This is a genomic window from Salegentibacter sp. 24 (assembly GCF_004362395.1).
Lineage (GTDB): Bacteria > Bacteroidota > Bacteroidia > Flavobacteriales > Flavobacteriaceae > Salegentibacter.
Genome location: NZ_SNWE01000018.1, coordinates 1 through 84,664 on the forward strand (window position 1 = coordinate 1; position 84,664 = coordinate 84,664).

Consider the following 84,664-nt stretch of genomic DNA (forward strand, 5'->3'; position numbering starts at 1 on the left):
TTTTTCTTTAATCGCCAAATCTTTTTTAGAAAAAATTTAGATCTTTTTTTAAAGCATCTTCCTCAAAAGAACGGCAGCGTTGCTCTTTAAAAGCGATCGCTGTTTTTGCGGCTGCAAATATACAACCTCTTTTGACTCTGGCAAGTGAAAAATAATCTTTTTTTTCACTCCCCTTTTTAAAACCCCTTAAGGCCTTAAAATATCCGTAATCCCAGTATGCAATGAACGTTGGCTCTTTTAAAACAAGCTTCCCTGTCTCTGTAAGCGGATGCAAATATACTGCTGTTTTATTCCCCCGCAAGCCTATTCCCCTAATTTTTTAAGGAAATCTTAAAACCAATCCTTAAGTTTCTCAATTAAAGGAACTTGTAAGATAAAAAAAATTAAAGAATTTTTAAAATAGTTCAAGGTTAATTTTTCAAAACAAAAGGACACCCGCATCATTTCTAAATATCAGGAAGAAATTATTGTCCTTTATATATAAGTATATTGCGCAGGCAAAATCAACCTGTTATCTTTGCGCACATTAAAACTACATATACATGATTAAGGTAAGCTTGCCCGATGGCAGTATAAAAGAATTTGAAAAAGGATCCACTCCATTGGATGTAGCTAATAGCATTAGCTCCGGACTGGCCAGAAACGTAATTTCAGCAAAATTCAACAATAATATTGTAGAGGTTTCTACGCCATTAACAACAGACGGAAGTTTAACCTTATTTACCTGGAAAGATGACGAAGGTAAAAAAGCTTTTTGGCATTCTACCTCTCACGTCATGGCCCAGGCAATAGAAGAGATGTATCCCGGATCTAAATTAACTATTGGACCAGCCATTGAAAATGGATTTTATTATGATGTAGATTTTGGCGATCAAAAAATTTCGGAAAACGATTTTAAAAAAATCGAAGACAGGATGCTTCAGATTGCCCGTGAAAAACACGATTTTAAATTAAGGGAAGTTTCTAAAGAAGATGCTCTCTCCTATTATAAGAAGCAAAATAATCAATTCAAAGTAGAATTAATCGAGAACCTGGAAGACGGGGAGATCACGTTCTGCGATCACGATACCTTTACCGATCTTTGTCGCGGTGGTCATATTCCGAATACCGGATTTATAAAAGCGGTAAAATTAATGAGTGCTGCCGGTGCGTACTGGCGAGGGGATGAAAAAAACAAACAGTTAACGCGTATTTACGGAATTTCATTTCCCAAACAAAAGGAGCTCAAAGAATATTTAGAACTTCTTGAAGAAGCAAAGAAAAGAGATCACCGAAAACTAGGGAAAGAACTTGAATTATTCACTTTTTCTCAAAAAGTCGGCCAGGGACTTCCTTTATGGCTCCCAAAAGGAGCTGCCTTAAGGGAACGCCTTGAAGATTTCTTAAAAAAGGCTCAGAAAAAAGCTGGTTATGAAATGGTGGTAAGCCCGCATATTGGTCAAAAAGAACTATATGTAACCTCCGGCCACTATGCCAAATATGGAGAAGACAGTTTTCAGCCAATCAAAACTCCAAATGAGGGAGAAGAGTTTTTACTAAAACCGATGAACTGCCCTCATCACTGTGAAATTTACAACTCTCAATCCTGGAGTTATCGTGATCTTCCCAAACGTTTTGCTGAATTCGGTACTGTTTATCGATACGAACAAAGTGGGGAATTACACGGATTGACACGGGTAAGAGGTTTTACCCAGGATGATGCACATATTTTTTGCACTCCTGATCAGTTAGACGAGGAATTCAAAAAAGTAATAGATCTTACTTTATATGTATTCGATTCTTTAGGTTTTGAAAATTTTACTGCACAGGTTTCCCTGAGAGATCCGGAAAATAAAGAAAAATATATTGGATCTGACCAGGTTTGGGATAAAGCCGAAACTGCCATTATTAATGCAGCCAAGGAAAAGGGCCTTAATTATGTAGTAGAAACTGGAGAAGCAGCTTTTTACGGACCTAAGTTAGATTTTATGGTAAAAGATGCCCTTGGCAGAAGCTGGCAACTTGGCACCATACAGGTAGATTACAACCTGCCAGAACGCTTTGAACTTACCTACAAAGGAAGTGACAATGAGACACATCGTCCGGTAATGATTCACCGAGCCCCTTTTGGTAGTATGGAACGTTTTATCGCTATATTATTGGAACATACAGCAGGTAACTTCCCACTGTGGTTAATGCCGGAACAAGCTATGGTGCTCTCAATCAGCGAGAAATATGAAAAATACGCTCAAAAAGTTTTAACTTTGCTGGAAAATAACGAAATTCGCGCTTTGGCAGACAACCGGAATGAGACCATTGGAAAGAAAATCCGCGAGGCAGAAATGAATAAATTCCCGTATATGTTGATTATAGGGGAACAGGAAGAAAAGGATGGTACGGTTTCTGTACGAAAAAGAGGGGAAGGTGATATAGGTACAATGCCTGTAGAGGACTTTGCCGCTATTATAAATAACGAAATTAAAAAAACGTTGAAAACGTTTGAAGTTTAACCAAAAATAGATCAGCCATAGCAATACGTAGAAAAAAATCGAAAAGACCGCTTAGAGCAGTTAAAGAGGATCAACACCGGATTAACCAAAAAATCAGGGCAGAAGAAGTTCGTCTTGTAGGTGATAATGTAGAAATGGGTGTTTATCCAACCAAGGAAGCATTAACGATAGCCGAAGATTTAGGTTTGGATTTAGTCGAAATATCTCCGGATGCTAAACCACCAGTGGTAAAAGCGATGGATTACAAGAAGTTTCTTTACGAACAAAAGAAGCGCGAGAAGGTAATGAAAGCTAAAGCCAGTAAGGTTGTCGTAAAAGAAATACGTTTTGGTCCAAATACAGATGATCACGATTACGAATTTAAAAAACGTAATGCAGAAAAATTTTTAAAAGATGGTGCAAAGCTGAAGGCTTTCGTATTTTTTAAGGGTCGCTCTATCGTATTTAAAGATAAAGGAGAAATCCTACTTCTTAGACTAGCTCAGGATCTTGAAGAACTTGGAAAAGTAGAACAAATGCCAAAACTGGAAGGAAAACGTATGACTATGTTTTTATCGCCCAGAAAAGCAAAATAGTATAATAAGAGAGTTATAATATAAAAAGAGGATAACATGCCTAAAATGAAAACAAAATCTAGTGCTAAAAAGCGTTTCAAGCTTACCGGTACTGGAAAAATAAAAAGAAAGCACGCGTTTAAAAGTCACATCTTAACAAAGAAGTCTAAAAAACGTAAGCTGGCTTTAACGCATAGTACTTTAGTACATGATGCAGACAAGTCCAATGTTAAACTTATGTTGCGTTTAAAGTAACAATAAGCTCTTAACGGTTTAAATAATTTAAAAACCCTGGAGTTGGGCAAAATTTGAAATCAGGTTTCAAATGTTAATTTGAAATCTTTTCTTATTTTAAAAGTGCAGTTATGCTGCCGCCTGCTACAAAATACATAAAAATATGCCAAGATCAGTAAATTCAGTTGCCAAGAGAGCCAGAAGAAAAAAGGTTCTTAAGCAAGCAAAAGGTTACTTCGGACGTCGTAAAAACGTTTGGACAGTAGCTAAAAATGCGGTGGAAAAAGCAATGCTTTATTCATATAGAGACCGCAAAGTTAAGAAACGTAATTTCCGTTCACTATGGATATTGCGTATCAACGCTGCAGCCCGTGAACACGGTATGTCTTATTCTCAATTTATGGGAGCTGCAAAAGCAAATGGAATAGGTTTAAACCGTAAGGTACTTGCCGATTTAGCAATGAACCATCCAGAAGCTTTTAAAGCCGTTGTAGATAAAGTAAAATAAATACAAATAATTATACTCTCTTATTTAAAATCCGGTTCAATGAACCGGATTTTTTTGCTTTAGTTTTCCCCAGGATTATACTCCGTAGAGGCTTAAAACAAGTTTTCGGGCACCACCATTATTTCTATGTTCTGCCAAATAAATTCCCTGCCAGGTTCCTAAGTTCAATTTTCCACGGGTCACGGGAATCTGTAATGAATTTCCAAGCAAGGAAGCCTTAATATGCGCCGGCATATCATCAGGACCCTCTTGGGTATGTTTATAATAGGGCATATTTTCCGGAACCATTTCGTTAAAGTGACTTTCAAAATCTTCAAGAACCGTTGGATCGGCGTTTTCATTTATCGTTATTCCTGCAGAAGTATGCTTAATAAACACCTGCAAAATACCTGCATTGATTTCCTGCAATTCCTGCAAGTGTTTTTCTATTTCGTCTGTGACAATATGGAAACCCCTAGATCTGGCTTTTAATTTTATTTCTTTCTGAAAAAATTTCATAGTCCCTACTTAATATGTTCCTTTAAATAAATTCCTGTTGCCGTTAAAAGGCCTATTAAAATTAATAAAAAACTATAGATCTGTGATGAAACAATAAAAATATCAGTTAAATATAATACCAGCTAAATAACCAATACAAGCTCAAGGTTAATTATACTTCATATTTTTATCCGCTTATCGATTTTTACTATCAGGTTTTTCGCGGTTCTTTCTTAGCGGCAGGAAAAAGAACATTATTTAGGATAAGTCGATACCCTGGTGAAGTTGGGTGTAATTCCAATTCAGTTTTAGGGTCCCCTACCCTGTGCTGATAGTCTTCTGGATCATGCCCCCCATAGAAGGTGAAAAAGCCTTTTCCTTTTACTCCATGGATATAACGAGCTTCACCATTTAATCTACTTTCCCCCATAACCAAAACATTTGCCTTTATATTATCGGGATTATAAGCAGTCGTTTGTCCCATAAATCCCTTAACCAGGCGTGTATGGTTTTGTGTCAACATCGTAGGCACGACATCCCACTTTGCGGAAAAATCCATCAAGGTAAAATAATCGGTTTCTTTAGGAATATTTCTTTTAGCAGTCATATCTATGGAAGAAAATTCATAAACCATCGGATCGCGCTCCAGGATAAAATCGGTAAAAGCAAATGTACTGCTAAAGGCTATTTTGGACTGGTACCCAGGCTCGCTAGGATCACCATCAAACATAGCTTCGGCAATATCTACACCTTCAGCCGCAAGGGCGATATCAAAACTATCGGTAGCGCTACACATGGCAAACATAAATCCACCCCCAACCACATACTCTTTTATTTTTAACGCAACAGCAAGTTTTTCCTTAGATACCTTATCATAACCCAGTTTTTGGGCTAAGGATTCAGCGTTCTCTTTTTCCTGAATGTACCACGGAGCCGTTCTAAACGTTCGGTAAAATTTCCCGTATTGTCCGGTAAAATCCTCGTGATGCAAATGCAACCAATCAAATAAAACCAGCGCATCATTTAAAACAGCTTCATCATAAATAGTCTCATAGGGAATTTCAGCATAAGTAAGAGCCATAGTTACCGCATCATCCCAGGGTTTATTCCCCTGAGGCGAATACACCGCTATTTTAGGTGCCTTTTCCAATACCACAGTTTCCATGTTTTTTGACGGACTACTGATTTGCTCAAGGATTGCCTGTGTTTTTTGGTCGCTTATTATTTCAAATGACACTCCCCGTATTTGGCATTCCCGGCGCAATTCCTCGGTATCAGAGACTAAAAATGAACCTCCACGGTAATTAAGCAACCACCTAACTTCCAATGCTTCTTCCAAAGCAAAGTAAGTCACTCCATAAGCTTTAAGATGATTTTTTTGAGAATCCTCATCCATGGGGATAAGCAATTGTGAAGCTGAGGCCGGGAAGCAACTCAAAAAAAGAAAAACTAAAAAGACCAGAAAAAGGGTTTTCTTTCCGTTTCTCTGGTCTTTTGCAATTATATTATTTAAGGTTTGCTTATCTATTTTAATGAAACTATTAAAAGGGTACTTCGTCATCGTCATCATTATTAATCCCACTATTCATCGAACTACCAAAGGCTTCATTTGCACTGGGATTTGGTAGGTTTGGAGTTCCAAAGTCATTGTCTTCATTTTCACCGGTATTCATTTTTGAATGATATTCGAAAGGCGAATCGAATTCTTCTAAGTTATCAAATTTACCAAGATGACCAATAAATTTAAGCCGGATATTTTCAAGACCACCGTTCCTATGTTTGGCAACAATAAATTCCCCTTGTCCATCGGTTGGAGTGCGTTCTTCATCATCCCATTCTTCAATCTTATAATATTCGGGACGGTAAATAAAGGAAACAATATCAGCATCCTGTTCAATAGCCCCTGATTCCCTAAGGTCAGAGAGCAATGGGCGTTTACTTCCGCCCCTTGTTTCTACCGCACGCGATAACTGTGAAAGGGCAATTACCGGAATATTTAATTCCTTGGCCAATGCTTTAAGGTTTCGGGAAATCGTAGAGATCTCCTGTTCCCTGTTTCCTCCGCCTTTTTGGCTTCCACCCGCCGTCATTAACTGCAAATAATCAATTACGATTAGTTTAATTCCGTGCTGGGATGCTAATCTTCTGGCCTTTGCGCGAAGATCGAAAATGGAAAGCGAAGGCGTATCATCTATAAATAACGGCGCGTTTTCAAGATCTTTCACCTTTACGTTAAGTTGCTCCCATTCGTGTTTTTCAAGGTTTCCGGTTCTTAATTTTTCTGATGAAAGACCGGTTTCCGATGATATTAATCGGGTGATCAACTGCACTGCGGACATTTCTAAGGAAAAGAAGGCCACCGGCATATTTTGACCAACAGAAATATTTCTGGCCATAGACAAGGTCAATGCTGTTTTACCCATACCGGGACGAGCAGCAACAATAATAAGGTCACTGGGCTGCCAACCGGAAGTTAACTGGTCCAGTTTATCGAATCCTGACGGAACACCACTTAAACCTTCCTTATTCGAGATTTCTTCAATTCGGTTTTTTGCCTGAATCACCAAACTCTGGGCAGTCTCCGTGGATTTTTGAATATTCCCCTGGGTTACTTCATATAATTTAGCTTCAGCACTGTCTAAAAGATCAAAAACATCGGTTGATTCATCATAAGCTTCTTCAATTATTTCGTTAGATATTTTAATAAGACTCCGCTGGATGTATTTCTGAAGAATAATACGAGCGTGAAACTCAATATGTGCAGAAGATGATACCTTTTGCGTTAATTGAATAAGGTAATAATCGCCTCCCGTCTTTTCAAAATTACCATCCTTCTTCAACTGGTTTGAAACGGTTAATAAGTCAATGGCTTCTGTATTCTCAAAGAGTTTATGTATGGCTTCGAAAATTAATTTATGGGAGTTTTTATAAAAAGCATCAGGACTAAGGATATCAATGATCTCATCTACTCCTTTTTTGTCAATCATCATCGCTCCCAATACAACTTCTTCTAAATCAACAGCTTGTGGCGGAAGCTTGCCTCTTTCAAGGCTAATAACATTGCTTGTTTTTGTTGAAAATTGCTGCGGGGCGGTCATTTTATCCATATTACGAAAGTATAAAAATTGTTAAGAGCATCTTAATATTAGATCAGTTACTTAATTAACCGGTCTTCAACAATTAGGTTGTTGAAAACTTAATTTTAGTGTTGATAAGTGCAAAAAAAACCGAAACCAGGGTTTCGGAAATTTAATAAGATATGATAGGTAAGGTTTTAGCCTTTAAATACTCCCATATCTAAATACTTGTCCATTCTTTTATTCACTAAATCTGTTGGTGATAAGTTTTTAAATTCAGAATATGCCCCTAAAATTGCATTTTTTACCGTATCAAAAGTTTCCTCTCTATTGCTATGAGCACCTCCAATTGGTTCTTTCACAATTTCATCAATCAGTTTCTGTTTTTTCATATCCTTGGCAGTGAGCTTTAATGCATCCGCTGCCTGTTCCTTGAACTCCCAGCTACGCCAAAGAATAGAAGAACAGGATTCCGGAGAAATTACCGAATACCAGGTGTTTTCAAGCATCATCACCTTATCTCCAACTCCAATACCTAAAGCACCTCCACTGGCACCTTCTCCAATTATAACTACTATAATCGGCACTTTTAACCTGGTCATTTCCAGAATATTTCGGGCAATAGCCTCGCCCTGTCCGCGCTCTTCGGCTTCAAGCCCCGGATAGGCTCCAGGAGTATCAACAAAGGTTACCACAGGAAGCCCAAACTTCTCTGCCGATTTCATCAAACGTAAAGCTTTTCGATAACCTTCAGGATTTGCCATCCCAAAATTTCTGTACTGCCTGGTTTTAGTATTATAACCTTTTTGCTGGCCAATGAACATAAAACTCTGATCTTCAATCTTACCGAGTCCACCAATCATGGCTTTATCATCCTTTACATTTCTATCGCCATGGAGCTCTAAAAACGTATCCCCACAAATAGCGTTTATATAATCTAAAGTATATGGGCGGTTAGGATGCCTGGAAAGTTGAACCCTTTGCCAGGCTGTTAAATTCTTATATATATCTTTTCGGGTCTCTTTTAATTTCTTTTCAATTTGCCTGCAGGTAGCCGTAACATCAACATCGCTCTCTGCACCTATGTTACAGGCTTTTGCATACTGCTCTTCCAGCTCTTTAATGGGTAATTCAAATTCTAAATATTCCATAAGTTGCTATGGTTTGTTTTTTATTAGCTTACAAATATAACAAACTTTAAAAGGAAGAAATATGCAGAATGACCATTAATTTTGAGAAATCTACTAACTTATCTTTTTGCTCTATAAAGCAGGAATATTGCCAAAATTCCAAAGGTGATATTTGGGAACCACACAGCAATTAATGGAGAGAATGTAGACTGCTCTGCCATCGTACCAAATACCTTATCAAAAAATATAAAAACAAAAGCAAGGGTAATGCCCACCGCCAAATTAACCCCCATACCACCACGTCGTTTCATAGAAGATACAGCCACGGCTATGATAGTTAGTATAAATGCTGAAACCGGAAGACTCCATCTTTTATATGCTACAACCAGGTACCTGTTAATATTTCCTGAGCCCCGGCGCCGCTCAGTTTCAATGAACTCATTTAATTCAGAATAATTTAAAGTTTCAGCAATATAGGCGTCAGGTGTTAATTCATCAAATTCAAAAGGAAGGATAGTATCTAATTTATTTTGATGAATAATAGAATCCCCATCTACACCTACGATCCGTTTATCTACATTAGTTAAGGAATAAATGGAATCCTCCTCGTTAAATCTCAAACTAGAGGCACTAATCTTAAACTGAAGTTTATTCCCTTCAAAATGTTCTAATGTGAAATTTCTTGCTGAATTGGTTAAGGGCTGGAAGTGACTGGCATAAATATACTCATTGTCATTTATTTGCCGGTAAACATCCCTGGTTTCTTTGGTTTCTATATCTTTCTTGAGGTATTCGTATTTAAACTCATTAAAACCTTTGCTGGCCTTTGGTGCCAGAAACATTCCAAGTATCAGAGCAAAAATGCACACTATGGTGGCGCCGACAAGATAAGGCCTTAAAAACCTCCAGAAAGAAACACCACTACTTAAAAAGGCAATTATTTCCGTATTATTCGCCAACTTAGAAGTAAACCAAATTACCGACAAAAAAAGGAAAAGTGGGAAAAGTAAATTTGCAAAATAGATGGTGAAATCTATATAATAAAATACCACTTCTATAAATGGAACTTCATTGGCAAGTATTTTCCCAATTTTTTCAGCAAGATTCACCGTGATCCCAATTGGTATAAATAATAATAACATCAGGGAAAAAGTTCCCAGATAACGTTTTAATATGTACCAATCTAAAATCTTCAAGTGCTATAATCTTTTATCCATTTGTTTTACCATCATATTTTTCCAGGTAGAAAAGTCTCCGGCTAAGATATGTTTTCTGGCTTCACGCACCAACCACATATAAAAACCCAGATTATGAATGGTAGCAATTTGCTTGCCGAGAAGTTCATTCACACTAAATAAATGTCTCACGTATGCCTTACTATATTCGGTATCTACAAAAGTAATTCCCATTTCATCTATAACAGAGAAATCATCCTCCCACTTTTTATTTTTAATATTTATGGTCCCGTGCGCTGTAAAAAGCATGCCATTACGAGCATTCCTGGTAGGCATTACACAATCAAACATATCTATACCTAATGCAATATTTTCAAGAATATTAATAGGAGTTCCCACGCCCATCAGGTATCGCGGTTTATCCTCAGGAAGAATTTCAGTCACAACCTCGGTCATGGCGTACATTTCTTCAGCAGGCTCTCCAACTGAAAGACCGCCAATAGCATTTCCGTCAGCTCCCACGGAAGCAATATATTCTGCAGATTGTTTTCTTAAATCCTTATAAGTACTTCCCTGAACTATCGGAAATAAAGTTTGATTAAATCCGTATAAGGGATCAAGCTTATCCAGGTGACTCACACATCTATCGAGCCATCTATGCGTCATATGCATGGAACGCTTAGCGTATTTATAATCACAGGGATAAGGCGTACATTCATCAAAGGCCATAATAATATCGGCCCCAATAGCACGCTGTATCTCCATTACGTTCTCAGGAGTAAAGACATGGTAAGAACCATCTATATGCGATTTAAACTTGACACCCTCTTCTTTAATTTTCCTTCTTGCGGAAAGTGAATATACCTGATAACCGCCACTATCGGTTAAAATATTACGGTCCCAATTCATAAACTTATGTAAGCCTCCAGCTTTCTCAAGAATTTCGGTTTTTGGACGTAAATAAAGATGATAGGTATTTCCAAGAATGATATCAGGATTAATTTCTTCCTTAAGTTCCCGCTGGTGGACACCTTTGACCGAGGCCACCGTTCCAACAGGCATAAAAATAGGTGTTTCAATCTTACCGTGATCGGTTGTAATGGTCCCGGCACGAGCCTTACTTCCGGCATCGGTACGCAACAAATCAAATTTCATAGTGCTTTTTAAGTGAGTGCAAAGATACTCAACTAAAAATCAAATAAAAGAAGTTCAAAACAGGAAATTGTTAGTTACTTCATTAGTTTTCTTAATAACTGACAGGCAAGCACTTTGACAAAGCTTTATAAAAACCTATTTTTGTGGCTATTATTTTAACAACACAATTTTACTTTAATGTCAAAAATCAAAGAATTAGAAGATTTTGCCACCCAGGTTCGCCGGGACATTTTAAGGCAGGTTCACAAAGTGAATTCGGGTCACCCTGGAGGTTCTCTGGGCTGTACAGAGTTTTTTACCGCTTTGTACCAGGGCGGGATTATGGAGCATAAGCCCGAGTTTAATATGGATGGAAAAGATGAAGATCTTTTCTTCCTGTCCAATGGCCATATCTCACCGGTTTTCTATAGTGTTTTAGCCCGTAGCGGTTATTTCCCGGTAGAAGAACTCAATACTTTTCGACTTATCGATTCCAGGTTGCAGGGACACCCCACCACCCACGAAGGCCTGCCGGGCATTCGCGTAGCTTCAGGTTCACTTGGCCAGGGAATGTCGGTAGCCCTTGGCGCCGCCCAGGCTAAAAAGCTAAACAAGGATAAGCACCTGGTTTATACCCTTCACGGGGATGGAGAACTTCAGGAAGGCCAGAACTGGGAAGCCATTATGTATGCCGCAGGGAACAAGGTGGATAACCTCATTGCTACGGTAGACCTCAATGGTCAGCAAATAGACGGAAGTACCGAAACGGTTCTTCCTATGGGCAATATAAAAGCTAAATTCGAGGCTTTTGGCTGGGAGGTAATGGAGATCGAAGACGGAAATGATATGCAACAGGTACTCGATGGTTTAAAGCAGGCAAAATCCCTTACCGGGAAAGGAAAACCGGTTTGTGTGCTTATGACCACCGTGATGGGCAACGGGGTTGATTTTATGATGCACACCCACGCCTGGCACGGAAAAGCGCCAAACGATGAACAGTTGGAGAAAGCCCTTGAGCAAAACCCGGAAACTTTAGGAGACTATTAAGGTAAAATAAATAGGTTTCTGCGAAAGCGGAAATGACAAAGAAGACAAAGAATGAAAACATATACAGATACAGGAAAGAAAGATACCCGTTCTGGTTTTGGTGCAGGACTCACCGAGCTTGGCAGGACCAATCCTAACGTAGTAGCATTATGTGCCGACCTTGTAGGTTCGCTTAAAATGCAGGATTTCATAGATGAGCACCCGGATCGTTTCTTCCAGGTGGGAATTGCTGAAGCCAATATGATGGGAATGGCCGCTGGTTTAACCATTGGCGGGAAAATTCCTTTTGCCGGGACTTTCGCCAATTTTGCAACAGGCAGGGTTTACGATCAAATTCGTCAATCCATCGCTTACTCTGGAAAGAACGTCAAGATTTGTGCCTCTCACTCGGGAGTTACCTTAGGAGAAGATGGGGCCACCCACCAGATCCTGGAGGACATTGGCCTTATGAAAATGCTACCTGGAATGACTGTCATCAACACCTGTGATTACAACCAGACCAAAGCAGCTACTTTGGCCATTGCCGAGCACGATGGCCCGGTCTATCTTCGTTTTGGAAGACCCAAAGTGGCCAATTTCACTGCAGAGGATCAGAAATTCGAGATCGGTAAAGCGGTGAGATTATATGAAGGGGAAGATGTAACCATTATCGCTACCGGCCATCTGGTATGGGAGGCGATCCAGGCAGCACAGAAACTCTCCGAAAAGGGTATTAGTGCCGATGTGATCAATATTCACACTATTAAACCTTTAGATGAGAAGGCCATTATTAATTCGGTGAAGAAAACCGGATGCGTGGTAACTGCTGAAGAACATAATTTCCTTGGCGGACTTGGAGAGAGTGTTGCCCGTACCCTGGCTGAGAATCATCCAGCACCGCAAGAATTTGTGGCCACACAGGATACTTTCGGGGAAAGCGGAACGCCTGAACAATTAATGGATAAATACGGGTTAAACGCGGAAGCAATCATTAAAGCCGTAGAAAAAGCTTTAAAAAGAAAATAAAAGATCTTTTTAATTATCTTTAAAGCCTTTGAGGACCTGCTTCTTAAAGGCTTTTTTCATTTTAATAAAAATAATAAGCGTGATTTGTGCGTTATTAGAACCTAACAATAAAACAATCTACTATGAAAAAATTAATGTTTACCGCTATTTTTCTGTTTTCCTCTGTAGGAATTATGGCTCAGGAAGCAGATTTTGGAATTAAAGGTGGTTTCAATTATGGAGCTACCGGGGATCTTGAAAGAGAAACGGCTGCTAATGATTTAGGCGAAATAATAGAAGGAAAAGAAAAGTCTGGATATCATATAGGACTCTTTAGTCGATTTGAAATCGTGGGTATTTTTCTTCAACCGGAATTAATGTTTACGCGTTTAAATACCGAATACGAAACTTTCAATTATAAAATAGATAAAATAGATGCTCCTATTTTGCTGGGTGTAAATGTTTTTGGTCCACTTAATATCAAAGCCGGACCTTCTTTCCAATATATTATCAATAACGAGCTGGAGGACACCGAGCTAGTCATTGGCGATGTTGAAAAAGATATCACTGTTGGCTACCAGGTCGGGGCAGGGATAAATCTGGGTCGATTGGGATTTGATGTAAGATACGAAGGCGCATTTACCGAGAACACAGCATTTGGCGCAACAGAAACCGCCCAGGAAAATTTCAAAATAGATTCCAGACCATCTCAATGGATCTTGAGTTTATCCTATGCATTTTAGCTAAAAAAAGATTTCTGATTTAATCCAATAAAAAGAGGTTGTATAAAAGTGATTCAAACTTTGATACAACCTCTATTTTTTTGAAAGCAAGAAATTCCAATTATTGGAAAGTATCTTGATCTAAATAATCTGGCGTTCCATTTCCGTTAGTATCCGGAAACTCCAGGGTGCCATCTTCATTAACAATTATTTCTTCTCGTGTTGGAGTTCCATCACCATCATCATCTGCATCGGCAAAATTTGGAGTTTGATCTTCATCAGTATCATCATCCATCACATTTTTATTTTCATTGAGATCTTCCATCCAACTGGGAATACCATCCCTATCATGGTCTGCTTCATTCACTCTAAATAATTGTACATTAAAAATCAAGGGACTATATGGTGGAATACTAGGCTGAGAACTTGCAAAATAGCCCAAGCCAGAAGGGAAAATAAGAGCACCAATTCCGTAATCATCATTAAAATTTACGGTATTGTCCGGATTCACTTTATAACCAGAAGCTCCCTTAAACTCCACGATTCCCGCCGAAAAACCTTTAATTAAAGTGGTAAGATCAAACCACACAGGGGTGTTGGCATTATCAAAAGTATTAAGATTTAATAATTCCCCTCGATAACTTACAAGTGTAGAATCGGTGAATTTGGGGCGCTGCCCCTGACCTTCTCTTACCTTTAGCACATACATATTATATGCTATACTATCATTAACAACCGTTTTCATAATTAAGTTTTCTTCTTCAGAAAGGGGTGTTTTATCAGAATTTTCTCCAGCTATTGAATCTATACGTACCATATAGTCAAAATCATCAGAAGGATTTTCAAATTCCTCATAATTGTAAAAATGAGTTTCCAGGAATTCATTGATAGAATCTTCATCAGTCAAAGCCTGTTCCTCTGGATCCCTTATTTCAACCTCCGGGGTATTGTCATTATCATCCTCCTCACAGGAAATTAGGGTTAAAGCTGAAATAAAGCTTAAAATAAAAAATTTGTTTAATTGCATTGTCTCTATTTTTGGCGCGCAAGATACAATAATCTTGTATTTTTGTTTAAGGATTAACGCAGTTTTAAAGGAGAGATTTTATGAGAGTTGACAAGTTTTTATGGTGCGTAAGATATTTTAAAACCAGAAGTATTGCAACTAGCGCTTGTAAGCAGGGAAAAGTGAAAATGGATGGCGGAAATGTAAAGCCATCCAAAGAAGTTTTCCCAGCTGATAAACTTACAGTTAGAAAAAATCAAATAGATTACCAATTAGAAGTTATAGATTTACCGCCAAGCCGGGTAGGTGCTAAACTGGTAAACCTTTATATAGTGGATGTAACCCCTAAAGAAGCTTTTGACAAACTGGAGCTTTTAAAATATTCTAAGGATTATTATCGTAAAAAGGGCACCGGAAGACCCACTAAGAAGGATCGCCGCGATATAGACGATTGGTTTGAAAATACTGATTCTAACCCTGATGAAAAAGATAAAGAAGCGTAGTTTTTCTTCGCAATTTTGGTCACAGCGCTACCAGGAAAACCGAACAGGCTGGGATATTGGGGAAATATCCAGCCCACTGAAACATTATATCGACCATCTTGAAAACCATCAGCTCAAAATACTAATTCCAGGAGCAGGAAATGCTTATGAGGCCCAATATTTATTCGAAAAGGGCTTTAAAAATGTTTTTGTAGCCGACATCAGTGAGACGCCGCTGAAAAACTTGAAATCCCGGTTTCCTGATTTTCCAAAAAATCAAATATTACACCTTGATTTTTTTGAGATTGAAGATACTTTTGATCTTATATTTGAACAGACATTTTTCTGTGCGCTACCAGTAGCTTCAAGATTGGACTATGCAAAAAAATCCGCTGAGCTTTTAAAAGAAAATGGCCTGCAAATCGGCTTGCTTTTCAGTTTCCCGCTTACAGGAAAGGGGCCACCTTTTGGGGGAAGTAAAGAAGAATATTTAACGTATTTTAGTCCATATTTTGAGATAGAAATTTTGGAGCCATGTTATAATTCTATTCCACCAAGACAGGGAAATGAATTATTTTTCAAATTCAAAAAAAAACCGGTAAATTCTGGAGAGAAGCATTGAAATAATTAAAAAGTTATAAGATTTAAAGTATAAACAAATGAAAGAACGTGTACTCATTTTAAATCACGAACAAATTCAGCATAAAATAAAACGCATCGCCTACCAGGTTTATGAAAGCAATATTGATGAGAAGGAAATAATCTTGGCAGGGATTGCTAAAAAAGGTTACCAATTAACTTCGCATTTGAAAGATGCTTTAGAAAAGATTTCGCCCCTTAAAATTCAGCTTTGCGAAGTCTATGTTAATAAAAAGAATCCACTGGAAGAAATTACTACCTCACTGGAGCCGGAAGACTACCAGAACAAATCGGTTATTCTCGTCGATGACGTATTAAATTCAGGAACCACCTTGATTTACGGGGTAAGACATTTTTTAAATGTACCGCTTAAGCAGTTTAAAACTGCAGTTCTAGTTGATCGAAATCACAAGAAATACCCGGTAAAGGCAGATTTTAAAGGAATTTCCCTTTCTACATCTTTAAATGAAATGGTAAAGGTCTCATTCTCTCCTGATAAATTTAAAGCAGAACTGTTATAATTTCTCAATAATCTGATCTGCAATGAATTCTGGTGTTTTATCATCTACATTTACCGTAATATCTGATTGACTGTAATAGTAAGCACGTTCAAATAGATGTTTTCTTATAAATTCCTCTAAAGCTTCACGCGTTTCCAGGTGACTTATTACCGGCCGATGAACTTTTTCAAGAAAAAGCCTTTCAGTGAGGGTTTGTATGGAAGTTTTTAAATAAACGCTTTTGGTATCCCTGTGTTCACAAATGCGTTCAAAGTTATCCCCGTAACAGGGTGTTCCACCACCTAAGGAGATAATCATGTCAGAATTATCCTCTAAAATATCATCCAAAATTTGCGATTCCAGCTTTCTAAAATACAATTCACCTCTATCATTAAAAATATCATTGATGCTCTTTCCCTGGATCACTTCTATTTGATCATCGAGATCTACATATTTGTAATTCAGTTTTTTAGCAAGAATTTCACCTACTACAGACTTACCAGAGCCCATATAGCCAGTTAAAAATATTTTCATCGTTAAAGTACTTATTATTAGAAGGATTCAAATCTAATATAAATTTATCTCAATTTAGGCTTGAAAAATAAATTAATGAATGTATATTTGCACCCGCATTCGCAAAACGACGGATGCTTTTTAATGATCTGGTAGCTCAGTTGGTAGAGCATCTCCCTTTTAAGGAGAGGGTCCTGGGTTCGAGCCCCAGCCAGATCACTTTTATAGTCTAGAATTCTTTGTGACAGGAATTATTTTTGAAATACTGAAATCCGATCTGGTAGCTCAGTTGGTAGAGCATCTCCCTTTTAAGGAGAGGGTCCTGGGTTCGAGCCCCAGCCAGATCACATTTTAAGTTCAGAATTCCAAACAGTGGGATTCATTTTTTGCTACAGCCCATGGAAATTCACTATTTCCAGACTTGTTTTAAGCCCGGGTGCTGGAACTGGTAGACAGGCATGGTTGAGGGCCATGTGTCCATTAGGGCGTGCGGGTTCGACTCCCGCTCCGGGCACTTTCAAAATTGCTATCCCAGTATTTTTTTGATCAATCTAAAAAATTTGTAAGGAGGATATTTCAAGGATATATCGAGTATTGTAGTTGATGTTACAACTCCTCTTTCATGTGTAAAGGCCAAAAAGCTTTCTTTACCATGATATTTACCCATACCACTGTTCCCTACGCCACCAAATGGTAATTTATGATTAGCCACATGTAGTAGTGTATCATTGATACAGGCTCCGCCGGAAGTTGTTTCTCGTAGCACCTTTTCAGCTGATTTATCCTTACCGAAGTAATATAAGGCTAAGGGGCTTTCATTTTTCTTTATAAAGGATAAAGCTTCACTTATATCTCCAAAATCCATAACCGGCAGAATAGGTCCGAAGATCTCTTCTTGCATAATTTCATCTTCAGGAAGTACATTTACTATGATCGTGGGTGAGATGTACTTTTTTTCTAAATCCACTTTACCTCCATAATATACTTGCCCATTCAAATATTTCATTAAACGGTTCATAGCATTTGAATTAATGATTCTTCCGTAATATTTGCTGTTTGCTATATCTTCACCCAGCATGGCTTCAAAAGCTTTGGTAATTTCATTTAGCAATTCTGTTTTAATATCTTTATGAACCAGCAAATAATCGGGTGCTATACAGGTTTGTCCTGCATTTATAATTTTCCCCCATGCAATTCGTTTTGCGGCAATCTTTATGTTTGCTGACCTATCTACAATACAAGGACTCTTTCCCCCCAGTTCTAACACCACTCTACTCAAATGTTGTGCGGCAGCTTCCATCACGATTTTACCCACACGCGGACTTCCAGTAAAAAAAATCATATCAAAAGGATATTTAAATAACTCCTGATTTGCTTTTTTACCCCCCTGTACCACTACGACATATTTAGCAGGAAAAACTTCTGAAATCATTTCTTCAATTACACGAGCAACATTTGGGGTCTCCGGTGAAGGTTTTAAAACGGCACAACAACCAGCAGAAATTGCGCCAATCAGCGGGTTGATCAAGAGTTGAAATGGATAATTCCAGGGCGCGATGATTAAACCTATTCCCAATGGTTCAAACAAAATCCTGGACTTCGATGGTTTAATATGGATTGGAGTTCCTACTTTCTTTGGTTTTGCCCAGTTTTTCAAGTTCTTAATATGATGTCTTAGCTCATTGAGCAATAGACTAGTTTCGGTTAGAAAGGCCTCTTCTCGAGATTTATGCAGATCTAGCCATAAAGCTGTATTTATTTTGTCCTCATAATCCAATATTGCTTTTTTAAGCTTCCTTAATTGCTGGAGTCTGAACGCAATATTTTTGGTTTCCTGCGTGGCAAAATAACATTTTTGGGTATTGTAAATTTCGTAAATTGAATTTACCGAAGTTTCATCCATGATTTTATAGTTTTCGTCCTTTAAATTCGTCCATTGTTTTATAAACTCCAATTATCCGGCCCACAAACCAATCGTAAAACCAAATAGGGAAAAGTCCTTGTGCCAATCTAACCAGGCGCATACTCCAGGGCATACTTAAATAAATTCTATTGTTTTCAATGGCTTTAATTATTCTTTTGCTCACTTTGTACTGATCGAGAATTGGAATCCTGGATTTCACCCCATTAAACATTCCGGTGTTTATGTAATAAGGAGTAACCGTGGTAACCCCAATACCGGTCTTAAGATATTTCATTTCAAGTCTTAAACTATCTGACCAACCAGTAATGGCCCATTTACTTCCGGCATAAACCGCCATTTTTGGATTAGCGACCAGACCAGCAGAGGAGGTGATGTTGCAAATATGCCCTTGTTTTCTTTTCAGCATACCGGGAAGGAATATAAGAGCTAGCTGCATTGGAGCAATAGCATTAATCTTAATTGTCTTATCTACTTGTTGCAGGGAATTTTCATGAAAGTAACCTCCGAAAACAATCCCTGCATTATTGATCAGAATATCAATCGGACCAATTTCTTCCTCTACCTGCTTTGCAATTTCCTGAACCCAAGTGGTATTTGCGATATCAATGGTGTAACCATAGACCTCGCCAATATCTTTAAATTCACTTAATACATGTTGTAAATTAAATTTATCAATATCCCATATTACCAATGTACCACCACGATCTAAAACCTGGCGACCCATTAATTTACCGATTCCCGATGCACCCCCGGTTATAAGTACAGTTTTAGAAGAAATTTTCGTCATACGAATTAATGTTTAACTATTTAACTAAACAATTAAACATTTTAACACTTCCATAAAGTGTTTAATGTTCAATTTTAATTAGATTTGACTATCTTAAACGCAATATGGAACTAATAAAACAAAATTTCAGCATTAAAGACCTTGAAAATTTAAGTGGAATCAAGGCTCACACCATACGAATTTGGGAAAAAAGATATAATATCCTTAATCCCGAACGCACTTCAACCAATATAAGGTCCTACGATAGTTCTAACCTTCAAAAGATTTTAAACGTTGCTTTCTTAAACGAACACGGTTATAAGATCTCAAGAATTTCCAAGTTGAGTGATGAGGAAATCTCAAAAATGGTGAGAAGCATCTCTGCCAGTGCAAGCAAAGAAAATCGGGCTCAGAATTCATTCAAATTATCTATGATGAATTTTGATGAAGAGCTGTTCAATAATACATTTGAAACACTCAGGAAAGATAAAAGCTTTCGCGAGATTTTTAATCAGGTATTCCTCCCCCTGTTGGAACAAATTGGAATGCTTTGGCAAACAGATACCATTAAACCAATTCACGAGCATTACATTGTAGATCTCATTAAACAGAAGTTATATTTTCACCTTGCTGAAATCAAAAGAGAAATCAAACCCTCATCCGATAAATTATACGTGCTTTTTCTTCCTGAAAATGAAATTCACGATATTGGAATTATTTATTTATACTACGAACTTTTATACCATGGGAACAAAGCAATTTATTTGGGTCCGAGTCTGCCTTTAACCGATCTTGGTTATCTGCTAGAGCGTCATGATAATATAAATTTCGTAAGTTATTTTACCACCGCTCCAGGTGATGTAGAGGATTTTATCACTCAATTCAATGAGCAGGTTTGCGAAAAGAAAACCTATGAGCTATTACTTTTCGGGCACAAAATAAGGGAAGTTCAACATAAAGAACTACCTGCATTTGTAAAAACATATTCCCACCTAAACCAATTTATAGATAACCTTTAAAATTAGTATGAAAAAAAAAGTTGCTATAATTGGTTCTGGCTTCGCTTCACTAGCGGCCGCTTGCTACCTGGCAAAAGATGGCTACCAGGTGGAAATTTTTGAAAAAAATGCTCAAATTGGCGGGCGAGCCAGGCAGTTAAAGAAGGATGGGTTTTGTTTTGATATAGGACCCACCTGGTACTGGATGCCCGATGTTTTTGAACGCTTTTTTGCTGACTTTGGAAAAAAACCTTCAGATTATTATGAATTGCAAAAGCTCAGTCCTGCTTACAAAGTATTTTTCTCAGCAAAAGAGAGTATTACCATTGAAGATAGCCTTGATAAAATCTGTGCTGCTTTTGAGCTCGAAGAACCAGGGAGTGCGAAAAAATTAAAACGGTTTATTGATAAGGCTCAGGATAATTATAATATCGCCATCAAGGACCTCGTATACCGACCAGGCGTTTCACCGTTAGAATTGGTTACTCCCACTACAGCAAAAAAAATTGGCCAGTTTTTTAGTACGATTTCTAAAGAAGTAAGGAAAGAATTTGAAAATGAAAAACTGATTCAAATTCTTGAATTCCCAGTTTTATTTCTTGGTGCTAAGGCCAGTGATACACCCGCTTTTTACAGTTTTATGAATTATGCTGATTTTGGTCTCGGAACCTGGCACCCTAAAGGGGGAATGTACAAAGTTATTGAAGCGATCGAAAGCTTGGCAATATCGCTGGGAATAAAGATGAATACCAATGCAGCGGTTTCTGAAATTTTTGTTGAGAAAGACATTGCTACAGGAATTAAGGTCAATGGCAAGCAAATTAAAGCGGATTATATTCTAAGTGGGGCCGATTATCATCATACCGAAACTTTGCTTCCCGAATATAAAAGACAATACAAGGAATCATACTGGCAAAAAAAGACCTTCGCTCCTTCAGCTTTGCTTTTTTTTGCAGGTTTCAATAAAAAATTAGAAAATGTAACACACCATACTTTATTTTTTGATACCGATTTTGAAAAACATGCAAAAGCCATTTATGATGATGCACAGTGGCCAGAAAATCCATTATTTTATGCAAGTTTTCCTTCCGTAACCGATGATACGGCTGCGCCGGATGGAAAAGAAGCTGGAATATTTTTAATTCCGTTGGCTCCAGATGTGGAAGACACTCCGGAAATTCGAGAAAAATATTTTCAAAAAATTATTGCTCGTTTTGAAAGCCTAACTTTTCAAAATGTAACCGATCACCTTCTTTTTAAAGAATCTTTTTGTGTAAAAGATTTTAAAAAAGATTACAACTCTTATAAGGGTAATGCCTATGGTCTGGCAAATACGCTCTTGCAAACTGCATTTTTAAGACCTAAATTGAAGAGCAAAAAAGTGCACAGATTATTTTTCACCGGGCAACTAAGTGTTCCTGGTCCAGGGGTTCCTCCTTCTTTAATTTCAGGAAAGCTCGCAGCAGGATTAATTCAAAAAGAAAATTAAATTATGAAAGCCATTTTTGACAACGTTTCACGGGCTTGTAGTAAAACTGTTACTCATCATTACAGCACCTCGTTCTCCACTGCTACAAGGATGCTCGCCCCCACTATCCGTCAGGACATCTATAATATTTACGGCTTTGTACGCTTAGCCGATGAAATTGTAGATACTTTTCACAATTACGATAAAGAAAGACTCTTCAACGATTTTGAAGTAGATCTTTACAAAGCAATAGAAGATAAAATTAGTTTAAATCCTATATTAAATGCCTTCCAGGAAACTGTACACAAGTATAAAATTGATGAATCGCTTTATCGTGCATTTATGAAGAGTATGCGGTTAGATTTATATAAATCTGACTATCTTAGTGTAGCAGAATATAAAGAATACATCTATGGCAGTGCAGATGTTGTTGGTCTTATGTGTTTAAAGGTATTTGTGAAGGGCGATAATAAGAAATATGAATCACTTAAACAATCTGCTATGAGCCTAGGCTCTGCCTTTCAGAAAGTAAATTTCTTAAGAGATTTAAAAGCCGATTTTGAGGACCTTAGTCGAAGTTATTTTCCTGGCACCAATCTTGAGCAATTAGATGAACCTAGCAAACAGCGAATTATAGCAGAAATTGAAGTAGATTTTAAACACGGCTTAAGCGGAATTGCTCATTTACCGGTAGAAGCTAAATTTGGTGTATACACAGCTTATATTTATTATAGAAAATTATTACATAAACTTAAGAAAGTGCCATCCCTGGAGATTAGAAACAGTAGAATTCGGGTTCCTGATTATCAAAAAGCTGGGCTTTTGGCTAAATCTTATATTTCTTATAGATTAAATCTTATATAATATGGATATTTTATTATGGATATTTGTTTTTCTTGGCACCTTTGCTGCAATGGAAGGAATGGCCTGGTTTACTCATAAATATATCATGCACGGTCTTCTATGGAAATTACATAAAGATCATCACCATAAGGACCACAGTCACTGGTGGGAACGTAACGACCTCTTTTTTATATTTTACGCCTTGGTAAGCATTGGTTTTTTCCTACTTTGGCGTTACGAAGATGTTTGGATCGGTTTGCCAATCGGTTTAGGTATTTTAGCCTACGGAATAACTTATTTTACGGTCCACGACATTTTTATTCATCAACGCTTTAAAATTTTTAGAAATGCTAATAATTCCTATGCTAAAGGAATCAGAAGGGCGCACAAAATGCATCATAAACATCTTGGAAAAGACGATGGGGAATGTTTTGGAATGTTATTCGTACCTTTCAAATATTTTAAAAAATAATTTAAAATGTTGCATCTAAGCCAATGTTAGGTCCCAGATACTTTTATGTAATTATTGGTGGAGGTCTTGCGGGTCTCCAACTCGCCCGGCAACTTAGCCGGGATGTTTTTTTTAAAGGAAAAAGGATTGCAATAATAGATTCTGATTTTTCTTTACCTATTAAAACCTGGTGTTTCTGGGAGAAAGGAAAGGGTAAATGGGATGCTTTACTCACCAAGTCCTGGAGTAGGGGAAAGTTTATTTCATCCGAAAAAAATATAGATTTACAACTGCCTCCATATCGCTACAAGATGATTAAAGCGGCAGATTATCATCAGAAATTACAGGAGGAAATTAAACTATCCGGAGATATTGAATTTATTACCGATGAAATTCAAAATATAGATCCCGTTACGATGAAAGCTAAAGGCAGGAAAAAATCTTACGGGGCCACGCATTTCTTTGATAGCAGAGTAGATCCTTCCTACCAGGAAAGTAAAAAACATACTACCATTTTTCAGCATTTTAAGGGGTGGGAAGTAGAAACAACAGATCCAATCTTTACACCGGATGCATTTACGATGATGGATTATCGAATTAAATATCCAGATGCTACCGCTTTTACTTACATTCTTCCCTATACACCAAATAAAGCTTTGGTTGAATATACCTTTTTTTCTCCCTTCTTAACCGAAGATAAAGTCTATGATGAAATGCTTCAGGATTATTTCAAAAAAATTCTAAAGACCAAAGATTTTCAAATTAAAAGCACTGAAACAGGCGTTATCCCAATGACAGATTATCCCTTTGATAATGCCAATACTCGATTAGTTACCAAAATTGGTACTGGTGGTGGCTGGGTAAAGCCTTCAACCGGCTATTCTTTTAAAAACACAGAAAAGCGTATCGCAAAAATCATAGAAAATATAAAAAGCGGCCGACTACCAGGAGAACATTTAATCAATAATAAATTTAGAAAATATGATGCCATTTTCCTTGATGTGCTTGCTAAAAACAACCAAAAAGGAGAGGGAATTTTCACAAAATTCTATTCTAAAAATTCTCCGCAGGAAATTTTCAAGTATTTAGACGAAGAAACTTCAGTTTCCGAAGATCTAAAAATCATGTTGTCGCTATATAGCTTTGATTTTGTATTGTCATTCTTCAGAAAAGTCTTCTAATTTAAATGCTATAAATGGAAACTAGATAATAGAGGACAATACTACATTTTAATTATATACCGAAAATCTTCCTCACAATATCACCTACCTGTTGCTAGGGCAAAAAGAAAAAATTGAGAATTATATGATTGATGAATTATGTTTAGCTATTACCGGTTGGGACAAAAATAGCTGATCAAAAACCTCGTCGATAACTTCTAGGTTTTATCCACATCTTTGATACCACATAATTTTAAGGTACAAATTAAGAGAATTATTTCTTTAGCAACCCGTCTATTGTATGCCTAAAACTCTGACTATTCCAATCGGCGGCACCAACTTTGTCTACCACAATTTTTCCATTTTGGTCAATGACGTAGGTGGAAGGCAGTGTATACCCATTTAAAGGTTTTGGATCGTCAGAAAGCATCCTGTAGCTGGAAAAATCATAACCTTTTCGCTTGAGAAAATTGTTGGTTGTTTCGTGGTCTTCTCCTGAAACAAAGTAAAAATCGATTTTATCTTTATAATCGACATATAGTTCTTGGAAACTTGGCATCTCAGCAATACAGGGAGGGCACCATGTAGCCCAGTAATTTACAATAATTACTTTTCCCTTAGATTTACCAAAATCAATTTTTTCTCCCGATTTACTTTCTAGGGTCCAGTTATAATCTTCCAGTTGTCTTCTATCTTCCTTATCGGTCACCGATGGACTAAATGCAAAAATCTTGTTTACAACAATCTGAATAGGCTTACGAGTTTGCGGAATAATCAAAGCCAAAATAATTACAATAAATATAATATTTGCCCACTGGTTACTAAAGAGTTTTTTCATCATAGGATTTTTATTCTTAGACGTAGCAAACAAAGGTACTTAACAGCTAACTCTAAAGCACAAAAAGAGGCTGATCAAAATTAGCTTTTCTGTCATTTTAACTCTTTTTAAAACCAAAGATTTTAAGGAGCTAACCATGAACCGAGTTCGGTTCTGGGTGAGATAGATTGCTTGAGTTTTAATCAGCCTCTTTAAATACTATAAGACCGGTCTTAATTATGCAGCATTCTGCTTTTTAATTAAGTTTAAAGCAGAACCATGTTTATACCACTCTATCTGAGGCTCGTTATAAGTATGGTTTGTTTTAATCGTGTCTTTACTGCCATCAGCGTGAACGATCTCTACGGTAATTTGCTTATCTGGAGCAAATTCTTCAAGATCGATAAAGTTAAAGGTATCATCTTCCTGAATAAGATCATAATCGGCCTCATTGTCGAAAGTTAAACCTAACATCCCTTGTTTTTTAAGATTGGTTTCGTGAATACGAGCAAAAGATTTTACAAGTACTACTTTCACTCCAAGGTGACGCGGCTCCATAGCTGCATGCTCTCTTGAGGAACCTTCCCCATAGTTATGATCCCCTACCACAACTGTTGGAACACCTTCTTTTTTATATTCACGCTGTACAGCGGGCACACCATCGTATTCACCGGTAAGTTGGTTTTTTACAAAATTTGTCTTTTTATTAAAAGCGTTAATCGCGCCGATAAGACAATTATTGGAAATATTATCTAAATGACCTCTGTAGCGTAACCACGGACCAGCCATAGAAATATGATCGGTAGTACATTTTCCAAAGGCTTTGATCAACAATTTAGCTCCTGTTAGGTTTTTTCCGTCCCAAGGCTCGAATGGAGTTAATAATTGAAGTCTTTCACTATCTTGTGCTACTTTCACTTCAACTGTTGCTCCATCTTCATTTGGTGCTAAGTAACCAGGATCTTCAACTGCAAAACCTTTGGTTGGCAATTCAATTCCTGTTGGTTCATCTAACATCACTTCTTCGCCGTCTTCGTTAATTAGTTTATCACGGGTAGGGTCAAAATCTAAACGACCTGAAATTGCGATTGCCGCCACCATTTCAGGAGAACCTACGAAGGCATGGGTATTTGGATTACCATCAGCGCGTTTAGAGAAGTTACGGTTAAAAGAATGAACAATCGTATTCTTTTCCTCACCTTTTCTGTCACTTCGGTCCCATTGACCAATACAGGGTCCACAGGCATTGGTAAAGATAGTTGCGTCAAGGTCTTCAAAAATTTGCAACAAACCATCCCGCTCTGCTGTAAACCGAATTGTTTCCGACCCTGGATTAATACCAAAATCAGATTTAGCCTTTACCTTTTTATCTACAGCTTGTTTAGCGATTGATGCCGCACGGGTAAGGTCTTCATAGGAAGAGTTAGTACATGAACCTATTAATCCCCAATCTACGTTAATTGGCCAATCGTTTTCTTTTGCCTTAGCTCCCATTTCAGAAATAGGTGTTGCCAAATCGGGAGTAAATGGCCCGTTAAGGTGGGGTTTTAGCTCAGAAAGGTTTATTTCAATCAGTTCATCAAAATACTGCTCTGGGTTTGCGTAAACTTCATCATCTCCGGTTAGATGTTCGCTGACCTTGTTCGCTGCATCCGCAACATCGGCTCGGTTGGTAGCACGCAGGTAACGATCCATAGATTCATCGTATCCAAAAGTTGAAGTGGTTGCACCTACTTCTGCTCCCATATTACAAATGGTACCTTTCCCTGTAGCTGACATAGACCGGGCTCCTTCCCCAAAATATTCTATTATTGCCCCGGTTCCTCCTTTTACAGTTAGAATTCCTGCTACTTTTAAAATCACATCTTTTGCAGCGGTCCAACCAGAAAGACTTCCAGTTAGTTTTACACCAATAAGCTTTGGAAACTTAAGTTCCCATGGCATTCCGGCCATTACGTCTACCGCATCAGCTCCACCAACACCAATTGCAACCATTCCAAGTCCACCGGCATTTACCGTATGAGAATCAGTCCCAATCATCATTCCCCCAGGGAAAGCATAGTTTTCTAAAACCACCTGGTGAATAATTCCTGCACCAGGTTTCCAAAATCCAATTCCGTACTTATTAGAAACAGATTCAAGGAAATCAAAAACTTCGCTACTACTTTTATTTGCTGCCTGTAGATCAATTGCTGCTCCCATTTTGGCCTGAATAAGATGGTCACAATGTACCGTGGTGGGTACAGCAACCTGTTTTTTTCCAGCTTGCATAAATTGCAATAAAGCCATCTGGGCCGTTGCATCCTGGCAGGCAATCCTGTCTGGAGAAAATTCTACATAGTCTTTACCTCTTTGGTAAGCTTCTTTCGCTGTTCCATCCCATAAATGCGAATAAAGAATTTTTTCTGAAAGGGTCAAAGGTTTTCCAACTACCTCCCGTGCAGTATTCACACGTTCGGCCATTTGGCTGTAAACCTTCTTAATCATATCAATATCGTACGCCATTTTATTGTGTATTTAGTTCTCAAAAAGTCTCGCAAATTTAAGAATTTCGAACGGATTTTGAAAATTAGAGGTGATTATCAAAATTTAATGAAAATAATTTTTCTTTTCATAATTTATGATGCTATAAATTTAACTAAACTTAATAAATGAATTGAATATTATGAATTTCGTAAAATAAAGAATTTTTATTTTAAATAAATCAATGTATAATCGAAAAGAATTTAAAATTTAAACCCATTCTTGATAAGGCATATTATGCATTACCTGAGTTTCTAAAAATATTATTCTGAAGATGAAGTAATTTTTTTCTACGAAATAAATAAACCACCGGTGCGAAAAATGGAAGTATAAACATGGAAATTATCTAGAATGTTTTATTATTTAGTTTCTGCCTAAACATATCTATTACTATAAATAACAAAAAAATAAAAAGAAGGCCTGTGGCAGTCCAGTTTAGATAACTACTAAGAAGCATATCCAAACCCAAAACATTCGTAAAAAAATCGCTTCCCATTAATAGGTAAAAGAGAACACCTAATAAAACCCTATATTTAATAAATATTGGTACCATTAAAATAAATCTCTGATAATTTTTTCTTCTGAAATTCCTTCGGCTTCTGCCTTATAGTTTTTAATGATTCTATGACGTAAAATTCCTATGGCGACTGCCTGTACATCCTCAATATCGGGCGAAAACTTTCCATTTACCGCCGCGTGCGATTTGGCACCCAGAATTAGGTTTTGTGAGGCGCGTGGACCCGCACCCCAATCCAGGTAATTCTTTACAAATCCCGGAGCGTTTTCTGAATCCGGTCTTGTTTTTCCAACTAGTTTTACAGCGTATTCCACTACGTTATCAGCTACCGGGATTCTACGAATTAATTGCTGAATTTCTACGATTTCTTCAGCAGAAAATAAAGCGTTAATCTTTTGTGTTTTATCTGAAGTTGTGCTTTTAACTACATCGACTTCTTCTTGAAAACTTGGATACTCCAGCAGGATAGAGAACATAAACCTATCCAGTTGAGCTTCAGGCAAAGGATAAGTCCCCTCCTGCTCTATAGGGTTTTGCGTGGCCAGTACAAAATAAGGATTAGCTAAACGGTAATTGTGCCCGGAAACAGTTACAGACCTCTCCTGCATTGCTTCTAATAAAGCAGCCTGAGTTTTAGGCGGGGTCCGGTTTATCTCATCGGCAAGAACGATATTTGAAAAAACCGGGCCTTTTATAAATTTGAAATTCCGCTTCTCATCCAGTATTTCTGCGCCAAGAATATCACTAGGCATAAGATCTGGGGTGAACTGAATTCTTTTAAAATCCAGACCAAGAGCCTGGGAAATAGTGTTCACCATTAATGTTTTAGCTAAACCGGGGACTCCAACAAGCAGCGAATGCCCTCCTGAAAAAACCGAAAGCAGAATCTGGTTTACAACCACATCCTGCCCTATAATAATTTTGGCAATTTCTTTCTTTAATTCCAGGTGCTTAACGACCAGGTTTTCTACAAGAGCAACGTCTGACATTGATAGAATACTATTTTTTTAACCAGTTACTGGTATATTCACAGTCTTTAAATTTCCCGTTCACTTTAATATAAGTATCGCCAATTTTTTCTTTCTGCCATTCTTCAATAGCTTCTAATTGCTTATCACGAAGTGCAAGTTCCTTTATTTTAGAATAATCCGTTGCATAATTTGCTTCGTGTTCAGGAATTCTTTGATTTACCTTTATCAGTTTAAAATATGGTCGCCCTGTTCTATCCTGATCTCGTAGTATTAGGGAAAGTTCCCCTCCCTGTAACTCTCCAACTTCATCATATAATTTAGGATCTATTTTAGAAAGCTCAAATCGTGTATCTCCAGTTCTGGGATTAATAAGTTTTCCTCCATCGGCTCTGGTCTCTTCTTCATCCGAAAATCTACGGGCAGCTTCTGCAAAATCAATGGTTCCCTTTTCAACCATCGTCCTAATACTATCAATTTTTGTCTTAGCTTTTTCAACCGATTCGTTGGTCACATCAGGAATACGCAAAATATGTCTAAGATCCACCTGCTGGCCTCTAATTCTATCTATTTGGATAATATGATATCCAAATTCTGTTTCAAATGGTTCGCTTACCTCACCTTCCTGTAAACTAAAAGCGACATCTTTAAATTCTTTCACGAAATTATCTTTACGGGAAAGCGTAATTCTACCGCCGTCTCTTGCACTTACAGGGTCTTGTGAATACAAAATGGCTTTGGTTGCAAAACTGGCATCATTTTCTAAAATATCGGCCCGGTACTCGTTTAAACGATCGATTACATTTTGTTTTTGACTTTGTGGTATTTCAGGTTTAATCACAATTTGAGAGAGTTCTATTTCCTCACCAAAAACCGGGAGTTCATCTTCTGGAATACTCTCATAATAAGCTCTTACTTCCTGAGGAGTAATGGAAACACTTTCTATAATTTTTTGCTGCATACGGCTTGCAAGCTGGCGTTCCTTATTGAGCTCAAACAATTCACTTCTAAATTCCGCTTCATTTTCTTTATTATAAAATTCCAGGACTTTTTCCATAGAACCTACCTGTCGAACCATTTCAGATATTTGCTGATCAATATAATTATTAACCTCGGCATCCATTATTATAATACTATCCTGAATAGCATGGTGCGCGTAGAGTTTATTCTCCATTAGCGAACCTGCGAGTTGGCAATCGGTTACATCGGCTGTAGACATTCCCTGGCTTTCCATATCCTTATACATCATAGCTACATCACTATCAAGAATGATATAATCCCCAATTACAGCTGCAATTCCATCTACCTTTCTTCGCTCTGAATTGTCTACCTTAGCAATAGTATTTCGAGCGATTTCATCTTCAGGTTGAATAGAGGTACTATCGGTCACAATAACATCTTGCGAGTACCCGGTAAAGCCAAATAAAACGGCTAAAATTAAGCCGCATGTTTTAATTATAGATTTCAAATTGTTCATTTTTAATTGCATCTTTTGTAATATCTTTTTCAAGTTCTTTTATTAGGTCAAGCTTTTGCTTGTTAAGCAAAATCTTTTCTATTGTTGGCTTAGCATACTCAAAGGGAGCATCCTCCCCACGTTCCAACACATCTTTTACATAGATCAAATATACACCTAATGAATCTTCTACCTGAAGAAAATTAGATTTGTTTAAAAGCTCCTCTCTATGATCCGCAGTTAAAGCAGGTATCTTATCGTAAACTGTTTTTAATTTTACCCAAACAGAATCATTTAAAGCATAACTTTTAAACTGAAGTGAAAGTTTGTTCAGCTCCTGTTTATCCTTCCTTTTATAGCGGGTCAGGTAAGATTTCACTTCCTTTAAATTCGTATTACCTTCTAACAAGTTTACATACCTCAATTTCAGCAGATCTTCAGTAAGTTTGAAATTCCCTTTATTTTCTTCAAAATAGCCCTTCATTTCTTCCATTGGAATGGTACTATCCAATTTTCTACTCACTACAGCATCTTTGTAAGCACTAGTATAAAGCTCGTTTTTATAATTCTCAATTAAATCTCTGAATTCTCGCTGCTGACTTTCGGGGAGGTTTAGCTGTGCCCTATCTATAAGCAGTTGCTGGGTAGCCCATCGGGTAATATAATTAGAGACTATAATCGCACTATCAGTTTTAGAGGTATTTTCGTTTATTAAAGCATTAATATCTTCCTCATATAAATAAGATTCATTAACTCTTACCAGAATTTTACGGTCTTCCTCTTTCTCAAAGTAAGAACATCCTGCCAGCAAAAAAAAAGCAGGCAAAAAACATATAAATAAAAGTGACACCTTCAAATTCATTGGTTATTGACACAGCAATTTACATACCATTTTCAAATGAATAACAGCCTTTAGTTTGCGCGTGAACAAAAATAAGAATTCATTTAGGTTCTACAAGCTTATGTTTAAACGATTACAGGTAGTTAAAATTATAATTATCGGTTTAGTTGTTTTAAATATCTTAAATGTGTTTCTTTTTAATTCTTTAAGCAGAATTTAAAAGTTAACTTTTCACTGAATTAAAAATTTTAATGATGAAATATACTACTGAGATAAAAATAGCAAAGCCCAGAAAAGAAATTGTTGAAGCATTCAAAAATCCAGATAATATGAAGCACTGGCAACGCGGTTTTATTTCTATGACCCCCATCAGTGGAAATTTAGGAGAAGAAGGTTCTAAAAATATGTTGCAATACAAGATGGGAAAACGTGAAATTGAAATGGAAGAAACCATTATTAAAAATGATCTACCAAATCAATTTCACGCCAATTATAAAGCCAAAGGGGTTTATAATATTCAGGAGAACTTTTTTGAAAAAACACCTGAAGACCAAACCCTGTGGATCTCCCATAATGAATTTAGGTTTAACGGGTTTATGAAATTAATGGGTATTCTTATGCCAGGAGCCTTTAGAAAACAATCATACCAATACATGATGGATTTTAAAGCATTTGTAGAAAAAGGTCATAGTGTTTTAAAAGAAAAATAGTTTTAAGAAATTTAGTATGAATAATTAAAAGCTGCTATTATATTTGCCAAAAACTATATTATTATGATACGAAGCAGTTTATTGATTGTCTTTTTATGTTTTAGCGTTTTTGCAAACGCACAAACCAAAGTAGGAACCATAGACACTGACTATATCCTTGCCCAGATGCCTGAAATGGAAGAAGTCAATGAAGGATTGAAGGCCTACGACAAACAATTACAAGAGGATTTCCAGGATAACATAAAAAAATATGATACGCTTGTAAAGAGCTACCAGGCCGATGCTGAAATTCTTTCTGATAGCGTTCGCCAGGAAAGGGAATCTAAAATAATAGAACTGGAGAACTTAATTAAACAATTTAGACAGCGAGCTCAGGTTATGATGCAGTTGCGCAGAAATGAACTTACCAATCCGCTTTATGATAAAATTGACGCCGCCATGCGAGAAGTCATTATAGAAGAAGGTTACACTCAAATCCTTCACGCCGGAGGAAACAGTCTTGCCTTTTCAGCTGAAGAATATGACATCACCCAAAAAGTCATGGATAAAATGGGAATTAAAGCATCCACACCTGTAACGACTGAAGATAATTAAAATTATAGCTTTTAAGCACAAAGAAAAGCCCTCCTGGATTTTAAAATTCAGGAGGGCTTTCTTTATTTATTAAGATAATAAATTACCTGCTATAATTCGGCGATTCATTGGTAATGGTCACATCATGAGGGTGGCTCTCGTGAATTCCGGAAGAAGTAATTTTTACAAATTTTGCATGTTCTTTAAGGGTGGGTATGTCTTTAGCACCGCAATAGCCCATTCCGGCTTTTAGCCCCCCTACGAATTGGTGAATACTCTCTTCTAGTTCACCCTTGTACGGCACACGACCTACAATTCCTTCTGGAACCAGTTTCTTAATATCATCCTCCACATCCTGAAAATAACGGTCTTTAGAACCCTTTTGCATGGCCTCTACAGAACCCATTCCGCGATAAGATTTAAATTTTCTTCCTTCGTAAATGATGGTTTCCCCCGGAGATTCTTTGGTTCCTGCGAGCAAAGAGCCTAACATCACACAATCCGCGCCTGCTGCTAGTGCTTTTGGAATATCCCCCGTATATCTAATTCCCCCATCAGCGATAACCGGAACACCACTTCCTTTTAAGGCCGCCGCAACTTCCAGTACCGCCGAAAACTGTGGAAAACCAACACCTGCAACCACTCTTGTAGTACAAATTGAGCCAGGTCCAATCCCGACTTTAACTGCATCTGCACCGGCTTCCGCCAGGTATTTAGCAGCTTCAGCAGTGGCGATATTTCCTACAACTATTTCCAAATCAGGAAATTTAGCTTTTACATCTTTTAAAACCGAAACCACCCCTCTGGTATGTCCGTGAGCGGTATCAATAATAATAGCATCCACTCCCGCATTCACCAGAGCTTCAGCGCGTTCCACAGCATCTGCAGTTACCCCGATAGCCGCGGCTACACGAAGTCTTCCAAAGCTATCCTTATTGGCATTCGGCTTTTGGGTAAGTTTAGTAATATCCCGAAAGGTGATAAGACCAACCAATCTATTCTCATTGTTGATTACGGGTAACTTCTCGATCTTGTACTCTTGTAAAATATCTTCTGCCTGATCCAGAGAGGTTCCCTCGGCAACTGTAACCAAATTTTCAGAAGTCATCACTTCAGAAATTGGTCTTTTATTATTCTTTTCAAAACGCAAATCCCGGTTGGTTACGATTCCCAACAACCTCCCCTGCTCATCAACTATAGGAATACCTCCAATGCTGTGTTCTCGCATACTTGCTTTAGCATCACTAACCGTTGCCGTAATTGGCAGTGTAACCGGATCTATGATCATGCCGCTTTCGGCACGTTTAACTTTACGCACTTTGAGCGCCTGTTGCTCGGCCGTCATATTCTTATGCAGCACACCAATTCCTCCTTCACGAGCCATTGCAATAGCCATTCTGGATTCGGTTACTGTATCCATAGCAGCAGAGACAATGGGAACGTTAATAGAGATGTTTTTAGTGAATTTCGTGCGAATACTTACGTCCCGAGGTAATATTTCTGAGTAAGCTGGAACAAGCAATACATCGTCGTAAGTAAGGCCTTCTCCTAAAATTTTGGATTCGTGTGCGATCATAGCAATTAAAGATTTAATTGCGTGCAAATATACGATTTTTAAAGCAAAAACAGCTTTAAAACTCTTTAGTATTCAGAAATTTAAATTTGAGGATTAATGATAAGCATTAAAAATTTTGGAAGCTTCATTATAGGCCGACTCAAAACTGGTCATTTTAATATTGGAGTCTGCTTTTTTTGAATTAAAGTAGGAAATCATTTTTTCTGTAGGCATATTCCCTGTTAATTCATCTTTAGCCATCGGGCAACCCCCAAAGCCCTGAATTGCCCCATCGAACCTACGGCATCCGGCCTGGTAGGCAGCGTGAATTTTCTCATGCCACCTGGTAGGCGTGGTATGAAGATGGGCTCCGAATTCTATTTCCGGATATTTTGGAATTAAATTTGAAAATAAATATTCAATAATATCTGGAGTGGAACTTCCAATAGTATCAGATAAAGAGAGGATTTTCACTCCCATAGCCGAAAGCTTTTCAGTCCATTTCCCTACAATATCTACATCCCACGGATCGCCGTAGGGATTTCCAAAACCCATCGAAAGATAAGCCACAACTTTTTTGTTAGACTTTTCGGCAATTTCAAGGATCTCCCTTAAAATATCTACCGATTGAGCAATAGTTTTGTGGGTGTTTCGCATCTGAAAATTTTCAGAAATAGAAAAAGGGTAGCCCAGATAATCAATTTCCTCGTGTACCGAGGCGTCCTGCGCACCCCTTGTATTGGCCACGATAGCCAGCAATTTACTTTTGGTAGCAGAAAGATCTAATTTGGACAAAACTTCAGCCGAATCGGCCATCTGTGGAATCGCCTTTGGGGAAACAAAACTTCCAAAATCTATAGTATCAAAGCCGCAGCGCAACAAAGCCTGAATATACTGCACTTTTTGGTCAGTAGGAATAAAGGTTTTAATGCCCTGCATTGCGTCTCTGGGACATTCAATAAGCTTGATTTTATCCATATCTCCAAAGATAGTATTTTAAGGATTATTTAAAAACGGATAAGAATTAATTCATTTTATTTAACTGAAAGCTTCATAAAAGCTATTGTACTAAGTTTCTAACAAGAAAAAAGTAATTCAAACCTCAAATTAGTATAAAGACCGCGATTCCCACAAAAACCACGATTTGCAAGTATTTTAAAATTACCCCAGAAAGTTCGTGTTCTTTAAGGTAAGTTGAAATCTTCCCGGCCAGCAAAGCTACGCTGCCAAATATTATTATGGTTAAAATCATAAAGATCGTTCCCAGGGTATAAAACTGTATAAGGGTATTTCTGTTTGGCTCCCATAGAAAGCCAGGAAAGAAAGCCAGAAAAAATATCGTAACCTTCGGGTTCAGGACATTCATTATAAAGCCCTGCTTAAACAGGGAGAAAAGAGATTTTTCTTTTATTCCATCGGCAGAATAAGCGATTTCTGGGTTGCTTTTATAAACCTGAAATGCAAGGTATAAAAGGTATACCGCTCCGAATAGTTTGATTATAAAAAATAATATATCTGAGCTCTTAATTATTGCTGAAACCCCAAAAGCTACAAGACTGGTATGAACTATAATCCCAGAGGCAAGTCCCAAAGCAGTAACAAAACCGTGTTTCTTTCCATTAGCCATTCCCTGCACCATCACATATACAATATCAGGCCCGGGTGAAATAGTAAGAATTACCGACGCGGTTAAAAAAGGAATTAGTTGTTCTAACAAAATTTATATTCTTTCCGATTTTTTATTTAAAGCCAAATAATAGACTATAGTAAATCTGGATCATCTGTCCTATGCTTCTTTGGTTAAAATGGCGCGGTTAATCTTCTTTATCAACCCCGGACCCTCATAAATAAATCCGGTGTAAAGCTGAATTAAACTAGCACCAGCTTCGAGTTTTTCCAAAGCATCTTCAGCAGAATGAATTCCGCCAACGCCAATAATAGGAAAAGCTTTATTACTTTTTTCAGAAAGAAATCGGATCACTTCTGTAGCACGATTTTTAAGCGGTTTTCCGCTTAGCCCACCTGTTTCGTTCTTATGTTCAGATGTTAAGCCTTCCCGCGAAATAGTGGTATTTGTGGCAATTACTCCTGCTATATTTGTTTCTTTTACAATATCAATAATGTCCATAAGCTGGGCATCAGTAAGATCAGGTGCGATTTTTAATAAAATCGGTTTCTGCTTTGGCTTTTCAGCATTTAAGTTTTGTAGGGTTTTCAACAAATTGGTAAGGGGCGCTTTATCCTGTAATTCCCTTAAATTTGGCGTATTGGGCGAACTAACATTTACCACAAAATAATCTACAAAATCATATAAAGCATTAAAACAAATGGTATAATCCTCTACCGCTTTCTCATTTGGTGTCGCTTTGTTTTTCCCAATATTCCCACCAACCAAAACATTCCTGTTTCTCTTGAGTCTTTCAACTGCTGCCTCTACCCCATCGTTATTAAAACCCATTCGGTTAATAATGGCATTATCCTCTTTTAACCTGAAAAGTCGCTTTTTCTCATTTCCGGGTTGTGGTTTTGGGGTTAGGGTTCCTATTTCAATAAAACCGAACCCGAGATCGGATAATTCCTGAAAAAGCTTGGCATCCTTATCAAAGCCCGCCGCCAAACCCACTGGGTTTTTAAATCTCAAACCAAATACTTCACGGGCTAACCTTGGATCTTCCACCTGAAATTTATTTTTCATAAACTTCTTAAAAGCACTGGTTTTTCCGATTTTTTTTAAGGTTTTGAAGGTGAAATGATGCACCCATTCCGGGTCAAACCGAAATAATAAGGGACGAAGCGTAGATTTGTACATAATAGTTGGTTTGTGCAAAAATAGGAGAAATCATAAAAATCAAGCAGTAAATCTTAAAAGGTTTTGAGCCTGAAATACGAATGTTTAATTTTGAATCAAATTCCTAACCAATGATCAATAAACAGCGTATCATAGATCGCTTCATTAGCTACATAACAATAGATACCCAGAGCGATCCCGAAAGCCAAACCACACCGAGCACTAAGAAACAATGGGTCCTAGCCCGAAAATTAGCCGAAGAACTAGAGGAAATGGGAATGACCGAGGTCAGTATAGATGAGCACGCGTATGTAATGGCTACACTTCCTGCAAATGTTCCGCATAAAGTCCCAGTTATTGGGTTTATTTCGCATTTCGATACTTCTCCCGATTTTAATGCGAGCAATATTAAACCTCAAATTATTGAGGATTATGATGGCCTTGACATTATTTTGAACAAGGAAAAAAATATCGTTCTATCTTCTGAATACTTTGATGATTTAAAGCAATATAAAGGCCAAACTATTATCACGACCGATGGCACCAGCTTATTAAGCGCTGATGATAAGGCCGGAATTACAGAAATAATGACGGCGATGAAATATTTGCTGGACAACCCTGATATTGCTCATGGCAAGATTCGAGTTGGATTTACCCCAGACGAGGAAATTGGTCGCGGTGCACATAAATTTGATGTTAAAAAGTTTGGCGCAGCGTGGGCCTACACAATGGATGGCAGTCAAATAGGTGAATTGGAATTTGAGAATTTCAATGCAGCGAAAGCTATTGTTAGAGTTCAGGGAAAAGCAGTACATCCAGGATACGCCAAAGATAAGATGGTGAACAGCCAATATATTGCGGTAGATTTCATCAATTCACTACCAAGATTGGAAAGTCCTGAACACACAGAAGATCGACAGGGATTTTTTCATTTAAGTGATATTAGAGGTGATGTAGAAGAAACTGTTTTGGAATATATCATTCGAGATCACGATCTAGGTCATTTTAAGGCCCGCAAAGAAATGATGCAGGACCTGGCCTCAGAGATTTGTTCCCAGTATGAAAATGATTGTATTTCTGTTGAAATTACCGATCAGTATTACAACATGAGGGAAAAAATTGAACCGGTAATGCACATTATAGAAATTGCCGAAAATGCGATGAAAGCAGCAAATATTGAACCCCTTTTAAAACCAATTAGAGGAGGAACCGATGGAGCTCAACTGAGTTATATGGGACTACCCTGTCCTAATATTTTTGCAGGTGGACATAATTTCCACGGAAAATATGAATATGTACCAGTAGAAAGTATGCAAAAAGCCACTGAAGTGATTGTTAAAATAGCCGAACTGACTTGCGAAAAATATAAATAAAAAAATGCCTTTAACACTTAAGAAATGGCTGTAAAATCGGTAGATCAGTATATTGAAACGCATCCCGGATGGAAGAAAAAACTGCATAGTCTTCGAAGCATTTTAGATGGTTTTGAATTGGAAGAATGCATAAAGTGGGGGGCTCCTGTTTATACTGTAAATGGTAAAAATATTATAGGGATCGCGGCTTTCAAGCATCATTGTGCATTTTGGTTTTTTAATGGGGCATTGTTGAAAAATAACACCGCATTGCTCCATAACGCTCAGGAAGAAAAAACCAAAGCTTTAAGACAAATACGGTTTATAAAAGATCAGCAAATAAAACCTGAAGTTCTTCGCAAATATGTATCTGAAGCTATAAAAAACCATCAGGAAGGGAAAGAGATAAAACCAGTAATTGGTAAAAAGCTAGTACTCCCTATGGAATTAAAAAAAGCAATGGAGAATGATGAAGGATTGAAAAAATCTTTTCTTCAGCTCACAAAAGGAAAACAAAGAGAATATGCCAACTATATTACTACGGCTAAACGGGAAGCTACCAAAGAGTCACGTTTGAATAAAATAAAACCAATGATTATAACCGGCATTGGACTTCACGATAAATACAGAAACTGCTAAATGGATTACTGAAAATTATTGTTTCTATCATCAAAATCCTGAAAAATGCTAGTAAACTCTTAAATTATTTAAAAATAAAATTCCCCAAGGCTTTGCCTCAGGGAATTCAAATTTTTAAGCTTAAAACAGAAAGACTATTTCTTTTCTTTGATGGCTTTTGCCTTAGATTCTTTTTCTGGTTTTGCCGGTTCGTTGAGTTTTTTACTCATTTCCATAGAGATGGAAGAACGATCAAAAGTTATCTTTCCTGCTCCGGTTTCTATAATCACCGCATTATTTTTTTCGCTAAAATCAATGACTTTCCCGTGCATTCCACTTTTGGTCACCACGCGGTCACCACGCTTTAATTCGGAGGCAAAATTACGTTCCTGCTTAGCTTTTTTCATTTGTGGGCGTATCATAAAAAAATACACTACCACAAACATTAATATTATGGGGGCAAATTGTGTTAATTGATCCATTTACTAGCTAGCGTTTTCTTCGGTTTCTACAAAGGCTTTAATTCTAAGACGCTCTGTTCCGGACTCCGTATTTGCTCTAACGGTTACTGTTTTAGTCACCTGTCCATTTCCAGAACCATTGAATTTAACCAACATTTCTCCGGTTTCTCCGGGTTGAATTGGTTCCTTTGTGTAAGAAGGCACGGTACAACCACAGGTACTTGTCGCATCTGTAATTACCAATGGTGCCTGACCTGTATTGGTAAAAGTAAAGGTATGTTCTACGTTTTTACCTTTTGGAATATTCCCGAAATCGTGTTCCGATTCCTCGAATTCCATCTTAGGATAAACTGTTGCCTGTGCATCACGCTCTGCTGCGCTTTCTACATTTTCGGCTTTTACTTTTTCCGAGGCGTTATTATTGTCTTTACAAGATGTAAAAAGCAGTGCCCCTACTGCAGCTAACATTAAGATTCCATTTTTCATAATTGTGAAATTTATAATTTAATTTTTAAAATTAAGAAATTTTATTCATTACATAAGGCCTCGCCCTACTTTATTTAACTTATTATCCTCTTCATATTCTTTAGACAGCTTGTCCAGTACTCCATTGATAAAAATACTACTTTTTGGTGTGCTATATTCCTTGGCAAGCTCCAGGTATTCGTTGATGGTTACCTTCACAGGAATTGAAGAAAATTTCAAAAATTCACAGATAGCCATTTTAATAAGAATCATATCAATTTCAGCAATCCGGTCTTTATCCCAATTGGGGGTTTTCCCTAGCATCTCATTGGCCAGGACATCATCATTCAAATAAGTTTTTCTAAATAATTCCTTTGCGAAATCCTTATCATCTTCATTTTTGTATAGTTTTCCAAGCTTGAGGTTTTCCCTCGAAATAGGTTTTAATTTCTGAAGAAATTTTAGCACAGCAGTATTTACTAAGGGAAGATCGTCAACCCAGGTTAGTTTCGCATCTTCTAAATAATCGTAAAGCTTTTCGTTTGGCGCGATAACTTCTTTAAAAATAGCGATTAAAAACTCTTTATCTTCTTTAAAATTCGAGTCACGAGTTTCCATGTAATTTTCATAGATGTCGCTCTTTTTTATTTCTTCCCAGATAATTTGCACATATTCATCATCCCTTTTCCAGTGGGTTATTTTTCTTGATTCAAATGCATCCCGCAAACTATCATTATTTTCCAGGATATCGAAGATAGCATTGGAAACAAATTTTTTGTTCGGATCTTTATCCTCGCTGGTAGCAAGGTGTTTCTGCTGGGATTTTTCTAAAAAGTTTTCGGCCTGGCCTTTCAATTCAGCAATGAGGCTTAATTGTACCAGGAAAAGATCGTACATCTCCTCCATACTCTTAAGCAGGAATCTCTCCTCGGTTCCCAGGTTATCGTTTTGGCTTTGGTTAAAGGCGTAGAGCGATTGCATTACTTTAACCCGGATATGTCTTCTTGTCAACATAAGTGTAAAAGAACTTTTTAGAATTAGAAAAGGCGAAAGAACATTCCTTCGCCTTGCAAAAATACCAAACTTTTGAAATTGACTACTTCAAATTTTGTTTTTTTCTGTCTTCAATACGTTGTTGCGCAATTTTAAGCGCCGCAAAATGTGAAGTCATCTCATCCCTGTCTGCTTTAGAAAGAATTTCAAGCGTAGTGTTATAGATATTTTCGGTTTTACGCATTATTTCTTTCTTATCATAATTTTCCAATTCAGCGTAAACATTAATAATTCCACCAGCGTTAATAAGAAAATCCGGAGCATAAACTATTCCTCTTTCCCGCAGTATTTTTCCGTGGGTAATCTCATCCGCCAGCTGATTATTCGCAGCTCCGGCAATTACTTTAGCCTTTATACGATTTACGGTATCGTCATTGATAGTAGCTCCAAGGGCGCAAGGGGCATAAATATCTACTTCTGCTCCGTATACATCAGCATCATTATAAATGAAAGCGCCGTATTTGTTTTTTACCGTTTCAAGTCGTTCCTGATTAATATCGCTGATAAAAACTTGGGCGCCATCCTGAGTCAAATGCTCTACAAGGGTTTCACCAACATGACCAATTCCCTGAACCAACACAGACTTTCCTTCAAGATCGTCTGTACCAAATTTATGCTTAGCAGCTGCCTTTAAGCCCATAAAAACACCGTAAGCTGTAATTGGGGAAGGATTTCCTGCGCCACCTTTATCTTCTGAAATTCCCGTAACATATTTAGTAACTTCTCTTACGGTATCCATATCGGCCGTTTCCATCCCTACGTCTTCAGCAGTTATATATTTTCCACTAAGGGAATCTACAAAACGCCCAAAACTTTTCATAAGCTCTGGAGTTTTTTGAGTTTTAGCATCACCTATAATTACTGCTTTCCCTCCTCCAAGGTTTAAACCGGTAATCGCACTTTTAAAAGTCATTCCCCGGGAAAGACGTAAAACGTCATTTAAGGCTTCCCACTCGCTGCTGTAATTCCACATCCTGGTTCCACCAAGGGCCGGTCCTAAAACCGTGTTATGAATACCAATTATTGCCTTTAAACCTGTATCTTTGTCGTTGCAGAAAACTACTTGTTCATGGTTATCGAAGGAGAGCTGACCAAATACCGGTGCAGACTTTTTAAGTTCATTTGCATTTAAAACATCAACTTGCATAACTTGTAACATTTTATAAATTAGTGTTTTCATTTTTCTGAAAATCACGGTGCAAAAATAAAGAATATTTCAATAAAGAGGTTTTTAAAACGTGTTAAAATGACATATCCTCAAAATTTAGTTTTTTACTTTTAGATGAAGAACCTTCAGTATCTCAATAAATATTTTCTAAAGTATAAATGGAAATTAATAGTAGGACTAATAATAACCATTGTTGCTCGAATTTTCGCACTCTATTATATCCCATTAATCGGGGATTCTACCGATGCGATAGAAAAATTTATAAATGGTGAAATAACTGCAATGCAAGTGCTTAGAACCGAGCTTGCCGTAAATATTGCACTTATTATTGGTTCTACCCTTATCGCCGCTTTTCTAACCTTTCTAATGCGGCAAACCTTTATCGTGGTTTCGCGGGATATTGAATTTGATCTAAAAAACGAGATTTATAAACACTATCAGGAACTCTCGCTTAATTTCTATAAAAAGAACCGTACGGGTGATTTAATGAATCGTATTAGTGAAGATGTTAGTAAAGTACGAATGTACCTGGGACCTGCAATAATGTATACGGTCACGACTTTCACTTCTACCATTGTCGTGCTTATTTTTATGGTTCAGGCAGCCCCTAAACTGACCTTATATACCGTGGCGCCACTACCTCTTTTGGCCTTCTCAATTTATAAAATAAGTGTAGCCATTCATAAGCGTAGTACCGTGGTCCAGCAGTACCTGTCTAAACTCAACACATTTACCCAGGAGAGCTTCAGTGGAATTGCCGTGATAAAATCCTACGGGATGGAAAACCAGATCAACCGAAATTTTGTAACACTCTCAAATGGAAGCCGTGATAAAAATATTGACCTTGTTAAGGTGCAGGCCTTTTTCTTTCCATTGATGGTCTTGCTTATTGGAATAAGTAACGTCCTGGTTATTTATATTGGAGGTAATCAATATATAGAGGGTAGAATTGAAAATATTGGTGTGATCGTTGAGTTTCTCTTATATGTAAATATGCTAACCTGGCCAATTGCCTCTATTGGTTGGGTGACTTCCTTGGTACAACAAGCAGAAGCTTCTCAGGAACGCATCAACGAATTTTTAGAAGAAGAGCCCGAGGTTACCAATAAAAAGAATACACCCGATGAAATTCACGGTAGCATCGCCTTTAAAAACGTGAGTTTCACCTATGACGATACGAATATAACAGCCCTTAAAGATGTTTCATTTGAAGTAAAAAGCGGTGAAACTCTGGCGATAATTGGGAAAACCGGGGCTGGGAAATCTACTATTTTAGAACTTATCGGTCGCCTGTATGATGTCCCTTCTGGTGAAATTTCTTTAGACGGAAGAAACATTCAGAACCTCAACCTGGATAGTTTAAGAAACAGCATCGGTTACGTTCCTCAGGATGCATTCTTATTTAGTGATTCTATTAAAAACAATATTAAGTTCGGAAAAACTGATGCCAGTGACCAGGAGATATTTGAAGCCGCTCAAAATGCCTCAGTACATAAAAACATCCTTGGTTTCAGCAAAGGTTATGAAACTGTGTTAGGCGAACGCGGAATAACGCTTTCAGGCGGACAAAAGCAACGCGTTTCAATTGCCCGAGCCATTATTCACAATCCTCAGATTTTGTTGTTTGACGACTGTCTTTCTGCCGTAGATACGGAAACTGAGGAAGAAATTCTTAATAACCTCTTTAAAATATCTAAGGAGAAAACTACTATAATTGTAAGCCACAGAATTTCTTCAGCAAAAAATGCAGATAGGATTATAATTCTGGAAGACGGTAAAATCGTTCAACAAGGTTCTCATTCCCAATTACTAAACCAGCAAGGCTATTACAAAGAATTGTACGCAAAACAGCTAAATGAAAAAGAAATGTGAAAATTTTTTGCTAGATGTTAAAAATTTTTAGATTTTTGAACAGTACTAAAACAAACTACTAAAGAATCTATTTTATGAGCGACAAGGGAATGATGGAGAAAGAAGAAATATTCTCTAAAGTGCTAAGAGCCGGAAGAAGAACTTACTTTTTTGATGTTAGGGCAACGCGTGCAGACGATTACTACCTGACTATTACAGAAAGTAAAAAGTTTACCAACGATGATGGTTCCTTTTTCTATAAAAAACACAAAATCTACTTATACAAAGAGGATTTTGCTGGTTTCAATGAAATTTTACAGGAGATGACAGACTTTATTCTAAACGAAAAAGGAGAGGAAGTAATAAGCGACCGACATCAGAAAGATTTTAAAAAAGAATATGAAACTTCAGAAAACGGTGTTTCGCAAGGGGTTTCTCCTGAGAAATTCACAGACGTAAGTTTCGACGACATTTAACAAGCCTTACTTTATTTAATAAAAAAACCGTCCTCGAGTATCCCTGGACGGTTTTTTTATGCTTCCCAAATAAAAATTGCGTAAAGACGGTGAGCCTTTCAAATTTCCTGTATATATTTTCACTCTTTTGACTCACAAGAAAACCTTAGCCCACACGCAAACCATTTTTCACCCTGGAGGCGGGATTTAATAACACAATATCGTTCTCATTACCAAGCGCGCCTAAAATTAGGCATTCGCTCATGATGTTAGCGATTTGTTTTTTAGGGAAATTAACCACAGCAACTATTTGCCGATTGAGTAATGCCTGTTTATTATAGCGTTTTGTGATCTGAGCCGAAGTTTTTCTTTGACCAATTTCTTCTCCAAAATCAATTACCATCTTATAAGCTGGTTTTTTTGCTTCCGGAAAATCGGAAACTTCGGTAATAGTTCCTATTCGCATATCTACTTTCTCAAAATCCTTCCATGAGATTTCCATAGTTTAATTTTTAAACCAATTTAGAAAAAAAGTCCAAATTCCGAAGTGAATTTGTAAATTTATAAGAAAAGTGAGATGACCAGAACCGCTTCAAATATGCTAGCATTGGGCACAACAGCCCCATGTTTCAATCTGGTAGATGTAATTACGAGCAATAGGTTTTCCCTGAAGGATATTAAAGGAAGTAAAGGGACCTTAATTATGTTTATATGTAATCATTGTCCCTTTGTAAAACACGTAAACGAAGAAATTGTTAGGCTTGCCGGTGATTACCGCATTTTAGGTTTTGGTTTTGCTGCCATTATGAGCAACGATGTAGAAAATTTTCCCGCCGATCATCCCGATAACATGAAAGAAGTAGCCCGGAAACACCAGTATTCTTTCCCCTATCTCTACGACAAAAACCAGGAAGTAGCCAGGGCCTATAAAGCTTCCTGTACTCCAGATTTCTATCTTTTTGATGAGGAACTTAAATTGATTTATCGTGGCCAATTGGACGATTCCAGACCTGGAAATGGAATTCCCGTAAACGGACGACACTTGCGTGACGCTATGGATGCCGTGCTTTCCAATAAAAAAGTTCAGCAACATCAAAAACCCAGTATGGGCTGCAATATAAAGTGGAAATACAACCCGGAATCTTAAAATTCTGACTAGGCTGCTTGATTTGAAAACATTTATCAGTTAATTTTATCACAAAGCAAATAAATCCTATTGGTTTGATAGGTTATCCTGGAAATTATTCTTTAAATTTATATTTCGAATCATTAAAAATATTGCATTATGAGCGAATTAAAATTAGGAGATAAAGCACCAAACTTTGATGCAGAAACTTCAGAAGGAAAAATCAATTTTTATGATTACTTAGGAGATAGTTGGGGTATTTTATTTTCGCATCCTGCTGATTACACACCGGTTTGTACAACTGAGCTAGGTACCGTGGCTAAATACAAAGATAAATTTGAAGCGCGCAACACCAAAGTCATGGCGCTAAGCGTAGATGGCGTAGAATCACATAAAGGCTGGATAGATGATATTAACGAAACACAAAATACTACGGTAAATTTTCCAATTATCGCCGATGAAGACAAAAAAGTTTCCAACCTATACGGCATGATTCACCCAAAGGCAGACAATACGCTAACGGTTCGTTCCGTTTATGTAATTGGACCTGATAAAACTATCAAATTAATGATTACCTATCCGGCCAGTACCGGAAGAAATTTTGATGAACTACTCAGGGTAATTGATTCTTTACAACTTACGGCTTACCAAAAAGTGGCTACTCCGGCGAACTGGAAACAAGGTGAGGATGTTGTGATCAGTCCTGCAGTCTCTAATGAGGAGGCTAAAAAAATGTTCCCAAAAGGTTTTAAAGAGGTAAAACCATATCTTAGAATGACCCCACAACCGGATTCCAAGTAAATTGAAGTCTAGGCAAATTTCCTGAAATGAATTTTTCAAAAGCAGGAACACAATAATAAATAGGTAAAAAGACCTCACAGATTCTTATTCTTGTGAGGTCTTTTTCATTTAACCCTTAGCTTAGGTAAGGCTCTTATTTGACTGCAACCAATTCTACATCAAAAACTAAAGCGGCGTTTGGAGGAATAACCCCTCCTGCTCCCCGTTCCCCGTAAGCTAAATGTGAAGGAATTACAAAACGTGCCTGGTCTCCTGCATTCAACAGCAGGATGCCTTCGTCCCAACCCTTTATCACATGACCCACTCCTACTGGAAACTCCAGGGGTTGCTTCCTCTTATATGAAGAATCAAAAACGCTTCCATCAGTAAGCATCCCTTTATAATGTACGGAAACGGTTTGTCCTTTTTCCGGTTTGGACCCTTCTCCTTTTCTTTCAATTTTATATCGAAGTCCACTTTCAGTCGTTTTAAAACCTTGAGATAGTTTCCCAAGTAATTCTTCCTCCCTCTGCTTTGCGGCTTCTTCTCTTTTGGCTTTAGCACCATCAAACTGTCTAAAAGATTCTACAGCATTAAAATTTTCCGCATTTTCTCCAGACCTTATAATTTCCAGTTTTTCGATTTTATCACCTTGGACAATACTATCAACTATATCCTGCCCTTGGATTACACTTCCAAAAACAGTGTGCTTTCCATCTAACCAGGGGGTTGCTGTATGGGTGATAAAAAACTGGCTCCCATTGGTTCCCGGACCTGCATTAGCCATGGAAAGTTTTCCAGGCGCATCGTGCTTTAATTCGGGATGAATTTCATCCTCAAATTTATAACCCGGACCACCAACTCCTGTTCCCTGGGGGTCACCACCCTGAACCATAAAATTCGGAATCACTCGATGGAATTTAAGATCGTTGTAATAAGGTTTTCCTTGCGGAAAAGCATCATTCTCTAACTTACCTTCAGCAAGCCCCACAAAATTTCCCACCGTTCCCGGTACCTTCTCATATTCCAGTTCCACTAAAATCTGGCCTTTAGTGGTATAAAATTTAGCATATAATCCGTCGTTCATTTTCTTGTATTTTTTTTAAATGCAAAGATATCCTTTTTTAGTAAAATGTGTTTAATATACCTTTTCACCGTTTAAATAAGTTTCCACAACTTTAATCTGAGGAATTTCTGAGACATCCACAGTCATAATATCTCTATCCAGTATTATAAAATCGGCGAACTTCCCAGCTTCGATACTTCCTTTTTCCTCTTCCTCAAAATTGGCATATGCCGCCCAAATGGTCATCCCTTTTAAAGTTTCTTCGCGTGTTAAAGCCTGCTCTTTCATAAATCCATCCTTTGGAAAATTATCGGTATCCTGTCTTGTTACGGCCGCATAAAATGTTAAAAATGGATTTACTTCTTCCACGGGAAAATCAGTGCCTAAAGCAACGATTCCAGCTTCCTCCAGCAGTTTCTTGTAAGCGTAGGCGCCTTCCCGCATCCTTTCTTCGCCTAAGCGATCCTGGGCCCAATACATATCGCTGGTAGCATGGGTGGGCTGAATAGAAGGAATAATATTCTTACTGAAATATTTAAAATCTGAGGAATCTATTACCTGTGCGTGTTCTACTCTCCAACGACGGTTTGGCTTGTCTTTTAAAAGCCTATCATAAGTTTTTAGGACTAGGGAATTTGCTGAGTCACCAATAGCGTGAGTATTTAGCTGAAATTTAGAGGCCGCTACCCGCTTTGCTGTTTCTTCAAAATCTTCAACAGGTGAAAGCAAAGCGCCAAAATGCCCAGCCCGATCGCTGTATTGCTCTTTTAGAGCAGCCCCCCTAGAACCCAACGCACCATCACCATAAAATTTGACGGAACGTACATTTAATCGTTCGGTTTTTATCGGGCCTTTATCCAGATAAAAGTCCAGGTTTTCTTCGGTATTGCTGATCATTGCATATAATCTGATTTTAAGACTTCCCTGGGTATGCAGGCTATCCATTAATTCAATGGTTTCTTTACTGATACCAGCATCCACAATAGTAGTTAAACCGTATTTAAAGGAGATTTCTTGAGCATCCAATAAGGCGTTTACCTGATCACTAATGGTGGGCTCAGGTTGCGCATTGGTAATTAGGCTCATGGGATTGTCTATAATTATACCAGTTAACTTACCGTCTCTTTGCTCAATATCACCTCCACTAAAAGAAGTTTCAGTAGTAATCCCTGCTTTATCCAAAGCGGCTTGATTAACAAGCAAAGCATGTCCATCTATTCGGGTTACGGCTACTGGCGTATTTGGGAATAATTGATCCAAAGTATCCTTGGTTGGAAATTGTTTGTTTTCCCAGTCGTTTTGATCCCATCCTCTTCCGGTAATAAATTCTACATTCCTTTTATTCTGAAAATCTACAATACGTTGCACTACTTCATCAAAACTTTTAGTGCCGCTAAGATCTACCCTTTGTTGCTGAAGTCCCAACCTATAGAAATGTGCATGGGCATCAATTAAACCAGGGAAAACACTTTTACCCCCGACATCCAGTTTTTGAGCTATAGTATATTTCTCCTGAAGTGCTTCGGCAGAACCAACTTCAAGAAACTTTCCATCTTTAGTTACAAAGGCCTCAGCCGTACTAAAATTGTCATCCACAGTATAAATTTTAGCATTATATACCAGCAGGTCAGCTGCATCTTTGTCCTGAGAATTACAGGATATTAGCACAATGCTTAGGAAACTAAAAAGTAATATATTCTTCATTATTTATAATTTTGGATAAAAATAAAAAATGCGCCCGTTAAAGGCGCATTGTCAATGTTTTTATTTAATAGCAAATTCTAAAAAATCGCATTAATAATTTGTTCTCGAATACTTTCATTGGCCGCTGCAGCTAGGGCCACAGAAATAAACAGACCAATCATGGCATAGGCAAAATCTTTAAATATCATTCTTCCGGCCTTCTTGCGATGTTTCTTGCCTTTTTTATTCCTGGCCAAACTTATCGCAATCTCCCTACCTCCAATAACACCAAGGAAAACCCAGGTAGTACTCATAGGTACCGTGCTGATAAATAATTTATAAATAAGAAGAATTACATAGGTAAAATCAACTAAGGTAGCCGCTCTAATATCTGATATTCGGGATTTTTCACTAACTACTTCCTGAATCTTATCTCCTCTTAGGTAGAATAACAAGCCAAGGCCACCAAAGATAGTAATGGCAAAAATTACAAATTGAAAGGTATCAAGGGTTCTAGGAAGAAACACCGCTATATTAGCACCATCCTGCATAACCCAAACTCCCCAAAGTGTACCACTTACGATCCATTGAACTGTGGTCCAGCTATTATTAAATTTCCTGCTTTTAAAATATTTCCTTATAAAATTATAAGAGAAATACCAAACCAAGAACGATAGGATAAAAGCCATTATATAACCAGACCAGCTCTTCCATACTACCGAGGTAATCCCGGAGGTATCAGCACTAAATACACTTAAAATAAGAAAGGTGGTAGAAACCGGCATTTTCAGCCTGGTTAGAATCAATAGTACTAAAGGCGCTATGATTTGAAAAAAGCTGAAGGTTTCCGGGTGTGGATAAGGGGAACTGCCATCAGGCTTCAATAACCGCTGGAATGTAACATCTCCATCATAATAAATCCAACTAAAACTGACTACCGCAAGAAAAATAACCCCTACGTAAAGCCATAAAATCCACCAACGTTGAGATTTATTACTTTCAATAAATGTTCCTAAGGATTGGATACTATCATTGGCCACAGTAGCATAAGCGGCAAAGAAAAAACCTAGCCACATTGCCGCTGTCTTATTACCGGTAAATATACCAGCCATAATAATTCCGACAATTACAATTGCAAGGAAAGCTTTTTCCTGAACCATAAAGTCCAGGATATTCAAATATGGACGGGACCTATCACTGCGTTGAAACTTTTTGCCTTTTGCCATTTATGAAGCTGTTTTTATAATACTTATTTTTAGAACCTGGTCTCTTTTAAAAAGATCGCTTTAAAAATTGGGTACAATATTACTTAGTTCTAATGTTAATTTTTAATTTTCAATGTTGTGTTATTGTTAAGGAATTACCAGTACAATACATCCCCAAACACCTGAATTCAAGATAGGTAAGAGGTAGTAATCCTAAATATACATTATTAATAAACCAAAAAAGCACCTATAATAGATGCTTTTTTAAAATTTAAGAAGTCTTTTTTTTATTAAAAATCAAATTTATAGGTGGCTCCAGCAAGAACCTGTAATCCCTGAACCGTGTAATTAGTCCAGCGTTGATAATTATTATTTAATAAATTACTCCCCTTTGCAAATACGGAAAGCCTGTCGTTAAATCGATATCCTAAATTGGCATTTACATCGAAATAGCTATCCAATTCAATTAAATCTAATGTGGGTTGAGTTGTCGAAACCATCCTTTCCTGATCAAAGCGTTCCCCTACATAGAATAAATTGGCTCCGGCAAACCACTTTTCACTAATTTGGTAATCGGCATTTAGAGTAGCTTTAAAATCTGGAAGATTCCATGCCTCTGCCTCATTTGTAGTATTATAACTAAAATATTTAGCATCAATTCCTAATCGGAAATTTCTGTTGACATCTACGTTTAATTCTCCGCCAATTGAAAATGTTTTTACATCATCATAAACCACTTCAAAGGAATTTCCATAGGCATAATTTTCAGTAGTTACCGTGTTGGCCTGAGGATTCCTTTTAAACAGCGCCTTATTAAACTGAGACTCATAACCAGTCTTGAAATTATAGGAAATATCGTTACTTAATTTCCCTTTAGCTCCTATGTAAGCATTATACTCATTATCTGTAGGCCTTATTTCTAAAGTTGGGGAAACATAAGGATTCTCCTGAATAAACTCATAGTATGTGTTCTGTTGCAAACCACCCTCTAAACCGGCATAAGGCGCAAAATAATCTCCAATAAGTTTATAACTAGCCGTTACTTTGGGATAGATATAAAAACTACCGTCGCTATTTTCCACATCCTGGCTATAGAAGAAAGCTACTCCAAGATTTACAGTAAGATCTTCTCTTAAAATCAATAAGCTAGGATTAATACCGAAATTCATAAAAGTATAATCATAGTTTTGTGTTCCCAGAAATTGCTCTCCCATTTCGCCGTTCAAAAGGTCGGTATAAATATTGGTGGTAATCAATTCATCGGCAATATTAACTTCAAAAGTACCTCGGGCATTGAAATGGTTTTCTGATGTTGAATAAGAATCCCCAGTATGCCTAAAGGTTGCCCTGGCATTATCAAAAAAGGAATCGTACATCACTATTTCTCCCCCCGCGTAGGCTGAAAAATAATTCTGTGAAGGTTCGATCGCGTTTAATTCTGAATCCGAAAAATCATCTTGCGGTAACCCATACCAGTTAAAAAGCTGATGTTGTGCACCAATTTCCGTTTTCCAACCTAAATCTCTGGTTTTTGAATTATAATTTAAGTTGAGCTCGGTATCATAAAATTTGTCGTCCAGTGCTATTCCATCAATGCCACCTTGCGAGGAATTATGATTTAGAAATACACCAAAATTATCGGTACGGTTCACTTCAAGATTCGTGTAAAATTCAGCTAAAAAATTGCCATAATTTCCAAAACCCAGACTCGCATAATTATCATAAACCTTTATAGGGCGCTCCCTCTCCACCGTAGTTGCTCGACCTTTAGCAGGGGTAAAAGTCGAGGCTACAGGCACTGAAAATATACTGTATTGTACTGCCCGCTTTTCAGTCCTAACTGAATCTGACTCCGAAGGGGTTTGTTTTATTTTATTGGCATCCTTCACTGTTGGGGTGTAGGGTTTCACCACTGTTACTGTTTCGCTATCAATAGGATCCTGAGCAAAAAGAACCCCACCGATTAAAAACATACTTAAAAACAGGCTTCTTTTTATTGAAAACATTTGCATATAGAAATTCTTAAATGTTAGATTGAAAGTTGAATTAGTTATTTGCTTCTACTGAGGAGTTTGTTTTTGCTTCCTCTGCCTTTATCCTGGAAAGTTCTTCTCTTGCTTGCTGAACAATTTCAGGATAGTTAGGGAAGTTCTTAATTACGTTTTCCAAAATATAAGTGGCCTGGTAAGCATCATCCAATTCCGAGAAGTTATCCGCCATTAGCACCAGGCCTTTAGCTCCCCAGCGTTTATAGCCGGAAAATTCTTTTGCAAGAATTTGTATGGCCGCGTTAGAAGCTTCATAATTACCGCTATCATTTTTAAAATAAGCGTCATAATATAGGGCCTCTGCAGCCAATTCACCCCGGGCTGTTTTTTGAACCTCAGAATAAGCTTCTTTCGCTTTACTCATATTTCCCGAAGCAAAAGCAGCACGAGCTACAATAACCTGCGCATCATTTAAAGCTTCAGCATCTGAGGCGGAATTTGCCAATACCTTCTCGGCATACTTAGCTGCTTTTTCCGGTTGATTTAATTCCAAATAAGATTTCATAAGGTTAGATTGTGCAAAAATCACATTTTGCTCAGTACTAGCTTCCTGCTCTAATTTTTCTAAATACCCTACTGCTTCCCTGTAATTTTGATTTTCCAGCAAGATTTCAGATAATCTTGAAAGCGACTCTTCGGTAAACTCATTTTTAGGCTTATCAACTACAGAGCGATAGTGCACCGCAGCTTTATCAAAATTTTGGTTGCGGTAATACAACTGGGCTAAATAAAAGTTAGCGTTGATGGAGTGAATTCCATTAGGAAAACGTTGCAGGTAATTTTCAAATCCGCTAATTGCCCTGTCGTATTCATTATTGAAATATTGATTTTCGGCAGATTCGTAAGTCGTATTATCCAGATCAGCATCGGTAACCTCAACAAAATCTATATCTTTTACCCAATTGGCATATTCGTCAGTGCGGCCAAGATCAACATATACCCTCCTTGCAGTTGAAACTGCCTGCATTGATTCCGGTGTATTGGGATAGTCTCTTACTACTTTCTTCAGCTTTTCAAGAGCTTGGTTTCCCTTGTCAGAATTATAGTAAATCAAGGCCTGTCTCAGCATTGCTTTGGGTACAAAAGCGCTTTGGTCCACTTCCCTTATCAAACGCTCATAAGTTGCTAAGGCCTCATCTGTATTTTGGGCAGCTACATATGTATTCCCTAACTCAAACATCGCATCGTCCCTAAAAGAGGATCTTGGATAATTGTTTATAAAACTACGAAGCTCAGTAATTTTAGTATCTCTTCTATCGATAAATCCGTAACTCATTGCTTTTTGAAAAGCAGCATAATCATTCTCGCCACTTAGGCTAAGGGCTTTATCGTAAGCTTCTATTGCCGGCCAATACTGACTACTAACAAAATATGTGTCTCCCAGTCGCAATAAGGCATCATTTCTGCGAGCAACTTCATTAGACTCATCTTCAGTATAGCGTTTAAAATATTCTATTGCCCTGGCGTATTCATTCTTTTTGAAATATGCATACCCAAGGTTGTAATCCAGATTCTCCAGTTCCTCAGTGCCCTGTGCAGCATTCATTCCGGCAAACTCCCTGTAACCAATTATCGCCTGGTCAATCCTATTAATGTTATACTCACTTTCTGCTTTCCAAAAAGTGGCCTTGGCTGTAATCTTTTGATCTCTTGGTTCAGAAAGTGCCTTTTCAAAATTAGTGATGGCCTCAGCATATTGGCCATCCTCGTATAGCTGAAGTCCGTAATAATAAGCTACTTTTTGGTAAGCCTGCATATCGCTAAAGTTGCGGTTGTTTTCCAGCAGTCGCATGGCTTCCTCAAAGTTGCCCGAAGTAAGAAAAGAATCAATGAGTAAGCTTTCCATAGCTGCTCTGTTTTCAGATTCAGGATACTTTTCAATATAATTAATCAAAACCTGAGAGGGACTCTCGTAACTGTTCCCAATCTCATAACTTAATTTTGCATAATTCATATATGCATCTTCCTGAATTTCTGGATTAAAATTCATTTCACTGGCATTTTTAAACGCATTTAGAGCCTGTTGCTTTTGATTGGATTCCAGGTACGATTGTGCTAGGTGGTAATATGCATTTTGGGCGATTTCATTATTGCCATCTATAATTTTATTGAACTCAGAGATCGCTTTTTCGTAATCTCCCTGTTTATAATAGGCATAACCCAGCTGGTAGTAATCGGTGTTATTCCATCTTCCACGCAAGCCGTCGTATTCCTTTAAATACGGCAATGCCTGTTCATATTGCTCTAAGTTGAAATAACTCTCACCGATAATCTTATTGAGCTGGGAACGTTCTAAACGATTAGAACTTTGCAATTGTTTTTTAGCCAATTCAATAGCTTCTTCAAAATTTCCGAGTTTAAAATTCATATCGGCTTTAAAATAGGACAGGTCTTCGCTATACCGCTCATTTTCACTTACCGCTTCAAAATTCTCGTTAGCTTCTTCATAATCTTCCCCTTCATAGGCCATATAGCCTATATAGTATTTCGCCTGTGAGCCATATTCCTTGGAATCACGAACTCTTTCTAAATATTTCCGGGCCTCTTCATATTGTTTTGCTCTAAAATAGGCATAACCATTATTAAAGTAAAAACGCTGCTTATCTGCGCGACTCATACTATTTTCGTCAACTTTATCATACCACTTGCGCGCCAGGGAATATTTTCCGGTTTGGAAATAATAATCGGCTACGTCAAGATAAGCAGAGTTGGTTTTTGTGCTGGTTGGGTACCTGCTAACAAAGCGTTCCATAAGCATATCAGCGCCAGGCTGATTTAACCTTACAGCTGCATTTGCAATATAATAAGCACAGTCTCCTTCAATTTTTTCGTCCTCAGTTTGTTCTTTGACTTCATCAAACAAGTTTTGGGCAGCCAGAAATTGCTGATTATTATAAAGTTCAAGGGCTTTATTAAATTCGGCAAGATCGTGCGTATAAGTGGCCGATCGCTGAGAAATTCCATTAAAAGAAAAGAGAATTAAAACAACAAACAGGATAATTTTGTTAGGTGTCATTTATAGATTTTTAAGTTGATGATTCAAAGATAATTTAAACCTTGCTTTATTAACGCCGATATAAAGTGATAATTATGTTAATGTAAAAAAAAGTAAACCTCCGCCTTTTGAAAAATGTATATTTACCGATATTTTTACCCTTAAGAAAAGCCTTATAATTTATGTCTGTTACCGTCCTGGAATTAAAGAACGCTGCAATTTATCAGCGTGAAAGCCTTATTTTATCTGAAGTCGATGTTGAAATAAACAAAGGCGATTTCGTCTACTTAATCGGTAAGACCGGAACCGGGAAAAGTAGTTTTATGAAAACACTTTACGGCGATTTACCCCTTACCGAAGGAGAAGGAACAATAGTTGATTTTAATTTGCGAACACTTAAGGAAAAAGACATCCCATTTTTAAGAAGGAAACTCGGTGTGGTTTTTCAGGATTTCAAGTTGCTCACCGATAGAAATATTAAGGACAATTTACTTTTTGTACTGAAAGCTACGGGCTGGAAAGACCAGAAAGCGATAGACCTTAAAATAGATGAAGTTTTGGATAAAGTAGGAATGAAATCCAAAGGATTCAAATATCCTTATCAGCTTTCGGGTGGAGAGCAACAGCGCGTAGCTATTGCGCGTGCACTTTTAAATGATCCTGAGCTTATCCTGGCGGATGAACCTACCGGCAACCTGGATCCGCAAACCTCGGTAGAAGTTATGGAAGTGCTTCAGGAAATCAGCAAAAATGGTAATACCATTCTTATGGCTACCCATGATTATGCTTTATTACTTAAATATCCTTCAAAAACATTAAAATGTGATGGACAGCGTGTTTTTGAAGTAGTTCAAAAATCCCTTTAAGGCTGAACCTCATCAGCTTTTACCCTATACATTTTTTTATTGATAAAAAGATAATAAAAATTCACGCTTACAATTACGGCATTGGTAATAATTACCGGAATAGAATTGATTAAAATTCCATAGATAATAAAGAAAATACAGCCCAGACTATTTACTATTCTAAGATTTAAAATATTCTTCATCAAGAAAGAAATCGCTACGAAAAATGAGGCCAGATAACCTGTCCACTCCACAAAGCTTATTCCTAAAAATTCATTCATAACTCAAAATTCTTAAAAATCAAAAGCCCATCACAAGGACGGGCTTTACTATTATAATTCTGAATAAAACATTTAGTTAAACCATATGTTTCATTACACTATTTTATTTCTCTTTCGTTCGTTTTCAGTCAGATAGATTTTCCTAAGTCTTAGATGCTTTGGCGTAACTTCCACATATTCATCTTTCTGAATATATTCTAAAGCTTCCTCCAAAGAAAACTTAAGTGCTGGTACAATCTTAGCTTTATCGTCGGCACCCGAAGAACGAACGTTCGAAAGCTTCTTAGTTTTAGTAATATTAACCGCCATATCATCCTGACGTGAATTTTCACCAATCACCTGACCTTCATAAATTTCCTCTCCCGGATCTACGAAAAACTTTCCTCTATCCTGAAGTTTATCTATAGAATAAGGAATTGCCTTTCCTCTTTCCATAGAAATTAACGATCCATTTTGTCTTTGGGGAATGCCTCCTTTCAATGGCTGATATTCCTTAAATCGATGCGCCATAATAGCCTCTCCCGCTGTAGCAGTAAGCAACTGATTACGTAAACCAATAATCCCTCTGGAAGGAATCATAAACTGAATAATCATTCGTTCGCCACGAGTTTCCATGCTTAGCATTTCTCCCTTTCGCATAGTTACCATTTCCACAGCTTTTCCAGAAACTTCTTCAGGCAAATCTATAGTCAATTCTTCTACAGGTTCACATTTCTCACCATCAATTTCTTTGATAATTACCTGTGGCTGACCAATTTGCAATTCGTAACCCTCTCTTCTCATTGTCTCGATCAAAACCGAAAGGTGCATTACTCCTCGACCGTAAACTAAAAATTTATCTGCACTATCAGTTTCCTTTACCCTAAGGGCAAGATTTTTCTCCAGTTCCTTGGTAAGTCTTTCTTTTATATGCCTTGAAGTCACAAACTTTCCATCTTTTCCAAAGAAAGGAGAGTCGTTAATTGTGAAAAGCATACTCATGGTAGGTTCATCGATAGCGATGGTTTTTAAACCTTCTGGATTTTCAATATCAGCAACAGTATCACCAATTTCAAAACCTTCCAGACCAACGATGGCACAGATATCACCCGGTTGAACCTTTTCTACTTTTTTACGGCCTAAACCTTCAAAAATAAAAAGCTCTTTAATTCTTGTCTTTTTAATACTACCGTCACGCTTCACTAATGAAACTTGCATACCTTCCTTTAAGTTCCCTCGCTGCACCCTTCCAATAGCAATTCTTCCGGTAAAGGAAGAGAAGTCCAGGGAAGTAATAAGCATTTGTGGAGAACCCTCCTGAACTTTAGGCGATGGAATGTGTTCCAAAACCATATCAAGGAGCGGTTCAATATTTTCTGTTTTCACATCCGGATCGTCGCTCATCCAGTTGTTTAATGCAGAACCATAAACTGTTGGGAAATCAAGTTGCCATTCCTCAGCACCGAGTTCAAACATGAGGTCAAAAACCTTTTCATGAACTTCATCTGGAGTACAGTTTGGCTTATCTACCTTATTCACTACAACACATGGTTTTAGGCCAAGGTCAATAGCTTTTTGTAATACAAAACGGGTTTGTGGCATTGGACCTTCAAAGGCATCTACAAGCAGTAGTACCCCATCGGCCATATTCAGTACTCGCTCTACTTCTCCGCCAAAATCGGCGTGACCAGGAGTATCTATAATATTGATTTTGGTGTCTTTATATACTACCGATACGTTTTTTGAGGTAATGGTAATACCACGTTCACGTTCCTGGTCATTATTGTCCAGGATAAGATCTCCTGTATTTTGGTTATCTCTGAACAAACGGCAGTGATACATAATTTTGTCTACCAGGGTAGTCTTACCGTGGTCTACGTGCGCGATAATCGCGATGTTTTTAATAGCTGTCATATAAGCGCCTCATTTTTAAGGCTGCAAATGTACGGCTTATTTTAAAGAAACAAGTATCAAATGCCACTTATTCAAAATAAAAAAGAGATAGTAAAATCTACTGTAAATCAACTAGTTAATTTATGCGGCAAGAGTATTCAAAATCAAGGGGCAGGTTTTAACTTTCTGTAGAGGAAGAAACCAAAATAAATTATAGCAATGGAACCAAAACCTATTCCCAGTAAAGGCTCTTCCGGTCTTTGGTATATGAAGAACATAGTTGCAGCTGTCATTATTAGCGCATTAATAAGCAAGCGCTTAGGGGTATAATAATTTCTGAATTGTTCGATTAAACTTTGCATATCTATTTTTTTGCAAAGCTATGAATTTATCATCGATATTTAATTTTCATCAGCTGATGGGCCATAGGTAGCAGGCACCGAAATATTCAGTAATCTAAAATACACCCCTAATTGTGCCCTGTGATGCGGTAGTTGGTTCAGTACCATCATTCTAAGAACTGAATATTTAGGCATATCCATTAAAACTTTTCCGCCCTGCATCATTTTCCAGTTTTTTTGATAATCTTTATCCGGTTTTCTTAGGGCTGCTTCTGCTTCAGAAGTGTTATTTAGCAAGACCTTAAGGATTTCCTCCATGGTATCAAAATCGGGCGATTTATAGTCCGTCATATCCATTTCATCCATTTCCATAGTAGCGGTGATCCAACTGGGGATCTCAGCCAGGTGATTTGCCAATTGTCGTATGCTCATCGATTTTTTATGCGGCCTCCATTCCATTTTGTCTTTAGGAATACGTTTTAAAAATTTTTCAGTAAGTACCACTTCATGTTGAAGTTCTGATATTAGAAGATTTTGCAGTTCCATTGATAAAAATTATTTAAGAAAATTACAACAAAAACTCATAGTATTTTCAGAAAAAGGAACTCGGGAAAACACTCATTTTTGAATTGTGGCACCGGCTTAATTCTGTTATATTTGTCATTGTAATACCCCGATTATGAAACTTGAAAAAATCCCACGCATACAGCATATCCATTCCGACAACTTTTTTTTACTTGCAGGTCCATGTGCTATCGAAGGCGAAGAAATGGCCCTTCGCATAACCGAAAAAGTAGTTGAAATCACTAATAAATTAGAAATTCCCTATGTTTTTAAGGGTTCTTTTAAAAAAGCAAACCGCAGCCGAATTGATAGTTTCACAGGGATTGGAGATGAAAAAGCACTAAAGATTCTGAGAAAGGTTTCTGAAACTTTCGATATTCCTACCATAACTGATATCCATCAAGTTAGCGATGCAAAAATGGCTGCTGAATATGTAGATATTTTACAAATTCCAGCTTTTTTGGTTCGACAAACCGATTTGGTAGTTGCAGCTGCTGAAACCGGAAAAGTAGTCAACCTTAAAAAGGGACAATTCATGAGTCCCGAAAGTATGAAGCATGCGGTAACTAAAGTAACCGATTGCAATAACAGTCAAGTGATGGTTACCGATAGGGGTACCATGTTTGGCTATCAGGATATGATTGTAGATTTTCGAGGAATTCCTACCATGCGTGAATTTGCGCCAACAGTTCTTGATGTCACCCATTCGCTGCAACAACCAAATCAGAGCAGTGGTGTTACCGGCGGAAGACCAGATATGATTGAAACTATTGCGCGTGCCGGAATTGTGAACCATGTAGATGGCTTATTTATTGAAACTCATTTTGATCCTGCAAATGCCAAAAGTGATGGCGCTAATATGCTAGATATCCGCTATTTGGAAAATTTATTGAGCAATTTAGTAGCCATAAGAAAAACAATAAATAAATTATAATAAAATATTGTTTAGCTACTTAGTTTATTAGCTTACCCAATAGATTAATTGACATTACCATCTATGTTTTAAGTTGGTATTTAATAACTTGTCCGATCTGGTTCAGGAAACCGGCATGCCATAAAACCATTTTACATTATCAACCAGCTGGCACCCACAACATTATGACCCATATCGCATTTAAGCGACACTGGCTTAAATAAACAAAACCTATAATTCTCTTAACAGGTCCTTTATTTGCTTAATTAAAAGTTAATATAAGGTAAGCATAAGTTTTTTCAATTTAAATTAAGTTTATTTGAAAATCTACTAACCAAAAAAATCTAGATGAGAAACCAACCAATTTCAGAGGGTGTCTTCTCCTATAGCTCTATTTTAGCTGTTTTCTTCATGTTTTTTTTTATTCCTTTAAAGGCTCAGGAAAAACCAGAGGTTTCGGTTGGCGGAGCGCTTCGCTATAATTATAATTTATCTTCCTGGAAGGAAGGTCAAAAAAACCGGGGAGGTGATTTTGGCTATGATATCTTCCGTATTAATTTTAATGCAGCATACAAAAAGGTTTACCTCAATGCCGAATATAGACTTTATGCTGATGCTTTCGGCGGTGGGGTACTAAAACAAGGTTGGATAGGCTATAGATTTAGTGATTTAAACGAAATTCAAATCGGTCTAACACAGGTCCCTTTTGGTATTCAACAATATAATTCTCATAATTGGTTTTTCAACCTCACTTATTATATGGGGTTAGAAGATGATCACGATATGGGTATTAAATATATTCATGCCGGCGAAAAATTTGAATATCATCTTGCGTTTTTCAAGAATGCTGAAGAACTGCAATTTGGCAGTAATACCGAAGCCTCTACCAGCCGTTATTCCTATGATGTGGTAGGTAGAAATAAAGAGGTCAACCAATTTAATGGAAAATTTGTTTACAAATTTGGTGAAATAGCAGCAAATAGATTAGGTGTGTCAGCACAATACGGGGGACTGTATAATTTGGATACCAAAAAAACTGGATATCATTATGGACTTGCCGCACACTATGAAATCACTCAAAATCGTTGGAATTTAAAAGCTCAGGCTTTAACAGCCCTGCATAACCCCATCAATGCTGAAGGCCAAAGCAGGGAAGTTTTAAGCTTTGGTGCTTATGGTGCTCCTTACCAGGTAGCTGCCGATTTTAACTTATATTCCCTTGCAATTTCGAGAAATATTCCCGTAAATATAGGACCCATTTCAAATTTGGAATTCTATAATGATTTTGGTTATATGCAAAAACATAATAACCGTTTTACTGATTCCTATATGAACGTTACAGGAGTTCTAGTTACAGCCGGTCAGGTGTATACCTATATAGACTATGCTGCCGGATATAATCATTCCTGGTTAGGCGGTAATTTTGTTGATGATTTTGCAGCGGGCAATCCAGATGCTAAATGGGAGGCAAGGTTCAATATCAATATTGGATATTATTTTTAATTTAATTTCTGAAAACCTATAATATGGCAAAGAAAGTTACCAGAAGTGATGAGAAAAAATCGATTTTCGGACTAGAAGTAAACGGTCCCGTATTTTTTATTTCGTCTTTTATCATTATTGTAAGTATTGCACTGACGCTGATTTTTAAAGAACAGGCTGAAAGTGTATTCAGCAGTATTCAAACTACGGTAGCAAATAAAGCTGACTGGTTTTTTATTCTCTGTGTAAACATCTTTCTGGTATTCCTGGTCTACCTAGCCCTGGGTAAGTTTGGAAAAATGCGTATTGGGGGTCAAAATGCCAAGCCGGAATTTAAGACCCTATCCTGGTTTGCCATGTTATTTAGTGCCGGAATGGGAATTGGACTTTTATTCTTTAGTGTAGGAGAACCAATTATGCACTTTACTGCTCCACCTACGGCGGAACCTGGAACTATAGCTGCTGCCAAGGAAGCTATGAATTTCACATTCCTACACTGGGGTTTTCACGCCTGGGGAGTTTATGCACTTGTGGGACTGGCGCTTTCCTATTTCACCTATTCCAGAGGTTTACCACTAACGATTCGGTCCATATTTTATCCATTCCTGGGTGATAAAATTTATGGGAAAATTGGAGATGCTATAGATATATTCGCCGTTCTAGCCACTTTGTTTGGGCTGGCAACCTCACTCGGGTTCGGGGTTCAACAAATTGCCTCAGGTCTCAATCATGTGTTTAGTGTTCCCAGTGGAATTACCACCCAGGTATTATTAATTGCTGGAATTACCTTGGTGGCCACAATTTCTGTAGTTTTAGGGGTAGACAAAGGGGTTAAATTCTTAAGTGAATGGAATATGAGGGTCGCCTTATTATTGCTGGGACTCGCCATAGTTTTGGGTCCTACGGTGTTCATTTTTAGATCATTTGTAGAAAACACAGGAAGCTATTTATTTAACTTCCTTGAAATTTCCACCTGGAGTGAAAGCTTTACTGGCGGATCCTGGCAAAACGACTGGACCGTATTTTATTGGGGTTGGTGGATCGGATGGTCCCCTTTTGTAGGAATGTTTATCGCTCGTATATCCAAAGGGCGAACTATTAGAGAATTTATCTTAGGCGTGTTGCTGGTCCCTTCCCTGGTAACTTTCTTTTGGCTTTCCGCCTTTGGTAGTGTTTCTCTTGACCAGGCACTTAGCGGAGATATGAGTATAGTAAATGCGGTAAATGATGATATTGCTACTGCCCTGTTTGTTTTCTTTGAAGACTACCCGCTTTCTATGGTTATCAACGTAGTTGCAGTTATTCTTATCGCTGGTTTCTTTATTACCTCTTCCGATTCTGGATCGCTGGTTGTTGATAGTTTAACTTCGGGAGGGAAAATTGATGCCCCCGTGGGCCAACGAATCTTCTGGGCCGTAACCGAAGGTGCTGTAGCTGCAGTGTTACTAATTGGCGGGGGATTACAAGCACTACAAACGGCCACTATTGTCACCGGCTTACCCTTTGCGGTTATTTTACTGATTATGTGCTATTCCCTCTACAAAGGATTGAAAGAAGACCTTGTAGAAATGAAAGATAAAAAAGAACAAAAGGAGATGGAAAACTATGAAGAAATCGTAAATGATATTGTCAAAAAAAGAAATCTCGGAAAAAATAAAGAACAAAACTAAAAACAGGCATTATGGAAAAATTCAGTAACATTCTGGTTGCATTGGACCTTTCAGACATTGATGATTCTCTGATTAAGTATGCCTCTTTTCTGGCTGATAAATTAAAAGTCAAAAAGGTATATTTTGTACATAATATCAAGAAATATGAGATTTCTGCCCTTTTTGATGAGCAGCTAAAAGATATTAACCTGGATGAAATTATCGGGGACGAACTAAATGAAAAAGTTGAACAAAAGTTTGATAGTGAAGTTCAATGGGAAGTCCTTATTTCTGAAGATCCTTATACCGAATCCTTAATTAATTATATCGCCAACAAATATTATATAGACCTGGTGATAGTGGGTAATAAGAACAGGAAAAAAGGAACTGGAATTATTAGCAACAAACTCCTTAGGTTGCTTAAATGTGATATTTTATCCGTGCCACGTAATTTTCATCCCGAGATTAAAACCATTTGGGCAGGCACTGATTTCTCAAGGGAATCCCGTAAAATTTTCAATATAGCTCAAATGCTTCAAGAGGCCACTTCAGCTCCCGTTACTGCTGCCCATGTCTATTCCGTACCAGTACAATTCTCACCCTATTTACCAAAAGAAACTATGGCACCAAAAATAGAAAAACATGCCAGGGAAAAAGGAGAGAAATTCCTCAGTAAACTAAATTATAAAGGAACAGTAACCACCCTAATTATTCCTGGCAGAGATTCCAGTGTAGCCAGGAATTTGCTGGATGGAACTAAGAAAAATAATGTGGACATCTTAATAGTAGCAGACAAAGGCGCTAACCATATTTCCAGCCTTTTGGTTGGAAGTGTTACTGAAGAGTTATTTGGGGAAAGCCCCGAATTACCTTTATGGATCTCTAAATAGCTTTAAATTTAACGAGGAAGCCAAAAGTATTAATTATCGTCAGACCAAAAATAATTTAGCCGGACGATAATTAACTTCCCTTATTGAAATTTCAATTCGACCATTACCGGTAGGTGGTCTGATGGATATTTTAAATCTTTAGAATCGCTTAAAACACCATATTTCTGAACCTCAAAATCGTCGGAAGTAAAGATATAATCAATTCTTGTGTTTACAGGTTCGTTAAAATTAAATCCATTAAAAGTCCCCTCAGGTCCAAATTCAAGTTCAGATACAACTTTCGAATCATTCATTTTCTCAGACAAAAACTCAATAGCATTGGTATCAGGTTCCAGGTTAAGGTCGCCCATTAATATTACCGGGAGATTTTTTTTGTTTATTGTAGAAATTTTTTCCCAAATAAGTTTGGCACTTTTTTCCCTCGCCTTTTCTCCAATGTGATCAAAATGCGTATTAAATACCCAGAATGTTTGTCGCGAACTTTTATCTTTTAATTTAGCATAAGTACAAATCCGTTCCATTGCGGCATCCCATCCTACCGAAATTTCATCAGGTGTTTCCGAAAGCCAAAAAGTATTTTCTACAAGCACCTTAAATTCATCGGAATCATAGAAAATGGCGCTAAATTCTCCGGCTTCCTTTCCATCGTCTCGCCCTACTCCAACATATTCATAATTCCTCATTTCTGACTGGAAATGTTTTAACTGACTTACCAAAGCTTCCTGGACACCAAATATCTCAGGTTCATAGAATTTTATCTGATTAGTAATAAAATCTTTCCTCTTAGACCAGGAATTCTCGCCATCGTTCTCATTGGCGTATTTAATATTGTAGCTCATCACTTCCATCTCCTGACCATACATAGTAGTTCCTATAAAAAGTAAGAACAGGAAAAAAACTCGATTTTTCATTTCTTTTATTTTTTCTAAAGTTCGGAATAAAAATAAAAAACGGCCGCTAATTATTTTTACATTTTATATATGAAAACCAATTATTTTATTTTACTTTGTATCTCAAAGTACTTTAAAATGAATAACGAAAAGTATATTAAGGATCTTCGCGAAATCAAACAAATGATGAATCGTTCTTCACGATTCATTTCTTTAAGCGGACTTGCAGGAGTTTTTGCTGGCTGTTATGCCATTATTGGAGTTGTTCTTGCCAAAACCATTTTAAAAAACAAGGGCGATTCCAGCATCATAGGTTTAGAACCAGAAATTACAAATGCTGCTAACCAGGAATTGGTGATTCAGTTTTTAATATTAGCCATTGGTGTTCTTGTACTGGCCATTGGAACGGCTGTCTTTCTGACCACGCGAAAAGCACAAAAAAATAATGAGAAAATTTGGGATAATACCAGCAAAAGATTACTTATAAACTTCTTTTCACCTCTTGGTGCCGGTGGAATTTTCTGTCTGGTATTATTGCAGTATGGGCTTTTCTCACTAATTGCTCCCTGTATGCTTATTTTTTACGGACTTGCCTTAATTCACGCAAGCAAATATACCTTTGGTGACCTTAGAAGTCTGGGTTATTCAAATATGATCCTTGGCCTTATCGCTACCCAATTTTTAAACTTTGGACTTTATTTCTGGGCAATCGGGTTTGGCCTTTTTCATATTGTTTATGGTATCTGGATGTACAATAAGTATGACAGAAAGAATACTTAATGAAAAATATAATAAGCAATATAAATAAAGCTTTTGATCACAGGGTACGCCTGGGAATTATGAGTGTACTAATGGTCAATGAATATGCGGATTTTACAAGTTTAAAGGAATTACTAGGAGTCACCGATGGAAATATAGCAAGCCATATAAAAGCCCTGGAGAAAGTAGGTTATGTAAAGGTTGAAAAATCCTTTATAGACCGAAAGCCTAATACCAGGTATAGTGCAACTAAATCTGGTCGGAATGATTTTCAAAAACATATAGCCGCTATTGAAAACCTATTGAATCAAACTCAATCAAAACAATGAAACTATTTTTTTATCCACTTACTTTGAATTTCAAAGTACTTAATTATTATTAATCCTTTAAACTAATCATTATGAGAACCAAAAGACTATTTATCCTTGTACTTATCGTGGGAGCAATTTTATTAATTCCCTTTATTGCCATGCAATTTACTACCGAAGTTAATTGGACTGCCTCCGATTTCATAATTATGGGTATCCTACTCCTTGTTACAGGACTGGGAATTGATCTGGTTTTGAGAAAGGTTTCCAAAACTCAAAACCGACTTCTTATCAGCGGAATCATTCTTGCAGTATTTTTTGTAATCTGGGCAGAACTGGCCGTTGGCATCTTTGGAAGTCCGTTTGCAGGAAGCTAACTAAATATTAGAACCGAGGCTATCCAAAATAGAACTTAACACTATAAAACAATTGTCGATGATTTCCAGGTTATTATTATCAAATGTTGTATGCTGGGTGTTTACCATAATTTTTCTTATACTCGGAATAATGAACCTAATCCAGGTCCATCCGGTACCAGGAATTTTTTATATTTTGTTTTCCGGCATTTTTGCGCCCCCTTTAACTACCCGGCTTAAATATAAAACAGGATGGGTTATTCCATTCTGGATGAAAATTGTAATTGGCTTGATTGTTCTTTGGGGCACTTTAGCGGTAGGAGACCTTGCGGAAATATATGGTTTATAGCCTGGAACATTAATAAGAAAAGAATGAAGTATTTTGTAGATAAAAATTCGATAGTACGGGAAATCTGGGGGAAAGGCGATACTATTCTATTTATTTTCGCCGGTGCCTCGGCCGAGTTTGCTCTTAATAAGGCAGTAGACTGGCTTTATTATACTGGCCGTCTGCCTAAGGATCCACTAGCCCGGCTTTTTTCAACGGTCTCCTATGCCCGTGAAATTGTCTTTTCCGAAGAAAGGTCGGCATTTAAGGCCATAGATCATATAAATGCCATACATTCCTCGGTGGAAGCTAATCGTGGAAAAAATATTCCAGACTGGGCGTACCGGGATGTTCTTTTTATGCTTATAGATTATTCTATTAGGTCTTATGAAATCCTGGAGCGAACACTGAGTGACTATGAAAAACAAGAGGTTTTTGATGTCTTCTGGAGAGTTGGTAAAAGAATGAATTTAAAAGGTCTACCCCAGGATTATGCGGAATTTGAAACTATGAGGCAAATCCACCTTGAACAAGATCTTTTTAACGGCAACTTTACTAAAGATCTCTACCGGCAGTACTTTAAACACCTGGGACCGATTCGATATTTCCTCTTACTGGAAACACAAAAGCTAATAACACCCAAGCGTGTTCGTGATTATTTAAGTTTAAGGGGGATATCATTATTAAACCTCCTTCTTCCTATTTATAAAGTAAGCAGAAATATAAAAATAGACGGACTACTTAAATCATTAATTCTACCATCAGAATATAAAGCTGAAATCAGATCTTTAGACAGACAGCTGACCTCATGATCCATTAATTAAAACCAAGCGTTTTGATGTTTTATGAATATTCATAGTGTATAATTGCTTCTTGTTTAATACCAGAAGAATGAATAAATTCAGGGATTTTAAATCATTGAAAAGAAATAACAGAGAAACCTATTTCTGTGGATTTTTAGTGCTGTTATTAATAGAAATATTGATCGCCATTTTTATCAAAGATGATTTTATACGGCCATACCTTGGAGATTTTCTTGTGGTTATTCTACTATACTGTTTTCTGATGAGTATAAGCCAAATTTCAGTATTTAAAGGCTTATTGATCGTACTGATATTCTCTTTAGCAATAGAGTTCCTTCAGCTCCTTAATATTGAAAAAATATTTCAACCTCAACCACCCCAGGCCATTATGATAATCCTTGGAAGCAGTTTTTCGGGTTGGGACCTGATGGCTTATCTGCTCGGACTTTTAGGTTGTCTTATATTGGAATATAATAGGAACAGGACTTAAACTCCATCTACGTAATCCTGTAAATAACTAAATTTCTTGGTTAATTTGCCATTTTGAGTCATACGGGCGCGTTCTAAAACACCATCTTTATCATTGTTGAAAAAAGCCGGAAACACGTGCTCTAAAAACATATTACCAAAACCTTCACTGGCATCTTTTGGTAGTTCACAGGGCAAATTATCCACGGCCATCACCAGGATACTATCTTCTTCACGGAAATCGACTTCGGATTCAGTCTGGGGATTATAACCGTAAAAAGGTTCCGCTATAGTTGAGGGGCGGATGGTACTGGCAATTGGCCCGTTTATATCACAGGAAATATCAGCGATATATTTTATACGGAAATCCTTGGATTTGGCCTCATTGGCCGTAAAAAATACCGGGGCCTGGTCCGCGTAAAAATGTCCTGAAATAAATAGGTCACTAGTTTTGGCAAAACTTAAGAAGTTAGATTCATACCTTTCTGGTGTTTTGAAAAACTCTTGCTGGTTTCCTGGGGCACCGTCTTTTCTTTTATTATAATCTAAAACATCAATATTACAATACACCGCTTCTTCTCCCTGGAATTCAAGGTATTCTTCCACGTTTAGTTTCTTAACGCCTAAATGGTTTAAAACCTCCTTGGCTCCTCTGGCTACTTTACCTGTACCGGTCAACACTATCTTGATAGGTGGAATTTTAATTCTATCCAGTTCTGACAACATGGCATCAAGATCTGGCAGGGATTCTACTTTTGGAAGCTGGTATAATTTTTCTTTTAAACCAATCCCACGAAATCCATTATAAACCCCTACAAGTCCGGCATACCGTCCAAAACCAATAAGCCTGGTTCCATTACCTTTTACAATAGCCTCGTGGTCATATAATTCAATGTTAAGCTTAAGAATTTCCCTCAATAAATCACGATTATAAGGCTGTCTTTTAATAGTATGAGAAAAGAAAAAATACTTTTTATTTGGAATTAAGGCTGGCAAAGGCACTTCCTTAACACCAAGCAGTACATCACAATCTGAAACATCTTCCAAAACCTTAAAACCGGCATCCCGATATTCCTTATCGGTAAAAATTCTAATATCGGAGCTCTGTACTTTAAAATTTGCTTCAGGGAACCTCTTTACGAGTTCCTGGAGTTTATTGGGTGAAAAAACAACTCGCCTGTCTGGAGGCGTTTTTTGTTCTTTAATCAATGCAAATTTTATCATATTTGGTATGGGTTTTGTTTCTAAATTAACACCTACCAAAGATATAAATTTAAAATTGTATCTTTGCAAGCCTTAAGTTTAGTTATGCTTAAGTATCATTGAAAATTTGATGTTCTGTGAAATGTCCTAAATACTCGTTCAGAGCAAGTAGAGTTTCACATTTTCGGAAATGACAATGTTCTTTAATTTATGGGGTCGACTTGGTTTTGACAGCGAGTCTAATTGAGTTGTAAGCACGTCGAGCGCTGGGATATAGCTCGTAAATCTCATATTTCACACTTTTTTAAACGGCGAAGATAACTACGCCTTGGCTGCATAATCCGAATCACAGTAGGATTTGCTTAGTCCCTACAAGGTAGGGAGCCAAGATGTCTCGCGGGAGCCTTGATTTACGGCGCCCGCACATGAGGCACCGATAAAGTAACTCTAGGAACTACAGGGCCTTGATGTAGTTCTAAAATCTAATTGAGGATACGTGCAAAGTTGGTGGTTTTCGGCCGGCTTTGCATCGACAACCAAACGAAGACTAAGCGTGTAGAAGGCAATTTAATTGCTTGTTTGGACGAGGGTTCGAACCCCTCCGACTCCACTTTTTGAGTACCAAACTCAAACAAAAACCCCGGAATCCTAGGATTTACGGGGTTTTTTGTTTTTAAGGATATCAAATTATATCAAATAAATCGAGACCAATTCGGTGACCTATTTTAAAATTGAGAAATAGGTCTCGATTGACATATAAACCCCTATTTTACAAATCTTTAAGCAAAGTTAAAATTTTCTATCGAGACCCTTTTTTAGATATATTTATTACGAATCGAGACCTAAAAAATTCATTATTATGAGAACTGACTTTCACTTACATTTTCACCTATTAAATTCAAAGATCAATAAAAGAGGCTTAGCCCCTATATATCTTATGCTTACCGTAAATGGTAAGAGAAAATAATATAGTATCACACGAAGGATAGAGCCCGAAAAATGGAATTCAAAACAAGAGAAAGTGATGGGAAATAATCACATCTCTCAAGAGATCAATACCCATATCAACAATATTCGACACAGGTTAAATAAGATTCACCAGGTACTATCTGATAATGATGAAATGATCACTTCTTCCAGAATGATTAAAGAGTTGAAAGGTGAAACGAAACATAAATCTAAAATGACCTTAGAGGTGTTTAAAGAGCATAATGAAAATGGATCGCTTTTCCGGTAAAAGTATCTCTAAGAGCACCGCTAAGCGATATTGGACCTGTTATAACCACCTTGAGCAATTTCTAAAGGAGGTTTATAAAACCGAGGATTTCCGAATGAAAGATATAGACCACCAGTTTATTACAAGATTTGAATATTTTTTAAAAACTTCAAGAAAGTGTAATCATAACTCAGCCTTGAAATACGCAACAATTTTAAAAAATAGTTCGTATAGCACTAGCCAATCAATGGATGGACAGGGATCCTTTTTATAATTATAAGGTTCAATATGAAACCGTAGATCGGGAATTCCTAAATGAAGATGAAGTAAAAGCCCTGGTTGAAAAAGAACTTCATTTGACCTTTTAAAAATTGCGAGGGATATGTTCGTCTTGAGTTGTCATACCGGTTTGGCTTTTGGTGATTTAGAGAAACTCTCTGAAAAGGATATTGTTAAAGGTATAGATGATGGAAGATGGATAAGAACAAAAAGAAAGAAAACTAAATCTATAACCAGCGTCCCCTTACTTCCAATAACTGAAGAGATTATTGAACGCTATAAAGATTATCCAAGAGTAAAAGACGCGGACTTAGTTCTTCCCGTCCCCAAAAAATCAAAACTATAATGCTTTTTTAAAAGAGATTGCTGTGCTTTGTGGAATAAATAAGACACTTACCACGCACCTGGCCAGCCATACATTCGCGACTACTGTAACACTTTTCAATGGAGTGCCTATAGAGTCTGTAAGTAAAATGCTAGGCCATAAGGATCTGAGAACGACCCAACATTACGCAAAAATTGTGGATAGAAAAATTAGTGAGGATATGAAAGCGTTAAGGAAGAAGCTAGAAGAAAAAGCCGCTAAAGACTCAAAAAAAAACCAATTCTAAGAAGAAAAAATAGTCGGTCGTTTTTTATAATTCTAAGTGAAAAACTTTCACTATTAAATTTAGTCTACTCTTCGTTAAAAAGATCGTATACCTCCCTATCAAGGTCTGGAATATAATTACCCAGGGCCCGCAATGCTCTTTCCTGAATTTTACCGAAACTTTCTAATTCTAAATCTCCCCCGGCAATATCCCAATCTTCAAAGTAAAGAACCTGTGAGAGGTAAGTATCATCTTCACCATAATACATAATAGAAACACGAGTCCCACTAAAAGTTAATTGTAGAGAATAGAAAACGTTCTTAAAATAATCTGGAGTATGAACTTCAGGCAAATCCAGGGAAATCATATTTGTTTCCGGATCATATGAAAGCCACGTTGGTAAATAAACTTTTCCCAGTTCTAACATTAGAATTTAATTTACAGACCAGTTCTATAAAAGTAATATTTTTTAACATAAAAAATTGATTTTAAAGCAATAGTACTTTGTCAATACCTCAATTCTTGGAGCATCAATACTTAATCCACAAATGTTTCTTTTAGTACTTCTTTACATTTTCGAATCTCCGATTTGGTTAGAGAATCAAGGACTTTTACAATCCTTTGCTTGTCAATTGTACTAATTTGGTCAATTGCTACCATTACTTTTTTATTATTTATTTTTATCGTAATCCTGGTCGGGTATTTTTTGAGATCTGTAGTCATTGGAGCAACAACGATAGTTCCCAAATATTTATTCATTTCGTTTGGTGAAATAATCACACGAGGTCTGTTTTTCTTGATTTCACTTCCGATAGTTGGATCAAGATTTACCAGAATGATAGAATACTGCTTTTGTTCCATTCGTCAAAATTTTCATCCTCAAAAACATCATTCATCAAAGACGCATCGTCATTATTATTTGCCATTTCCCTGAATTTTTCTTCCCAGTCTTTTCGTGGAGATTCTATAGGTCGAATTATGATTTGCCCTTTTTCCAAGATCAGTTCCACTTTATCCTTAATGTGGTACTTTTCGAGAATTGTTTTGCTCAATCTTAGTCCTCTTGAATTTCCAATTTTAATAATTGAAGCTTCCATAACTTTATTTTTTGTAAATACAAGGTTATTACTTTTAATTGGTTTATGAAATTAAGTTCGTGTTTTGAGATTATTAATGCCAACGGTCTATATTATAGCAAATTGTCGGAACGTGGCTTTGTCGGATTAGACTTGGTTTATTGGTGAATTTAATGATTATCTTACTAACGGTGCCGTCTATTTGCGATGAATCGCTGGCTACAGTTATTTGTTAAATATTTTATTTCATTTCGATTGTTTCGTTTATTTCGTTTAATTTTGTATTAAATCAATCAACTGGAGCAATGGAAGAATTAAATAATATAAAAAGACCTTCTAAGGAAGAACAATCTACAGCATTTGAATCTTATAATGCATTGGAGGCAGTATTGAAGAATATCAAAGATAAATCTCCTGAAATTGAAATAGAAGAAACTAGAGAAAAAATTAGAATTCCTCTAAAAGCCTTAAAATTGTTGGCTAAAATTCTAAAAGCAATGGGTGATGGAAAACCAATTTCTATAGTCCCAATTGCTGCAGAAATGACAACTCAGGCAGCAGCAGAATTTCTAGGTTGTTCTAGACCTCATTTTGTGAAATTACTAGAGGAAGGAAAAATTCCATTTACGAAAATTGGTAAACATCGAAGAGTTAAGTTCGAGGATGTTTCTGATTATAAGGATCAAATGAAGAAAGAGCAGGAAGATCTAATTATTCAAATGATGAAATCAGACGAGGAATCCGGATTATATGATTCATAGTGTTCGCTTTATATGTGTCCTGGACACCAATGTAATTTATCCTCTATTAATTAGAGATTTAATGTTTTGGTTTGCTTATTACGAATTATTTACTCCCAAATGGAGTCAGCATATTTTTGACGAATGGGATAGTGTAATGGAGAGAAAAGGTATTCCAGAAAAGGAAAGACTTAAACGGATCAATGTTGCTAATAGAGCATTCCCAGATGCGATGGTTAATAATTATGAGCAACTAATAGAAAGTTTAGATTTACCTGATGAAAAAGATCGACACGTTTTGGCTGCAGCTATTAAAACCAATGCTAATATTGTTGTGACGGAAAATTTGAAAGATTTTCCTAAAGATTATTTAGCATCTTTTGGTTTAAGTGCCAAATCTAGTGATGTTTCTTAACTGATATAATTGATTTAAATCCTGAAAAAGCAGTTGAAGCTTTCAAAAAACTTGTTATGAATAGGACGAATCCTGACTTGGATGAATTTGAAATCCTTGATCGGTTAAGAGATCTTGGTTTAAAGGATACAGCAAATTATTTGCACGCTTGCCTATAACAACTGTAGCCAACAGTCACGCTAAGGGAAGTAGCGTGTAGGGATGAGCTAACAACTTGTGGTTAAACCGGTTTCAAATTAGAGTTCTAAATTATAAAATTTAAGCTAACCCTAAGCTATTTTCTCTAATCGATTTTAACTGTAGTATTTTATTCGAGTATTGGGTTTTCAGCCTCTTTTTTATAAAAAGCTTTCATTTTTGAAATTAGATCAAATATCTCGGGATGAGAAGTGGAACTCGGATTTCTTGCGGAAATGTGGTCATAATTAAGATCATTCGTTTTTAGAAAAATAACTACCCCATAGCCGTCCAAAATTATTCTTTTATCTGGGTTTGACTCCATATCATTTTTTATTCTGTTCCAATTTTGAACAAAGTCAGTGACCGTTTTTTCTAAAGAATTCTGAGATCCTATATTTAAAGTATCTCTCTTATATTCTTTATACTTTTCTGTAATTTGAATTACTTTTCTTAAAGCATCTTTTTTGTTTTCCGCAATTAATTGTTTCATTTTTTGGTAATCATCTTCACTGCTCGAAGAGATTGAGACAAGTCGGCTTACAATAATTCTTGATTCTTTTTCTGATTTCTGGTAGTCAATTTTATGATTTTCTATCATACCGGAAAACATTATTTTTAACTCATATGAATAGTCTTGTTGAGAATACCCACTTATGAAACTAAAGAGTATTACGTAAATGAATAAGTCTTTTATTTTCATATAACGCGTTTTTGTGAATATTAAAGCAACTCACTATATCACACCTAATATACTTTTATTTATTATGAGTAATATACTGCCTCTATAACAAATCAGTCTCCATTCAGTCTCCATTGCAATAAAATTATGAGTTGCACAGACTTCTCCTGGAGTTTTAAGGTTGTTGATGATTTTGAAATACAAATCTACATCTAGATATAAAGGAGTAGAATAAATAGTTATATCTATCAAGCCCGTTCAGCCCATTCCCACTACATTTCGCAAAAGCTTCATCCCGGGAAAAGCGCTTCTCTACAAAGTTCTTGGACACCATCGAAGAAATTGGGACCTCCATTACGCTAACCCGATGAAAAATCGGAGCGCTTCATTCCACTCGAAATTTTTCGATGAAGTCCGCCAGATTGAATTTCAGATCATAGTTTTTCTTTTCAAAGAAAATAGTGGTATCTCCTAAACCATATGCAAACATCATCCTTACACCCCTACCCTTTTTGAATGCAAATAAAATAGAAAATAATGCTGACCCATTTCCGATAATTACAGTTATCAATCAACCGGTTGAAATCGGTGGAAAATCCCGTAATCAGTTATATATAGAATTAATCTAAATAAATTTTGGTAACGTTTATTTTATGATGATATCTCTAATACTATTTTTTTATTGAAAAAGTGACTCCTTCTGAGCTTCCAGGTTGAACACAATTTTCTTTCTAAATGTAAAAGGAGTCCACTTAACTTAACCATATTATTATTTCAAGTTTTTAATGAAAAATCGTTCCAATTTCTCAAAAGGAATTACATCCATTTTGTCATATAAATCTACGTGGACTGCATCTGGAATAATTATTAATTCTTTAGGTTCTAATGCTGCTTTGTAAGCATCTTCACTAAAATATTTCGAGTGGGCATTCTCACCTGCAATAATTAGCATTGGTCTGGGAGATATTTCTTCAATATATGTCAAGAGCGGAATATTCATAAAAGACAAAGAATTTGTGGCTGTCCAGGCTGCATTTGAATTTATCGAACGAGGATGAAAACCTCTTTCTGTTTTATAATAATCGTAGTACTCTTTTACAAACTGTGGTGAATCTTCATTAGTCTGACCCAATCCATTTTCTGGATATTTTGGTGTTCCGTTCTTTGCATCTTCCCAACGTTGCAAGCTCATTTCTTTCAAGGTTTTGGTTCGTTGCTCTGAAGTCATAGAGCCGAAATATCCTTCTGCATTAACTCGTGACATATCGTACATACTGGTGGTTGCAACTGCCTTTACCCGTTTATCAACAGCAGTGGCGTTTAACGCAAAACCACCAAAGCCACAAATTCCAATGATACCAAGTTTATTTCGGTCTACATTTTCATGTAACCCAAGGAAGTCTATGGCAGCACTGAAGTCTTCGGTATTGATGTCTGGAGATGCCACATTTCTCGGTTCACCACTACTTTCACCTGTATAAGATGGATCGAATGCTAAAGCTACAAATCCACGTTCTGCCATTTGATTAGCGTACAATCCTGATGATTGCTCTTTTACTGCTCCAAATGGGCCGCTAATAGCTATAGCGGGTAAATTGTTTCCTCCATTTTTAGGAAAATACAAATCACCGGTTAGCTCAATTCCGTAACGGTTTTTGAAGGTTACTTTTTGACGGGTAACTTTTTCACTTAAATGAAAAGTGTATTCATCTTTATTTCTCATTTGTGAATTATTTTGTTCGTTTTGGCTTAATGCCTGTCCAAAAATGAACAGAGCAGCCATAATTATTATTGAATTTTTCATTGCTTATTATTTTTTATACTAATCATCGCTCAGCTGTTGCCAATCGACTTTCTTTTTAAGTGTGGAAACAATGGAAAGCTTTTGTTGCAGAGTACACCGCAGAGCTACCAAATATTTTATTAGCGGCTAATATTCCACCCGTGACTGTTGTAGTGCATCATAGCGATCACCTACGACACCTATTTTTGCGATTTTGCTTTCGATCTCGTCAATTTCGGGCTGCGTCAACGTAAAGTCAGCCGCTCTAAAATCTTCTTCTAAATGTGAAAGCTTGGTTGTGCCAGGAAGAGGGACAATAAAAGGATATTTTGACATCATCCACGCTATACATATTTGAGATGTGGTCATGCCTCTTGTCTTTCCAAACTCATTTAACGCCTCTACAATTCGGATATTCGATCTCAAGGCTGCGGGCTTAAACCGAGGCCATGAACCTCGAATGTCATTAGTGTTTAAATCGGAGTATTCGGTTAAATTTCCACTCAGCAAACCGCGGCAAAGCGGACTATAGGCTACGAAGCCTATCTCCAATTCCTGCAACGTTGAAAAGATGAACTCTTCGGGTAGCCTGGTCATAAAAGAATACTCACTTTGCACTGCCGTAACCGGACAAACAGCGTGTGCCCTTCTGATGGTTTGAGCGCCTGCTTCAGAAAGGCCAAAATGCAGCACCTTTCCTTCTTTAATTAGATCTTTTACAGTGCCTGCAACATCTTCAATGGGAACGTTGGGATCAACCCGGTGCTGAAGGAAAAGATCAATACGGTCGGTCTTGAGGCGCTTGAGTGATTGCTCTGCAACTTTGCGAATGTGCTCTGGCCGACTGTTCATAACATTTGGACCCTCAATATCAAAACCAAACTTTGTAGAAATGGCGACCTTGTTTCGTATAGGCGCTAGGGCTTCTCCAACTAATTCTTCGTTAACATAGGGGCCGTAAACTTCGGCAGTATCGAAGAAATCACAGCCACGATCTGCAGCCTGTCTTATCAGATTAACCATAGTCTGGTGATCTGGATGGATACCACGTCCATTAGTCATTCCCATACAGCCCAGCTGTATGGCAGAAACTTCAAGCGGATTTTTCTTTGAGCCTAATTTTCGCTTTTTGTTTAAAATGGTACCGATTCCTTTTTTATTTTCAGTCATCAAAGGATTGGATGCATAACTCATCATGGGGCCTCCAGCCATCGTTCCTAAACCCAATAAAGAGGCTGATTTTAAAAAACCTCTTCTACTGTTAGAATCTGCGTTTTTATTTTCCGGGTGGCTCTTAATATTCTTTTTCACGGTTGATTTTTTTAAGAAGTTTGTTTAAAATATAGCTTCTAATAACGCACGAAGCAATGGTAAGGCAACTACTTCGTTTTGTTATAATCTTCATCTGTTACCGGCTCCATCCATTCCACAATTCCCTTTTCCGTATTGGGTATAAAATATAGTTGCTGTAAACCAACATCAGGGCTTGCCCCGTGCCAGTGGCGCACATTCGGTGGACATTTTACCACATCTCCTTTCTTGATAACTTCAATTTCCTGACCTTCAATTTGGTGGTACCCAACTCCATCGGTAATGATTAGTATTTGCCCCGAGGGATGCGAATGCCAGTTGCTCCTGGCACCGGGTTCAAAATATACGTTACCGGCAAGTGTTGTATGTATGGAATCTGCTTCCACCAGACCAACAGGATAAGCATTCCCTGTAAAATATTCATCTGAACCTTTTTCGCCTTTAGGGAAAATTGCGTTCAATTCGTTATCCTCTGCATTCAAATTTTCCTGTTTCTCTCCTTTGTTCGTGTTGCAGGATTGTCCCAAAAACATTAAGACTGTAACTGTTACTATTCCTAATTTTTTCATATCTAAATTGTTCTATTTTATTTCAAATGTCACTTTAACCTTGCTCGAACTTAATTCTTCCGCCAAACCTTCGGGGTCATTGATCTTTCCAATTCTAGTGTAGCCATACGATGTTGAAAATGATTTATAAAAAAGTACCAATGTGTTGGAGCCGTACAGCATCAAATCCCCCTTTTGTATAGTGCCGGGATTAGAAGCATTCGCAGGTAAATTTTCTGGTAAATCAAAATACTTTTCGTTATTGTTCAAATCGGTCATAGTAACCGTCAAAGGCAAGCGTTCAATAAATGTTTTTGTTGTAGCATTATTTTCAAGTGTAGCTGAAAAGGAAGATGTTCCAATAAGAATTTTTATTTCCATTAACTCCGTATTTTCGGTTTCAATTTGGTTATTATCCGGCTGAAGGTTGTTTTCCTGTGTACAGGCAAACAACTGTAAACAGAAAAGACTCATTAATAGAAAAATCATTGTTTTCATGGTCCTGTTCATTACTAAATTTTTTTAATAATTTTTGCAGGTATGCCACCAACAATGGTGTTATCAGGTACATCTTTAGATACCACCGCCCCAGCTGCTATAACTGAATTTTCTCCAATGGTTACTCCTTGCAAAATCGTAGCGTTTGCACCAATCCAGGCATTCTTCTTAATATGGATTCTGCCAGCCGTAAGCGTTTGTCTGTCTTTGGCTGAAATTGGATGAGCTTCAGAAAGCAGACAGACTTTAGGTGCAAGCATTACATTATCTTCAATGGTGATTCCGCCCAAATCCAAGAAGGTGCAATCAAAATTGATGAATACATTTTTACCTATTTTAGTATTTTTTCCATAATTGATATGAAGCGGTGTGAAAACAGCAACACTTTCATCAATTTCACGCTCAGTAATTTGACTTAAAAAACCTCTGATTTCCGTTGGATCAGATGTATTATTCATCTGCAACAACAATTTTTTCGTATTGTAGGCAGCTTCCCGCATTTTATAAGCTTCAGGGTCGTTAGGTGAAATACCTTCTCCGTTCAATAATCTCTGAAATACCGTATCTGCTTCCATCCTGTTGATTTTCTTTTGATTAACAGTACAAAATTAGGAAATAGATTCACTACATTTGTAACACTATTTACCTGATTAATGTCAAATATTACTTATTTTGAAGAATGACTTTATAGAATCGAAAGCTGTTAATCCTCAGCGAATTATCCAGCTGAAAGTTTCAAACGAAAAAGATTTTCCAAAAGACTTTCACGTAAATTATCACACACATTTATTTTGTCATCGTGGGAGTATTACTTTTTTGTTCAACGAGGTGAAGATGAAATGCAAAAGCAATGAGTTTGTGTTTTGGTTTGCTAAAAGCAAATTGGCAGATATACAATTTTCAAAAGGTTTTATTGCGACAATTCTACTCGTAGAAAATCAATTTTTGACCAATAATATTCCTGACCAAAACTGGGGTATTGATGCAACCTTACATTCCCGTCAATACCCGGTTAAACAATTGAATAATAAGAATGATAGGCAACGCGTTTTATCTAATTTCCATTTATTGAACGATAAGTTTCAGGATATAGAACATCAATTCTATGAAGAAGCTCTGAAACTACAAATGAGACTTTTCGTTCTCGAAATGTGGCACACCTTTGCTAAGGAGTATGAACGCAGAAAACGCAGTCTACAAACCGGAACCTTGTATGAGAGATTCAGGAATCTGGTCCAGGATCATTGTATGAAAGAGCGTGAAGTCCAGTTTTATGCTAATGAGTTAAATATAACCCCGAAATATTTGAATGCCATTTCCAAACAGAATTCTGGAATTACCGCATCCGAATGGATTCAACGATTTGCTAAAGAACGTATTACCCTGCTTTTACAAAATGAGAATCTAAATATCGCAGAGATTTCTGATGAAATGGGATTTTCAAGTCGGTCATTTTTCACGCGATATGTAAAAAAAGTATTGGGTGTAACTCCGAGTGAATATCGCAATAGGTTGGGGTAAGAATCTCCTGTTTAATCAACCAAATTTATGTGAATTATTTTTCCTGAAATTAGGAGGTGAAATTTATCATTGTACTCGTATTCACGTATCCACCCCACCAACTGCATCTTGATTAGCAGACTTTCGACCGGTAGCTTTGCTGCTCTAAAATAATATTTATTATGAGCAAACAGGAAGAAATGTACACTTTAGTTAATGAATATCGTAATAGCGGCCTTTCGGCAAAAGCCTTTAGCAAAGAAAAAGGAATCAGTCCTTCCACCTTTTGTTACTGGATCCGCAAGAAGAAAGACGAAGATCAGCCCGGGGGATTTGTAGAGGTAACCAAAGGATCAAACTCCTCATCGGGGGAGCTGGAACTTATTTATCCCAACGGGGTTAAACTCCAAATGAATGCTGCGGACCTGGGACTTATTGCCCGGTTAGTTAAGTTGTATTAATGTTCTCCTTAGGTTCCTCCCATCTCCACTATATAGCCTTATAGCAGCAATGTTTACAGGCATTTTATTTAGCGTTGACAATTGGGTTGACAATTTTAAGTTTATTCAGTAAGAAATTCCCGGAGTATTTTTCTAAGGTTTTTTATTTCCTTTGACTTTAAGCTGCCAGCTTTATTTAACAAACGCAGCTTATTATTGATCGGGTTTAATCCAGGGCAATCTGCCCTTTTTTTCCGTTCAGGGAAACTTCCAATCGTATCGGGAAATTTTTAAAGGTTGATGTCAGGGGTGCTATAATCACCGTATTTAGAAACTTATTAGAATCGTCAGGGCTTATAACCACTCCGGGACGAGTTTTATTAATTTCGCTTCCTTTAGTTGGATCAAGACTCATCCAGTAAATATCGTATTGTTTTAACATCCATTCATCTAGTTCTTCGTCCGAAAAAACATCAGGAATGAGTTTCTCCCCAGTACCATTATTTTCAACCTTCGAAAATCTAAATATAAGCTCTCCAAATTTACGTACTGAAACGAAAGGTGACAGGGCACTTATCCAAAATACAAAATATCTTTATATAAATTTGACTTCATTTTTTCTGGCTCCAGTTTTGAATACAGAAAAACTGTGGAAAGTTTTTGTGAAAAATTAGCCTAAAGACACCTACCCTAAGAGCGTTTTTGTTGAACCGATTAATTAAATAAATTTATTAAACATCGGCTTTGCAAAACTTTTTTGAATTACCTTTCCTAGGAAAATCAAGGTTTTATTTAATCCATTGGGTAATGGACCAAAACACTCACCCCATATCTGTTAAGCCTCCCAAAAGAAATATTTGGAAAGCACTTTTAGAAGCAATTAAAGGCACCGAGGTCGATTATACCAAAATCAGCCTCAAACGAGCTATTTTTCTTTTAGCCGTTCCTATGATTCTTGAATTGGTAATGGAATCCACCTTTGCCCTTGTGGATATCTATTTTGTTGGTAAACTTGGCGCTTCAGCCGTAGCCACTGTAGGTCTTACTGAAACTTATTTATTTTTGTTGTATTCCATTGGCATGGGGCTCTCTATGGCAGTTACTGCCATCATTGCCCGACGTATCGGTGAAAAGAAGGGAGAAAATGCATCGGAATCTGCGGTGCAATCCATCATCCTGGCCATCTTATCGGCTATACCATTTTCGATAGCTGGAATTTTTTATGCTGAAGAACTATTAACCCTTATGGGTGCAGACTCCTGGACACTTACTTATGGCACTTCTTATTTGCAGTGGATGCTTGGGGGAAATGTGGTAATTATGTTGTTGTTTGTTATTAATGCGGTATTTCGCGGAGCGGGAGATGCCGCTATAGCGATGTGGGTTTTGGGAATCGCCAATGCGATCAATATTGTTTTGGACCCTTTGCTGATCTTTGGATGGGGTCCCTTTCCGTCCATGGGCATTGAAGGTGCTGCCATTGCTAGCAATATTGGACGCAGCGTCGGGGTCATTGTGCAGCTATGGATATTATTTCAAGGGGGCAAACATATACAGGTAAAATTTTCACAGTTGTACTGGAATACAAAGGCTATGCTCACTATTATAAAAACATCGATGGGCGGTATTGGACAAATGATTATCGGAATGACTTCCTGGATCTTTTTAATGCGAATCCTGGCCGATATAGGAAGCGAAGCTGTGGCAGGATCCACCATTGCACTTAGAATAATGCTTTTCTGTATGATGCCGGCCTGGGGTCTTTCCAATGCAGCCACTACCCTTGTGGGGCAAAACCTGGGCGCGAAAGATCCCCAACGCGCAGAATCGAGCATCTGGAAAATCGGCAAATATAATATGTTCTTTTTGCTCCTGGTTTCAGTAGTGTTCTACTTCTTTAATGAAACGCTTATTGGATATTTTTCAGATATCCCCGAAGTAATTAAAGTTGGAGGAAAATGGCTGGAGATCCTTTCCTATTCCTTTTTTATTTATGGATGGTGGATGGTTACTACCCAGGCATTTAATGGGTCAGGTGACACCACTACTCCAACAAAAATTAATTTTGTGTTTTTTTGGTTAATCCAGATACCATTGGCCTATTTCCTGGCCATTTATCAAGACTGGGGTTACTCGGGAGTATTTTGGGCAGTGTTTTTTTCAGAAACAAGCGCCGGTATCTTTACCTTATGGATTTTTACCCGGGGAAAATGTAGAACATTACTAATTTCCATTTAATGCAATAAAGAGTTTTTCCTAAAGGTGAATTTAATTTCACGTCAATTAAATTATTTATTCTTTTCCCGGTTTTTTCAGCACTTTCCAGAAGCAATTTAACATCACAGCAGTAACAAAAAGTTGGACCAACATCATTATTTTTAAAGGTTCTGTATTCATATTAAAAGATTTTTTTTTCTTTTTCTATAGGCGATATAAACCAAAAGGGTAATTACTATAAATAATAGTAGGGTTAATCTTTCCAAATTGGCAAAAAAGATTTCATCAGAAATAGTCTTAATTTCATCTATGTCCTTTACCCCCAATAAGTTTTTATTTTAACCCGGCATTATCCAATTGCATCACTAGGGAATTATGATATAAGGGCTCACCTCTTCAGTGGTTCCCTTTCGTTCGCTTTTATTCTTACCAGATAAACTCGTAGTTTACCTTTACCTAAACGCTCTGTACCATGGGTCTTTTCTACAGTTCCTTTAGGTGATTTGCAAGCCTAGCCTATACAGCGTTTTCGGTAGGTAGCCAGGAAAACTGCAGTCCATCATCACCAATACAGCATGCACTGATAATATGCCTTCATTGCTTCTCGGCATATATAAAAATTGTTCTGCTTACAGACAATGATTTCCCCAAGAAAATAATGCAAAGGAAATACACAAATTTCTATTTCCCCCTCTATTAAAAATAATAGCAGGATATTTTCCTTTTTTCTTTGGTTTTACCAACATTCCGTTAACTTTCAATTCGTTGCTTAAATAGGTAATGTCATAAATCTCGATACTATCTAAGTATTTAAAGTTCTCTGTCCATTTAACCTGAGCATTAACTTCTTCTGTTAGTCTGTTGTAAATTGGGTATTTAAATCAGAGATTAATTCTTGTTGGATAAAAAGTTTGGTTTCTTAGGATTGACAGTTTGTGAATACCAAGTTAAAAGCTAATAACTGAATGAAGTTTTTCAGTAAGGGCCAAATCTGCTCAGCAACAACAGGATTAGCAGAGTGGACTTTAAATTTCAAATTTTGTAAATGGAGTTCGCTCTCCTAGACTAACCACTTAGCAGCCGCATATCGATCTGCGGCCACCTCTCCAACTTCATTTAATACCATATCATTAGCGAAGCTGATAAAGTTCGGGAGGCCATTTTTCTGAATCTAGCTTAGCAACTCAGTATAAGTTCCAAGAACAACAAAACCTTCAGCTTCTTTAGAACTGTATACTATTTCCGGATTCCTGAGGTCATCTAGAAAGACTTTATTTATCTACAAATATTTAAATCCAACCGCATTCCAGCCTGGTTCTATATAATATTCCTCTTCAGTTATATTGAAATTTCAGGGTTATCTCTTCAGACGCATTAAACTATAAAACCTGCTGTTGAATCAAAGTTCTCGCTAACTACTTAGGTAATGGTTTAAATTTATAGTCTAATGCCTGCCAATTTCATAGGTTTTTCCACTAACCTAAAATTCATTAGACAAGATTGTTTTATTACATTCTGAATTGTACTTTTTTAAACCTCAGAACTCCACAGCCTTGATATATAGCCTTATGACTCATTTAAAGGATAACTACTTTTCATTTATTAGAACGTTATATCTCTGTTCTAAAATATTGATATAGGCTTCCTGCAAACCCCCACTCAAAAAAGATGATTCGATTAGGAACTTAGCATCGGTTTTTAATTCTTGAAAGCGTTTAAAGGCCCCCTCAATTTGCTTTTTAGATAAGCCTAAACCGACTCCAAATTCAAATAATAATTTTCGCGTTATTTTTCCTGTTTTGTGCATGGGGACACCCGAGCTTCTAAGATAGATTTCTATCTAAATCGAAGAGGTTTACTAAATCCTTTTGTTCTTCATTTTTGA

Annotated in this window: 89 protein-coding genes, 3 tRNA genes and 1 other RNA gene; 47 read left to right on the plus strand and 46 right to left on the minus strand. The window is 37.2% G+C overall.

Going from position 1 to position 84,664, the window contains the following annotated elements; all coding sequences use genetic code 11:
• Positions 1 to 25: 25 nt before the first annotated feature.
• Entirely contained in the window at positions 26 to 274 is a 249-nt protein-coding gene (locus tag DET49_RS12930) for a hypothetical protein (RefSeq protein WP_133548500.1), read from the minus strand.
• 268 nt (positions 275 to 542) lie between these two features.
• Here DET49_RS12930 and thrS point away from each other — a divergent pair, with 268 nt between their 5' ends.
• The 4 genes from thrS to rplT all read left to right on the plus strand — a co-directional run bounded on the left by thrS (position 543) and on the right by rplT (position 3,785).
• A complete protein-coding gene (thrS, locus tag DET49_RS12935; RefSeq protein WP_133548501.1) occupies positions 543 to 2,489 on the plus strand; it encodes a threonine--tRNA ligase in 1,947 nt (648 codons plus the stop codon).
• Between the two features lie 23 nt (positions 2,490 to 2,512).
• A complete protein-coding gene (gene infC, locus DET49_RS12940) occupies positions 2,513 to 3,064 on the plus strand; it encodes a translation initiation factor IF-3 (RefSeq protein ID WP_262707995.1) in 552 nt (183 codons plus the stop codon).
• Between the two features lie 36 nt (positions 3,065 to 3,100).
• Positions 3,101 to 3,298: a 50S ribosomal protein L35 gene (gene rpmI, locus DET49_RS12945; protein WP_079714698.1), complete on the plus strand. Its 198-nt coding sequence runs from the start codon at positions 3,101 to 3,103 to the stop codon at positions 3,296 to 3,298.
• Between the two features lie 142 nt (positions 3,299 to 3,440).
• Positions 3,441 to 3,785, plus strand: coding sequence for a 50S ribosomal protein L20 (gene rplT / locus DET49_RS12950; RefSeq protein WP_075327584.1), 345 nt, complete (start codon positions 3,441 to 3,443; stop codon positions 3,783 to 3,785).
• Between the two features lie 75 nt (positions 3,786 to 3,860).
• Here rplT and DET49_RS12955 read toward each other — a convergent pair whose 3' ends face one another.
• From DET49_RS12955 to tgt, 6 genes are all read right to left on the minus strand, one after another.
• Positions 3,861 to 4,283 carry a secondary thiamine-phosphate synthase enzyme YjbQ gene (locus DET49_RS12955; protein WP_133548503.1) on the minus strand — a complete coding sequence of 141 codons (423 nt, stop codon included), beginning with the start codon at positions 4,281 to 4,283 and terminating at the stop codon, positions 3,861 to 3,863.
• 190 nt (positions 4,284 to 4,473) lie between these two features.
• Positions 4,474 to 5,658 (minus strand): asparagine synthetase B, encoded by a 1,185-nt coding sequence (locus tag DET49_RS12960; protein ID WP_410527962.1) that lies wholly within the window; start codon positions 5,656 to 5,658, stop codon positions 4,474 to 4,476.
• Between the two features lie 145 nt (positions 5,659 to 5,803).
• Complete coding sequence (gene dnaB / locus DET49_RS12965) at positions 5,804 to 7,369, minus strand: replicative DNA helicase (protein ID WP_133548504.1); 1,566 nt, start codon at positions 7,367 to 7,369, stop codon at positions 5,804 to 5,806.
• A 167-nt stretch (positions 7,370 to 7,536) separates the two neighbouring features.
• Positions 7,537 to 8,490, minus strand: coding sequence for an acetyl-CoA carboxylase carboxyltransferase subunit alpha (locus tag DET49_RS12970; protein WP_133548505.1), 954 nt, complete (start codon positions 8,488 to 8,490; stop codon positions 7,537 to 7,539).
• Positions 8,491 to 8,588: 98 nt separating this feature from the next.
• The gene (locus tag DET49_RS12975) at positions 8,589 to 9,665 is read right to left on the minus strand and encodes an LptF/LptG family permease (RefSeq protein ID WP_133548506.1); all 1,077 of its coding nucleotides are present in this window, start codon (positions 9,663 to 9,665) and stop codon (positions 8,589 to 8,591) included.
• Between the two features lie 3 nt (positions 9,666 to 9,668).
• A complete protein-coding gene (tgt, locus tag DET49_RS12980) occupies positions 9,669 to 10,799 on the minus strand; it encodes a tRNA guanosine(34) transglycosylase Tgt (protein WP_133548507.1) in 1,131 nt (376 codons plus the stop codon).
• 177 nt (positions 10,800 to 10,976) lie between these two features.
• On the opposite strand from tgt, the gene DET49_RS12985 reads away from it, so the two are divergent.
• From DET49_RS12985 to DET49_RS12995, 3 genes are all read left to right on the plus strand, one after another.
• On the plus strand, positions 10,977 to 11,825 hold the full coding sequence (locus DET49_RS12985) for a transketolase (RefSeq protein WP_133548508.1): 849 nt from the start codon (positions 10,977 to 10,979) through the stop codon (positions 11,823 to 11,825).
• A 51-nt stretch (positions 11,826 to 11,876) separates the two neighbouring features.
• Positions 11,877 to 12,830: a transketolase family protein gene (locus DET49_RS12990; protein WP_133548509.1), complete on the plus strand. Its 954-nt coding sequence runs from the start codon at positions 11,877 to 11,879 to the stop codon at positions 12,828 to 12,830.
• Between the two features lie 122 nt (positions 12,831 to 12,952).
• Positions 12,953 to 13,552, plus strand: coding sequence for an outer membrane beta-barrel protein (locus DET49_RS12995; RefSeq protein WP_133548510.1), 600 nt, complete (start codon positions 12,953 to 12,955; stop codon positions 13,550 to 13,552).
• A 100-nt stretch (positions 13,553 to 13,652) separates the two neighbouring features.
• Here DET49_RS12995 and DET49_RS13000 read toward each other — a convergent pair whose 3' ends face one another.
• A complete protein-coding gene (locus tag DET49_RS13000; RefSeq protein WP_133548511.1) occupies positions 13,653 to 14,558 on the minus strand; it encodes an FKBP-type peptidyl-prolyl cis-trans isomerase in 906 nt (301 codons plus the stop codon).
• 80 nt (positions 14,559 to 14,638) lie between these two features.
• Between DET49_RS13000 and DET49_RS13005 the strand changes: the two genes are divergently transcribed.
• From DET49_RS13005 to DET49_RS13015, 3 genes are read left to right on the plus strand one after another with little or no spacing between them, the layout of a single operon-like run.
• Positions 14,639 to 15,040: an RNA-binding S4 domain-containing protein gene (locus DET49_RS13005; RefSeq protein WP_133548512.1), complete on the plus strand. Its 402-nt coding sequence runs from the start codon at positions 14,639 to 14,641 to the stop codon at positions 15,038 to 15,040.
• Positions 15,018 to 15,641 carry a methyltransferase domain-containing protein gene (locus DET49_RS13010; RefSeq protein ID WP_133548513.1) on the plus strand — a complete coding sequence of 208 codons (624 nt, stop codon included), beginning with the start codon at positions 15,018 to 15,020 and terminating at the stop codon, positions 15,639 to 15,641. The genes DET49_RS13005 and DET49_RS13010 overlap by 23 nt, the downstream gene beginning before the upstream one ends.
• 37 nt (positions 15,642 to 15,678) lie before the next feature.
• Positions 15,679 to 16,179, plus strand: coding sequence for a phosphoribosyltransferase family protein (locus DET49_RS13015; protein WP_133548514.1), 501 nt, complete (start codon positions 15,679 to 15,681; stop codon positions 16,177 to 16,179).
• On the opposite strand, the gene DET49_RS13020 is transcribed toward DET49_RS13015, so the two are convergent.
• Complete coding sequence (locus tag DET49_RS13020) at positions 16,174 to 16,692, minus strand: shikimate kinase (RefSeq protein WP_133548515.1); 519 nt, start codon at positions 16,690 to 16,692, stop codon at positions 16,174 to 16,176. The genes DET49_RS13015 and DET49_RS13020 overlap by 6 nt on opposite strands.
• A 125-nt stretch (positions 16,693 to 16,817) precedes the next feature.
• Here DET49_RS13020 and DET49_RS13025 point away from each other — a divergent pair.
• The 3 genes from DET49_RS13025 (at position 16,818) to DET49_RS13035 (ending at position 17,185) form a co-directional block, all read left to right on the plus strand.
• Positions 16,818 to 16,890, plus strand: a tRNA-Lys gene (locus DET49_RS13025).
• Positions 16,891 to 16,945: 55 nt separating this feature from the next.
• A tRNA-Lys gene (locus DET49_RS13030) sits at positions 16,946 to 17,018 on the plus strand.
• 83 nt (positions 17,019 to 17,101) lie between these two features.
• Positions 17,102 to 17,185: transfer RNA gene (locus DET49_RS13035), tRNA-Leu, on the plus strand.
• A 12-nt stretch (positions 17,186 to 17,197) separates the two neighbouring features.
• Here DET49_RS13035 and DET49_RS13040 read toward each other — a convergent pair.
• Together DET49_RS13040 and DET49_RS13045 are read right to left on the minus strand one after the other, a co-directional pair.
• Positions 17,198 to 18,574, minus strand: coding sequence for an aldehyde dehydrogenase (locus DET49_RS13040; protein WP_133548516.1), 1,377 nt, complete (start codon positions 18,572 to 18,574; stop codon positions 17,198 to 17,200).
• Positions 18,575 to 18,578: 4 nt separating this feature from the next.
• Positions 18,579 to 19,382, minus strand: a complete 804-nt coding sequence (locus tag DET49_RS13045; protein WP_133548517.1) for an SDR family oxidoreductase — start codon at positions 19,380 to 19,382, stop codon at positions 18,579 to 18,581.
• A 104-nt stretch (positions 19,383 to 19,486) separates the two neighbouring features.
• Between DET49_RS13045 and DET49_RS13050 the strand changes: the two genes are divergently transcribed.
• Genes DET49_RS13050 through DET49_RS13070 form a run of 5 tightly spaced genes read left to right on the plus strand, consistent with a single transcriptional unit; the run spans position 19,487 to position 24,302 of the window.
• Entirely contained in the window at positions 19,487 to 20,380 is an 894-nt protein-coding gene (locus DET49_RS13050; RefSeq protein WP_133548518.1) for a MerR family transcriptional regulator, read from the plus strand.
• Between the two features lie 7 nt (positions 20,381 to 20,387).
• A complete protein-coding gene (locus tag DET49_RS13055; protein ID WP_133548519.1) occupies positions 20,388 to 21,848 on the plus strand; it encodes a phytoene desaturase family protein in 1,461 nt (486 codons plus the stop codon).
• A 3-nt stretch (positions 21,849 to 21,851) separates the two neighbouring features.
• A complete protein-coding gene (locus tag DET49_RS13060; RefSeq protein ID WP_133548520.1) occupies positions 21,852 to 22,691 on the plus strand; it encodes a phytoene/squalene synthase family protein in 840 nt (279 codons plus the stop codon).
• 1 nt (position 22,692) lies between these two features.
• Positions 22,693 to 23,142: a sterol desaturase family protein gene (locus tag DET49_RS13065; protein WP_133548521.1), complete on the plus strand. Its 450-nt coding sequence runs from the start codon at positions 22,693 to 22,695 to the stop codon at positions 23,140 to 23,142.
• 23 nt (positions 23,143 to 23,165) lie between these two features.
• Positions 23,166 to 24,302 (plus strand): lycopene cyclase family protein, encoded by a 1,137-nt coding sequence (locus tag DET49_RS13070; protein ID WP_133548522.1) that lies wholly within the window; start codon positions 23,166 to 23,168, stop codon positions 24,300 to 24,302.
• Between the two features lie 253 nt (positions 24,303 to 24,555).
• Here the strand turns inward: DET49_RS13070 and DET49_RS13075 are convergent, their stop codons facing one another.
• From DET49_RS13075 to DET49_RS13095, 5 genes are all read right to left on the minus strand, one after another.
• Positions 24,556 to 25,122, minus strand: coding sequence for a TlpA family protein disulfide reductase (locus DET49_RS13075; RefSeq protein ID WP_243729653.1), 567 nt, complete (start codon positions 25,120 to 25,122; stop codon positions 24,556 to 24,558).
• 213 nt (positions 25,123 to 25,335) lie between these two features.
• The gene (locus DET49_RS13080) at positions 25,336 to 27,603 is read right to left on the minus strand and encodes an aconitate hydratase (RefSeq protein ID WP_133548523.1); all 2,268 of its coding nucleotides are present in this window, start codon (positions 27,601 to 27,603) and stop codon (positions 25,336 to 25,338) included.
• Between the two features lie 570 nt (positions 27,604 to 28,173).
• On the minus strand, positions 28,174 to 29,127 hold the full coding sequence (locus tag DET49_RS13085; protein WP_133548524.1) for an AAA family ATPase: 954 nt from the start codon (positions 29,125 to 29,127) through the stop codon (positions 28,174 to 28,176).
• A gap of 10 nt (positions 29,128 to 29,137) precedes the next feature.
• Positions 29,138 to 30,595, minus strand: coding sequence for a peptidylprolyl isomerase (locus DET49_RS13090; protein ID WP_133548525.1), 1,458 nt, complete (start codon positions 30,593 to 30,595; stop codon positions 29,138 to 29,140).
• Positions 30,558 to 31,388 carry a peptidyl-prolyl cis-trans isomerase gene (locus tag DET49_RS13095; RefSeq protein WP_243729655.1) on the minus strand — a complete coding sequence of 277 codons (831 nt, stop codon included), beginning with the start codon at positions 31,386 to 31,388 and terminating at the stop codon, positions 30,558 to 30,560. Before DET49_RS13095 ends, DET49_RS13090 begins: the two co-directional genes overlap by 38 nt.
• 266 nt (positions 31,389 to 31,654) lie before the next feature.
• Here DET49_RS13095 and DET49_RS13100 point away from each other — a divergent pair, with 266 nt between their 5' ends.
• Together DET49_RS13100 and DET49_RS13105 are read left to right on the plus strand one after the other, a co-directional pair.
• A complete protein-coding gene (locus tag DET49_RS13100) occupies positions 31,655 to 32,113 on the plus strand; it encodes an SRPBCC family protein (RefSeq protein WP_317130322.1) in 459 nt (152 codons plus the stop codon).
• A 63-nt stretch (positions 32,114 to 32,176) separates the two neighbouring features.
• A complete protein-coding gene (locus DET49_RS13105; RefSeq protein ID WP_133548527.1) occupies positions 32,177 to 32,707 on the plus strand; it encodes an OmpH family outer membrane protein in 531 nt (176 codons plus the stop codon).
• 82 nt (positions 32,708 to 32,789) lie between these two features.
• Here the strand turns inward: DET49_RS13105 and guaB are convergent, their stop codons facing one another.
• From guaB to DET49_RS13125, 4 genes are all read right to left on the minus strand, one after another.
• On the minus strand, positions 32,790 to 34,262 hold the full coding sequence (guaB, locus tag DET49_RS13110) for an IMP dehydrogenase (protein WP_133548528.1): 1,473 nt from the start codon (positions 34,260 to 34,262) through the stop codon (positions 32,790 to 32,792).
• 93 nt (positions 34,263 to 34,355) lie between these two features.
• Entirely contained in the window at positions 34,356 to 35,219 is an 864-nt protein-coding gene (locus DET49_RS13115; RefSeq protein ID WP_133548529.1) for a hydroxymethylglutaryl-CoA lyase, read from the minus strand.
• A 124-nt stretch (positions 35,220 to 35,343) separates the two neighbouring features.
• Positions 35,344 to 35,958: a LysE family translocator gene (locus tag DET49_RS13120; protein ID WP_133548530.1), complete on the minus strand. Its 615-nt coding sequence runs from the start codon at positions 35,956 to 35,958 to the stop codon at positions 35,344 to 35,346.
• 69 nt (positions 35,959 to 36,027) lie between these two features.
• On the minus strand, positions 36,028 to 37,050 hold the full coding sequence (locus tag DET49_RS13125) for a quinone-dependent dihydroorotate dehydrogenase (protein ID WP_133548531.1): 1,023 nt from the start codon (positions 37,048 to 37,050) through the stop codon (positions 36,028 to 36,030).
• Between the two features lie 110 nt (positions 37,051 to 37,160).
• Here DET49_RS13125 and pepT point away from each other — a divergent pair, with 110 nt between their 5' ends.
• Together pepT and DET49_RS13135 are read left to right on the plus strand one after the other, a co-directional pair.
• Positions 37,161 to 38,402 (plus strand): peptidase T, encoded by a 1,242-nt coding sequence (gene pepT / locus DET49_RS13130; protein WP_133548532.1) that lies wholly within the window; start codon positions 37,161 to 37,163, stop codon positions 38,400 to 38,402.
• A gap of 24 nt (positions 38,403 to 38,426) precedes the next feature.
• Positions 38,427 to 39,020, plus strand: coding sequence for a YdeI/OmpD-associated family protein (locus DET49_RS13135; protein WP_133548533.1), 594 nt, complete (start codon positions 38,427 to 38,429; stop codon positions 39,018 to 39,020).
• A 134-nt stretch (positions 39,021 to 39,154) separates the two neighbouring features.
• Here the strand turns inward: DET49_RS13135 and yajC are convergent, their stop codons facing one another.
• The 4 genes from yajC to DET49_RS13155 all read right to left on the minus strand — a co-directional run bounded on the left by yajC (position 39,155) and on the right by DET49_RS13155 (position 42,125).
• Positions 39,155 to 39,481, minus strand: a complete 327-nt coding sequence (gene yajC / locus DET49_RS13140; RefSeq protein ID WP_133548534.1) for a preprotein translocase subunit YajC — start codon at positions 39,479 to 39,481, stop codon at positions 39,155 to 39,157.
• A 3-nt stretch (positions 39,482 to 39,484) separates the two neighbouring features.
• Entirely contained in the window at positions 39,485 to 39,946 is a 462-nt protein-coding gene (locus tag DET49_RS13145; RefSeq protein WP_133548535.1) for a DUF1573 domain-containing protein, read from the minus strand.
• Between the two features lie 48 nt (positions 39,947 to 39,994).
• On the minus strand, positions 39,995 to 40,939 hold the full coding sequence (locus tag DET49_RS13150; RefSeq protein ID WP_133548536.1) for a transcription antitermination protein NusB: 945 nt from the start codon (positions 40,937 to 40,939) through the stop codon (positions 39,995 to 39,997).
• A gap of 82 nt (positions 40,940 to 41,021) precedes the next feature.
• Positions 41,022 to 42,125 carry a Glu/Leu/Phe/Val family dehydrogenase gene (locus DET49_RS13155; protein WP_133548577.1) on the minus strand — a complete coding sequence of 368 codons (1,104 nt, stop codon included), beginning with the start codon at positions 42,123 to 42,125 and terminating at the stop codon, positions 41,022 to 41,024.
• Between the two features lie 135 nt (positions 42,126 to 42,260).
• Here DET49_RS13155 and DET49_RS13160 point away from each other — a divergent pair, with 135 nt between their 5' ends.
• Complete coding sequence (locus DET49_RS13160; RefSeq protein ID WP_133548537.1) at positions 42,261 to 44,018, plus strand: ABC transporter ATP-binding protein; 1,758 nt, start codon at positions 42,261 to 42,263, stop codon at positions 44,016 to 44,018.
• Between the two features lie 74 nt (positions 44,019 to 44,092).
• Positions 44,093 to 44,473 (plus strand): PUR family DNA/RNA-binding protein, encoded by a 381-nt coding sequence (locus DET49_RS13165; RefSeq protein ID WP_133548538.1) that lies wholly within the window; start codon positions 44,093 to 44,095, stop codon positions 44,471 to 44,473.
• Positions 44,474 to 44,618: 145 nt separating this feature from the next.
• Here the strand turns inward: DET49_RS13165 and DET49_RS13170 are convergent, their stop codons facing one another.
• Positions 44,619 to 44,954 (minus strand): tRNA-binding protein, encoded by a 336-nt coding sequence (locus tag DET49_RS13170; RefSeq protein ID WP_133548539.1) that lies wholly within the window; start codon positions 44,952 to 44,954, stop codon positions 44,619 to 44,621.
• Between the two features lie 75 nt (positions 44,955 to 45,029).
• Here DET49_RS13170 and DET49_RS13175 point away from each other — a divergent pair, with 75 nt between their 5' ends.
• Both DET49_RS13175 and DET49_RS13180 read left to right on the plus strand, forming a co-directional pair.
• Positions 45,030 to 45,599, plus strand: coding sequence for a thioredoxin family protein (locus DET49_RS13175; protein WP_133548540.1), 570 nt, complete (start codon positions 45,030 to 45,032; stop codon positions 45,597 to 45,599).
• A gap of 138 nt (positions 45,600 to 45,737) precedes the next feature.
• Positions 45,738 to 46,379 carry a peroxiredoxin gene (locus tag DET49_RS13180; protein ID WP_133548541.1) on the plus strand — a complete coding sequence of 214 codons (642 nt, stop codon included), beginning with the start codon at positions 45,738 to 45,740 and terminating at the stop codon, positions 46,377 to 46,379.
• 133 nt (positions 46,380 to 46,512) lie between these two features.
• Here the strand turns inward: DET49_RS13180 and DET49_RS13185 are convergent, their stop codons facing one another.
• The 5 genes from DET49_RS13185 to DET49_RS13205 all read right to left on the minus strand — a co-directional run bounded on the left by DET49_RS13185 (position 46,513) and on the right by DET49_RS13205 (position 55,376).
• Positions 46,513 to 47,445, minus strand: a complete 933-nt coding sequence (locus DET49_RS13185) for a peptidylprolyl isomerase (RefSeq protein ID WP_133548542.1) — start codon at positions 47,443 to 47,445, stop codon at positions 46,513 to 46,515.
• Positions 47,446 to 47,496: 51 nt separating this feature from the next.
• Positions 47,497 to 49,128: an amidohydrolase gene (locus tag DET49_RS13190; RefSeq protein ID WP_133548543.1), complete on the minus strand. Its 1,632-nt coding sequence runs from the start codon at positions 49,126 to 49,128 to the stop codon at positions 47,497 to 47,499.
• Positions 49,129 to 49,205: 77 nt separating this feature from the next.
• On the minus strand, positions 49,206 to 50,333 hold the full coding sequence (locus DET49_RS13195; protein ID WP_133548544.1) for a hypothetical protein: 1,128 nt from the start codon (positions 50,331 to 50,333) through the stop codon (positions 49,206 to 49,208).
• A 269-nt stretch (positions 50,334 to 50,602) separates the two neighbouring features.
• On the minus strand, positions 50,603 to 52,318 hold the full coding sequence (locus tag DET49_RS13200) for a TonB-dependent receptor (RefSeq protein ID WP_317130323.1): 1,716 nt from the start codon (positions 52,316 to 52,318) through the stop codon (positions 50,603 to 50,605).
• A 40-nt stretch (positions 52,319 to 52,358) separates the two neighbouring features.
• On the minus strand, positions 52,359 to 55,376 hold the full coding sequence (locus DET49_RS13205) for a tetratricopeptide repeat protein (protein WP_133548546.1): 3,018 nt from the start codon (positions 55,374 to 55,376) through the stop codon (positions 52,359 to 52,361).
• A 161-nt stretch (positions 55,377 to 55,537) separates the two neighbouring features.
• Here DET49_RS13205 and DET49_RS13210 point away from each other — a divergent pair, with 161 nt between their 5' ends.
• A complete protein-coding gene (locus DET49_RS13210; protein WP_133548547.1) occupies positions 55,538 to 56,221 on the plus strand; it encodes a cell division ATP-binding protein FtsE in 684 nt (227 codons plus the stop codon).
• Here the strand turns inward: DET49_RS13210 and DET49_RS13215 are convergent.
• From DET49_RS13215 to DET49_RS13230, 4 genes are all read right to left on the minus strand, one after another.
• On the minus strand, positions 56,218 to 56,481 hold the full coding sequence (locus DET49_RS13215; RefSeq protein WP_133548548.1) for a YgjV family protein: 264 nt from the start codon (positions 56,479 to 56,481) through the stop codon (positions 56,218 to 56,220). The two genes, DET49_RS13210 and DET49_RS13215, sit on opposite strands and share 4 nt — an antisense overlap.
• 93 nt (positions 56,482 to 56,574) lie before the next feature.
• On the minus strand, positions 56,575 to 58,374 hold the full coding sequence (gene typA / locus DET49_RS13220; RefSeq protein WP_133548549.1) for a translational GTPase TypA: 1,800 nt from the start codon (positions 58,372 to 58,374) through the stop codon (positions 56,575 to 56,577).
• Between the two features lie 143 nt (positions 58,375 to 58,517).
• Positions 58,518 to 58,715 carry a hypothetical protein gene (locus DET49_RS13225; protein ID WP_133548550.1) on the minus strand — a complete coding sequence of 66 codons (198 nt, stop codon included), beginning with the start codon at positions 58,713 to 58,715 and terminating at the stop codon, positions 58,518 to 58,520.
• A 39-nt stretch (positions 58,716 to 58,754) separates the two neighbouring features.
• Positions 58,755 to 59,240, minus strand: coding sequence for a DinB family protein (locus DET49_RS13230; protein WP_133548551.1), 486 nt, complete (start codon positions 59,238 to 59,240; stop codon positions 58,755 to 58,757).
• Positions 59,241 to 59,373: 133 nt separating this feature from the next.
• Here DET49_RS13230 and kdsA point away from each other — a divergent pair, with 133 nt between their 5' ends.
• The 4 genes from kdsA (at position 59,374) to DET49_RS13250 (ending at position 64,192) form a co-directional block, all read left to right on the plus strand.
• Positions 59,374 to 60,192, plus strand: a complete 819-nt coding sequence (gene kdsA / locus DET49_RS13235; protein ID WP_133548552.1) for a 3-deoxy-8-phosphooctulonate synthase — start codon at positions 59,374 to 59,376, stop codon at positions 60,190 to 60,192.
• Positions 60,193 to 60,582: 390 nt separating this feature from the next.
• The gene (locus DET49_RS13240) at positions 60,583 to 61,674 is read left to right on the plus strand and encodes a hypothetical protein (protein ID WP_133548578.1); all 1,092 of its coding nucleotides are present in this window, start codon (positions 60,583 to 60,585) and stop codon (positions 61,672 to 61,674) included.
• 23 nt (positions 61,675 to 61,697) lie between these two features.
• Positions 61,698 to 63,323 carry a BCCT family transporter gene (locus tag DET49_RS13245; protein ID WP_133548553.1) on the plus strand — a complete coding sequence of 542 codons (1,626 nt, stop codon included), beginning with the start codon at positions 61,698 to 61,700 and terminating at the stop codon, positions 63,321 to 63,323.
• Between the two features lie 11 nt (positions 63,324 to 63,334).
• On the plus strand, positions 63,335 to 64,192 hold the full coding sequence (locus DET49_RS13250) for a universal stress protein (protein WP_133548554.1): 858 nt from the start codon (positions 63,335 to 63,337) through the stop codon (positions 64,190 to 64,192).
• Positions 64,193 to 64,272: 80 nt separating this feature from the next.
• On the opposite strand, the gene DET49_RS13255 is transcribed toward DET49_RS13250, so the two are convergent.
• The gene (locus tag DET49_RS13255; protein WP_208109650.1) at positions 64,273 to 65,103 is read right to left on the minus strand and encodes an endonuclease/exonuclease/phosphatase family protein; all 831 of its coding nucleotides are present in this window, start codon (positions 65,101 to 65,103) and stop codon (positions 64,273 to 64,275) included.
• Positions 65,104 to 65,220: 117 nt separating this feature from the next.
• On the opposite strand from DET49_RS13255, the gene DET49_RS13260 reads away from it, so the two are divergent.
• From DET49_RS13260 to DET49_RS13285, 6 genes are all read left to right on the plus strand, one after another.
• Positions 65,221 to 65,862: a hypothetical protein gene (locus tag DET49_RS13260; protein ID WP_133548556.1), complete on the plus strand. Its 642-nt coding sequence runs from the start codon at positions 65,221 to 65,223 to the stop codon at positions 65,860 to 65,862.
• Positions 65,862 to 66,170 (plus strand): winged helix-turn-helix domain-containing protein, encoded by a 309-nt coding sequence (locus DET49_RS13265; RefSeq protein ID WP_133548557.1) that lies wholly within the window; start codon positions 65,862 to 65,864, stop codon positions 66,168 to 66,170. Before DET49_RS13260 ends, DET49_RS13265 begins: the two co-directional genes overlap by 1 nt.
• 71 nt (positions 66,171 to 66,241) lie before the next feature.
• Positions 66,242 to 66,526 (plus strand): hypothetical protein, encoded by a 285-nt coding sequence (locus DET49_RS13270; RefSeq protein ID WP_133548558.1) that lies wholly within the window; start codon positions 66,242 to 66,244, stop codon positions 66,524 to 66,526.
• A gap of 130 nt (positions 66,527 to 66,656) precedes the next feature.
• Positions 66,657 to 66,854, plus strand: coding sequence for a hypothetical protein (locus DET49_RS13275; RefSeq protein ID WP_133548559.1), 198 nt, complete (start codon positions 66,657 to 66,659; stop codon positions 66,852 to 66,854).
• Between the two features lie 23 nt (positions 66,855 to 66,877).
• Positions 66,878 to 67,645, plus strand: a complete 768-nt coding sequence (locus DET49_RS13280; protein ID WP_133548560.1) for an oxygenase MpaB family protein — start codon at positions 66,878 to 66,880, stop codon at positions 67,643 to 67,645.
• Between the two features lie 79 nt (positions 67,646 to 67,724).
• Positions 67,725 to 68,126, plus strand: a complete 402-nt coding sequence (locus tag DET49_RS13285) for a DUF2809 domain-containing protein (protein ID WP_133548561.1) — start codon at positions 67,725 to 67,727, stop codon at positions 68,124 to 68,126.
• On the opposite strand, the gene DET49_RS13290 is transcribed toward DET49_RS13285, so the two are convergent.
• Positions 68,123 to 69,328 (minus strand): NAD(P)-dependent oxidoreductase, encoded by a 1,206-nt coding sequence (locus tag DET49_RS13290; RefSeq protein WP_133548562.1) that lies wholly within the window; start codon positions 69,326 to 69,328, stop codon positions 68,123 to 68,125. The two genes, DET49_RS13285 and DET49_RS13290, sit on opposite strands and share 4 nt — an antisense overlap.
• A 191-nt stretch (positions 69,329 to 69,519) precedes the next feature.
• Here DET49_RS13290 and ssrA point away from each other — a divergent pair.
• The 5 genes from ssrA to DET49_RS18755 all read left to right on the plus strand — a co-directional run bounded on the left by ssrA (position 69,520) and on the right by DET49_RS18755 (position 71,413).
• Positions 69,520 to 69,920: a transfer-messenger RNA gene (gene ssrA, locus DET49_RS13295) on the plus strand.
• 411 nt (positions 69,921 to 70,331) lie between these two features.
• The gene (locus DET49_RS18740; RefSeq protein WP_243729657.1) at positions 70,332 to 70,544 is read left to right on the plus strand and encodes a hypothetical protein; all 213 of its coding nucleotides are present in this window, start codon (positions 70,332 to 70,334) and stop codon (positions 70,542 to 70,544) included.
• Positions 70,525 to 70,797, plus strand: a complete 273-nt coding sequence (locus DET49_RS18745; RefSeq protein WP_243729659.1) for a phage integrase SAM-like domain-containing protein — start codon at positions 70,525 to 70,527, stop codon at positions 70,795 to 70,797. The genes DET49_RS18740 and DET49_RS18745 overlap by 20 nt, the downstream gene beginning before the upstream one ends.
• 108 nt (positions 70,798 to 70,905) lie before the next feature.
• Entirely contained in the window at positions 70,906 to 71,148 is a 243-nt protein-coding gene (locus DET49_RS18750; protein ID WP_243729661.1) for a hypothetical protein, read from the plus strand.
• A 22-nt stretch (positions 71,149 to 71,170) separates the two neighbouring features.
• Positions 71,171 to 71,413: a tyrosine-type recombinase/integrase gene (locus DET49_RS18755; RefSeq protein ID WP_243729662.1), complete on the plus strand. Its 243-nt coding sequence runs from the start codon at positions 71,171 to 71,173 to the stop codon at positions 71,411 to 71,413.
• Between the two features lie 64 nt (positions 71,414 to 71,477).
• On the opposite strand, the gene DET49_RS13305 is transcribed toward DET49_RS18755, so the two are convergent.
• From DET49_RS13305 to DET49_RS13315, 3 genes are all read right to left on the minus strand, one after another.
• Positions 71,478 to 71,819, minus strand: a complete 342-nt coding sequence (locus DET49_RS13305) for a hypothetical protein (protein WP_133548563.1) — start codon at positions 71,817 to 71,819, stop codon at positions 71,478 to 71,480.
• A 110-nt stretch (positions 71,820 to 71,929) separates the two neighbouring features.
• Positions 71,930 to 72,253, minus strand: coding sequence for a type II toxin-antitoxin system PemK/MazF family toxin (locus tag DET49_RS13310; RefSeq protein ID WP_133548564.1), 324 nt, complete (start codon positions 72,251 to 72,253; stop codon positions 71,930 to 71,932).
• Positions 72,220 to 72,489 carry an AbrB/MazE/SpoVT family DNA-binding domain-containing protein gene (locus DET49_RS13315; protein ID WP_133548565.1) on the minus strand — a complete coding sequence of 90 codons (270 nt, stop codon included), beginning with the start codon at positions 72,487 to 72,489 and terminating at the stop codon, positions 72,220 to 72,222. Before DET49_RS13315 ends, DET49_RS13310 begins: the two co-directional genes overlap by 34 nt.
• A 284-nt stretch (positions 72,490 to 72,773) precedes the next feature.
• Between DET49_RS13315 and DET49_RS13320 the strand changes: the two genes are divergently transcribed.
• Entirely contained in the window at positions 72,774 to 73,229 is a 456-nt protein-coding gene (locus tag DET49_RS13320; RefSeq protein WP_133548566.1) for a helix-turn-helix domain-containing protein, read from the plus strand.
• A gap of 61 nt (positions 73,230 to 73,290) precedes the next feature.
• Positions 73,291 to 73,623 carry a PIN domain-containing protein gene (locus DET49_RS13325; RefSeq protein WP_243729663.1) on the plus strand — a complete coding sequence of 111 codons (333 nt, stop codon included), beginning with the start codon at positions 73,291 to 73,293 and terminating at the stop codon, positions 73,621 to 73,623.
• A 307-nt stretch (positions 73,624 to 73,930) separates the two neighbouring features.
• On the opposite strand, the gene DET49_RS13330 is transcribed toward DET49_RS13325, so the two are convergent.
• From DET49_RS13330 to DET49_RS13355, 6 genes are all read right to left on the minus strand, one after another.
• Positions 73,931 to 74,503 (minus strand): hypothetical protein, encoded by a 573-nt coding sequence (locus DET49_RS13330; RefSeq protein WP_133548567.1) that lies wholly within the window; start codon positions 74,501 to 74,503, stop codon positions 73,931 to 73,933.
• A 748-nt stretch (positions 74,504 to 75,251) separates the two neighbouring features.
• Positions 75,252 to 76,286, minus strand: a complete 1,035-nt coding sequence (locus tag DET49_RS13335; protein ID WP_133548568.1) for an alpha/beta hydrolase — start codon at positions 76,284 to 76,286, stop codon at positions 75,252 to 75,254.
• Between the two features lie 126 nt (positions 76,287 to 76,412).
• Complete coding sequence (locus DET49_RS13340) at positions 76,413 to 77,576, minus strand: aldo/keto reductase (protein WP_243729665.1); 1,164 nt, start codon at positions 77,574 to 77,576, stop codon at positions 76,413 to 76,415.
• 68 nt (positions 77,577 to 77,644) lie between these two features.
• Positions 77,645 to 78,145: a cupin domain-containing protein gene (locus tag DET49_RS13345; RefSeq protein ID WP_133548569.1), complete on the minus strand. Its 501-nt coding sequence runs from the start codon at positions 78,143 to 78,145 to the stop codon at positions 77,645 to 77,647.
• A 12-nt stretch (positions 78,146 to 78,157) separates the two neighbouring features.
• Positions 78,158 to 78,634, minus strand: a complete 477-nt coding sequence (locus tag DET49_RS13350) for a cyclophilin-like fold protein (RefSeq protein ID WP_208109652.1) — start codon at positions 78,632 to 78,634, stop codon at positions 78,158 to 78,160.
• Positions 78,635 to 78,636: 2 nt separating this feature from the next.
• The gene (locus tag DET49_RS13355) at positions 78,637 to 79,197 is read right to left on the minus strand and encodes a sugar O-acetyltransferase (protein ID WP_133548570.1); all 561 of its coding nucleotides are present in this window, start codon (positions 79,195 to 79,197) and stop codon (positions 78,637 to 78,639) included.
• 97 nt (positions 79,198 to 79,294) lie between these two features.
• On the opposite strand from DET49_RS13355, the gene DET49_RS13360 reads away from it, so the two are divergent.
• Both DET49_RS13360 and tnpA read left to right on the plus strand, forming a co-directional pair.
• Positions 79,295 to 80,143 (plus strand): helix-turn-helix domain-containing protein, encoded by an 849-nt coding sequence (locus DET49_RS13360; RefSeq protein ID WP_243729666.1) that lies wholly within the window; start codon positions 79,295 to 79,297, stop codon positions 80,141 to 80,143.
• 161 nt (positions 80,144 to 80,304) lie between these two features.
• Positions 80,305 to 80,583: an IS66 family insertion sequence element accessory protein TnpA gene (tnpA, locus tag DET49_RS13365; protein WP_133548571.1), complete on the plus strand. Its 279-nt coding sequence runs from the start codon at positions 80,305 to 80,307 to the stop codon at positions 80,581 to 80,583.
• 205 nt (positions 80,584 to 80,788) lie between these two features.
• Here the strand turns inward: tnpA and DET49_RS13370 are convergent, their stop codons facing one another.
• Entirely contained in the window at positions 80,789 to 81,004 is a 216-nt protein-coding gene (locus DET49_RS13370) for a type II toxin-antitoxin system PemK/MazF family toxin (RefSeq protein ID WP_243729668.1), read from the minus strand.
• A gap of 365 nt (positions 81,005 to 81,369) precedes the next feature.
• Here DET49_RS13370 and DET49_RS13375 point away from each other — a divergent pair, with 365 nt between their 5' ends.
• Positions 81,370 to 82,800: an MATE family efflux transporter gene (locus DET49_RS13375; protein WP_133548572.1), complete on the plus strand. Its 1,431-nt coding sequence runs from the start codon at positions 81,370 to 81,372 to the stop codon at positions 82,798 to 82,800.
• The last annotated feature ends 1,864 nt before the right edge of the window (positions 82,801 to 84,664 follow it).

What these genes read in the sequence shown, in the direction of transcription:
- DET49_RS13170 (WP_133548539.1), bottom strand. Translation starts at nt 44,954, where the DNA reads ATGGAAATCTCATGGAAGGATTTTGAGAAAGTAGATATGCGAATAGGA.
- DET49_RS13000 (WP_133548511.1), bottom strand. Translation starts at nt 14,558, where the DNA reads ATGCAATTAAACAAATTTTTTATTTTAAGCTTTATTTCAGCTTTAACC.
- DET49_RS13165 (WP_133548538.1), top strand. Translation starts at nt 44,093, where the DNA reads ATGAGCGACAAGGGAATGATGGAGAAAGAAGAAATATTCTCTAAAGTG.
- DET49_RS13290 (WP_133548562.1), bottom strand. Translation starts at nt 69,328, where the DNA reads ATGATAAAATTTGCATTGATTAAAGAACAAAAAACGCCTCCAGACAGG.
- DET49_RS13125 (WP_133548531.1), bottom strand. Translation starts at nt 37,050, where the DNA reads ATGTACAAATCTACGCTTCGTCCCTTATTATTTCGGTTTGACCCGGAA.
- DET49_RS13050 (WP_133548518.1), top strand. Translation starts at nt 19,487, where the DNA reads ATGGAACTAATAAAACAAAATTTCAGCATTAAAGACCTTGAAAATTTA.
- kdsA (WP_133548552.1), top strand. Translation starts at nt 59,374, where the DNA reads ATGAAACTTGAAAAAATCCCACGCATACAGCATATCCATTCCGACAAC.
- typA (WP_133548549.1), bottom strand. Translation starts at nt 58,374, where the DNA reads ATGACAGCTATTAAAAACATCGCGATTATCGCGCACGTAGACCACGGT.
- DET49_RS13145 (WP_133548535.1), bottom strand. Translation starts at nt 39,946, where the DNA reads ATGAAAAATGGAATCTTAATGTTAGCTGCAGTAGGGGCACTGCTTTTT.
- thrS (WP_133548501.1), top strand. Translation starts at nt 543, where the DNA reads ATGATTAAGGTAAGCTTGCCCGATGGCAGTATAAAAGAATTTGAAAAA.
- DET49_RS13200 (WP_317130323.1), bottom strand. Translation starts at nt 52,318, where the DNA reads ATGTTTTCAATAAAAAGAAGCCTGTTTTTAAGTATGTTTTTAATCGGT.
- DET49_RS13045 (WP_133548517.1), bottom strand. Translation starts at nt 19,382, where the DNA reads ATGACGAAAATTTCTTCTAAAACTGTACTTATAACCGGGGGTGCATCG.
- DET49_RS18745 (WP_243729659.1), top strand. Translation starts at nt 70,525, where the DNA reads ATGGATCGCTTTTCCGGTAAAAGTATCTCTAAGAGCACCGCTAAGCGA.
- DET49_RS13350 (WP_208109652.1), bottom strand. Translation starts at nt 78,634, where the DNA reads ATGAACAGGACCATGAAAACAATGATTTTTCTATTAATGAGTCTTTTC.
- yajC (WP_133548534.1), bottom strand. Translation starts at nt 39,481, where the DNA reads ATGGATCAATTAACACAATTTGCCCCCATAATATTAATGTTTGTGGTA.
- DET49_RS13315 (WP_133548565.1), bottom strand. Translation starts at nt 72,489, where the DNA reads ATGGAAGCTTCAATTATTAAAATTGGAAATTCAAGAGGACTAAGATTG.
- DET49_RS13230 (WP_133548551.1), bottom strand. Translation starts at nt 59,240, where the DNA reads ATGGAACTGCAAAATCTTCTAATATCAGAACTTCAACATGAAGTGGTA.
- DET49_RS13060 (WP_133548520.1), top strand. Translation starts at nt 21,852, where the DNA reads ATGAAAGCCATTTTTGACAACGTTTCACGGGCTTGTAGTAAAACTGTT.
- DET49_RS13115 (WP_133548529.1), bottom strand. Translation starts at nt 35,219, where the DNA reads ATGGATAAAATCAAGCTTATTGAATGTCCCAGAGACGCAATGCAGGGC.
- DET49_RS13085 (WP_133548524.1), bottom strand. Translation starts at nt 29,127, where the DNA reads ATGTCAGACGTTGCTCTTGTAGAAAACCTGGTCGTTAAGCACCTGGAA.
- DET49_RS13070 (WP_133548522.1), top strand. Translation starts at nt 23,166, where the DNA reads ATGTTAGGTCCCAGATACTTTTATGTAATTATTGGTGGAGGTCTTGCG.
- DET49_RS18740 (WP_243729657.1), top strand. Translation starts at nt 70,332, where the DNA reads ATGGGAAATAATCACATCTCTCAAGAGATCAATACCCATATCAACAAT.
- DET49_RS13135 (WP_133548533.1), top strand. Translation starts at nt 38,427, where the DNA reads ATGGCTGTAAAATCGGTAGATCAGTATATTGAAACGCATCCCGGATGG.
- rpmI (WP_079714698.1), top strand. Translation starts at nt 3,101, where the DNA reads ATGCCTAAAATGAAAACAAAATCTAGTGCTAAAAAGCGTTTCAAGCTT.
- DET49_RS13310 (WP_133548564.1), bottom strand. Translation starts at nt 72,253, where the DNA reads ATGGAACAAAAGCAGTATTCTATCATTCTGGTAAATCTTGATCCAACT.
- DET49_RS13105 (WP_133548527.1), top strand. Translation starts at nt 32,177, where the DNA reads ATGATACGAAGCAGTTTATTGATTGTCTTTTTATGTTTTAGCGTTTTT.
- DET49_RS18750 (WP_243729661.1), top strand. Translation starts at nt 70,906, where the DNA reads ATGTTCGTCTTGAGTTGTCATACCGGTTTGGCTTTTGGTGATTTAGAG.
- tnpA (WP_133548571.1), top strand. Translation starts at nt 80,305, where the DNA reads ATGAGCAAACAGGAAGAAATGTACACTTTAGTTAATGAATATCGTAAT.
- DET49_RS13185 (WP_133548542.1), bottom strand. Translation starts at nt 47,445, where the DNA reads ATGAACGACGGATTATATGCTAAATTTTATACCACTAAAGGCCAGATT.
- DET49_RS13010 (WP_133548513.1), top strand. Translation starts at nt 15,018, where the DNA reads ATGAAAAAGATAAAGAAGCGTAGTTTTTCTTCGCAATTTTGGTCACAG.
- DET49_RS13090 (WP_133548525.1), bottom strand. Translation starts at nt 30,595, where the DNA reads ATGCAATTAAAAATGAACAATTTGAAATCTATAATTAAAACATGCGGC.
- DET49_RS13270 (WP_133548558.1), top strand. Translation starts at nt 66,242, where the DNA reads ATGAGAACCAAAAGACTATTTATCCTTGTACTTATCGTGGGAGCAATT.
- DET49_RS13265 (WP_133548557.1), top strand. Translation starts at nt 65,862, where the DNA reads ATGAAAAATATAATAAGCAATATAAATAAAGCTTTTGATCACAGGGTA.
- DET49_RS13100 (WP_317130322.1), top strand. Translation starts at nt 31,655, where the DNA reads ATGATGAAATATACTACTGAGATAAAAATAGCAAAGCCCAGAAAAGAA.
- DET49_RS13020 (WP_133548515.1), bottom strand. Translation starts at nt 16,692, where the DNA reads ATGAAAATATTTTTAACTGGCTATATGGGCTCTGGTAAGTCTGTAGTA.
- DET49_RS13175 (WP_133548540.1), top strand. Translation starts at nt 45,030, where the DNA reads ATGACCAGAACCGCTTCAAATATGCTAGCATTGGGCACAACAGCCCCA.
- DET49_RS13245 (WP_133548553.1), top strand. Translation starts at nt 61,698, where the DNA reads ATGGCAAAGAAAGTTACCAGAAGTGATGAGAAAAAATCGATTTTCGGA.
- rplT (WP_075327584.1), top strand. Translation starts at nt 3,441, where the DNA reads ATGCCAAGATCAGTAAATTCAGTTGCCAAGAGAGCCAGAAGAAAAAAG.
- DET49_RS12960 (WP_410527962.1), bottom strand. Translation starts at nt 5,658, where the DNA reads ATGGATGAGGATTCTCAAAAAAATCATCTTAAAGCTTATGGAGTGACT.
- DET49_RS13040 (WP_133548516.1), bottom strand. Translation starts at nt 18,574, where the DNA reads ATGGATGAAACTTCGGTAAATTCAATTTACGAAATTTACAATACCCAA.
- pepT (WP_133548532.1), top strand. Translation starts at nt 37,161, where the DNA reads ATGATCAATAAACAGCGTATCATAGATCGCTTCATTAGCTACATAACA.
- DET49_RS13305 (WP_133548563.1), bottom strand. Translation starts at nt 71,819, where the DNA reads ATGTTAGAACTGGGAAAAGTTTATTTACCAACGTGGCTTTCATATGAT.
- DET49_RS13260 (WP_133548556.1), top strand. Translation starts at nt 65,221, where the DNA reads ATGAATAACGAAAAGTATATTAAGGATCTTCGCGAAATCAAACAAATG.
- DET49_RS13215 (WP_133548548.1), bottom strand. Translation starts at nt 56,481, where the DNA reads ATGAATGAATTTTTAGGAATAAGCTTTGTGGAGTGGACAGGTTATCTG.
- DET49_RS13205 (WP_133548546.1), bottom strand. Translation starts at nt 55,376, where the DNA reads ATGACACCTAACAAAATTATCCTGTTTGTTGTTTTAATTCTCTTTTCT.
- DET49_RS13320 (WP_133548566.1), top strand. Translation starts at nt 72,774, where the DNA reads ATGGAAGAATTAAATAATATAAAAAGACCTTCTAAGGAAGAACAATCT.
- DET49_RS13355 (WP_133548570.1), bottom strand. Translation starts at nt 79,197, where the DNA reads ATGGAAGCAGATACGGTATTTCAGAGATTATTGAACGGAGAAGGTATT.
- DET49_RS13325 (WP_243729663.1), top strand. Translation starts at nt 73,291, where the DNA reads ATGTTTTGGTTTGCTTATTACGAATTATTTACTCCCAAATGGAGTCAG.
- DET49_RS13330 (WP_133548567.1), bottom strand. Translation starts at nt 74,503, where the DNA reads ATGAAAATAAAAGACTTATTCATTTACGTAATACTCTTTAGTTTCATA.
- DET49_RS13335 (WP_133548568.1), bottom strand. Translation starts at nt 76,286, where the DNA reads ATGAAAAATTCAATAATAATTATGGCTGCTCTGTTCATTTTTGGACAG.
- guaB (WP_133548528.1), bottom strand. Translation starts at nt 34,262, where the DNA reads ATGATCGCACACGAATCCAAAATTTTAGGAGAAGGCCTTACTTACGAC.
- DET49_RS13015 (WP_133548514.1), top strand. Translation starts at nt 15,679, where the DNA reads ATGAAAGAACGTGTACTCATTTTAAATCACGAACAAATTCAGCATAAA.
- DET49_RS13250 (WP_133548554.1), top strand. Translation starts at nt 63,335, where the DNA reads ATGGAAAAATTCAGTAACATTCTGGTTGCATTGGACCTTTCAGACATT.
- DET49_RS13190 (WP_133548543.1), bottom strand. Translation starts at nt 49,128, where the DNA reads ATGAAGAATATATTACTTTTTAGTTTCCTAAGCATTGTGCTAATATCC.
- DET49_RS13065 (WP_133548521.1), top strand. Translation starts at nt 22,693, where the DNA reads ATGGATATTTTATTATGGATATTTGTTTTTCTTGGCACCTTTGCTGCA.
- DET49_RS13210 (WP_133548547.1), top strand. Translation starts at nt 55,538, where the DNA reads ATGTCTGTTACCGTCCTGGAATTAAAGAACGCTGCAATTTATCAGCGT.
- DET49_RS12970 (WP_133548505.1), bottom strand. Translation starts at nt 8,490, where the DNA reads ATGGAATATTTAGAATTTGAATTACCCATTAAAGAGCTGGAAGAGCAG.
- DET49_RS13180 (WP_133548541.1), top strand. Translation starts at nt 45,738, where the DNA reads ATGAGCGAATTAAAATTAGGAGATAAAGCACCAAACTTTGATGCAGAA.
- DET49_RS13075 (WP_243729653.1), bottom strand. Translation starts at nt 25,122, where the DNA reads ATGATGAAAAAACTCTTTAGTAACCAGTGGGCAAATATTATATTTATT.
- DET49_RS13280 (WP_133548560.1), top strand. Translation starts at nt 66,878, where the DNA reads ATGAAGTATTTTGTAGATAAAAATTCGATAGTACGGGAAATCTGGGGG.
- DET49_RS13195 (WP_133548544.1), bottom strand. Translation starts at nt 50,333, where the DNA reads ATGGCAAAAGGCAAAAAGTTTCAACGCAGTGATAGGTCCCGTCCATAT.
- DET49_RS13150 (WP_133548536.1), bottom strand. Translation starts at nt 40,939, where the DNA reads ATGTTGACAAGAAGACATATCCGGGTTAAAGTAATGCAATCGCTCTAC.
- DET49_RS13255 (WP_208109650.1), bottom strand. Translation starts at nt 65,103, where the DNA reads ATGAAAAATCGAGTTTTTTTCCTGTTCTTACTTTTTATAGGAACTACT.
- DET49_RS13160 (WP_133548537.1), top strand. Translation starts at nt 42,261, where the DNA reads ATGAAGAACCTTCAGTATCTCAATAAATATTTTCTAAAGTATAAATGG.
- DET49_RS12990 (WP_133548509.1), top strand. Translation starts at nt 11,877, where the DNA reads ATGAAAACATATACAGATACAGGAAAGAAAGATACCCGTTCTGGTTTT.
- DET49_RS13275 (WP_133548559.1), top strand. Translation starts at nt 66,657, where the DNA reads ATGAACCTAATCCAGGTCCATCCGGTACCAGGAATTTTTTATATTTTG.
- DET49_RS12985 (WP_133548508.1), top strand. Translation starts at nt 10,977, where the DNA reads ATGTCAAAAATCAAAGAATTAGAAGATTTTGCCACCCAGGTTCGCCGG.
- DET49_RS13080 (WP_133548523.1), bottom strand. Translation starts at nt 27,603, where the DNA reads ATGGCGTACGATATTGATATGATTAAGAAGGTTTACAGCCAAATGGCC.
- DET49_RS12995 (WP_133548510.1), top strand. Translation starts at nt 12,953, where the DNA reads ATGAAAAAATTAATGTTTACCGCTATTTTTCTGTTTTCCTCTGTAGGA.
- DET49_RS13155 (WP_133548577.1), bottom strand. Translation starts at nt 42,125, where the DNA reads ATGCAAGTTGATGTTTTAAATGCAAATGAACTTAAAAAGTCTGCACCG.
- DET49_RS13285 (WP_133548561.1), top strand. Translation starts at nt 67,725, where the DNA reads ATGAATAAATTCAGGGATTTTAAATCATTGAAAAGAAATAACAGAGAA.
- tgt (WP_133548507.1), bottom strand. Translation starts at nt 10,799, where the DNA reads ATGAAATTTGATTTGTTGCGTACCGATGCCGGAAGTAAGGCTCGTGCC.
- DET49_RS13225 (WP_133548550.1), bottom strand. Translation starts at nt 58,715, where the DNA reads ATGCAAAGTTTAATCGAACAATTCAGAAATTATTATACCCCTAAGCGC.
- DET49_RS13375 (WP_133548572.1), top strand. Translation starts at nt 81,370, where the DNA reads ATGGACCAAAACACTCACCCCATATCTGTTAAGCCTCCCAAAAGAAAT.
- DET49_RS13055 (WP_133548519.1), top strand. Translation starts at nt 20,388, where the DNA reads ATGAAAAAAAAAGTTGCTATAATTGGTTCTGGCTTCGCTTCACTAGCG.
- DET49_RS13345 (WP_133548569.1), bottom strand. Translation starts at nt 78,145, where the DNA reads ATGAAAAAATTAGGAATAGTAACAGTTACAGTCTTAATGTTTTTGGGA.
- DET49_RS13370 (WP_243729668.1), bottom strand. Translation starts at nt 81,004, where the DNA reads ATGTTAAAACAATACGATATTTACTGGATGAGTCTTGATCCAACTAAA.
- DET49_RS12955 (WP_133548503.1), bottom strand. Translation starts at nt 4,283, where the DNA reads ATGAAATTTTTTCAGAAAGAAATAAAATTAAAAGCCAGATCTAGGGGT.
- dnaB (WP_133548504.1), bottom strand. Translation starts at nt 7,369, where the DNA reads ATGGATAAAATGACCGCCCCGCAGCAATTTTCAACAAAAACAAGCAAT.
- DET49_RS13005 (WP_133548512.1), top strand. Translation starts at nt 14,639, where the DNA reads ATGAGAGTTGACAAGTTTTTATGGTGCGTAAGATATTTTAAAACCAGA.
- DET49_RS13240 (WP_133548578.1), top strand. Translation starts at nt 60,583, where the DNA reads ATGTTTTTTTTTATTCCTTTAAAGGCTCAGGAAAAACCAGAGGTTTCG.